This is a genomic window from Alphaproteobacteria bacterium LSUCC0396 (assembly GCA_041228345.1).
GTDB lineage: Bacteria > Pseudomonadota > Alphaproteobacteria > Puniceispirillales > Puniceispirillaceae > UBA3439.
On sequence record CP166131.1, the window covers coordinates 1,093,672 to 1,209,014 of the forward strand.

A 115,343-nucleotide genomic window follows, 5' to 3' on the forward strand; every position below is an offset into this window, starting at 1 on the left:
GACATTGCCAGCTGCACCCGGCGCATAGGGACAGCCGCCAAGCCCGCCAACCGACGCATCAAAACAGCGCAGCCCATAGGGCAGGCTTGCGCTAATATTGGCAACTGCATGACCGCCCGTATCATGGTAATGGCCGGCAAGATTTTGCCCGTCAACCGACCGCACACACACATCAAGAAGTCGCCGGATTGCATCGGGTTCGGCCATGCCAATCGTGTCGCCAAGCGAGATTTGATAACAGCCCATATCCATCATTCTGGCCGCCAGATCAGCGACAATCTGCGGCGCGATCTGCCCCTCATCTGGGCAATGGACAACCATGCTGATATAGCCGCGCACCGCAATTTTATGCGCCCGTGCCGCCGCCATTACCGGTTCGAACCGATCTAGGCTCTGGGCGATGCTGCAATTGATGTTTTTTTGGCTAAAACTCTGCGATGCCGCCGCAAAAATACCGATCTGATCAGCACCGGCAGCCACCGCCCGCTCAAAGCCGGTCATATTTGGCACCAGTGCGGCGTAGGAAATATTGGGCTGGCGCGCGATTCCGGCCATGACCGCATCACCATCGGCCAGTTGTGGCACCCATTTTGGGCTTACAAAGCTAGTTGTCTCAATATGGCTAAAGCCGCATTTTGACAGCAGATTAACCAGCTTGATTTTCGCATCAGTCGGGATTGAAACAGGCTCATTTTGCAACCCGTCACGCGGGCTCATCTCAAAAATTCTGACACCGTCTTGGTTCACTTCGATTTTCCATTTGGCTATGGTGCGCGCTTAGGGCTAACATAACCCATCTTAAGGCCAGCGGTCGGCATTTATTTCCGTCGAACCGGCCAGCCATTACACTTGTTTGACCCACCATCGGAGCATTTTTCCATGAGTAAAATCAATATCCAATTTACCCTTTTTTCGGCCTTCTATTCGCCGTTGATTTCAACAATGACCGGCGGTTTTCTGAAAGATGAGGGGCTGGATTTTGACTATACAATTGCCGCGCCCGGCGTGACCGCAATCACTGCATTGGATGATGGTACCGCCGATGTTGTGCAATCGACCCTTAGTCAGGGGTTTAACACCCTCAATAAGGGCGAGGTTCCGGCTTGTGTACATTTTGCCCAGATCAATGAAATGGACGGGTTCTTCCTGACCGGCCGTGATGCTGATCCGGCTTTTAGCTGGGACAAGCTTGAGGGTGCAGAGGTTCTTGTTCATCATGGCGGCCAGCCGATGACAATGTTTAAATATGCTTGTTACAAGGGCGGCATTGATATCAATAAAATCAAAATCATTGATGCTGGCAATGGCGGCGAAATGGACAAGGCCTACCGGGCTGGCACCGGCCAATATATCCACCAGCAAGGCCCGGCCCCGCAGCAGCTTGAGGCGGATGGCGTTGGTCATGTCGTCACCGCCCTTGGCCCGACAATTGGCCCTTGCGGCTTTTCCAGCCTTGCCGCCAAGCCTGAATGGCTGGAAACCGATGAGGCCAAAGCATTCACCCGCGCCTATATCAAGACCCGCAACTATATGAATGATACACCTGCGGCCGAAATTGCCCGCGCTCAAAAACCTCTATTCCCAAATATTGACGAGGCGGTGCTTGCCGATTGCATTGGCACCTATCAGAATATGGGCGTCTGGACACGCCATATCGACATCACTGACGCGGGCTATGAGGCGATGCTCGATATCTTTGAATATGATGGAATGCTGAAAACGCGCTATGCCTATGATCAGGTCTGCGCGCGGCCGCCTGTCGTTTAACTGGCAGAGATACCAGTCTGGCAGAGATATCCATCTGCAAAGACAATGACACTATTTTCAGGGGCTAAGCGGTTGCCTTTTGGCGTGCGCTTGCCCCTCTTTACCAAGCGCGATAAAGCGTTCCATAAAGGGCTTGGCTTCATCATCGCGGCGCACCGCGGCATAGAGCTGGCGCACAAGACCCTGTTTGGTAACCGGCAAGGTGACCAGCCCATCGCCGACATCCGCCGAGCGAATAACCCAGTCCGGCAATACCGCGACCCCCTTATTCGCCCCGACCAGCATCAGCATCACTGCGGTTAATTCGACTTGCCTGATAAGTTTCGGCTCAATTTTGGCTGGAATTAATAGCTGGCTGAAAATATCGAGGCGCGTCCGTTCAACCGGATAGGTGATCAATGTCTCATCACTGAAATCCTGCGCGTCGACATAGTCCTTTCGCGATAGCGGGTTGGCGGTGGCCGCCAGAAATGTCGGCGCATAGGGAAAAAGCTGATGGAATTCAACACCGGGAATATCCTCCGGGTCAGACGAGATGACGATATCAACTTCCTCATCAACCAATGCTTTTAATGCCCGAAAGGCCAGCCCCGGCCGAATGTCGATATCAACGTCGGGATAATCTTGGCGAAACAGGTTCAAAACCGGAAACAGCCATTCAAAACACGCATGACACTCAATCGCAATATGCAGCCTGCCAGCCTCACCACGCTGAAGATTGTCAAATTCTACCTTTAGCAAATCAATCTCGGGCAAGATGCGCTCAGCCGCCCGCAAAAACCGCAATCCCTCGGCAGATAGCCGCATCGGTTTGGTGTTTTTGACAAAGAGATCAACCCCAAGCTGATCACGGATCGCCTTGATCTGATGCGATAGTGCCGATTGCGTAATATGCAGCTGTTCTGCCGCCTGTGCCACGGATCCGGCAGAATGAATTGCCATGATGGTGCGAAGATGACGAAGCTCAATGTTCATGACTATTTCTCATAAAGTTTATGATTATTATGAAATTGTTTCATTATCACATTTCTGGCACAAATTATTTAAGCAAACAAGCCCAGATCAATGACGAGACGGGCGTACCAGTTGCGCATAAAGGAATTCTGGAGATATAAATGAGACATCAGCCGCCAAAAATTTCATTTGAGTTTTTCCCTCCAAAATCATTGCAGGCGAGTTTTAATCTTTGGGAATCGCTGAATGTTCTGGCGCCATTAAACCCTGAATTCGTCTCGGTAACTTATGGTGCGGGCGGCACAACCCGCCAGCTTACAAGAGAAATGACCGAAACCATTGGCAAGAATTATGGGCTTGATGTTGCGGCGCATCTGACTTGTGTGAATGCCAGCAAGGTCGAAACATTGGCTATTGCCAAAAGCTATGTTGATGCTGGCGTGAAACAGATTGTTGCGTTGCGCGGCGATGCGCCAAAAGGCAGTGGCGGCTTTCGCCCGCATCCAAACGGTTTTATAGATTCGGTGGATCTGGTGGCAGGTCTTGCCGCGGCCAACATTAAGACCATCCATGTTGGCGCCTATCCCGAGCCTCATCCAGAAGCCCGCCATTCCAATGCTGATATTGACTGGCTCAAGCGGAAAATTGACGCCGGTGCCACTTCAGCGATTACACAGTTCTTTTTTGATAGCGAGCTGTTCCTTCGTTTTCGTGACCGCTGTGTCAAGTCTGGCATTAGCGTGCCGATTATTCCGGGCATTTTACCCATCGAGAACTGGGATAATGTCAAACAGTTTTCCCGCCAGTGTGGTGCCAGTATTCCAGCCAGCCTTGACGCCGAGTTTGCCATGGCAAAACGCAATGGCGTCGAGGACATTCTATCCGTTGTTGTGGCGACTGATATCTGCGCCGATTTAATGGATAATGGTATTGATCAGTTTCATTTCTATACTATGAATCGGCCCTATCTGACCCGCGATGTTTGTCTTGCGCTTGGCGTTGTCCCAGATACGAAAATAGCGCTTGTGGCCTGAATAACAATTTTGGCCAGCGCTCGAACCCATTCAGTTCCAATCTGATTTGGTTCACTCATATTCCAAGGTGCAGCTTTGGTTTCCAGAATGGGCGGAACAACTCAATTTTTGGGCATCTGTCCATTACAACTTTTAGGCCCGCATCTTCCGCCAGACGCGCCGCATCATGATCAATGACCCCAATTTGCCCCCATAACACTTTTGCGCCTATTGCAATAGCTTGTTCGGCAATATCATACAAATCTTCTGGCTTGCGAAACACCTCAACCATGTCAACGGCTCGATCGACTGAAGCGAGGCTGGGGTAAACCTTCAGCCCGCGAATAGCCTGAAGGCCAGGTCTAGGGTTGATTGGAATCATGTCATAACCAGTTTCGTGCAGAACACGCAAAACGCCGTAGCTAAATTTTGTCTTATCAGGACTGGCACCAACCATGGCAATTGTTTTAACCGAAGAAAGAATATCTTGAATGTAAGCGTCAGTGTAGGGCTCGTTATGGTCCATCATTTTTTATCCATCAATGTCGCAATATCTGCTTTTAATTCGTGCGGAGCCAATGGGTCAAGAAATGGGTTACGATATAGTTTGTTGTGACTATCCACACCAACCTCAATGACGCAGTCACTTTTGGCTCGGGCTACACACAAAACTATGTAGCCTTCACTCAATTGTCGATTGTTTAACGCTACTTGAGACCGCTGATCAACATCACCCTCTATTAATTTTGCTGCACAGGTTATACACCCTCCATATCTGCATCCGTATGGCAAATCAACGCCCTGATCTATCAGCTCGTCGAGGAGTGGTTTGCGACCGCCAACCTCAAAAACTGCATTATCACGATTGGCAATAGTAATCATTTTCATAACCAAATATCGCTTGTACAATCACCACCTGGATAACGGGCTTCATGGCACCGGCTCGGTCCATTAGGCTCATTGCCAAAATCTACAATGAAATTCGGATTGATGGACATGCCACCATTTTCTGGGTCACAATCAACCATCACCATCACTCCACCTTTCTCCCGAATTTCAGGGTAAAATTGGTTGTCCCATGTGCTAAATAACGACGTCGTAACATATAGCCGGCGCCCATCCAGCGAAAGCTGAAACATCTGTGGACCACCAGCGACGGTTACACCATTTACAACTGGACCTTTTCCAAGCAATCCGCCCATCCAGATCTGACCCGTCATTTTTGGATTATGTGGATCAGAAATATCATACTGCCTCATATCCCCATGCAGCCAGTTATTGAGGTATAAATATTTGTCATCCATCGATATCAAGATCGCTGACATAACTCCTGGGATGGGAATAGGCCAGTCAGGGTGTGGTTCATTTTCAACATCAATAATTTTTTCCCACTGCCATCTTCCGGTATCGTTTTTCCACCAGTGAATGACGTTTGAGCTCAGCGCAGCTCCGCAAAAGCCATGAGAGCTATCAGGATTATGGTGGAACTTTACCTCGAGAGGAATCAGTCCATCCTCACCAAGATAAAAGCTCTCTAACGGTTCGCGTTTTTCAAAATCCCAAAAGTGCAGTTCACGTCCATATTTAAGATACCCGACTTCTTCTAAATCAAACCCAGGCATAAATGTATTTGGCGCAGCCCACTCCGAACTGACCATAACGTTATGACGGGGTTGATACCAAAAATCATAGCCAAATTTTATATCACCCATGGAATTTTCCCATCGGCCAACAATTTCAAAATTCTTGTTTAATTGCAGATAGCCGCCTGGAGCCTCACCCTTAGCATTGCCGAGGAAAGAAATAATAATTTCGCTACCAAGACAATGCACCGTGTGCGGGCCAGACAGATTGACCTTGGATTTGATCTCACCACCGTCAATAATGGTGTGAATGCGCGGCGCAGTTGGATCTGTACCAGTATCTACAACATATATGTTATTTGAACGCACCCCTGGCAAAAGAAGGTATTTACGTGACATCTCCGCATCGTTATGGCAGGACGAACATGCATTCCAGCCCATGTGATGTAGCTCGTCACCAATATTCGGCATTTCAAGCCTATGGATCACCTTGCTGAAAGTTGGGCTGTTAGGATCCACATCCACAGTCGCCAAATAATCTGGTTTCTGAATTCCGGTGCCAGTGTAAATTGCAATTGTATATAGTAATGACTCGCGTGGAGCTCTTATTGCATCTTGTGGGGAAGCATACCCCGGTCCACAGCATTCCATTCAAATCTCCTTTTGACCGTGATGTGCATTTATTTAATTAATCATATTTTTCTATGGAATAATTTCTTACTCAAATGATAGCGCCTTTTAGTAGAGGCATTGAAGCAATTTAAATTAACTTTTGCAAAATCAATTATTGCAGCAAAATGCGGGACACCCGATCGATTTTCAAAATCATTACATGCATGGTTAAATTAAGCTATTTCCAATAGCCCTTGGCATTTGCCATCATTTAGTTTTAGATCTTCTAGGCCATCTAATAGCTAGAGGATTGATTCATGCCACGCCCTAAGAGCCCAAACAACCTTTTGCACTGGTCGGCAAAACTCGATGTTCATGGCATCGCTTGGTTGTTTATCCAACTTCGTGACAAATCAGTGAATGTCTTGACCCATGCAGCTGTAGGCGAGCTCGCATTGCTGGTGGACTGGTTAGAGGAGAATGATAGCATTAATGGCGTCGCCTTGCTTTCGGGAAAACCGGGCGGCTTCGTTTATGGCGCCGATATCAATGAATTTGAAACCTTGAAGACCGCCGAGGATGTTGCCGACCATATGGAGATGGTGCATGGGCTATTTAACCGGATTGCAGGTCTGGATGTGCCTAGCTGTGTTGGCATTGACGGCATTGCATTAGGGGGCGGGCTAGAAATCTCGCTTGCGTTTGATCGTCTATTCGTTACCGCATCGACAAAAACTAAACTTGGATTTCCTGAGATTAATCTCGGGATTATGCCGGGCTATGGTGGTACTGGCCGCGCCTATCGACGGGTTGGCACCAAATCAGTCTTGGATATGATGCTTACCGGCCGGCCCGTTGGCAGTAAGGATGCCCTCAATAGCGGCCTTGCCGATGAAATGGTTGATAGCGCTGATGATCTTGCTGCTGCGATGCGCCGATGGATGCTTGACTGCCGCCGCGTTAAACCCGCGCATATCCAGCGTGATGCCACGGCTGACACCGATGCCATTAAAGCGGCACGCGAAACCTATCTGAGACGCGCTCGCGCTGATCATACGCCGGCGCCCTTTGCTATTATTGACCATGTCGAGACCTATGGCCATAATGCTGCTGCTATGTCAGCCGGCGAGATTGGTATCTTTCCGCAATTAATGGTTGGCACGGCGTCTAAAAATCTGCGCCGCGTTTATTATCTGACCGATGCTGTGCGGAAATCGGCACGCGGTGACAGTGGCATTGAGCGACTTCATGTCGTTGGCGCAGGTGTGATGGGCGGTGATATTGCTGCGGTTGGCGCCATGTCAGGCCTTGAAGTCAGCTTAACCGACATGAATGCAGCGGCAATTGACTCTGCGATTGACCGCGCCACAAAACTATTTGAACGTAGACTTAAATCTCCCGATAAAATCGCGGCTGCACTTGGCCGTTTGCGCGCCGACAAACAAGGTCATGGCGTTGCCGACGCCGATCTGATCATTGAGGCAGTTGCCGAAAAACTGGCAGTAAAGCAGGCAGTATTTCAGGCACTGGAGGCGGGCAGCAAACCGGATGCGATCCTTGCCACCAATACATCGGCTATCCCTCTTGAAGATATTGCCACCAGTTTGAAATCGCCTGAGCGTTTGATCGGATTGCATTTCTTTAATCCAGTTCCGGTGTTGCCACTGGTCGAAGTCATCTGGTCAAAATTTTCCAATCAGGACATGGTCAACCGCGGGATGCAATTTGCTGGCAGGATCGGCAAACTGCCAATCCGCTGTAAGTCGGCACCCGGCTTTCTGGTTAATCGTGCCCTGCTTCCTTATATCTTCAAGGCTATTGAGGCGGTGGCAGCTGGCCAGTCTGCAGATTTGATTGACGAGTCACTGGTTGATTTTGGGATGCCGATGGGACCGGTTGAACTTGCTGACCAGATTGGTCTTGATGTCTGCCTTGATGTTGGCGTTGTGCTGGGCATCGCCCCGGCGGCCAAGGATCTGCTGACCGAAAAATGCGCCGCCGGAACCATTGGGCGCAAATCAGGCAGCGGGTTTTATGATTGGGATGGCAACCGCCCGATCCGGCCGCGTCAGCCGCACGACGCTGCGAGTATGGCCGCAATTGCCAAATCAATGCTGGCACCGATGATTGACGAATGCCAGCAAGCGATTAATGAGGGCGTGGTAGACTCGGCCGAAAGTGCCGATGCAGGCATGATATTTGGCATTGGCTTTCCCGGTTTTCGGGGTGGCCCGCTAAATTGGGACCAATCTCCAAGTGAATGACGTCTTTTGTGTGGGTAGCGTAGATAGAGACCATGCAAGTAACGGTTAGGTGCTTGGCAATTTTGAAGATAAATCATGCTGAATACGCATGATGATTTATGAGATAGATCGAGGATTACGATGACTGACATTTTTATTCTGGCGGCACAGCGATCAGCCATTGGCAGCTATGGCGGCACCTTGAAAGACACCCCGCCTATCGAGCTTGCAGTTCCGGTGGCAAAAGACGCTATTGCCAAATCAGGCGTTCCAGCTGACGCCATTCAGCACGCTGTTTATGGTCATGTTATCCATACCGAACCGCGCGATATGTACTCACCACGTTGTATTTCCATTGGTGCTGGCGTCAGTGAAACCGCGCCCGCATTTCAGGTTAATCGCTTATGCGGTAGCGGCCTTCAGGCGATTGTTAGCGCCGCCCAACTGATCCAGCTTAGCGATTGTGACACGGCGCTTGCTGGCGGGGTTGAGGTTATGAGCCGCGGTGCCTATATCCTGCCCGCCCAGCGCTGGGGTGCACGGATGGGTGATGCGGGCGTCATTGATATGATGACTGGGGCGCTGCAAGACCCGTTCGGGCTGGGCCATATGGGCATTACCGCAGAGAATATCGCCGCCGATTTTAACATTAGCCGCAACGATATGGATGCGTTTGCCGCGCAATCACAAGCCCGGGCCGCCACCGCCGATGCTGCGGGATATTTCACTGGCCAGATCACCCCGCTAGATCTGACCCAACGGCGTAAAACCATTACCTTTGATCGTGATGAATTTATCCGTGGTGACACCACCAATGAGAGCCTTTCCGGATTGCGCCCCGCATTTGCCAAGGACGGTCTGGTAACAGCTGGCAATTCATCAGGGATTAATGACGGCACGGCATCATTGATTCTGGCAAATAAGGACGCGCTAAAAACGCATAAAGCCGTAGCATTGGCGCGGATTGTCGCCTATGGATTTGGCGGCGTACCGCCACGCATCATGGGCATGGGGCCGGTACCGGCAAGCAAAATGGCGCTGCAACGCGCCGGACTGACGATTGATGATCTTGATCTCATCGAAAGCAATGAAGCCTTTGCCGCACAGGCCTGTGCCGTGTCGCGTGAGCTGGGGTTTGATCCGGCGCGCGTCAATCCGAATGGCGGTGCTATTGCACTGGGTCATCCGGTTGGTGCAACCGGCGCAATCATTATGACCAAGCTGGTGCATGAGTTGCACCGGATCAATGGCCGTTACGGTATGGCAACCATGTGTATCGGCGGCGGTCAGGGCATTAGCGTCATCATTGACGCCAAGCCCTAATACCATGGCGGCATCAGTACCAGAAATAGACCAGAGCCGAAAATAACGGAGCCAGTATTATGTATAAAGCGCCCCTCGAAGATTATCAGTTTTTGTTAGAGCGGGTCATTGGATTTGATGCGCTGATGCACGCAATTGGCAATGACGAGGTCAATCAGGAACTGGCCGATGCAGTTCTTGAAGAAGCTGGCAAGCTGGCCGGTGATGTGATTGCCCCCTTGAACCATAGGGGCGATATCATCGGTGCCAAACGACTGGAAGATGGGCAGGTCGTAACGCCTGACGGGTTTCGTGATGCCTATAGGGCGATGGGGCAAGGCGGCTGGACCGCGATGGAGGCCGCGGCTGATTTTGGGGGGCAAAATCTGCCAATGACGCTGACCACTGCGGTGAATGAGCTATGGCAATCAGCAAATATGGCGTTTGCCCTTTGCCATCTTTTAACCCAAGGGCAAATCTATGCTTTGCAGAAATCGGCCAGCCCCCTGTTACAGCAAACCTATATCCCGCCAATGGTCGAAGGGCGCTGGACCGGCACAATGAATTTGACCGAGCCACAAGCCGGCACCGACCTTGCCGGCATCAAGAGCCGCGCCGTACCAAACGGCGATCATTATCTGATCAGCGGCCAGAAAATCTACATTACCTACGGCGAACATGACATGGCCGAAAACATCGTCCATTTGGTATTGGCGCGCACACCGGAAGCGCCCGACGGCATCAAGGGTATTTCGGTCTTTATCGTACCAAAATTCCTGCCCGATGCAGAAGGTAATTTCACCAAGCCGAATGATCTGCGCTGCCTGTCGATTGAAAAAAAGCTGGGTATTAAGGGTTCGCCAACCGCCGTCATGCAATATGGCGAGGCAGGCGGGGCTGTCGGTTATCTTGTTGGCGCGGAAAATCAGGGTATCGATATCATGTTTGGCATGATGAACCATGCGCGAATAGCGGTCGGGTTGCAGGGACTTGCGATTTCCGAGCGCGCCTATCAGCAGGCTAGAACCTATGCGCGTGACCGTGTTCAAGGCGTGCCACTAGATGGTAAAAAAGGCGATGCGATTGTGCATCACCCGGATATTCTGCGCCTGCTTGGCGGCATGAAATCTGAAATTGAAGCCATGCGCGCCCTAATGATGGTTGGCGCCGCCGCGATGGATAAAGCACGCTATGCCGATGCCGCTGAAAAGACCGAACTGGACGCCCGAGTTGGCCTGTTAATCCCGGTGATCAAGGGATGGATGACCGAACGTGCCCAGCAAATCACATCAGATGCACTGCAAATTCACGGCGGCATGGGGTTTATCGAGGAAACCGGCGCAGCACAGCATTATCGTGACGCCCGTATTCTGCCGATCTATGAAGGCACGACTGCAATTCAGGCAAATGATCTGGTGTTCCGCAAAACAATCCGCGATAACGGCGCCGCAGTTACCGCGCTGTTTGATGAAATTAATCGCGATATGAGCGCACTTGAACAACATCCGAATACGGCAATTGTCGCAGCGGCAAAAGCTGTTATCGAGGCAAACGATACCGCGCGCAAAACCGTTGCCCAAATTATCGCCAGGGCCAATAACCCACGCCGGCCGGCCGCTGCGGCCAGCAATTATCTGATGCTGCTTGGCACATTATGTGGTGGCTGGTTGATGGTGCGTGCCGGTGCACGTGCCGCTGATGCGATTGCCGCCGGTGAAACCGGGACGGTTGGCAATGATGATTTTATGGCAATCAAGATCACCACGATGCAAATCTATATCACGCATCACCTGCCAAAACTCTTTGCGCTTGCCCGCACCGTCGGTGATGGTGATGCGCCAGTATTGGCGATGCAGCCGGAATGGCTCTAATCTCTCGCACAGGGTATTGAACCATGGGGTTCTGGGCCAAAGGGATCTAGATTATATCTCGCAGGCTAGGGCTTTTCGGCATCTTTAAAAATGACCTTGGCCCACCCCTCCCACAAACGCGATAGCGCCGCATAATCAGCCTCGCCAAGCCCGTTTGCCTCGGCAATTTCATACGGTGTATGCGATGCCGAAATGGCAAAAAGCGGTACACCAAGCTGTTGCGCGGTTTCCAGTGCAAGGCACGAATCCTTGCGCGCATTCGTCACTGACATACCGCCGTCAAAATCGGCATGTTTCATCCGTTCCTGTACGCGGTGAACAAGCGGGCGCAGCATACCCTCCTCGCGGTTCAGGATCGAAATGAATGTGTCGCTGGAAACCTCCAGCTTCTTTGACATTGAAAAAGCCTCGATTAGCACCACCATAAGCGCGTGCATCACTGCATTATTAACCACCTTGATGCCCATTCCCGCACCAATCTTTCCAAGGTCGTAAATGTCTGCCGCAACGGGTTCGAGGACCTGCTTTGCAATGACTTTGGCGGCATTATCTCCGCCCATAAAAAACGTCATCTGGCCGCTTGCCATGCTGGCAACACCGCCAGCGATGGCAGCATCGACAAACCCGACATCATGCCGCGCGCACAATGCGGCACAATCAATCGCTGTTTGCGGGGTAACCGTGCTGGTCTCGATAATCAATGGCGGTTTGCGCGCCGTGGCAAGAAGCTGGGTCGTTACCGCCAAAGAGATATCAGGGTGCGGCAATGACAGGATGATTACATCCGCCGCCATTGCGACACCGCCAATATCATCATGCGTGATAACGCCATTTGCCGCTGCCCAGTTAAGCCGTTCGACATTCTGATCATGGCCATGAACAGGCGCCAATGCGGCAAAGGCAGTGGCAATGGCACCGCCTGCATTGCCAAGGCCAATAATACCTATAACAGGGGCTGGATTTAACCGGTCTATCATATGTCTATCCTCTTCATTTACGCCCCTTGTCTTTGGCTTTGCCATATCAGGCTTTTGCCCATATCAGTCGTCTATAGAGGGCATCAATCACCGCCAATATCATTGATCAGGCCAGCCGTTTCGACAACAGCGTGAAACAAGACATTGGCGCCTGCTGCCGCCCAGTCCTGGCTAATTTCTTCGGCTTCATTATGCGACAACCCACCAACACAAGGGCACATGATCATCGCGGTTGGCGCAACCTTGCTCATCCAAAAAGCATCATGCCCAGCGCCTGAAACAAGGTCCATATGGCTATAGCCAAGCCGGTCTGCAGCGCCGCGCACCCGGTCAATACAGGCCCGGTCAAACGCCACCGGATCAAACGCACCGGCAAGCTCAATATCAATCCCCAGCCCAAGCGAGGCCGCAATTTCACCTGCACCGGCGCGCAGCTCGGCATTCATTGCCGCAATCACCGCCGGATCAGGGCTACGGAAATCGATGGTAAATATGGCCTTGCCCGCGATGATATTGGTTGAATTTGGGAAAATTTCGCAATGCCCGACCGCACCGACAGCGTGCGGGGCGTTCTTCATCGCAATCTGATGCGCCAACACGGTAATCTGCGCCATGCCAAGGCCGGCATTTACCCGTGATGCCATCGGCGTTGATCCGGTATGCGCCTCTTTTCCGGTCAGGGTAATGCGAATCCAGTTCAGCCCCTGCCCATGGGTAACGACGCCAATATCGATGTTCGAATCCTCTAAAATCGGCCCCTGTTCGATATGAAGCTCAAAAAAAGCAGCAACTGGCCGCTCGCCGACTGGCGCATCACCGACCCAACCAATCCGTTTCAATTCATCACCAAAACTTGCGCCAGCCGCATCGGTACGCTGATAGGCCCACTCCAGACTATGCACACCGGCAAAAACGCCCGATGCCATCATTGGCGGGGCAAAACGGCAGCCTTCTTCATTCGTCCAGTTAACAATCTCAATTGGATGGCGGGTTTTCAGTCCCGCCTCATTCAGGCTGCGAATAATCTCCAGCGCTGCCAGAACGCCAAGCGGCCCATCATATTTCCCGCCCGTTGGCTGGGTATCAAGGTGGCTGCCAACCATGACCGGCGGCAGACTGTTATCCAAACCATCGCGGCGGGCAAACATATTGCCCATCTGATCAGTTTGAAGCGCCAACCCCTCGGCCTCACACCATGTCTGAAACAGCCGCCGCGCCGCCGCGTCATCATCGGTAAGCGCCTGCCGGTTATTACCGCCTGCGATACCCGGGCCAATCTTTGCCATTTCCATCAGGCTGTTCCATAGCCGGCTTGCGTCAATTCGCAGATTACGGCCGATCATATGCGCATCACTATTCATAATAATGGGTTACCTCCTGCCGGTTTTAAGTCTGTTTGGTCGGTCCTTGTCTGGTCTTATTTTGGCGCCTCATTTTTGGCGGCTCATTTTAGGGTGGGCACATGAAAGGTCAATGACGCCCATAGCGATTCCCACATTTCATCGCCCGCATCAGCCCCGCGCAACGGCCGCAAAATCACACTATCAACAAGGTAGTCGCGTCCGGCCAATAGGGCAAAACGCGCGCGGCCTTCCTGATCAGTTTTATATTTTGCTGTCTCCACATGACGCGGATTATGCCGGGTGAAAACGGTAATCTGGGCATTGGCCAGCGGCTTGCCGCCTGCATAGAGCCGGATTGGCATCATTTCTAAGGGCGGCAATTGATAGGGATTCGCCTCGGCAACAAGCTCGATTGCCAGACCAAGATGGCGGTCATTTCCAGCACCGGCCGTGCCAGCCCCACCAACATTGATCAGGCTTTTTGCAAAACGTTGATAGCGCTCGGTGATCTTATCCAGCGAAAAGCCGAGGCTTTGATGCTGTTCAAACGCCTGATCAAAGCCTTTTTCGCGGGCAAAATCATCAAACTTTGTGGGCGATAAATAGACCATACGGATCGGCGCAGTTTGATGCAAAATAATGCCAAGGCCCGCCACACCAGAGTTGATTTTTCCGGCCGGACGATCACCATAGCGGCCAGAAATCTCTTGCCGTTCCAGTCGATCATCCGGCTTGTCATTGATAGTCGGCCGCAAAAGCGCAAATGCCTCGATCTGATCCGGAACATAAATTGCCGATGTCCCCAAAAAATCAGTGCCAATTAGCAAATCTGCCGTTAAGGTTTGATTGGATTTGGGCTGGAACGACGATGGCTCAATCCAGAATTCATGGGCCTGTGATGATGCTGATATAGCGATAAGAAACCCGGCAAATGCCAATCCTATTTTAGCTATATTACAGGTTATTTTGACGATCTTTCGCGCCGCCACACTCACCATCATAACAGCAGAAATAATCATACCATCCTCAAAAGACCATAAAGTTGAACAATTCATGTTTCGCAAAGACTTCAGACCATTGATTGCCAATTGTAAAGCCTTATCATGCCATCTTGGCCTGTGCCTTTTCCTGTTGCTAATCAGCCCGTTCAGCATGGCAGCATTGGCCCATGAAATCCGGCCAGCGGTTGCCGATTTATCACTGTCGAACGCGGCCGGAGGCGACGCCGAAACTGGCACATCCAGCCGCCTTCACATCAGCATTGATTTGAATGCCGAGCTGTTTCTTGCCGGCCTTGATGCCAGCCTAGTGCGCGACACTGACGACGCACCACAAGGCGCCGATTATGACGCGCTTCGGCAATTACCCGCCGCTGAATTGGCCGCTGAATTCACCCGGAAATGGCTCGAATTCAAACAGAGTCTGACCGGTCTTGCCGGCACTGTAGCGGACGGTGATTTTCGGCCACTAGATTTTCAGCTTGAAACAATCACCGTTGAGGATAATCCGGCTATCACCCTGCCTAGAAATAGTAGGCTTGCGATATCAGCCATGCTTGACCCCGCCGATAAAAGCGTCCGCTTTGGCTGGGCTGCTAGCCTCGGGCCATTGGTTGTTCGCCAGCAAGATCCGGCGAAAACGCCTGAAACCCTCTATACCGGCTATCTTGAACCGGGGGCGATAACCCCGCCAATTTTAACCAGTGGCACAACGGCTCAACCGGCCCTAACCGTCGCGCTTGATTATATTAAAATTGGTTTTGTTCATATTGTGCCAAAGGGGCTTGATCACATTCTGTTCGTGCTGGGGCTGTTTTTCTATGCCGCACGATGGCGGCCACTGCTGGGGCAGGTCACGCTGTTTACACTGGCACATACGGCAACATTGATGCTGGCAAGCACCGGCTATATTGAGGTGTCGCCGGAAATTATCGAGCCATTAATCGCGGCGTCCATCATTTATATTGCCTTTGAGAATTTGCGCAGCACCCGTTTAGGCGGTGGACGGCTGGCGGTGATTTTCGGATTTGGGCTTCTTCATGGGCTTGGCTTTGCCAGTGTGCTTGGCGATATCGGCCTCGCCAGCAACCAGTTTATGCTGAGCCTAATCAGCTTTAATATCGGTGTTGAGCTGGGCCAGCTTGCTGTTCTTGTGCCTGCCTTTTTGATATTCGGTGTCGCCGCGGGCAACGCGCTGTGGTACCGGCGCCTGATCGCAGTTCCGGCGTCATATGCAATTGGCGGCATCGGCCTTTGGATGCTGGTGACACGCCTAATCGGCAGCTAGAGCTCACAATGGAGCATCAAGCCATAAAATTTTGCGAATGCTGAAAAGCGCATTGCGTCACGGCGCGGAATTGGCAATGATGGGACAGGGACAAAATGTTTCAAAATGGCACTGATAACGTCAAATCATGCCAGACCATACCACGACAAGAGCGAATAAAATCGGCGACAGGCCAGATTGCATTTCGAGGGAGACAAAGATGAAAAAACTTATGACGATTTGCGCTGTCACGGCGGCGATGGCCGCAATGCCGGCAATGGCCGAAACGGTTAAGATCGGCTATATGACCACATTGTCTGGCGGTGCCGGCATTATTGGCAAACAGATGCAGAACGCAGTCAATCTGGCTATGCAGCACAAGGGCGGCAAGCTTGGCGGTATGGATGCCGAAATCATCTATGCCGATGATCAGCGCAAACCCGATATTGCCAAACAGCTGGCGAACCGTTTGCTGAAAAGCGATCGGGTGGATATTGTCGCCGGCGTTATCTGGTCAAACCTGCTGATGGCGATTCACAAGCCGGTAACCCGTGCAGGCAATTTGCTGATCAGCTCGAACGCTGGCCCGTCGCCGATTGCCGGTGATCAATGCCACGAGAATTTCTTTTCCATGTCATGGCAGAATGACCAAACGCCAGAGGCTATGGGCAAACATATGCAGGATGCCGGCATTAAATCGGTCTATCTGATGGCGCCAAACTATCAGGCCGGCAAGGACATGCTGTCCGGCTTCAAGCGCTATTACAAAGGTAATGTGGTTGGCGAAGTATACACCAAGCTGGGCCAGTCTGATTTTCAGGCCGAGCTGTCGGCATTGCGCGCCGCCAAGCCTGAAACAACGATGATTTTCCAGCCGGGCGGGATGGGGATCAATTTTGTCAAACAGTGGAAGCAGGCGGGTATGGATGGGGTTAGCAAACTCTATCAGGTCTTTAGCGTTGACGGGGTATCATTACCGGCGTTGAAAGATTCGGCGCTCGGCATCCTTGGCACACAAACCTGGTCACCCGATCTTGATAATCCGATCAATAAGAAATTTGTTGCCGATTACAAAGCTCAGTTTGGCGGCTATCCGTCTTTCTATGCGGCACAGGCCTATGACACGATCTTGGCGATCGATTATGCAATTGCAAAATCTGGTAGCAAGGACACCGCCAAAATGCGCGCCGCACTGGCAACAGGCGATATCCCAACCACCCGCGGCAATCTGAAAATGAACACAAATCATTTTCCGATCCAGAATATCTATCTGCGTGAAACAGTGAAGGATGCTGACGGCGTTGTCACAACCAAGGTGATTAGCACTGTCTTTAATAATCACGCCGACTCATATGCGGTAAATTGTAAATTCTAAAAAACCAGCCAGCGGCCGTTTCTGTGCTGCTGGCTGGGAACAAACAGTCTGCACAACGGCGCGGCTAGCGCGACTGGTTACGGCCTATGACCCTTACCCTTATTCTTGAACAGACTTTCAACGGTCTGCAAGCCGGCGTTACCTTGTTTCTGGTCGCTGCCGGTTTGACCCTTATTCTGGGGATTATGGATTTCGTCTTTCTGGCGCATGGTGCGCAGGTGATGATTGGCGCCTACGCAGCGGCGGCGATTACCCAAGCCACGGGCAATTTCTTTGTCGGGCTGGGTCTGGCCATTCCCATTACATTTGCTAGCGGCTATCTTCTCGAATTATTAATCATCCGGCATCTTTATCGGCGCGATCATATGGAACAGGTCTTGGCGACCTTTGGTCTGATCCTGTTTTTTAACGAGGCTATTCGTATTGGCTTTGGCCCGGCCGCGATTTATTCAGATTTGCCGCCATCGCTGTCAGGCTTTGTCGAGATTTTACCTGAAACACCCTATCCGGCTTTCCGGCTTGGGGTGATCGGTGTTGGCCTTATCATTGCGCTGGGGATTCATTTATTCGTGTCTAAAACCCGTATTGGGGCGATGGTGCGCGCCGGGGCAAACAATCCGGAAATGACGGCCGCGTTGGGGGTTAATATCAAAATTCTGTTCCGGCTGATCTTTGCAACCGGTGCGTGCCTTGCCGGTGTGGCTGGCATGATGCTGGGGCCGTTGACTGCGGTGCAATCGGGCATGGGTGAGCCTTTGCTGATTCTATCGCTTGTGGTGATCATCATTGGCGGTATTGGTTCGGTTCGCGGCGCCTTTGTTGCGGCGATTATCGTGGGGCTGGTTGATACCCTCGGGCGGGTTTTTCTGCCATCAATTTTGCGGTTATTTGTCGAGCAGGCAACCGCCGACGGTGCCGGGCCCGCATTGGCGTCAATGCTGGTTTATATTCTGATGGCAGTGGTACTGATTTTCCGGCCAACCGGCCTGTTTCCAGCCAAGGGATAGTGACATGACCGGATTATTACAATTTTTTGGTCTGATTCACGCTGGCATCCGCGACAATAAATTGCTGTGGCTGCTCATTGCCGGATTCGCGCTTTTTCCAATCGTCACGCATCTTGTTGATCTGCCGTTCTGGAACGATGTTGTGATGCGGATCATGCTGCTTGGCATGGCGGCCATGGGGCTTAATCTTGTGCTTGGCTATGGCGGCATGGTTTCGTTCGGTCATGCGGCCTTTATTGGTATTGGCGCTTATTGTGTTGGCATTGGTCAGTTTTACGGCCTGATGAATGGCTGGGCGCATATCCTGCTTAGCATCGCGGTTTGCGCCAGCCTGGGGCTGGTGATCGGCTATTTGGCGCTGCGCACAACTGGCATCTACTTTATTATGATCACGCTTGCCTTTGCGCAGATGCTGTTTTTTCTGTTTGTTTCGCTGGAACAATTTGGCGGCGATGACGGCATGAGCATTGACCGCGCCAAATTTCTGCTGATCGATCTTTATGAGCCATTACGGCTATATTTTCTGATCTGGGCGATGTTGGCACTTGTTGCGCTTTTGTTAATGTTTGTCGTGCGATCACGCTTTGGGGTGACCTTGCGCGCCATTAAAAGCAATGAGTCTCGCGTTGAAGCGATGGGGCTTGTGCCACTTCATTTCAAAATTACCGGCTATGTAATTTCGGCCGTAATTTGCGGGCTGGCGGGAACTTTGTTTGCCAGTTGGCAGGAATATGTATCCCCCGACATCATGCATTGGACTCGGTCGGGTGAGTTGATGATCATCATCATCCTTGGCGGGCTTGGAACGCTGGCAGGACCGCTGCTTGGCGCGATTGTCTTTTTGCTACTTGAAGAATTTTTACCATTAATGCTTGGGGCACTGGCACCAGCCTATGCCGAGAACTGGATGGTGTTATTTGGCCCGCTGTTAATCATGGTGGTGCTATTTGGACGCGGCGGATTGGTCGGGCTGATCGACCGCAAGATTCTGCCCCGCCTTGGTCGGGGTAAAACAGCGGTGAAATGATGACAAATCCGGTTCTAGAACTTCGCAACCTAACAAAATCATTCGGCGCATTGACCGCGACAAATGACCTGTCATTAACCGTAATGCCGGGGGAAATTCATGCGTTAATTGGCCCGAATGGCGCTGGGAAAACAACCTTGATCCAGCAGATTTACGGCGCATTAAAACCTGACAGCGGTCAGGTGCTATTAAATGGGCGCGATCTAACCGGCCTTTCGGTGCCAGCGCGTATCCGCGCCGGAATTGGCCGATCGTTCCAGATCAGTAATGTCTTGATGGATTTTACCGTTTTGCAAAATGGGATCATTGCCGAGCAGGCGCGCCGTAGCCAAAGTTTTCGATTTTTACAACCGGCTTTCGCGGACCGTCAATTGATTGACGGTGCCATCGCTATCCTTGATCGGGTTGGGCTATCCGGCCGCGCTGATGTGATGGTTAGTGATCTGGCGCATGGTGAACGGCGGATGCTAGAACTGGCGCTGGCAATGGCCGCGGCGCCCAGCCTTTTATTGCTGGATGAACCAATGGCCGGTGCCGGGCCTGACGATGGCCAGCGCATGACCGAAATCATTGATGGGCTTCGCGGCGATGTGGCGATTTTACTGATCGAGCATGATATGGATGCGGTGTTCCGCCTTGCCGACCGCCTGACAGTCTTGGTCGAGGGCAGTGTCATTGCCGCTGGAACCGTCGACGAAATTAGTAATAATCAGGCGGTGAAAGCGGCCTATCTTGGCGATGAGGACTAGGCGATGCTGCATCTTCACAATGTTCAGTCAGGCTATGGTGCGGGGCAGGTTCTATTTGGTGTATCGCTGGCGGTTCCGGCTGGCAAGGTTGTCTCACTGATGGGCCGCAACGGCATGGGCAAAACCACCACCATCCGCACGATCATGGGGCAGTTGCCCTTGATCGCGGGGCGTATTGAACGCTTTGGCGATGACCGGCCAGATCAGCTGCCATTTCAGATTGCGCGCGCCGGTATCGGGCTGGTGCCTGAAGGGCGGCAGATTTTTTCCAATCTGAACGTCGCTGAGAATTTACAAACCTTTTATCTGCCACCGCGTGATGATACGGCATCGCACTGGCATTATGACCGTGTGCTGGCATTATTTCCGAGGCTTGCCGAACGACGCGATCATGCGGGCAATCATCTATCAGGTGGTGAACAGCAAATGCTGGCAATTGGACGCGCGCTGATGACCAATCCAAAACTATTGATCCTTGACGAGGCAACCGAGGGGCTAGCCCCGATCATCCGCAATCAGATATGGGATTGTCTTGCCACGCTAAAGGCCGAGGGGCAGTCGATCCTGATTATTGATAAAAATGTCAAAGCCATGGCTAGGCTGGCCGATTACCATTATATTCTGGACAAGGGGCGAGTTGTCTGGCACGGGGATTCAAAAACATTGCTTGGAACCGATGGGCTGACCGCGCGTTATCTTGGAGTTTGAGGAAGAAAACAACCGGTGAGCCGGATAGGATTTAACATGAATGCCTTTATTTGTGATGCTGTTAGAACTCCGATTGGCCGCTTTGGTGGCGCACTCTCATCAATGCGCCCAGATGATATGGCCGCGCATGTGATCGAGGCATTGCTTGCGCGTTACCCAGATTTAAACAAGGGCGCCATTGACGAGGTGGTTTTTGGTGCGGCCAATCAGGCTGGTGAAGATAACCGCAATGTCGCGCGGATGGCGTCGCTGCTGGCAGGGCTGCCGGTTGAGGTGCCTGCAAGCACGATTAACCGCCTTTGTGCATCGGGCATGGATGCTGTTGCCACGGCAGCACGAGGCATTCGGGCAGGTGATTATCATCTGGCCATTGCGGGCGGTGTTGAGAGCATGAGCCGCGCCCCCTTTATCGTGCCAAAATCTGAAACTGCCTTTGCGCGTAAGGCCGAGATTTATGACACAACGATTGGTTGGCGGTTTGTAAATCCGGCAATGAAGGCCGCTTATGGGGTCGATTCAATGCCCGAAACAGCCGATCATGTTGCAGCTGATTATCATATCAGCCGCGCCGATCAGGATGCGTTTGCGCTGCGCTCGCAGCAACGCTGGGCAGCTGCGCACGCCGCCCAGAAATTCGCTGACGAAATCATTCCCGTGCCAGTTCCTCAACGCCGCGGTGATCCGGTTATATTCGATACTGACGAGCATCCCCGCCCCGATACCAAAGCTGAACGGCTTGCTAGCCTTGCCGGGGTAAATGGTGACGGCTCAACGGTAACCGCTGGCAATGCATCGGGCGTCAATGACGGGGCAGCGGCGCTGTTGCTGGCCTCGGCCGAAGGGGCCAAGATGCATGGTTTGCGGCCAATGGCGCGGATCGTGGCAACAGCTGCCGCTGGGGTGGCACCGCGCGTTATGGGAATTGGGCCGGTGCCTGCCACCAGAAAAGCGCTGGAAATGGCCGGTCTTTCGATTGAGGATATGGATGTGATCGAGATCAATGAGGCCTTTGCGGCGCAGGGGCTTGCCTGTCTTCGCCAGCTTGGCATTGCTGATGATGCGCCGCACGTAAACCCGAATGGCGGGGCGATCGCGATTGGCCACCCACTTGGCATGTCTGGTGCACGGCTTGTGCTGACGGCAGCTTATGAGTTAAAGCGGCGCGGCGGACGATATGCGCTTTGTACCATGTGTGTTGGCGTTGGTCAGGGCGTCTCGATGATTATCGAGGCCGTCTAACTGCCCGTCTAACTGCCGGTAAATTCTGCTGGGCGCTTGGCCAGAAACGCGCGCACCCCTTCAGCATAATCATCTGATCTGCCGCACGCCTGCTGCATGACTGCCTCATCATCAAGATGCCCATCAAACGGATTGCTGGCAGCGGCTTGCATCAATTTTTTTGTCCCTGCATAGGCGGCGGTCGGGCCAGATGCAAATTTTGTTACAAGGTCATGCGCTGCCAGCATTAGTTCGGCATCATCATAGCTTTTCCAGATAAGCCCCCATTCAGCCGCTTGCGACCCGGATAGCGCCTCACCGGTTAGCGCCAATCCCATGGCACGCGCCATGCCAAGACGGCGTGGCAAGATCCAGCTACCACCGGCATCAGGCACCAGACCAATTTTCGAAAAGGCCTGAATAAAGCGGGCATTATCTGCCGCCAGAACAACATCACAAGCCAGCGCCAGATTAGCACCTGCCCCTGCCGCAACCCCGTTCACCGCACAGACCACCGGCACCGGCGATCCGGTAATCAGCCGCACCAGCGGATTGAAATAATCATTTAATGTCTGCCCCAGATCAGGCGGCCAATCGCCAGTATCAGGATTGCGATCGCCAAGATCCTGACCCGCACAAAAACCACGCCCCGCACCGGTAATCAATATTGCGCGCGCCGTGCCGACATTTTCCAACGCCGCCCGAAACGCACGATGCATTTCGATATTAAGCGCATTTAACCGGTCGGGTCGGTTTAGGGTAATTTTGACCCAATGATCGCGCTTTTCAACAATGATTGTATCGCTCATATCATCCCTGCCATTTGCTGTTATTTGGTTTCTCTTAAGGGCGCGCGCCATGACCTATTTTTTTTAGATATATTTTGCCAAAATGACGCGAAACAGGTCTTTGTTGCGGCGTGATAATCTTGCATGATCACAAGCGACCTTCGCAAGCATTCTGGCACTAGTTTCGTCAGTTTAGGTGAAGATAATCATTTGCATAGATCGGCATCCACAAACGGCCCTCATGAAAATGCGGCGCCATTGCAAACCCAAAAGGAACAGCCATGACGGTAAAATTCTGGCGCGATGATAATGTGTTTTTTGTCGAGCTTGCCAACCCGCCGGTCAATGCTATCAATCTGGCTGTACGCAGTGGGCTGCATAACGCGCTGATGGCGCAAAAGGCCGAAGCCGGTATTGACCGTGTTGTGCTGATGGGAAGCGATAGAATCTTTGCAGCCGGAGGTGATGCACGCGAATTTGATACCCCGCCGGTGGCACCACATTTGCCCGATATTCTGGCGATGATTGAGGCATCTGAGGTTCCATGGATTGCACTGATAACCGGGGCCGCGCTTGGTGGCGGGTTGGAACTGGCGCTGGCCTGCCGCTATCGGATCGCTGTAACAAAGGCCCAGCTTGGCCTTCCCGAAGTGCTGCTTGGCGTTGTTCCGGGTGCTGGCGGTACCCAGCGCCTGCCACGTCTGATCGGGTTTTCTGCCGCGCTGGAAATGATCACCAGCGGCAAGCCCATGACCGCACAAATCGGGCTTGCGGCGGGGCTTATAGACCTTATTGATGATGCGCCAAAGGCCGCCGCAATCGCGATTACCGCCGATGATCTGCGCGCCATAACGCCGGTTGGCAATTTGCCAAACAGCACAAGGGATGACGCCGTATTGGTAAAAATCCATGCTGCCCTTAGCCGCCGCGCCGCTGGCCAGATTGCACCGGTAAAGGCGGCCGAGCTTGTTACCCTCACCAGCCATACATCCTTTCTTGCCGGCATGGCCGCCGAACGTGATTGCTTTCTTGCACTTCGTCAATCCGCACAGGCACGGGCACTTCGGCATCTGTTTTTTGCCGAGCGCGGCGCAAGGGCACCAGCTGACCTTGCCGCGCATCGTTCCACCATTGGCGAGGCCGTTGTCGTTGGCGGCGGCACGATGGGGGCGGGTATTGCCCATGCCCTGATCAGTGCCGGCATCAAAACGGTAACAATTGAGAATAATGACGTCGCTGCCACTGCGGCCATTGCACGCGCTGAAGGCCTTATCGAAACTGGGATGAAACGGGGCCTAATCACGCCGGCGCGCGCGGCTGAAATGCGTGCCCGCCACAGCGTCTCAACCGATTATGCCAGTGCTGGCAACGCCGATATCGCCATCGAAGCGGTGTTTGAAGATATGGCGGTCAAGCAAGCCGTTTTTCAGCAATTGCAGATGGTCATGCCAGCCACTGCCGTTTTGGCAAGCAATACATCCTATCTTGATATCAATGCGATTGCCGGTGTGCTTGATGATCCATCACGGCTGATCGGACTACATTTTTTCGTCCCCGCCCATATCATGAAACTGCTCGAGATCGTAAAGGGTGAGGCCAGTGCGCCGAGCGCTCTTGCTGCTGGATTCGCGCTGGCCAAACAGCTTGGCAAAATTCCGGTTGTGGCGGGGGTTTGTGATGGCTTTATCGGCAACCGGATATTGGCACGATACCGTGAGGCGTCTGATCTTTTGCTGTTGACCGGCGCAACCCCGGCGCAAATTGACCACGCCATGACTGGCTTTGGCTATGCAATGGGCCCTTATGCGGTACAGGATTTATCCGGACTTGATATCGCCTATGCGAACCGCCGCCGCCAAGATGCCAGCCGTGATCCAAACAGGCTTTATGTCAGGATCGCCGATCTGATGGTTGATGCTGGCCGCCTTGGCCGCAAAGCCGGTCTTGGCTGGTACAGATATGATAATGCAGGGCAGGCAAGCCATGATCCGGCGGTAGATAATCTGATCATCGATGAGGCGGCGACGGCAGGCGTAACCCGGCGCAATTATAGCGATGATGACATCACCCACCGGCTGTTGCTGGCAATGATTAACGAGGCGGCGTCTATCCTTGACGAGGCAATCGCAGAAACCGCCACCGATATTGATCTGGTGAGCGTTCTTGGCTATGGCTTTCCGCGATGGCGCGGCGGGCTGATGCATTATGCTAACCAGATTGGCATGGAAAACATTCTCGCCGGATTAGAGGCGCTATCCGGGGAAAACAGCACGATCTGGCAACCGAATAGATTTATCAAAGACGCCGCGGCGGCGGGACGTGATTTCGCGTGATGGAAATTCGTTTGGCACAGAATATAACTAGCACCACAATCATCGGGATTTGTCTCAGCCAGACAGGTTCGCATTGATCTTCTGGCCGTGATAATCTAGCTGAAATAATCTAGCTGAAATAATCTGGCGAAAACAATTTGGCGGCAATAACCTTGTTACATTAGGGCAGATATGGACGGGCTCGATCATCTGTGCAACACCGAGATTGATCTTTGGCATAGGGCAGCCGCAGGATCAAATGATCACAAAAACAGCCTTTGGCAATTTGCGCCGCCACCAGATGATCTGATCCGCCAGACCGTTCTTCGACATCCGGCCGCCGCCGCGACGCATCTTGCCGCAAGGGATTATGGGCTGGATCCCCGCACTGCCACACTGCACCACGCAATCATCGCCGCACTTGATCTTGTCCAGTGGCAATTTGCCTATCGCGAAGACGAGCTTGACGAGGGGGTTTTTGATCATTACGGCTTTTTCGAACTGACCGGCCCAACTGGGCATTTCACCTCAAAGCAACTGAATGCCTATATCGGTTATTGGGGACCAGAGCTTTTCTATCCGGCGCATTATCACGAGGCAGAAGAGCTGTATTTTGTGATCAGTGGCGAGGCAACATTTACCGCCGATGGGCGGCCGCCAGTTCGGCTCGGCCCAACCCAGCAGACATATCACGCAAGCTGGCAACCACACGCAATGACCACCGGCTCAAGCCCAATTTTAACGCTGATCCTTTGGCGCGGATCCGGCCTTGATGGGGCGCCAATATTATGCCCTTAAAACCGGCCATCACCCCACCGGCCACTAACCATTACGTCGTTAGTTCTTGCGGATGAAAGCTGTCGCCGCTAACCCGGTGCCAATAAGACGACAGGCGCGGATCATCAACCGGCTTGCCGTCAATCAGCGCATTCACCTCGACGCGTGGATAAATCTGGTCGGCAAGCAGAATTTTACTCGCTGACAAGCGGCGCACTATATGCCGCCGGTTAAGCTGGTTGGTGTGGGTAAGCCCTGCCGCCTCGAGCATTTCCACAACCGCATTCATACTGTTTTTATGGAAATTAAACACCCGCCTTGCACGCGTTTCAACATCAAGCACGCGGTATCGTTTCGGGTCCATCGTGGCAACCCCGCTAGGGCATCTGCCAGACGCACAATCACGCGCCTGAATACAGCCAAGTGCGAACATGAAAGGCCGCGCCATATTGCACCAATCCGCGCCAAGGGCACAATGCCGGACAATATCGTAAGCGCTGATAATCTTTGCCGAAGCGGCGATCTTGACGCGGTCACGGATCCCTGCCCCTCGAAGACAATTATCAACAAAGACCAGCGCATCGCGAAGTGGCGATCCAATATGATCGGTAAATTCAACCGGCGCCGCGCCAGTGCCGCCTTCGGCCCCGTCAACCGTGATAAAATCGAGCATGGTACCGCTTTCCACCATCGCTTTGACAATCGCAATGACTTCCCAAGGATGCCCAACGCATAATTTTATGCCAACAGGCTTGCCGCCCGAAAGATCACGCAGCTTTGCGGCAAAAGCCAGCAATTCATTTGGTGTTGAAAAAGCACTATGACGCGCCGGCGACACGACATCCTGATAGGCAGGAATTCCGCGTGTCTCGGCAATTTCAGGTGTGACCTTTGGTGCCATTAACATACCGCCATGCCCCGGCTTGGCACCTTGGCTTAGTTTTATTTCAATCATTTTAACCTGATCCAGCACGGCGCGCTCGCGGAACGCCTCGGGATCAAACTGCCCATCAGCGGTCCGGCAGCCAAAATAGCCAGTGCCAATTTGCCAGATCGTATCACCGCCCCCCGCAAGATGATATTTCGACAAAGACCCCTCGCCGGTATTATGTGCAAAGCCGCCTAGCTTAGCCCCAGCCGATAATGACTGAATTGCTGGCGGCGACAATGCACCAAAGCTGGTTCCCGAAATATTTAGCACCGAAGCATCATAGGCCTTATCGCCTTTACCGACCCGGATACGGAAATCTGACGAGTCAATTTCTGCGGGCTGAAGCGAATGATTAAGCCAGTTGAAATCTTCAGCGTACATATCTTTGTCAGAACCAAAGGGGCGGGCGGCGGTAATGCTTTTTGCGCGCTGATAAGCCATCGCCCGCTGATTGCGCGAATAAGGCAGCTCGTCTGTATCAGATTCCCAGAAATATTGGCGCAATTCTGGCCGGATTGACTCGAACAAAAACCGGAACCGGCCAATCAGCGGATAATTACCAAGAACCGCACGTTTCTTTTGCGTGTAATCATAAAACCCGACCCCCGCCAGCCCGGCCAGCACCGCGGCAAATCCCCAAAAAGCGGGATAGGCGAGGCTTGCCAGCCCAGCCGCCAATGCGCCTAGCAGCGCATAAAACATCAGCGAATAGCGTCCAAACAAAAATTCCATGACCACCCCCCAAACGACACTTGATGCTAAATTACGACCCAATCAGCAACCGGATGCAAGCCTTTTGATCACAGGCGCGTGTCAATTCAATCAGCAGTTTATGGCTATTTCTCCAAGAAGCCCGATCGGCGCAAGAACGCCAGCATATGCGGGCGCGATTCCTTGCTCAGCATCGCCGACATTTGTTCACTCCAGCTTTGGGATTTCTTATTGTCTGTGCGGGTTTGGTAATAATGGCGGATCGCATCATCATAATCGGCCAGCTGGCCAAGATCGCTGTCGGTGCCATAGCTGTTTTCACGAAATACGATATCAAGCGGCAGACGAGGTTTGATTTCCGGATTTTGATCGGGCCAGCCGAGGCATAGCCCAAAAACCGCATAGCTATGTTGCGGCAACCCCAAAACTGCTGATACCGCAGCCGGATCATTGCGCAAGGCGCCAATATAGCAAATGCCAAGACCGGCCGATTCTGCCGCCACTACAATATTTTGCGCCACCAGTGCGACATCTACCGTTGCGATGATGAACTGTTCGGTAAAGCCGGTATTCGCCTCGGCGCCATGCCAATCACAACAGCGCGAAGCTCGACTAATATCGGCGCAGAACACCAAAAATTCAGCCGCCGATTCGATAAAAGCCTGATTGCCAGCCAATTCTGCTAGGCGCGCCCGCTTGACCCGATCGGTAATACGGATGATCGTCGCCGCCTGCAGAAAATTGGATGATGCGGCAGCCTGACCGGCAAGAATAATCTCGTTCAACAAATCAGGTGCAATCTGCCTGTCTTTGAACTGGCGGATCGACCTATGAGATTTTAACAGCTCGATTGTTGGGTTCATAAGGGCTACCTCTCATTAAATCGGTCAGAGTATCAATCTATCAGTCTATCAACAAATATGCACCTCTGCTGGACAGCTATTCGTTGCGGGCCTATTCGTTGCGGGCCCTAATCACATCAATGATTGCATTGGTCACCTGCTCAGATGTTGCCGTGCCGCCAAGATCGGGCGTATGAAAATCAGGATTGGCAGTAATCACCTCGATCGCTTCCATTAACCGTGTAGCGGCATCGCTCTCGCCAATATGCTCAAGCATCATCGACGCGCTCCAGAACGTTCCCACCGGATTGGCGATGCCCTTGCCGGTAATATCAAAGGCCGAACCATGGATCGGCTCGAACATTGAAGGGCTGGTCCGCTCAGGGTTCAGATTGGCCGTTGGCGCAACGCCAATTGATCCAGATAAAGCCGCCGCCAGATCCGACAGCACATCGGCGTGAAGGTTGGTCGCAACAATCGTATCGAGGCTTTCCGGCTTCATCGTCATTCTGACTGTCATCGCATCAACCAGAATTTTATCCCATGTCACGTCAGGGAAATCTGCGGCAACTTCGGCGGCGATTTCATCCCACATAACCATACCGTATCGCTGGGCATTTGATTTCGTCACGACGGTCAATAATTTACGCGGCCGTGACCGCGCCAGCTCGAACGCAAAACGCATGACACGTTCGACACCAACCCGTGTAAAGACGGCCAGATCAGTGGCCATTTCATGCGGCTGGCCACGATGACTACGGCCGCCCTGACCAGCATATTCCCCTTCGGAATTTTCCCGCACGATAACCCAGTCAAGATCCTTTGCCGTTACACCAGCCAGCGGACTTTTGATCCCCGGAAGAATGCGCGTTGGGCGGACATTGGCATATTGATCAAGCGGCTGGCAGATATTCAACCGCAAACCCCAAAGTGTCAGATGATCAGGAATATCTGGCGCCCCAACCGCACCAAAGAAAATCGCATCAAAATCACGCAGCTCATTTGCCCCATCAGCAGGCATCAGCGCGCCTTCACGCTTGTAACGGTCACTGCCCCAATCAAAGCTGGTCACATCCAGTTTGAACCCGCCATCACGCGCGGCAAGAGCATCAAGAACCTTTAACCCAGCATCAATAACCTCAACGCCAATGCCATCGCCCGGAATAGACGCGATTTTATATGTTTTCATTTATGTCCCCGTAAAATCTGCAAATTAAAATTCTGACAAGCTGCCATGGTTAGACCTATATGGCAGAGACTGGTGAACCGCGGCGATCGCTTCCAACGGTAAATATTAGGCGGATATTGTTAGCATGACACCGCACCATGATCAGCAAAAAAGCGATGCGCAATCAACAATCACATGACCGGCACCCTCTGAAAATCACGCGGCCTTGTCGAGGCGTTCACGTTGGCCAGTCACGCGGTCGATAGGATGACGCTATAAATTACTCAATCCGGATCCAAAAATAGAAGGTTTTGCATTATATACCGTAGTTTGGAAATTTTTTTTAACTGCCTTCATTTTTTTCGCTGGCCAAAGCAAATTTTTCTATATCTTTGCAATCTTCAATTCATGCATTCAAGACGAGGCAGAAACTATGTCAGCAACTTTTCAAAATCCCGAAACATTGGTGCTTCACGCCGGTAACTATCGCCGTGACAGCGCGACGAACGCAGTTGCAGTACCGATCTATCAAACTACCAGCTATCAGTTTGACAGCACCGAACATGCTGGCAATTTATTTGGCCTTCGCGAGCTTGGAAATATCTATACGCGGATCATGAACCCGACCAATGCAGTGCTGGAAGAACGGGTTGCCGCGCTTGAGGGGGGTATGGTTGCGCTGGCGGTTGCATCCGGATCATCAGCCGTCGCGCTTAGCATTCAAAACCTATGTAGTGCAGGCGATAACATTGTTTCGTCGCCGCATCTTTATGGCGGCACTTGGAACCTTTTTGCCAACACGTTCAAACAGCTTGGCATTGAGGTACGCTTTGCCGATGCGGATAATCCGGAAAGTTTTCGTGAACTAACCGACGAGAAAACCCGCGCTTATTTCGCCGAGACCCTGCCCAATCCAAAGCTGAATGTTTTTCCGATTGCCGAAGTTGCCGAAATTGGCAAGAGCCTTGATATCCCGCTTATTGTGGATAATACCACCGCGCCAATTACCTGCCGCCCAATCGACCATGGTGCCAGCGTCGTTGTGCACTCGCTGACCAAATATATTGGCGGCCATGGTACCTCAATTGGCGGCATCATTATTGATAGCGGCAATTTCGACTGGACCCGGAATCCGGACCGGCATCCGCTATTCAATACACCAGACCCAAGCTATCACGGCGCGGTTTGGGGCAGCCTTGTTCCCGAAGCATTAGGCGCACCAATCGCCTTTGCTATTCGTGCCCGCGTTGTGATGCTGCGCGACCTTGGAGCAGCGATTTCACCAACCAATTCGTTCCAGTTAATTCAAGGTCTGGAAACACTGCCATTGCGGTTCCGCGTTCATCAGGACAATGCGCAACGCGTTGCCGAACATCTGGTTAAGCATGAGGCGATCCTGTCGGTAATTTACCCAAGCCTGTTTGAAGGCGCACAAAAGGCCAAGGCCGACAAATATCTAAACCGTGGTTACGGGCCGATCGTTGGGATCGAGCTTAAGGGCGGCGAGGCAGCTGGCCGCAAGTTCATTGATAATCTGAAGATGATCTATCATGTTGCCAATATCGGTGATGCGCGCACCCTTGCCATTCATCCGGCATCGACAACGCATTCACAGCTTTCCGCCGACGATCAGTTAAAGACCGGGGTAACACCGGGCTATGTCAGGCTTGCGGTCGGGATTGAGCATTTTGACGACATCATCGCTGATATCGAACAGGCACTTGTCGCCGCTAACAGCTAGCCGGTTTTACCCAGAAAAACAAAATGGGCCGCGGCGATGCTGTGGCCCATTTTTACCGGACAACGCCCCGATTAATTTGTTAAAAACGGCCTGATTTCTTCGGCGATAATCTCGGCGATCACGTCGCAATCATCAATTGTGAAAGTCAGCGGTACACGCATATCAAGGGTTTTTTCCAGCACCCGCAACGTCGTTGGCAAAACCGGGATATCATCAATATAACGCCAGCTATCATAGCGGCTGGTAAAGGCCTTTGGCTCAGCATCACCAAACCATTTCAGCTCAACCCCACGTTTGGCACAGGCCGCAACAAAATCGGGAACCGCGGACGCTGCCACCGCATCAGCACGGAATTGGATTGACGAGCCAACATAAAACTCTTCTTGTTTGCGCGGCGGAATAATCACCCCGTCCATTGCCGATAGATGCCCATGAAGCCGATCATAAAGCTGGTTCCAGCGCGCCAAATTATCTTCAAGCATCGGCAGTTGCGCGCGTAACATCGCCGCACGCAAATGATCCATCCGTCCCGAATAATTAGGAGCATGAAGCCGCACTTTTTGAAATATTTCTTCGGCCGGGATCGCGCCATGACGACCATAGAGCATATAAGAGCCGGACGACACCACCGCAACCGCCGCCAGTTCGGCATCATTAGTGGTCAAAAAACCACCCTCGCCCGAATTCATATGTTTATAGGTCTGGGTTGAAAATGCCGCCACCTTACCGAAATTGCCCGAGCGGATACCGCGCCATTTTGCCCCCATTGTGTGGGCACAATCTTCAATGAGGCTGATATCATGCTTGGCACATACCGCCAGCACCCTGTCCATATCGGGAATATGACCCCGCATGTATGATAAGAGCAGATGTTTGGCACCGCTGGCCGCGGCCTTTGCATCCAGATCATCACAATCAATATGATAATTCTCATCAATATCGACTAGAACTGGCACAGCGCCAACATTATGAATAGCACCTGGAACTGGGGCCAGAGTATAGGCATTCGCCAGCACTTTATCGCCAGGTTTAACCCCGCAAATTCGCAAGCCAAGCTGAATAGCATAGCCCCCCGAAGTGCAGGCAACGCAATACGCCGCCCCCTGCCATTTCGCATATTCCATTTCCAAGGCAGCGACGTCGCCAACTTCATCGGGCAGTAGATTATACCGGTGCAATCGGCCGGTTTGCATAATTTCGACTGCACGTTTGATGCCGGCTTCGGGGATTCCCTCTTGCTGGGTAAATGGTTTGCGAAACACCGTTTGCGTCATTGGCCTTTACCTCTTTTATAAATGGCGGCGGTTGCTTTAACCCACCAGCTTTGGGAAATAATCCTCCAGCACACTTTCACGGTTAACATCTGCGGTACAACAATGCAAACCGCCACCAAAGGCATAGGCATCCCGCAAATCAACCTCGATAACATTCATCCCGAGCTTGTCCATCTGCTCAGCCTGATAGACCTCGGATTTTTCGACACAAACTGTTTTCGGATCAAGCACCAGCACATTCATGCTAAGCCAAACCGACGAATAGCATAGCGCCGGCGGGGCATTATGCGCGGGCTGTGCCGCATCAACAATTTCCCACCCATTATCATGAAACATCCGGCGCTGTTCTTCTGGCAGGCGGCGTTGCGGATTGTTCAAAATCAGGCCGGGACGAAGCGGGGTAAATGTCGCGTCAATATGAATTGGATATGGGTCTCCGGGAAAATTAACCGCATGAACCCGGTGATCAGGAAAATGCCGGCGCAGCCATTCAATGCCTTTTAAGTTTGTCGTAAAGCCATGCTGGACAACAAGGTCCTTGCCAAAACGCAAAACATCAGCAGCATCAAATAACGGCTCTTCTTCCGTCGTTACAAAGAATTTCTCGGCGGCCCATTGCAGCCGTTTTGCAACACCAATTTTCTCTGACAGATAATCTGGATGGTAATCAGCATCAGTCAGGCGCGGCTTTGGTGCGGCCTCATGGCGGAAATTCGGATCTTCATTCCAATATTTCTGCATCAGCGGGCGGTAACAAAGATATTCAAACCAGCGACAGCGGTATGACATCGTCGCTTCGAGAATTTCGTTCCCAACTGTCAGCAGCACATCGCGTGGCGGCATACAGCCGAATTGGCTTTCAGTATGAAAATCAGGAGTGGTCGCTGGCTGGGAAAAATCAATCGGTGTCGGGCGATCAACCTTGATCCCGCGCGCCGCCAGCATTGCCGCAAAATTATCCAGCAACTCATTGGCGCGGTCGATCGTTTCCTGCGGACGCCGACCCCACTGGCCACGCATGTCGCTATCTTCTGGCACCTTGGCATCGAGGGCTGGCTCTTCTGGCGGGATATGACAATCATCAGCACGTCCGACGATGACATGTTTCAACGGGTCCCATTCATTCCAGCTATTCACGATTGTTGACATCATTTTCTCCTCGATGGCGCAACGGCGATCACATAGATTTAAAAAAAAATTACCCGCAAAAAATCACCAGCGTTCATACAACAATTTCCCGCAGTCCAAAACAATATATTACACGGCTTTGGCACTGGCCTATCCGGCAAAAAAGACTTGCCTCTTTTATCGCAACTGTTGATATAGAGCGAAGGCACGAACGATGGCGTCGTTCCAGCTGCATCGAAAAGGGTGCGGTTGCGCCTTGCATATTAAAGTCCTGAACGCCGGGGCCTTCTTTTGAACACGTCAATGGAGGGTCTAAATGACTTTACGACCAGAAACCTACCGTTTTCATAACGGTGAAAAAGCAACAGCGCAATTTTCCAACAGCGAATATGAATTCCGAATAACCGGTTTGCGCCGGATTATGGCCGCCGCCAATGTGGATGCTGCCGTTTTTACCTCAATGCACTCGATCGCCTATTATTCCGGCTTTCTTTATTGCGCCTTTGGCCGGCCTTACGGGCTGGTCGTCACAGCCAATGATCATGCCACAATTTCTGCAGGCATTGATGGCGGCCAGCCATGGCGGCGATGCTTTGGCGATAACATCACCTACACCGACTGGAAACGCGATAATTTTTGGCGTGCAGTTGTATCAATGACCGGCCAGAACTGTGCTATCGGCTATGAGGCAGATCATCTCACCCTTGATCAGCATGACAAGCTAAAGACATTTCTATCGCCTTCCAGCATGATCAATCTGTCACATGACGTGATGCAGCAGCGAATGCATAAATCAGCGGCAGAACTGGCACTGATCAAAGCCGCTGCCAAGATTGCCGATATTGGCGGCTATGCTATCCATGATGCGGTAAAAGAAGGCGCACGTGAAATTGACATTGCTATGGCTGGCCGTGATGCCATGGAAATTGCGATTGCCGCAGCCTTTCCCGATGCCGAATATCGCGATACGTGGGTCTGGTTTCAATCCGGTCTCAATACCGATGGGGCCCATAATCCGGTCACAAGCCGAGCCTTGCAATCCGGCGATATTCTATCGCTCAACAGCTTTCCGATGATTTCCGGCTACTATACCGCACTTGAACGAACGATGTTTTTAAAAGAGGTAGATGCGGCCAGCCTTCAGATCTGGAACGCCAATGTTGCCGCACATGAATATGGCATGAGCCTGCTGCAACCCGGCATGAGCTGCAGCACGGTTACCCAAAAGATCAACGCCTTTCTGCAAGAGCGCGATCTGCTGCAATATCGCAGCTTTGGCTATGGTCATTCATTCGGCATCCTGTCGCATTATTACGGCCGCGAAGCCGGGCTGGAACTGCGCGAAGATGTTGATACTGTGCTGAGACCGGGCATGGTGGTGTCGATGGAACCGATGCTGACCATTCCGCATGGCACGCCGGGTGCTGGCGGATACCGTGAGCATGATATTCTGATCATCACCGATGGTGGCCATGAAAATATCACCCATTACCCCTATGGGCCGGACTTTAACATCGTTGGCTAAGCCAGACGGGCCCCAACAGAATTGACCCCAACAGCATTGGCCCCAATAGAATTGGCCAAATTGACAGATGCCAAGCCTGCATTCCGTGGCTTGGCATAACCTTTGCCGTTGCAAGTCGGCCGCCAGTCGTCCTATAAATTTTTTGAGAGATTACCACCGCAAAAAGATTGCTGCTAGCCGCGAGGAATTTGCCATGATGGAAATTGCCGACGAAATCACGATCCCTGCCACCCGTGCCGCGGTCTATGAAGCGTTGAATGATATTGAGATCCTAAAGGCCTGCATTCCGGGTTGCGAATCGCTTGAACGCGAGTCCGAAACCAAACTGGTTGCCAAAGTTGTGCTGAAAATCGGGCCCGTTAAGGCAAAATTCAATGGCTTTGTTACACTTGACCAATCAAAGGCACCGGACGGGTTTAGCCTGTCTGGCGAAGGCGAAGGCGGTCTTGCCGGATTTGCTAAGGGCGGCGCTGATGTGACATTAACCGAAGATGGTGATACGACAATTCTGCATTATACCGCAACCGCCGAAACCGGCGGCAAGATTGCCCAGCTTGGCAGCCGGCTGATCACCAGCACGGCAAAAAAACTGTCCAAGATGTTTTTCGAGAAATTCGAAAAAGTCATGATTGGTGAGGTGGAAATTGACAGCGCAAGCTAGCACCAGATTATCCCGGCCTGCCGCCTAGCTGCGCATATGGGCGCCAGCAGCTGGCGTGACTTTATTTAATTATAAATCTCGCTCGAATAACGGGTTGCCAGAAATGCGTCGAGCCCCTCACTGCCGCCTTCATGGCCATAGCCGCTGAATTTCAGCCCGCCAAACGGCGTTTCCACCGAATGAACATGAAGCGAGTTTACTGCAAGCATACCAGTTTCAATCTCGGTTTTTAAAATGCCAACGGTTTTGGCGCTATTGGTAAAAGCATAGGCCGCAAGACCGAATGGCAGGCTGTTTGCCCGCGCAATCACCTCGTCGATATTTGCAAAAACTGCGGTCGGCGCAATTGGGCCAAACGGCTCTTCGGTCATGATGCGCGCGGTGTCGGGAACATCGCTTAACAGGGTTGGCTGATAAAATGACCCCGGGCTTTGAATCCGGCCACCCCCAACCAACAGCTCGGCGCCCTTTTGAAGAGCATCCGCAACAAAACCATCCATGATGTCAATCCGGCGTTCGGCAACAAGCGGCCCCATTGTAACACCCGCATCAAGGCCATTGCCGGTAGTGACCGCCTCAACATGTTTTCTAAAAGCTGCCAGAAACTGATTACGAACTGGCTCTTCGATGAAAAAGCGGGTTGGTGAAATACAAACCTGACCCGCATTGCGGAATTTGCCCATCGCGCAAAGCTGCGCCGCGGCATCAATATCAGCGTCTTTGAACACCATCACCGGCGAATGGCCGCCAAGCTCCATCGTGCAGCGGATCATATTTTTGGCAGCAAGCTGTTGCAGATGAATGCCGACAGGCACGCTGCCGGTAAAGCTGAGTTTACGGGGAATCGTCGAGCCAAGCAGATGTTCTGATACTTGTGCTGGCACCCCAAAAACAATATTCAGCACACCCGCAGGCAAGCCCGCATCCACCAGTGCCGCACCAATTGCAATGGCGGTAGCCGGCGTTTCCTCGCTTGGTTTAATCGTTATCGAACATCCGGCAGCCAGCGCACCAGCAACCTTGCGCATCACATTTGTTGCCGGAAAATTCCATGCCACAAAGGCAAGCGCTGGCCCAACTGGCAATTTGCGCGCCTCATGCTGCATGCCCGGAAATCGTGACGGAATGATCCGCCCATAGACACGCTTGGCCTCTTCTGCGTACCAACGAAGCAGATCAATTGCGACCTGCATTTCAATTTTCGCCTCGGCAAGCGGCTTGCCCATTTCGCGCGTTAGATTGGCAGAATTAACCTCAAACCTGTCCTCAAGCAGACGTGCCGCCTTTTCGAGAATGGCCTGCCGACTATGCGGGGTCATCTTGCGCCACAGGTTGAACCCTTCAAGGCTGCTTTCCAGCGCCCGATCAAGGTCTGCCGGACTGGCATGAGGCACCTGGCCGATCTCGGTACCATCAGCCGGGCAAATAACCGGCTCACTTGCGCCGTCACTGCCCAACACCCACTCACCAGCAATTAGCATTTTTAACTCTGGATAGGACATAGGATGATCTCCATTTCTATAGCGCGTGGGCCTGTCGCCGGATTGCAAATTACAGTCATAAGTCTAAACGGTGCTCTTACTCTCATCCAAGCACAATATCGTTTGAACAACCTAACCGACATATTTCGGTTTTCAAATGAATATCATCTGGGCATGGGAGTAACCCGGCTTGGGGATAGGCTGGGGGCTGGCGATAGATCGAGGTTTTGCAGCAAAATCATACTTTTCTTACGTTTTAATTTTACATTTGCGCAGTTTTGCGAAAATCTAAACCTAATCCATAAGAGAACCCTAATGACTCCCCCAGTAGCAGATCATCAAAACAACCCATCGTTTCTATCATCATTGCAATATGGGCTGATTGCGGCTGCCGCCAGTTTGATGACGATATTGTGCATCTTATGGAATCTTGATGCGCCAACCCGGTTGGGCATTGCGTTTCTGACCGAACAATATATGGGCTTTCAGCTTGGACTGGCGCTAACAATCCTATTTTTGACCCCGTCAAACAGCTTGGTTCGCGACCTGATTGGCGTTCTAGCCGCCGTTGTCTGTTTTGCCGGCCTGACCTATATGGCGTACAATTACGACAATTTGCTGGCCGAACAGGCCTATCGCCCGCCGATCCTGACATTGCTGGGCGGCATCGTTGTTTTGGGCGTTGTTGAAGGCGTGCGCCGGCGCGCCGGCATGGCGCTTTTTGCGATCATTCTGGTTTTTCTGATTTACGCTCTTTTGGCAGATCGAGTGCCCGGCACGCTGGTTGGCCAAGAAATGTCGCCGGTCAAGCTGGTGCAATATCTAGGCTTTGATCCCGGTGCCGTCTTTGCCACTCCTTTGGCGGTTGGCACTGTCATTGTCGTGCTGTTTGTATTCTTTGGACAGTTGCTATTCAGTGCCGGTGGCGGCGAATTCTTTACCGACCTTGCAATGGCTGCAACTGGCCGGACACGCGGTGGCAGCGCAAAAATCTCAATCATCGCTTCAGCCCTATTCGGCTCCATCTCCGGCAGTGCAGTCTCGAATGTTGTGACCACCGGCGTTGTCACAATTCCGCTGATGCGGCGTGGCGGCTACTCAAAGAACGATGCTGGCGCAATCGAGGCAATTGCCTCAACCGGTGGCCAGCTGACACCGCCAATCATGGGAGCGGCAGCATTTTTAATGGCCGAATTCCTTGAAATTTCATATCTGACAGTTGCCGCCGGCGCATTGCTGCCCGCGGTCATTTATTATTTCAGTGTCTTTATTCAGGTCGATCTAATCGCCGCGCGTGACAATATCAAACCGGTGGAAGATGACACGCCAAATATTGGCGCGGTTTTACGTGAGGGTTGGCATTTTATCCTGCCTATGCTGGTGCTGGTGCTGGCATTATTCTGGCTGCGATATGATCCGGAAATGGCCGCAATACTGGCCTCGGCTGCGGTCATCGTAACTGGGATGCTGCGCGGTTATAAGGGCAAAAAACTGACCATTTCCCAGATTCGTCAGACACTGATCAGCACTGGCACATCGATGGTTGATCTCATTCTTATCGTTGCCGCCGCAGGCTTTGTTATCGGCGTGTTGAACGCGACAGGCCTCGGCTTTGCTTTGACCTTGTTATTGCTGGAGGTGATTGGGCAGAACCTGTTTGTGATTCTTTTTGCAGCTGCATTTATCTGTATTCTACTTGGCATGGGTATGCCGACTTCGGGCGTTTATGTGCTTTTGGCAGCACTGGTTGCGCCATCGATTGTCGAGGCTGGTGTGAACCCATTAGCTGCCCATCTCTTCATTCTTTATTTTGGCATGATGTCGATGATTACGCCGCCTGTTGCGCTTGCAGCATTCGCCGCTGCTGCCATTACCAATGCCAACCCGTTTTCTACCGGCATTGCGGCCATGCGGATCGGCTGGGCGGCCTATGTCGTGCCATTTGTTTTTGTTGTGACGCCAAGCCTTCTGCTGGATGGTGACAGCCTCGAAATTACCATGGCTTTGGGCTTTTCATTGGCCGGCATTTTCATGGTTTCGGTTGGCATCGTCGGTCATTTTACGCGGCGATTGCCAATTCTTTTACGCTTGCTTGCGATCATTTTGGGGCTGTTATGCCTGCCATTTCCGATTATTGGCATGCTGATGAATATGGTGGCATGTGCCATTGTCGCAGGGCTTGCCTTATTTGCCGCGCTACGGCCAAAAAGTTTCCAGCCTAAAACAGGAATAACGAGCAATTAATGGGAGGATACAATGCTCAAAACTTTTAAAACAATGCTTGGTGCCACATTTGGCCTGGCCCTTTTTACTGCGCCTGCGATGTCGGAGGTGATTACGATCGGATCAGGATCACAAGGGTCACTCGGCTTTAACACCGGCCAATCAATTGCAAAAATTGTGAACCAAGAACTTGGCATCACCGCCCGAACACAGCCACTAACTGGTTATCTGCCGCTGATCAATAATGGCGAGCTTGATTTTGGTTTTGCCAATGCTGTCGAGGTTGGCTTTGCCAGCACCGGCACTGGCACTTATGCTGGCAAACAAAATTCAAAACTTCGCCTTGTTGGCACAATGTTCCCACTGAAGACTGGCCTGATGGTAGTTGCTGATACTGGCATTGAAACCATTGCCGACCTGAAAGCAAAGGCATCCGGGCTACGCATCGCATCTGAATATAAGGGATCGACGATCATTCCCTATTACATTGAAGGCGGGCTGGCAAACGGCGGCATGGTCTATGATGATTTTGTAAAGGTGCCAGTATCCAATTTCGTGAAAGGTATTTTTGCCCTTGGTGATGGTCTGGTGGATGTTTCACTTGTCAGCCTGAATTCAGGTGCGGGCAAAAAATCCAATGCCCAGCTTCGTGATCGTGGCGGCCTTAAATATGTCTCGCTCGATAATTCGCCCGAGGGTCAAGCAAAGTTAAAGCAATTCATGCCAGCGGCAAAAATCATTTCGATGAAAGCCAACCCGAATATTCCGGGCCTGCAAAAAGACGTCAATATCATGGAAATTCCATGGATGATGATGACGAATACAGATGTCTCCGATGAATTGGTCTATAAAATAACCAAAGCCATTGTTGAACATAATGACAAGCTTGGCGCCAGTTTTGGTGCTTTCAAAAATGCCAAATCCGCCACAATGGCACCAGCAAATGCGATGCCATATCATCCAGGCGCCCTACGGTATTACAAGGAAGCAGGGATCAAGGTTGGCGATTAACGCTGGCTAATAAAAGAGGGCTCTGACGGCCTTAACCGATATGGTGAAAGGACCGGCAGTTGCCGGTCTTTTTATTTAGCGCGCAATAGCCGGCAGAAATCTGTTGGTGAGGGAGTAATTCTACTTATTGACGATATGCGTCAGACCCGCAACCCGTCTGCAGTTGCCTCGACAAATAATGACGCTAGCGTCGTCCGGGGGCGGTTAGCCGGAAACAGAAAGGCAAAATCATAATGGATCGTCGGTTTTAGCGGACGGATCACGACATTTTCGCTGCTGTTTGATCTTGCCGTAAACGGGTCGGTAATCGCAATGCCAATGCCATGCTCGACAAATTCATTCACCGCCACCGCAGTTGTTTCAAACTGCGGTTTATACTCGATGCGTGCCTCAGCAAATAATTGGTCGATCCGCATCCTGCCAATCGTTCCCTGCGGCAGCCCAACCATTGTTTCACCAGCAAGATCAGCAATATCTATCCGTTGCATCTTGGCGAGCTTGTGACGTTTATGCAGGACGCAAACACCCGGAAAACTGCCGATATGGACAAGGTGTGCGCTTGGATATGTGAATGGCAAAGCCACCGCACATAGGTCAAACTGCTGGCCCTCAATGCGCCGCTCTAGCTCAACCCTGCTGACCACATCAACATTAACCGAGACACCGCTAGCCGTGGCCTTGAAAATACTTAACGCCTTGGGCATAAGCCCGCGGGCAAGAGTCGCAGAGGTAAGCAATTGCAGATGCCCCTCTGAAACCTGGCGAAGTTCATTAGCCTTGCGGACAAGCCTGTTCAATGCCTCAGCAGCCGAATCCGCCTCGGCCAATAGCAATTTACCCTCGGCCGTAAGCCGTAACCGCCGTTTGCTTCGGTCAAATAAGGTGATGCCGAGCTGGCTCTCCAGCGCGGCGATATGCCGGCTCATCGCCGACTGATCGGCGTTCAATATGCGCGCAGCATCCGTCATACTGCCCGCCCTAGAAACCGCCCGAAATGTCTCGATCCAGCGAAATGGCAGATTTTTCATCACTTACCTATGTAAAAAACGCATAAATAATTTGCTATTTTTCATTTTTTTTCATCATTTGTATAGCCTAAGCTTTGAGCAGGCTTTTGACAGAAACAGGGGGTTGAAATGAGCGCAAATAATCAATTTGAGGTTATACCAACAGGCGCCGCGCTTGGCGCCGACATAGTTGGGTTGGATTTGACGCAAGAAATTGATGGCGACGTTTTTAAAAAAGTGACTGCTGCATGGGATCAGCATCTAGTTCTCCGATTTCGCAATCAAAATTTAACTGAAGACCAATTTGTCCGCTTTTCCCAATATTTTGGCGCTCTTGATAAAGCACCAACGCGTCCAGTTAATGGTGCATACCATCCAACGCGGGAAGAAATTGCCGTAATCTCAAATATAGTCAAGGAGGGTGTTGCAATTGGTGGGCTAGGCAATTCTGAACTGGTTTGGCATCAGGATATGACCTATAAGGACCTGCCGCCAAAAGCGAGTATTCTCTATGGCCTGACCACACCTGCAACCGGCGGTGATACTCATTTTTACAATCTGAACCGCGCCTATGAAACCTTGCCAGACGCGCTGCGAGAACGGATTAAGGGATTGTCATGCAAGCATGATGCAACACGCAATTCAGCCGGCCAGCTACGCGCCGGTTTTGACGAAAACTATAGTAACGAGAACAGGCCCGGTGCGGTGCATCCATTGGTTATCAAGCATCACTCAACGGGGAAAGAGTCGCTCTATGTTGGACGGCGGCCAAATGCCTGGATTGTCGGGTTGAATGACCAGGACAGTGATCAGCTATTGGACGAGATTTGGCACCATATCGAAACCGGCTCACACCTCTGGGCGCAGCAATGGCAACCAAACGATCTTGTCATATGGGATAACCGTTACACGCTGCATATGCGCGGCGACCTCGACCCGAACCAAGACCGGCTTATGCACCGCACGCAAATCCGAGATGAGCGGGCGCCTACTGCTGCGTAACGCCAATCATCTAACCGGCAAATGCCGCCATATGGGACCGCTAAGAGGCGGCATTTGTCTGACCATGATTTACCATCACAAAGCCAGAAGGCGGGTTATCTTCCGGACCCTTTTCTCAGCTAACCGGCTTTTGACACATGGGCGTACCCAAATTTGGAATTAACAGATCTTCTTCTTGTTTGTGCCGTTGCTTTTGTAACAGCCGCGATAACCGGTATAACAGGTGTTGCAGGTGGCTTGCTGCCCGCAGTTTTCCTAACACCAATCATTGGCATCACGTCGGTATTGCCAGTGCTGGCAATCATGCTGCTGTTTGGCAGTATATCGCGCGCATGGATCAACCGCGCTGATTTTCACCGCGAGGCATTTTTGCGTGTTGCCATTCCGGCGATCCCAATGGTCGTGCTAGGGGGCATCTTCTATGCGCAGTTAGAGGCAAAAATGATTGCGCTAATGCTCGGCAGCGTTGTGTTAATTTCAATCCCGATCCGGCGAATTGCGAAATCATACAAAATCAAGACCTCTCCATCTTTACTGAGTTTTGTTGGTGGCATTTTTGGATTCCTGGCCGGCTCATCAACCGGCCCCGGCTTGTTGCTGGTGCCGTTCATGCTGGGTTATGGGCTATCAAAGGCAAGCTTTGTTGCGACCCTAGCGGTGATTTCTGCGATGACGCATATCGCACGTGCCCTGACATTTGGCAGCATAGGTCTAATCGGACATGACATCCTGACCCTTGGCATTATTGCGGGCATTGCCACCATCCCGGGCGCAATGCTTGGCCGGCTAATTCTAGAGCGCATCACAAACCGCAACCACGAGATGCTGGTAGATCTGATGGCGCTTGGTGGCGGCGGTAACTTTCTATGGATTGCTTTTCAATAAGGCCATCTTCGCCAATTTGGCGCCATATAAATCTACTACAAAAATTAAATGGCGAAGCGATAATGCCCAAGCAAGCACTACAATTGCCTAATCATGGGTTGGTTGCAAGTTATTGCGCGCCGAATATAACAACAACAACCCGATTAAAAGCGCCGGCGACGCACATACCAAAAAGCCCAGCTTATAACTTCCCGACAAGCTCAACACCAATGAATAGAGAAGCGGCAAAACCAGCCCGCCACATTGACCAAATGATAACACGCCACCAGTGACAGCGCCCCGCATTGATACAGGGGCCAGCCTTGCAGCCTCAGCAAGCGTCACCCCATGCCATGAAAAAACCGACGCGCTCACTGCAATAGCCACAAGCGTTACATGCCAATGGGTCCAAACCGGACTAAATAAGCTAACCGCTGAAACCGAAAAAAACATCATAACCGCCAAAAGGCCAAGCATAACTCTCGGGGACACATACTGACTGCTCAACCAACCCCAGAAAATACGCCCAGGTATGGCTACCACAGTTGCAATTGAAAAAACAGTTCCTGCTTCAACCAACGTGAAGCCAACTTCGGTCAGGTAAACCACAAAATAAGCAATAAAAGTGGTTTGTAGTCCAACGAAGGCAAAGGCACCGAATGCGAGGCCTCTAAGTTCAGATTTTTTAATGACGAAGCCTATCGTTTCAGGAAAATCGGACAAGTGAAATTTCCGCGTCAGGTCTTTATCACTATCAAACTCACTGCGCGCTAATTCCAGAAATACAGAAAAAAGCAAACAACCGACTCCAATTACGATAAGTGCAAACCGCCAACCATAAGTTTCAGTTAACATTGGACCAAGCAATCCGGCTATTAACAGAGCAAACGGAACTGCTGTTTGTTTTGCAGAGAAAACCAGTGGGGCATATTTACTAGGCGCATATCGGCTTAACAGGTGAGAGCTTGCCGGGGTTGAAGACGCTGATGCACCAATAGCTATTGCCGATACAATCATCAATGCGATGGAACCTGGAGCCGCTAGAATCAATCCAATTCCGGTCAGCAAAAGTGACACCTGACTGACACGGAGCGCTCCAAAGCGCACAATAACACTCCCACAACCTGCCTGTACAAAAAGTGAAACCGCGGCGATCATGCTAACATACACACCAACCCATGACGCCTCTACTTGAAGCTCAAGAATAATCGCGGGCGCAAGCACCGACGGTAAAACCTTGCCAAGCGTAACAAAGGTCTGCTGAACAAACATCGAGCCAAGAGCCAGATATAGCCATGTCATTGTGATTGGACCTTTGTTGTCATTGAAGCAGTGACCATTTATTTCCAGTCACCAGACTATTGCGGATTTCTATAGTGGGTCTGTTGAGTTTCATGCCAGCAGAGCTGCCAAGCTAAATATCTAAATTATTATTAGATCATTCCACTTCAATATGGAATAGCTTACGCACCGCAATGGTTTGTTGACTGTAACTATAGAAAGGAATCAATTGCGGAGGCGTGCATAATAAAGACTGTTTGATTTCCTGCCTTTATCTCAAAAAGCCAGAGCCCATCTGTGGGGCACAACCTGACCGCAAGGTCATAGGCCTTGCCGATACTATCCTGTACCGCCGCACGCAAACTTAGGTTTTGGTACATTTTTGTTTGATTTCCAGTGATCTTCGCACCGAGACTTGGGTGGTTCTCTTTAGATCGCCAGCATTAAGAATAAATTTCCACTCGTGCCTAAGAATTTGTGTCGATTGAATTAATCTCGAAGAAGCCTTTGTCTTTCAAAACGGGTTGCCCTTTTGGTTGTGTAAAATCGACACATTCAATGCCACACGATATTGCAAAACAGGCCAGTGACACCGCCTTTGGAATTTCTATTGGCTTTCCCTTCCGTTCGCCTTTTTCATAATATTGTACGGTGCGTAACTTTAGCCCAAGTTTGCGAGCTGCTTTCGTCTGACTGAAACCATGCGCTTTGCGCCACCTCTTGAACTCTTTAGATTTCATTACAAAACCAACCTAATAGAAATTATGCAATAGTTGCGTATTTAATATGTACATTTTGCATATTTGTGGTAACCTTTCAATATGAAAGTTGGAGCAATTGCCTATATAAATAACGCCAATGGCGTCGAATTGTGCTTTGTGAGTAGCCGTCGACACAAAGGCATAATTACTTTGCCTAAAGGGATAGTAAAACCAAATGAACAGCTGACCAAAGCTGCAACTCGTGAGCTCTTTGAGGAAGCTGGGATAACAGGCAAAGTGAAGAGGAAATCGTACCCGTTGTTGTTCACGTCGAACAAAATAGGGATCGAAGATATTTTGTATTTCTTTGTAAAAATCACCGCTGTTGAGGAAAATTGGCCCGAAGCCAACCATAGAAACCGGGTTTTTCTTACCGTAAATGAGGCATCAAGCAGGGCGACCAGCCAAGGCACAAAAAAAATCATTAATCTTTTGATGAATGATCAAACACTGCTTTCAGAAGCTAAACAAAGCAACGCGCTCACTATCCCGTTATTCAAAAAAATTAATTGTCTCAAAAAAATCTCATTCGTCTGAAAATTAGAAACAATGTCGCCGAGGGCGTCGCGCCAATTGGAGAAACAAAAAATGTCCAAACCCGTTAATAAAAGCCACATACTTTTAACGTTGCTGCTTTCGTTTTTTTTCAGCAGTCTAGCTTACGCAGACCAGCGTATCACAGTGCATGATCTAATAGGCGTATGGACAACATCAGATGAGGGCACAAATCACGCGATGACAGCAGAGCAGGTGAGCAGCAACTGCCAGTCATTCAAAATGATCATTCATGCCGACCTCAGAGTTGAAGCCCTTACCCTTGGCGACGACGGCGGTTATATGTTTTGGGCGGTTGCGGAAACGCCCTGCTTGCTGGCGGACAACGTACTTGCCTGTAGAATGAATGTTTATACCGAAAAGCGCACGCTATCTGAAAACAAACCAGTCGCGTGGTCACTAAAGGCAACTGGCAACGGCTTGTTTGACTCTAAAACACTTATCGGTAGTGATGCAGAAGACACCATGTATCGTTGTGCTGATACCGTTCATGAAACCAGCTTGATCACGTCAAAAAAGCAAATCTGAATTTACATCTGGCGACTAGGCTACCTGCACACCGCCACAGAAAACAGACCCGACTATAGGCATTTGGTCATGCAAGCGGAATCTGACAATGTCTGCTCGTTTGCCTACGCTTAGGCGCCCTCGATCACTTAATCCCGTTGCATCTGCCGGTGCCGATGTCACACTCTGCAAACCCTTGGAAAGGCTGTTAAGGGTCCGACCTAGCTTTACAGCGCCAATCAGCAAAGAGGCGGGAATATAGTCTGAACTCAAAATATCCAGCAAATTTACCTGCGCAAGGTCATGCGCAGCAACGTTTCCAGAATGTGACCGACCGCGCACGATGTTTGGCGCGCCCATAATGATAAATTGTCCATTTTGCCGACACTCTTCTGCTGCCTCAATTGTCGTCGGAAATTCTGCAACTTTAACACCAGATGCGGCTGACGCGATCACATCGTCACGTGTGGTGTCGTCATGGCTTGCTAAAACCGCTTTAACCGACCTTGCAAATTCAATGGCAACATCGCGATGCTTTTCACCAAACTGTGCCTGTAACTCCAAACGTTCTGCAAAATGCTGGTCAATCTTCTCTTCTGAAAATCCATGCTTACCACGAAGATATTCACGGAGTTTTTCTGCATCCCTGAATTGCCTTTGCCCCGGAGTATGGTCCATCAATGAGACAAGCCCAACCCCATCACTAGGTCCGAACTCAGCCATTTCTTCAGGTAGTGTTTCGGTACATAACTCAGCTCGAAGGTGAAGGTAGTGGTTGATCTTCATGTCACCAGATCTTACCAAAGACAGAATATTACCCGCCGTTTCACGCGCATATTTTCTATAGCCAGTCGATTTTTCGTCTGACGGCACTGATCCAACCCGTAACGCATCAAATACAGTTGTGATGCCGGAACCTGCGAGTTCCCGGTCATGTGAAGCAACTGCAGCCTTTGAGTTCCAAAAGACTCCTGGTCTTGGCTGCAAATGCCGCTCAAGATTGTCTGTATGTAATTCAATCAATCCCGCACACACATAATCGCCATTACAATCTATCGCACCAGACGGCACTGATTTCCCTTCACCTATGCGCCGTATACCCGACTGATTAAATTCAATACTTCCAATAAAATCAGAGTTCTCACCGATAATCCGAGCATTTGCTAAAACTGTAGTTGTCATTTGACTGTCACAATCCTGGTGTAAAGCTTTTTAATATCCAAAAAACATTGCAATATTATGACATGTGAGGGAACTACCGTGCGTTTTATTTACCCGACTTTTAGACGATTTGCTGTATATTATATCCCTGAAGCGATCAGTCAGCTTGGTACTTTGGGAAATCACTGGCTGGGATGGAGTGTTTCTGACGGTGAATTTGTTGATCGCCTGACTGGCCCGCTTGTTCCCAAAGATATCGCCAACCTAACAAAACGGGCACAAAAGTACGGATTTCACGGCACCTTAAAGCCACCAATGCGGCTAAAAGCTGAATTTGGCCAGACAGAATTTTTATCTGCCCTTAGACAACTCGCTGCAGACCAAAGGCCATTCAAAATTCCTGAGATGCGCGTAAAATTAATGGGTAATTTTCTGGCAATAACCCCATCAGCACCTTGTCCTTTGTTGGATCAGTTAGCCACAAATCTGGTTGTTGGTTTGGATGGTTTGCGTCAGCCACCTGATGAGCTAGAAATTGCTAAACGAAGCAGTGTGGGTTTGACCAAACAGCAACTTCTGCTTCTCAAAAACTGGGGATACCCTTATGTCCTTGAGGAGTTTCGGTTTCATCTGACCCTGAGTGATGCATTGGATCAAAACAGATCAAAGGCTATGCTGCATGCCGCCAGAACCATTTTTAGTGCGGCGACGCAATCGCCAGTTCGGGTGAGTGATGTTGCTGCCGTCGGAGAGTCAGAGACAGGTATGTTTCACCTTATTGAGAGAGTCCCACTTGGTTGTTGAACCAGATCAATGACTTGTTACGCGAAATACATTTACAAGCTGATCTACGGCGCCTGAGAGCGCACCACTGTTATCGATTATGATAGCATTTTTTGGGGGAGAGGGAGCGTATCTCTCTAGCCTGTTCCTAATCGCCTTATCCGTTTCTCGCCCTCGGTTTGCTAGCCGTGACGCAAGTATGTCAATGGACACAGTCACCCAAATAACCGTTAGATCTGGAAATTCTATCTGCATGTCAGCTAATGCGTGACGAGAACCATTAAACAACACATCGTGACCAGATTTTAAATCATCTAAAATGCTAGTGGGAACACCATAAGATAACCCATGCGCATGCCATTTGAATAAAAAGGAGCCATCCTGTGCCGCACGATCAAACAGGCGTTGACACAAATAAACGTGATCTTCGTCTCCACCATTTTTAGGGCGGGTGATAACGCGTTTCGCAATTTTGAGACTCGGCAGACGTGGTTTCAATGCATTAAGAATACTATCCTTGCCACTACCAGATGGGCCGACAACGGTAAAAAGCCGCCCAGACTTAGTTTTAATGCCATCATGCATGAACATAACCCGTACCAAAATTACTCACATCAACCTCACGGTCACAAACCTGTTTCCTAGCGGCCTTGTCATGGAAGATGCCAATTATTGCCGCACCATCTTGTCGCGCGACATTAATTAATTCCAGAACCGTCTCACGGTTAGCGGCATCGAGACTTGCGGTTGGTTCGTCCAACAAAAGTGCGGGGTAGGTGGGCCCAAGGCCGCGTGCAATATTAACCCGCTGCTGTTCACCACCAGAAAATGTCAGTGGCGATAAATGCCAGAGCCTTTCGGGAATACGCAACTTGTGCAATAAATCTTTTGCGCGTATTTCAGCGGCTACTGCATCCATGCCTGCCTTCAACATCGGCTCACAAACAACTTTCAGCGTTGATACACGCGGCAAGACACGCAAAAACTGGCTCACATAACCAAGATGACTCTGACGCATCGATAAGATGTCTCTTGGTGCGGCTTTAGCAAGGTCAGTATTGCCTATTCGAATAAAACCGTCTTGCAACAGATAATTACCATATAGCAGGCGTAGTATTGTCGATTTTCCAGCACCACTCGGTCCGGTCAAAGCAACGCATTCGCCAGAGGCAACTTGAAATGATGCATCTTTCAATACTGTGATCTCGGTGCCTCCTTGGTGATGTAGGCAAAATGTCTTGGTCACGTTTCTAACATCGAACATTTTGCTACACCTGTAATACTGAGCTTACAAGAAGTTGCGAGTAAGCGTGCTGGGGGTCATCTAAAACCTGATCGGCCAAACCTTCCTCAACCACTCGTCCCTGTTGCATAACCATCATTCGGTCTGCAAGCATGCGCACCACGGCCAAATCATGTGTGACAATAATCACAGCTAGCCCCAGCTCTTGAACAAGACCACGAAGTAAATCAAGCAGCCTTGCTTGAACAGACACATCAAGCCCACCGGTCGGTTCATCCATAAAAATCAGCCTAGGTGCTGTTACCAGATTACGCGCTATTTGAAGCCGCTGTTGCATGCCACCGGAAAACGCAGATGGCCGATCGTCGATACGGTTTGTTGATAACTCGACTCGCGACATCCATTCACTGGCCGTGGCCCGGATATCACCATAATGGCGCGCACCGATATTCATCAGTCGTTCACCGATATTGCCACCGGCACTAACAGCCATGCGCAGGCCATCTCGTGGGTTTTGGTGAACAAATGCCATATCAGTGCGGGCCAGAAGCCGTCTTTCGGGCTCAGACAAGGTGGCTATGTCACAGAATCCACGATCGCGCATATCAAAATGTACCGAGCCGCTATCAAAACCAATTTGACCGGAAATACAATTCAATAAAGTCGATTTTCCAGAACCGGACTCGCCAACGATTCCCAGAACTTCACCAGCATAAACATCAAAACTGACATCCTCACAACCAATTTGGCTACCATATTGCTTGGTGATGGATTTAGCTGAAAATAACGCTGTCATTGACCCACCTCCGGCTCAGCGTCTTGCCCAGCCTGACGCCGACTGCAATAATCCGTATCTGAACACACAAACATTCGGCCACCGGCGTCATCGACAATCATTTCGTCCAGATAACTGCTCTCAGAACCACAAACTTCACAGCTCTGTGGCGCGCGCAGGCGATTAAACGGATAGTCGTCAAAATCAAGGCTCTGGACTTGGCAGTATGGCGGAATCGCATAGATTCGCTGTTCGCGCCCCGCACCAAACAATTGTAGAGCAGGTGAGTTATTCATTTTAGGATTATCAAACTTTGGAATGGGCGACGGATCCATTATATACCGGTTTTCGACTTCAACTGGATAGGCATAAGCGGTTGCAATATGGCCATGTTGCGAAATATCTTCATAAAGTTTGACATGCATTAACCCATATTCAGCCAGCGCATGCATTTTACGGGTCTCGGTTTCGCGCGGCTCAAGAAAGCGCAAGGGTTCCGGAATTGGCACCTGATAAACAAGAATCTGGTTCTCGTTGAGCGGTGTTTCAGGTATCCGGTGCCGCGTTTGAATGATCGATGCTTCGGCGGTATTTTCTGTTGTCTTGACAGCGGCAGTCTTCTCAAAAAAACTTCGAATCGAGACGGCATTTGTCGTGTCGTCGGCACCTTGGTCAATTACTTTTAAACAGTCATCTGGTGTAAGGCATGCAGCGGTAACTTGAACACCACCTGTGCCCCATCCATAAGGCATTGGCATCTCCCGCGCAGCAAATGGCACCTGATAGCCGGGAATTGCAACCGCCTTTAACAACGCGCGGCGGATCATGCGCTTAGTTTGCTCATCAAGATAAGCAAAATTATAACTTGCATCTTTATCAGCGCTGCTGTTCGGATCTGCATTTAGGGTCATTGATTAGCCTCCGCGACAAACGCGTCCCGTCGGATCTGCCGTATCAATTCTAATTCAGACTGAAAGTCTACATAATGTGGCAATTTGATATGCTCAACAAACCCGGTCGCTTGGATATTATCGCAATGGGACATTACAAATTCTTCGTCTTGCGCCGGCGCACCAACATTATCCTCGCCCATTTCCCGCCATCTTAATGCACGATCAACAAGCGCAATTGAAATGGCCTTACGTTCCTGCTGGCCAAAAACCAAACCATAGCCACGGGTGAATTGTGGGGGTTCAGTTTTGGACCCCTGAAACTGGTTTACAGTCTCACATTCGGTAATTTCAATTTCACCAATATCGATCGCAAACCCCAACTCAGGCACAAAGAACTCAATGGCGACGATGCCAACGCGAAGTTCGCCAACAAAGGCATGGTTGCGCGCATAGCCGCGTTGCGTGGAATAACCAAGCCCTAGCAAGAAGCCTTCATCACCGCGTGCTAAAGCTTGCAGTCGTACCGCACGAGTGGCCGGGAATGCCAATGGTTCACGTGTTAAATCAGCAGGCTCAGCGTTATGTCTTGGCTCATCTTGAATGAGGCCGTCTTTGTTTAATAGTTGCAGAATATGTGGCGACTTATTGATATCAGATTGGGTCTTTTGAGCCGGTTCGACATCCCCTTTTGCCATCAAATTAAAGTCTAATAATCGATGGGTGTAATCAAAGGTTGGGCCAAGAATTTGCCCTCCCGGAATGTCTTTGAAAGTTGCCGAAATACGACGTTTACACAGCATCAAGGCGCTATCTATGGGTTCGCTATATCCAAACCGTGGCAGTGTCGTGCGATAAGCACGAATAAGAAAAATAGCTTCAACCATATCGCCGCGTGACTGCTTCATAGCAAGGGCCGCCAAGTCCGGATCATAAAGCGAACCCTCTGCCATTATTCTTGTCACGCCAATAGAGAGCTGCTCGCGAATTTGATCAACCTGCATCTCTGGTAAGCCTGGCTGGCCGCGCCGTTCTTCAGCCAGCCAGCTATGCGCATTACGGATTGCCTTTTCACCACCTTTAACAGCCACATACATCAACGCATCTCCAATTTTGCTGAACGCGGTATTGCCGAAATTTGATCGCCTGCAGTAAGAAACATATCGACGCCGCGCGGAAATAATTCTGGGCGACGCAGTGACGATGCATCATCTTTCAGATTCAACCAGTTTTCAGTCGCAATGCCAGGACCAGTAATGCGTAGATTACCGCTTTCCAGAGCTGGCAACTCACAAATGAGTGTCGTTGAAAGTTCCGGATATTGATCATCGCCATAGGCAAAAACATCAACAGCCGTCAATTCATCCCAAGATCCAATGGCAAAATTGGCACGTTGCGGGTCTGCAAACGAAACGGCCGTGTGAAAAGTTAACCATTGCTCAACCGTTTCATTTTGATAAGTTGGCGCGATGTAAACAGAACTGTCCTGATCGCACAATGTTAGTAAAATTACAGCCATCGCAACCGACATCGGCTGGGGCGGCAAGACTCCGGTGACCCTGTAGATCTTGCCGGGCCGTGCCATTGCCTGCAACATCAGACGAAATGCGGTGGCCGACTGTTTTGAATGATCAGTAAATCCGCCAGAAAGCGACGCAATTTGCATAATCACTCTCCCCGCACAAGTGTAAAAAAATCAACTTTTGTTGCAGCTGCTTTATCCGCAATCTCCTGATCACTAGTCGACTTAGCGTCGATGAGCGGCTGCAATATTTTTGCATCAACCTTGTTGGCATCAGCCGTTTGCAGAAGAGCATCACAAAGCGCAATCCTGAGCGCCATAGTCTTCGCGCGACCCTTGGCATAGCCATGACCAACGGTGCCGCAAGATAACTTGACCGATGCACGGCTCACGGTCATCTCGCCCAAATTAAATGGGTCACCAGTGCCACCCATACGCCCACGCACCATAATGCCGCCGATCTCGGCTGGGCGGATAATGTCATAGGGTGGGTCGAGATCTGAGGAACGCCACAGATCTTCAAGTAACTGTTGAGGTGCTTTCGCAAGTACGCTTAGCCATTCCGACCTTTCCAGCATGCTGCATCCCCCCATCCTATTATAAACAACTAGACAACTAGACAACTAGACAACTAGACAACCACTAAAGCCCGTGATAGGTCTTTTCAAGAAAAATTTTGTTAAATATTTGTGACGATATCAATTTGGCACTCTGGCATTCTATATATGAGCAGCTATCCGCTGAAATCGGGCGAGGTCATTATCGTCCGGGCGAGAAATTGCCGACCGAAAAAGAACTTGCAAAAAGATTTAACGTCAACCGCAACACGCTTCGCCATGCGTTAAAGGCATTACAAGATGCCGGATTTGTCATATCAAAGCGCGGACTGGGAAGTTTTGTTAGTACTAAACCAGTAAAATATCGAATTAACAAAAATACACGTTTTTCACGCAATCTTGCTGATGCTCATCAGCAATCATCAATCAAAACTATGCGACTGGAAACACGCCATGCTGATTTGCACGAAAAAGCGACACTGCAATTGCCACGCAATGCGCAAGTTCATGTGGTGGAAGGAATTGGTTATTCGAACAATGTCCCTATTCTACATTTCACCAGCATTTTTCCGACTGAACGGCTACCTGATTTTTTGACCCATTTGCAGCGCACCAATTCTATTACAACCGCGCTAGGAGCGTGCGGTGTTACAGAATATGAACGCGCTCAGACAGAAATAACCGCAATCTTGGCAAGTGCAAATTTATCAAAATATTTAAATTGTCAAATAGGCGCACCATTGATTCGGACCAAAAGCCTCAATACATCGAATGGGAGTCCCATCGAGTATGGCACAAGCCTTTTTGTTGCCTCTTTGATTACGCTAACAGTCGGCGAAGTTAACGCGCTTTAGGCGTATTTTTCCAAAAAAGCTTCAATTGGCAAATTCCGAAAATCAGGTACCGCCTGCCCCAGTTTTTCATGTGACCAATCCCACCAAGCCAAATCTATGAGGCGCTCTGCAATTGTGTCATCAAATCGTTGTCTAAGCGGCTTTGCTGGCACGCCTGCAACGATCATATAGTCCGGTACATCATGTGTCACAACCGCCCCAGAAGCAACAACTGCTCCGTGCCCAATTTTTATCTCCGGGCGAATTACCGATGCATGTCCAAGCCAAACATCGTGACCTATATCAACAATGCGTGACGCACGGTGCGCGAAAAATGTGGCGTCGTTTTCTGCATCAGGCCAGTAGTCTTTGGTGCGGTAAAGAAAATGATGGAGGCTGGCACAATGCATTGGGTGATCTGTTGGGCCAATGCGTGTATATGATGCAATGTTGGCAAATTTACCAATCTGTGCATTGGCGATATCGGCAAAGCGGTCACAATAAGAATAATCACCAAACGTCGTATTGAGCACTCGAGACCCTTTACCAACTTCGGTGTAAACACCAAAATGACTATTAGTAATCTCACAAGCCTCATGGAGCAAAGGCTCTAAACCCAAATTTTTTGCCACCAAACGAGTCTCCCTTTTGAAATTTGTCACGCCATTGTAACAACAGTTTGCGATCAATAATGTATGTTTAACCGAAATTCCACCACACCGATAAAAAACCATTTACCGACGATAATCCGACTGCGTCAATTTTCGGCGGATTGGCGTGGCACAATGATCTTATCGCCTTGCCCCACCTTAAACCCTTTGGCACATGACAATATGGACATTTTCGACCAATGGTCCGGCGCAGATGTTCGCGTAGTTGTAACACTTCTTGAAAAAGCCGAAATCAAAGCGCTCGGTTTTGAATTACTGGCGGCGCATCTGTCTCAATCAGACATACTGTGGCATCATCTACCAATCCGTAATATGGAGGCACCGCTAACCTCTCAGGAGCCATACCTCACGGAAGTTATTGCCACCATGGCCCATTGTTTGGAAGCCAGTACGGCCGTGTTTATCCATTGTCATGCTGGCCTAGGGCGCACCGGTTTGATCGCTGCAACTGCACTGAAATCATTTGGCATGACCACAGATGAGGCTATTCAAACCATTCGCACAAAACGCCCAGGCAGCATTGAGAGCGCCATCCAAGAGAATTTTGTTGAGGCCTGGCGTTTTAAACTACCATACTTTCCACCAAGGCTTTGACGCATTGTCACCATTTGTCTTTACTTCGTCAGAGGCTTTAGGCGTAACAACTACTTTAGTAGTTGCATCTTGGCCATAGGCCTCAGTAACCCCCATACGAGCAATTTCATATGCTTCCTGCAGGGCTGTTTTTCCTGCCTCGACCTGACCTGCTGCGCATTTTTCAAATCCATCAGTGAGCATTGCACTCGCGCGCGTCGCAGCATCTTCAGTCGCACGACTGATCTCCAGACGTAAGCGTGCGCGGAGCATCAACATCTCCATATTATCGCATTTATCGATAAGCTTTTGAAATGTTGCATCAGCATTTGCACTCGCTTCATTGCCAGCTTGCTGCACTTGCGCAGAGGCGGGCAATATCAGAAATATAGCTGTCGCTGAGATGATAAGTGTACGTAGAAACATGGGGCCTCCTTATTTTGATTTTTCTGAAATTCCAATTAAAGATCGACGCAAACGTGCTGACATGTTGTCCATAATTATCACAGTCAAAAGAACCAGAATTGCCATGTATGCAACATTCTCAAAGTCATTGCCGGTTTGAAGTGCACCCAAGAATTGTAGCCCAATGCCACCCGCACCCATTGCCCCGATAATCACAGCGCTACGGGTGTTTGACTCAAGGTAGTAAAGCGACTGTGAGATAAACACGGGCAAGATTTGTGGGATAATACCAAATCTATGCTGCTGCAACCTGGACGCTCCAGTCGATGCCACTCCCTCTTTTTGCTTGGATTCGCTGTTTTCAATTGCCTCGGACATTAGTTTGCCAAGTGTGCCGATATCAGTTAACGCAATGGCAAAAATGCCCGTGAAAAGCCCAGGGCCAAATGCGCGCAGCAGAACCAGGCTCCAAATCAAAGTATCAATGCCGCGTAAGCAGTCGAACAATCGACGTAGGCCAAACCGCACCATTGCAAATGGTGTAATGTTGGCGGCTGCAAAAAACGCCAGTGGTAGACCGATCATTGATGCAATCATTGTTCCCAACAGAGCCATCAACACGGTTTCGACAAGCGAGAAAAGAACAACGCCATGGAACCAGATTTCGTTATTAAGAAACTCATCGAGAACAAAGTTTAAATTACTTTGTTCAGGATCAACGCGATCTTTCACAAAGATAAGATTTAAGGTTTCACCAAAGCTGTAGTCTCTTAACAGGCTATCAAAATCAAACCAAAAATATTTCCACCCCACTGCATAACGATGGACTTCGACCTTGCTTTTGTAAACTTGGATACGCTCAAACAACGATGGACGCACCTCAATTTTGTTCTCAGAGACCCGCATCCACGGAGGCAAATTGAAAGATGCTTCGCCAAGTCCTTCCACATATGGCCGCCCATTGATGTCGATTTTGAAAATATATGGTCGCTCTTCACCCGGCCAATCCTGCATCTCTACCCGGTCTTTGAAAAAAACAACCTTACCACCATTTTCAAAAGTTACCGCGGTACCGCCTTTGCCATAATTCCGATTTAGCCACGGCGCCGTATCATAAATATAACGGTAACCACCTTCGAAGGATGCAACTACTTTTTCTGGCTCCTGCCATTTCATTGTTACATGATCTTTGTGCGCATACGTATCAAGGAGAAACATGCCTCCACGATCCGCATTCCATTTACGGGTGACATTTGCGATGTCAAATTGGATCACCGAAAACACTAGATACAATAAAATACCGCCAGCTAAGCATATCGTTGAGATAACGTGTCGCTTTGCAGCCCGATTTACATTTTCGACCTGCAAAGCGGGGACTTGTGGATTTATCGCCATTATAGCCATCACACACCTCCCTTTATGAGCTTTGTGCGGAAAAAGCTCGAGAGGTAATCAAGGGCAACAATCGTCGACACAAGTAGCGCCATTATTGCCAATATCTCGTCGCCATAGCGCCACTGTATTACTGTAGATAATGCCTCACCGATGCCACCAGCACCAACAAACCCCAGAATAGTCGACGCTCGGACATTGATTTCCAAGCGCAAGAGTGCATAGGAAAAAAACAAGGGCAGTACTTGAGGCAAAACGCCAAACCTAACTCGAACCCACCAGGAAGCCCCGAGCGATTCCAACCCTTCAAGCGGCTTGCGGTCTATGTTTTCAATGGCTTCAGAAAATAGTTTTCCCAGGGCACCAGCGGTATGAATTGCAATCGCAATAACAGCCGGCAGGAGAGACTTTCCCATAAGGTATAATAAAATCATTGCAATGACTAATTCAGGGAAGGAGCGGCAAAGATCCATGAAACGTCTAGTGCTATTCACAATAAGCTGATTTTTGATAAGGTTCTTGCTACTGAACAGGCTTAACAAGACAGCCAACAATGTGCCAACACCGGTTGAGAAGAGCGCCATATTAACCGTTGAAACAAGATCAGGAAAATGCACGAAGAGTAAGCCAAACCAGGACCAACCGGCAGCGTAGGCTTCGCGAAATAAGTCAAATGGATAGTCAAAGAAATTTGAAATCCCGCGGCTAAAGCTCCCCGCGTTGTAATTATTCGCAACTGTTACCCCGGAAAACACAACTAGGACGGTCGCAGCAATTCCAATTAATGAATAAACAGCTCTGGTCCTATTCAACTGCTGTAAATTTTTTTCTATGAGCTGGATATGTTCGGGTAGCGCTGTGGACATTTTAAGTACCCTTAAAAAGGTCTATTCACATCTTTGAAAGAGCGAAGGGCCAGCATCAGATGCACGATATGCTGGCCCCGTTAAAGTTGTTTTTTAGGAGTTTTTCTTGGCTTCGATTTTAGCTTTACGCGCTTTCACGATGCTCTCATAGAATGAGTGATCCACCGGCACCCATGCCTTCACGATGCCATTGGCAATGTTCTCATTGCACTTAGCGTCATTTTTGAGGATCCACTGCTTCATACCTACCATCACATCCCGGGCCTCTTGCGGCATCGCCTTTGGCATTACAATTGGACCATTTGGGATAAGCTTTGATGACCAGATCTGCGTAATGTCATCCATGTTCAGAATGCCTTTATCAACCATCTTTCTCAGGTTGCCAGATGAGTAACCTTCATTCCATTCCCCGACACCAGAAACCCAAGTCACTGCTGCGTCAACATCACCATTCAGAACTGCCAAAACACCATTTTCGTGGCCGCCCTGAAAACCAGTCTTTGAGAAATAATTGTCAAGGTTGCCAATTTTTTCAACCAACTCGATTGATGGAATCAAATACCCAGATGTGGAGTTTGGGTCAGCAAAACCTAGGCTTTTACCCTTCATACCTTCGAGATTTTTGATGCCCGAATTTTTCAAGGTCACCATGACCGAATAATAGCCGGTATCACCTGATGGCTGCATTCTGGTCAACACTGGGACAACTGCGTCTGGATTTTCAAGATACATGCCAGCATAACCCGACGAACCAAACCACGCGTAATCAAGGTTACCACCAAGCATTGACTCCATGGTGCCCGCATAATCCTTGAAAGTGAACATTTTGGCCGGCACGTTGTATGCCGCTTCGATGTAATCTTTCAAACATGTGTTACGTGTCAGGATGTCTTGAGCAGCTTCATCCCCAAGAAATCCAACGCGGAATTCTGGTTGGTATTTACTCAAATCCATTTTTGGACCGTTGTACTTTACATCTGCTGCCACCGTACCAGCAGCGCCAAATAAAACAGCGGCCATTGCACCTAACGTTATCAATCTTTTAATCATTTAAGTCTCCTGTGGGTGATTATTTTTTCAGAGATTTTGGCCTTAAACAGCCTGCCGAATTGGGTTTTCACCCAATGAGGTAGAGGTAACAGATGCCTCAAAGGCTTCATCAGCCTCTGCGCCATAGATCTCACGAGCGACCGCATCAGTTAATCTTTCGGGTATATCGTCAAAAACAATTTGGCCATCACGCATACCAATCACTCGGTCACAATAGTGGCGCGCGGTGTCCAGTGTATGAAGATTACAAACAACACTGATTGACTCTCTCTTGCTAATATTTGCAAGAGCTTCCATAACAAGCCGTGCGTTCAACGGATCCAGAGAAGCAATCGGCTCGTCAGCGAGGAGCATCTGCGGGCGCTGCATCATGGCGCGGCAAATTGCTACTCTTTGCTGCTGCCCCCCAGATAGCGTTTCGGCTCGCTGTAGCGCGATTTCTGCAAGTCCAAAGCGATTCAAATAATCGAGCGCTTCGTATCGCTCTTCAGGAGTAAATAATTTCAAAAGAGACCGCATAAGCGGAAGCTGATTCGACCGACCCAGAATGACATTGGTAAGAACATCAAGGCGTGGCACAAGGTTGAATTGTTGAAAAATCATCGCACAATTGCGCTGCCAGTCGCGCTTTTGACGCCCCTTAAGCGTTAATACATTTTTTTCGTCGACCACAATACTGCCAGAGCTTGCTGTCTCAAGACGGTTAATGATCCGCAGCAACGTTGATTTGCCAGCACCCGAACGACCAATAATGCCTATCATTTGGGGCTGATTTATTTGAAATGATACGTTGTCGACGGCAGTAACATCTCCAAAAGTTTTGATAAGGTTTTGGATATGCATCGAGTGAGCCTCTCAAAAAAAAATTGAGGCTTACCGCTACATCGCTAACGTTAAGAAAATATTTCAGTATCTATACAAATTTCTTACAGCTCTTTAGCTCTAATCTTAATTACTCTTCGCAAACTACTAATATGAAGAAAAATACAAATAACCATTTAAAAATTTTGTAACATAAAGGTCTCCAAAAATATTACACCTTTGGTTTGCCTTAATTGAACTAGCCACAAACTCTCATGGAGAGAACGCATGTCTCGTTTTTTCAAGTTGCATCTCACAGTTGCGTAAAGAAGGAACTCCTAAGCTTGTTCTTCTAATCGATCTGTTGCTGGTGCAGGCTTGGCTGAAACTGCATTAATTTCAGCCAGCAGGTCCTCTGACATATCAAAATCAAGTGCGTCTATCACTGGGGATAGTTGTTCACTTGTTCTACCCGAGACAATTGGAGTAGTGCGATATGGTGACTGTAAGACCCAAGCGACAGCAAGAGTGGCGGATGAAACATTATATCGTTTGCTAATTTCATGTAACGCTTTTGCGCTGGCATGCATCTCAGAAGCGCCATATCTTTTGGCATAACGGGCATCGTCGGCAAGTCGCCCTTTGATGCCTTTTGATGCATATTTACCAGTCAAGAGGCCGGCACCGAGTGGTGAATAGGAGAAACATTCGATATCAAAATCATCACAGGCAGGGAATATCTCTACCTCGGCTTGCCGTTTGACAAGACTATACATTGGTTGCACGGCTGATATGTGAGCACCGAGTTGTTGACCGATGAATTGCGCTTTGGTGATTTGCCACGCGGCAAAATTAGAGACGCCAACGTGACGAATACGCTGTTGTTTGATTTGCTCCGCAAACCAGTTTAGTGTTTTTTCAAGCGGTGTGTCTGGGTCAAACCTGTGAAGATACAACATATCGACCATATCTTGGCCTAAACGACTGAGACTTTCTTCAAGTTGTTTTGACAAATTTTCTGGTTCGCTACCGCCTGTGTATCCAACTTTACTGGATATAAACACATTATCCCTCTCATTTTTTAAAAATTCTCCAAGCCATGTCTCAGACAGCCCCTTGGTATAGGCATGCGCCGTGTCAAAATGGTTTATCCCAACATGCCTGCATTGTGCATAGAGCTCTTGTGATTGTTTACGATCACTTCCCTGTCCAAATTGCATGGTACCAAAGCAAAATTTGCTGAGCCTTTGACCCGATATTGTTGTCAACATAGAAGATCATCCTTTAATCCAGCGTTCGCCCGGGCACCCCAGCGATGCTTGACCCGACAAATGCTAATCCACAATAAACCACAAAAACCCGCCATTTGACCGTTCTAATATCGTACAGGCCAACATCTAAAACGCTGGGGCGGGGTAATACACCACAGAGCTTTGGTAGTATTCTCGGCGCACCATATCCCTAATCAATTGTTTTAAAACGGCTATTCTGAACAACAATAACCATGCCAATAGGCACCACAAGGGTGATAAGCAAAACCGTGATGAGCAGCATGCCTAATTCGGAATAGTCGGCCGTGGTGACAATCGCATCACTTAGTTTGTCTTTAACCTCTCGTGTGATAACAAAGGCCTCGTTCAGATATTTGGTGGCAAGCGCACTCGCCGAAAGCGCCAGATTGGTAAATGACGCAAAAACAGCAAAAAATGTTGCCTTCATATGGACCGGAGCATTCCGCGCAATCCAGGCTAGAAGGGGTATCATCGAGACCTGCCCGAGCGGGGATTCAACAGCGGTATTGATAATCGCAATAAATTTCGCATCAACAATGCCGCCGCTAAAAGTGGCGGTCCATTCATGCAGGCCATAATACATACCAATACTGGGCAGAAAAAGCGCGGCACCGGCAATGGATAGGATAACAACAATGCGGGCAATCGAATTATTCGCCATAAACGGGCGCAACAGGATAATGCCAGCAAGGGTCAGAATTGATGCAATAAGAGAAAGAATGGACAGGAATTGTTCATTGAAAAAAAGCTGGTCAATTTCAAACCATGTCAGTCCCGGCCCCGGGCTTGGCATTGCCCGGAAGGTAAAAATAATGATCGCTGTTCCAACAATCATTAGCCGTTTTTCAGGCGTTAGAAAGCGCACCAGCCGGTTCATTAAAAACAAGATAATACCCACTGATCCGGCAAAGACAATTTCCTGTGCATGCCTGATACCCGATGTACCAACACTTACTGAAAACACCACAAAGACCAGACTGCCAAGCAGAATTGACCAGTTGATCTCGGGCCGTTGATGCGGGCTTGCTGTGGTGTAATATGGTTGTCGTGCTCGGGCATTTCGATAGGCATGTTGCAAGCGTGCTAAACCGACCCCGGCAATCGAAATCACCGGAATGATCAACGCATAAAGATAGATATTAGCATAAAGATCAATCCGGGCAGCGGCATCAAGGCTATCGACATCAGCAAACATAATTACATTGGCAAGTGAAACCAAAACTGTGCCACCAATAATAGCAAACCGACCAAGTGTCTGCATCGTGGTATGCATGATTTTTAACTGGTCCGGGGCGATACCATTACCATTTTTGTCCTGTTCAGGAACCGCCTCAACCGTCATCGCATCGGCCACAACATCCTGAATAACATAGCCAACCGGCCCCAAAATAACACTGGTTATAAACCATGTTTCAACCGGCATGATGCTGTCCATAAAGCCGGTATGGCCAATCAGCCCGTACATGATCAAAAGGCTAGCCGCAATTACCGCCGCGCCAAGCCCGACCAAATAGGCTTTATAGTTCCAAATCAAATCGACCAGATGTCCAAGCGGCATTTTTAACGCCCACGGCAAGCCCGCCCAAAAGCCAAGGCTGGCCAGAAATGCAGCAGACAGATTCAAATAATCCTTGATAAAAAAAGTGCCCACAATCGCAGTCAGGCCAGAAACCCCAGCGGCGAGATAAACCATAAGAGGTGGAAGATAGCTCCAGCGCAGCTGCTGTGGAAGTTCGCAAAGACCCTGAATAGCCGAATGAAGAGCATTGTTCATAAAACTAGTATTCTGCATTCCGAAAATTTTTCAAGTTGCAATGGTGCGATTAACCTGCGTCCATCACACAGGCCGGGAACAACTCTTCAGGCGCAACAAGGCGGGCAGCCAAATATTGTTCCATTGAGTATCTGCAGGCAGTCTCGAGTTCTTTTTGGTTTTGCGCATAGCCATAGGGCCAATAATCTGGGCCCATTGCAGACATAGTTTTCTCCATCGCTTCGTTCAGCCAAGGCAGGGATAGCCTATTGGCAGATCCCAGCCAGACCTCACGCAGGTCTTGCATCGCAATGTTGCGCGCCTCGGTGAATGCGCCCAATAACGCAACCGGAAGATCAGGGTTCTTATCAACCAGTGACTTGCGTACAGCAATGAGGTGCATGATTGGGAAAAAACCTGTTTTTTTATGATATGCCCGTTCAGCTGAACCAAAATCTTTGACGATACGCACAATTTCAGGATTGCCATCGAGGAACGCGCTCGGAGGGTTGGGGGCAAACAACGCATCTATATCGCCACGCAGCAAGAGGTCCTGCAGGGTTTCACCATCCCTAATCGCCTCGACGACCATACCTTCGGGCAGATCAAGTGATAATCGCTCATGTCGCACACCGGTATCTAGCGCACCTGTGCGCCATTGGATGCCAGCCGGACTAACCCCATATTCATCAGACAGCAGACCACGCATCCATAACGCAGCAGTCATTTGATACTCTGGCACACCGATGCGTTTCCCGGCCAAATCTGCAAGTGTTTCAACACTACTTCCAGCACGCGCATAAAATCCGTTATGACGGAACGATCGGCTAACAAAGGCCGGTATTGCGGTGTAAGCACTCTCGCCGCGTGATACTTGCAAAATATAGCTTGAGATAGAAAGCTCCGTAATGTCGAAACGCGCCTCTTGGACAGCGATCGGAAAGAGCTTGCCGGTCGGCAGAATGTGACTTTCAAATTCGACGCCGGGAATAGAAACCCGCCCCTTGTGCAGCGGCATACATCTGTCATGATCCCAGGTTGCAAGTGTCAGCCGCATATGTTTATTCCCCATCTTGTTACAGCAGATTTAATGATCTTGTGTTCGTTAGCAATACCTAATGGTACGCTAACCGGATTCGTGCGACTGCACAGTTCCCAAAATTGGACTTATACCAATTCTTTTAGCATTATTGGCAGACCTTTTAAGTAAATTGTAAATATAGACACCAGCCAAATGAAGGATAGTAGAGGTGGCAGAAAAGGAACCGAGAAAAATATCCGATCTCATTCGTGAACGATTTGCGGAGCCGAGTGACATCGGCAAAGACCGTTTGTCAAGTGGAACCCATGCAACGCAGCTTGCGCATCGTTCTCACCGTCGTTTCAAAAATACCCCGGTTGCCGAGGAAACTTTACAGCTTTTATATGCTTGTGCCCTATCAGCGCCTAGCAAATCTGACCTGCAGCAAACGGCGATCATCCACCTAGATGAACCCGTCGCAAGGGACTTTATCCAACGTAGCATTCCAGCAATGCCGTGGATTTCCTCAGCGCCAGTATTTCTCTTGTTTTGTGGGGACAGTCGGCGCATTCGGGATGTTTGTGAATTTCACAATACCGACTTTGCACATGATCCACTGGATGCGCTTGTTAATGCGGTAGCGGATAGTGCGATTGTCTTGCAGAACTTTATCATTGCGGCTGAAGCGGAAGGGCTGGGCTGCTGTCCGATAAGTGCAGTTCGCGAGATCACTGAAAGCCTTGCAGACTTCTGCGCCCTTCCCGATGGCGTCTTTCCTCTTGCCGGACTATGCCTCGGCTACGCTGAAGATGATCCCGCCATCAGCGTCCGCTTGCCGGCGAGGGTCATTGTGCATAAAAATAGATATGACGCATCGTCTTTGGCTGATGAGATCGCTAAATATGACTGGCGACGCCAGCAAAAAAACCCATATAGAAATCAGCGACAGGCAGACAAATACGGGCTTTCAGAAGACTATGGCTGGTCACGCGACAAGGCGCGCCAAACTTCGACTACGGACCGCATATCCTTTAGCAATCATGTGCGAAAACATGGCTTCAAACTCTAGCTGTTACGAATCTGAAAAACACCGCTTTCAGTCGTTCCAGGCATATTGGCGACGCACGCTAACAAATGTTTTCAAGCCCAGAACGAACGGACAAATAAGACGGCGACCTTGGCGCAATTGCCGTTCATCAGAAACAGGTTGCATAGTCCGGATCAAACGCTTTTATTAATTAGGATCGAATAATCAGATAATCGGAAATTCGCCAACGATTATTCATCAAACAACAGGAATATTAAAAAAAACCTTGCACCACTATCTTAGAACAAACCGCCCCCTAATAATGGGACAAAACGGCGCTGTTGCGACCAACCATCCACAAGCAACAGCCATCGGCATTGACATATTGCGTTCAGGTGGCAACGCATTTGATGCTGCAGTTGCAGTTGCATTGGCACTCGGGGTTGTTGAGCCAGCAATGTCTGGCCTCGGTGGCGATGGCTTTTATCATGTCTGGCTGGCCAATACCGGACAAACCATAGTTTACAACGGTACTGGCCCCGCTCCAGAAGCCGCCAACAAAGACTGTTTTGCCAAAACTGGCATTCCAATATCGGGCCCACTCAGCACCTCAACTCCCGGTCTTGTCGGCGGGTTATCGGCGCTTCATCAGAACCATGGAACACAAAGCTGGTCACTGTTATGTAACGCTGCGGCTGAGCTTGCAGATAACGGATTTTTCGTCACCCGCGCCTACCAGACATTTGCCGAAGGCAACCTCGGAAAGCTTAATGCCAACCCAGTCAGCAGAAAAATATTTACCGATGATGGCAGTGTCCCGGCCGTTGGTGCAAAAATTATTCAGCCGCAACTCGCAAGCAGTTTGCGGCAATTAGGTGATGACGGTGGAGATGGATTTTACCGAGGCGCATTTGCAAGAGTATTAAGTGAGGATGCTCAATCTAGCGGACTGATGCTCACTGACTCAGATTTTGCAAATTTCCAGCCCGAAACCCAGCGCTCAATCAGCACAACATATCGGGGGTTTGAGATTTTCCAAACGCCGCCGAATTCCACAGGCTTTGTATTTCTGCAAGAATTAAAAATCCTCGAACAATTCGACATCACAAAATTTGATTATGGCTCAGCAGACCTCATTCATCTGATGGTAGAGATAAAAAAGCGCGCCTTTCTTGATCGTGAGCACTATGGAACCGATCCAAGGTTTACAGATACAAACGTTGGAGAACTTCTTTGCAAAGACCATGCGTCAAGCAAGGCAGCAACGATCGACATGTCAATATCATCAAAAATTCCATTGGTGCACGGCCAACAAAAATCCGCGAATACCACGTATTTCTGCATCATTGACAAAGACGGGAATGCTGTTTCTGCAATACAAAGCATAAACAGTGCGTTTGGTTCAGGTGTCACCGGTTCAAAAACCGGTATATTGTTCAATAATAGGATGGCATATTGGCACCTTGACGATGAACACCCCAATTTGCTGCGTCCCGGCAAGCGTGTCAGGCACACGATGAACGCCCCTATCATCACTCAAAACGGCAAGTTGTGGGGGGTGTTTGGCACACCAGGCGCAGATAATCAGGTTCAGATCAATTTTCAGGTTGCGGTCGCCTTGATGGATTATGGCTTTGATCCACAACAGGCCGTGGAAGTTGCTCGATGGACGAGTTCCCAGCCAAATCAAGCAGCCAATTGGCCGCATGACGGAAACTCATGCCTGACTCTAGAGCGCGGTATTGACAGCGACGTGTTGAGAGATCTTAAGCAGCGCGGCCATGACATAAAAATCGTGGCTCCGCTTGCTGGCCCCTGTAGCGTGGCCTGCATTCGACTATTAGAAAATGGCACAATGATGGCTGGCAGCGACCCGCGCCGTGATGGGTGGGCGGCGGCATATTGAATGGTTCAGCTTTATTAACATGATTGGCTCCGCTCTTGTACTCCTGGCGCGACAAGTTGCTATATTTTAGTATCGTGGCGTTAAATGCTTGGCAAAGATCAGAGAAGCTGGCGGTGGGATAATCGGGTTTGTGCTGCAAAAACTGCATGCCAATCATGCAAAAACAACCCTTCTTTGCAAAATCTATTGTCGCTAAGCCCTACAAATAGGGAGAGGGTTCGGTATGCGATAATTAAAACCCGAGGTGAATTTTTCTAGTCCAGTCGCAAATCATTGACTCTTAGCCCTTTCTAACTCACCTTGGAAAGGTATAGGACCGAAGGGTGCTCTACCCTAAACAAGAAGCGTCCAGACAGGGAGACATTAAAATGAAAAAGATACTAACATCTATATTTATGGCAGGATCCCTCCTGCTTGGGAGTGGTGCAGTCTATGCTGACAAATCGGGTGGCACCCTATCATTCCTCGTTCAGCCCGAACCGCCAACTTTAGCATCTTATGTATCAACCTCGGGGCCGATTGGCCTAGTAATGCCGAAAGTCTATGAAGGGCTTTTTGACTATAATAACGACGGCTCAATGGTGCCGATTCTCGCTGAAAGCTACAAGGCCAGCGCTGACGGTAAAACCGTCACTTTTAACCTTCGCAAAGGCGTAAAATGGCATGATGGCAAGCCTTTTACCTCGGCTGATGTGCAATTCTCGGTCATGGAAGTGCTGAAAAAAGTGCATCCTCGAGGACCAAACTCATTCCGCGAAGTAACCAGTATTGATACGCCTGATGAGCATACAGCTATTTTTAACCTAAAAAAGCCTGCCCCATACATGATGCGCTCATTCTCTGCTTATGAGTCTCCAATGGTACCCAAGCATCTTCTAGAGGGCCAGGACATCAAAGCTGCGCCATTAGCAAACAAACCTGTCGGCACCGGTCCGTTTAAATTTGTCGAATGGAAAAAAGGTCAGTATATCCGCCTAGACAAGAACAAGGACTATTGGCAAAAGGGGTTACCGCATCTTGACCGGATTGTTGGTCGCTTCATTCCTGATGCATCAACCCGCACAGCTGCAATGGAAAATGGCGAGGTTCTCTATGCTGCCTATAACGCCATCCCAAATATTGATGCCGTCCGCCTGAAGGAACGTGATGACATTGACGTAACCACTGAGGGTTATTCAATGATCAATCCGATGGCGTTGATTGAATTCAACACCAAGGAAGGCCCGTTTGTGGACCCGGCAATTCGCCGCGCAATTTCAGTTGCAATTGACCGCCGGTTTATGATTGACACAATTTTCTTTGGGTATGGAAAGCCAGCCACAAGTGCATTGAGTAGTAACTTCAAGGCAACAAACCTACATGCTGAAATGCCAAATTACCCTGAAAAGGGCGATAAGGCTGCAGCAAATGCAATTCTTGATAAAGCCGGGTACAAGCGTGACGGCAACGGCGTTCGCTTGAAAGCTGTTCTGGACATTATTCCATACGGTGAGGACTGGCGCCGTGCTGGCGAGTATCTGAAGCAGGCACTCGGCGATATCGGTATCCAGTTGGATCTGCGGTATGAGGATGTTCCAACATGGCTGAAGCGTGTCTACCACCGCTATGACTTCCAGATGAATGTGAACTATTTCTACCAGCTGCCAGATCCGGTTCTGGGTGTTCACCGCCATTATGGCACGGATCAGATTCGCAAAGGCACACATTTTGTTAACTCATCACGCTACAGCAACCCAAAGCTGGATGCTTTGCTTGATGCCGGTGCCGGTGAGCCAGATGCTGCGAAGCGGACAGCCACATATAAAGAAATCCAGCAGATTTTAGCGGATGACATGCCTGTCGTGAATTTGTTCGAGCTTGAATTCTTGGTTGTTTACAACACCAAGCTGAAAGGTGCTTACGACTCTGCAATGGGTGCCTATGGCTCATTCAGAGAAGCCTATATTGACGACTAAGACATAATTTTTGCTGGGCCAGAATTTAATGTCTGGCCCAGTATTATTTATTTATTCGTCTACCTTTTTATCCAGAGTTGCCGGATAGGTATGCCAAATGACAAAATCGACCAAAATTTTTAAATATGTTGGCAAACGATTATTGCAAGGAATACCAATCATCCTTGCCATCGTTGTCATCAACTTCTTTCTTCTGAATTTGGCTGAAGGCGATGCGGTTGACGTATTGGCTGGCGAGGCTGGCTCGGCAACCCCCGAATATATGGCGCAGTTGCGTAAGAAATTTGGTTTGGATCAGCCGTTACCTGTGCAGCTGATGGTATATCTGAAAAATGTTCTAAGCCTTGATCTTGGGTATTCTTTTAGACATGACATGCCCGTCAATGAATTGATCTTTGACCGCTTTGCTGCCACCGGTTTACTTATGACCAGCACGATTATTCTGGCCGTAGGCTTTGGCATTCTGCTGGGTCTTCTGGCTGCAATGCGCCTGAACACATGGAAAGATGCCGTTATTACCGTGTTTGCTCTGATCACCTACGCGACGCCACTATTCTGGGTGGGGTTAATGATGATCGTTGTCTTTTCGCTAAATCTTGGATGGTTCCCCACAAGTGGTATGACCAATATTGCAGCCTTCTATGAGGGCTGGGACTATGTTGTGGATGTGGCTCGCCATCTTGTTCTACCGACGATTACTTTGTCACTTTTCTATCTGGCGTTATACACGCGAATGATGCGGGCCTCGATGCTAGAGCAATATGGACAAGATTACGTCGTGACTGCGCGGGCAAAGGGCCTGACCGAACGACGCATCACCTATGTCCATGTTTTGCGTAATGCGCTTTTACCTGTTGTGACCATGGCTGGCGTTCAGGTTGGTGCATTAATTGGCGGTTCAGTCATTGTTGAGTCTGTGTTTGCCTGGCCCGGATTAGGAATGCTCGCGTTTGAGTCGCTATTTGCGCGAGATCTAAACCTGCTGCTTGGCATCTTCCTGCTATCCTCAATGCTTGTCGTGGTGGTGAATCTAATTGTCGACATCATTTACTGCTTCCTCGATCCCAGAATTGAGGTGAATTAAGATGGGAAATTTCTGGACGCGATATAAGCGAAACCATGCTGCTGTTTTTGGGTTATTTGTTATCGTTCTGATTATCGTGATGGCAATAACAGCAAGCTTTCTGTACCCAGAAGACCCGTTCCGTTTGGTTGGCAAGCCACTGTCCGAACCACTAACCAACGGTTTTCTTCTTGGCAGTGATTCGCTTGGACGTGACGTCGCATCAGGTATTGTCCATGGTGCCAAGACATCATTGCTGATCGGATTTGTTGCCACGCTTGTCTCGGTGTTTATTGGAATTTTCTTTGGTGCCTTTGCCGGTTATTTCGGCGGCCTTATTGACGATATTCTGATGCGTGTAACCGAAATTTTTCAGACAATCCCATCCTTTATTTTTGCCATTTTGCTGGTGGCGATTCTGAAACCGTCAATGAGCAGTATTGTTATTGCGATTGCAGTTGTTTCATGGCCGGGGGTTGCAAGGCTCGTTCGAGGCGAATTCTTGGCCGTCAAGAATCGTGAATTTGTACAAGCATGCCACACGTTGGGAATGAGTGACCTTCGTATTATGCTATGGGAAATCCTGCCAAATTGCCTTAGCCCAATTATTGTTGTTGGGTCTTTGATGGTGGCAACCGCCATTCTGATCGAGAGCGGGCTGGCCTTTCTTGGCCTTGGTGATCCAAATGTCATGAGCTGGGGCTTTCTGATTGGTGCAGGTCGTACCATGTTGCGGTCTGCCTGGTGGGTTTGCACCTTTCCTGGTGTTGCTATTTTGATAACAGTGCTGGCGATTAACCTGATTGGTGAGGGGTTGAATGACGCACTCAACCCCCGTCTGAAAGAACGGCAATGACAAAAAGACTTCTCTCGATAAATGATCTTTCAATTCTGCTGCCAACTGGTGCTGACCGGGAGTATGCGGTTCAGGATATTAACCTTGAACTGAACGCGGGTGAGACCGTTTGTGTTGTTGGTGAAAGTGGGTCGGGAAAATCACTAACAGCGCGTGCCGTTATGGGTCTGCTGCCGGCACCGCATGTGCGTGTTGGCAAGGGTGAGATTATCTTTGGTGACGAAGATTTAACCAAAGTCACTTATGAGCGCCTTCGTGAATTGCGTGGCAGTGAAATCTCAATGATTTTCCAAGAACCCATGACAGCGTTGAATCCAGTTATGACGATTGGCGCTCAAATTGATGAAGTTTTTCGGTATCATGTATCAATGTCGGCCAAGGACCGCGTCGAAAAGGCTTTAAGCCTACTGGTTGATGTTAATTTGCCCGACCCTGCGAAGATCATTGACGCCTACCCGCACGAGCTTTCGGGCGGTCAAAGGCAGCGCTCAATGATCGCTATGGCACTGGCACTTGGCCCCAAAATTTTGATTGCTGATGAGCCAACAACGGCCCTTGATGTTACAACACAAGCGCAGATACTCGAGTTGATTAGCGATATGCAGAAACGGCTTGATACCGGCGTTTTATTCATTACTCATGATTTCGGTGTTGTTGCTGATATAGCTGATCGGGTTATTGTCATGCAACATGGCAAGATTGTTGAAACCGGAACCACCAAGCAAGTTCTGCAAAAACCAAAACACCCCTATACCAAATCGTTAATTGCTGCCATCCCACGGTTAAAGCCACGCAAAGCAAGATCAAGAGCAGCCGAAGTCGTCCTGAAAACCGAAGACATTTGCAAATCATTCGGTGGTGGTAGAAGTTTTTTTGGCTTTGGCAAACCGAGCCGCGATGTTAAGGCCGTTCAAAATGTGCAAATCGAATTGCGCCGCGGCGAAACCCTTGGCGTGGTCGGCGAGAGTGGCTCAGGGAAATCCACTCTGGCACGTTGTGTAATCCGGCTCATTGATAGCGATGCAGGCCAGATCAAACTTGGCGATGTTGACATCACCAAATTAAGTCGCAACGAACTACGCCCATTCAGAAAGCGCATACAGATGGTGTTTCAGGACCCGTTTGCGTCATTGAACCCACGTATCAGGGTTGGTGATATCATTTCCCAAGGCCCTATTCTGCAGGGCGAAGATAAGGATGAAGCTTCCAAACGCGCCTATGAACTTCTGGACATTGTTGGCCTTGATCGCAGATCATTTGATCGCTTTCCACATGAGTTTTCTGGTGGACAGCGCCAGCGTATCGGTATTGCAAGAGCATTATCCCTAAGGCCAGATATTCTGGTTGCCGATGAGCCAGTTTCAGCGTTGGATGTTTCAATTCAGGCGCAAATTCTTGAACTTCTGGATGAGATTCGGGAACAGATGGATTTATCCATGCTGTTCATCACGCATGATTTGCGTGTCGCGGCACAGGTTTGTGATTACGTTGCCGTCATGCAATATGGCAAGATTGTTGAGACAGGGCCAACGGCTGAATTATTCGAAAATCCAAAAGACGCTTATACAAAATCATTGCTTGCTGCGGTTCCGGGAAAAGACTGGCATTTTTGAATATTGAAACTACGGAAACTGCGAAAGCTACGAAAACAATGCGCCAATAACCTATTTCCCGTGGTCTGATCCTTATTATTGTGAATATGAGATATTTGTGATGTCGAACCCCAAAACCCTTAATCCGGTGAACACGATTCACGGGCTTTATCGAAGCTATCAGAACAAAAGCACCAAGCCCAGCATAGTAGTCCAGGCCTATCTGGCTGAAATAGAACGACTAAATCCCCGTCTTGGGGCTTATCAAAACATATGGGCTGATACGGCACTAGAAATGGCGGCGGCGGCGGACAAATCATTGGCTGCGGGCTTTACTGCAGGACCATTCTACGGGGTGCCTTATGCCTTGAAAGACATTTTTAATGTAAAAGACAGGGTGACAACCTGCGGGTCGGCGGCGATGCTTGGTAATATCGCCGTCACTACCGCAACAATGGTTCAACGGCTGGCAGCCGCTGGCGGGATTATTCTTGGCAAAACCAAAACGGTTGAATGTGCCTTTGGCGGCTGGGGGACCAATCAGAAAATGGGAACCCCGATGAACCCATGGGATAGGGAAACACACCGTATTCCGGGAGGGTCATCATCGGGAACGGCGGTAGCGGTTGCCTCGGGTATGGCGCCTTGCGGCATGGGCAGTGACACAGGCGGATCAATTCGTTTGCCGGCTGCCTATTGTGGGCTTGTTGGCCTGAAGGTAACGGCGGGGCGTTTGCCGTTGGATGGTATCATGCCGCTATCGCAAACGCTTGACACGCCCGGGCCAATCGCCCAGACGGTGCTTGACTGCCTAATCATGTTTGATGTGTTAGACGGCCGCGAAGGTTGGAAAATCATCCAAGACATGGACAATAATGATGGCTTATATGCAGTTATGAATAGGGGCGTCGCTGGATTGCGCCTTGGCAGCCTTATCGATAGCGAGCGTCAGCAATGTTCGGACGAGATGCTTGCATCCTATGATATGGCTTTGGATCGTTTACGCGCAATGGGGGCTGAAATTATACCGTTTCAAAACCCGGTATCCTACGGCGACCTGGCCGATGATAACGGGATGATTACAGCGGTTGAGGCCTTTTATAATCATGGCCATTTCTACAAAAACCCGGATTTGCCAATGGATGAAGATGTGCGCACACGAATGCTATCAGGAGAGCAATATCACGCCCATGACTATTTCCGTGTTTTACAACGACGCAAAGAAACCATGGCCGCCTTTAATGGTGCAATGCGCGGTTTTGATGCGCTGGTGATGCCAAGCAGTACAAGCACTGCCCCAGCGTTGGCCGATGTCGATCAGGCGGTATCACCGGGCTATTTCACTCGGCCTTTTAATTTTCTGGAAATGTGCGGCCTATCGCTGCCAATTAACCTCTCGAGTGACGGCATGCCAACCAGCATACAAATTGTCGGTAAAGCGCATGATGAAGCGATGTGCCTTCGTGTTGGCGCCGCCCTTGAGCAGGATTTACCACCAATTGGCCGGCCTGATTTATCCTAGGGCTCAACAAATTTACGCACAACATTTCCAAGCAATGTTGAAATATTGTTATCGTAATTGTTCCACGGCAATGACCCGCAAAAGGTGATTGAACCAACTGCGAACACTTGTCCGCCTTTCGATGTTTTAAAATAGACCATATCAGCCCGTTTTGCATCAGCTTCGGGGCCACCTGATAGATTTGTTAGATGCGTTAACATTTCTTCTGGAACAAGAATAAACCGGTTATGCTCGTCATAAGATTGCGCAAGAATGATGATATCCTCGCCCTCATCAAGCTTTTCATCGCGCCGATCAAGTTCAAACCCGGCCGCGCCATGTCCGCTAAAGCCAAAATCTCCAAGCAACTCGTCATTTATGCCGTCAAAAACCCAGTCCATATTTTTGTCGTAGTTAACACGCTTATAAGGCATGCCAACAAAATTTCCCTGCGCGGTAAAGCCGATGCCAACTAGCTTTTGCGGCGGGCGGCCATTGCGCCGCCAAAGGCCACCGTAACTGCCGTCAAAGGCATTATAATATTCCCCTGGTTCAGACGCCCATGCGCGCAACCCGTCTTCAGACCGCCTGATTTCAAGCAAGGCCGGATCTTCAGAATGGCGCACAATCCGCCAGTAAAATCCATTGCCGCCAAGATAAATAAGCCCCCCACCGTCATCCCGGTAATCTTTCAACGCATCAAGTGTTGCGCTGGTGTGATATTCAGGATGGCTTCCGGTTAAGACCGCTTTATAGCCTGAGATGGCGGCCACACCGTCACGATCAAGCTCATCATCGGTAATAATGTCATATGCAATGTCCTGATTATGCAACCATGCGATCAAATGGCTATCTGCCTGAAAATGGCGAAGGCCAGAACAGGTTGCTTCGCCAAAGGTTAGATAGCCGGGCCTAAGATTGAAAAGAACACGTTTATGTGAGGCATGGCAAATGCCCGAGCCGTCGGTATGGTTATTGTAGGTCGACAGCCCATAATGCCGGTATTCGGAGGGGTTATTCGGGTAGGCATTCCATGCGCTGATCTTTTCAAGCCATGATGGCGCAAAGTCAGGGCGGGCATGATTGCCATAGATCGTGTAGGTAAACGTCGAGACCAGAACACATAAATCTGCACGGCGCTCGCCAATTGGTGGACACACAAAAAACGGCATAGCATCATAATGCCCTTCGGCCTCGATGCGCATAATATATATGCCGGAGGGCATATCATCGGGAACCACAAAGTCAAAATCTCTGTCCCATCCAAAATCATAAATATCGTCATCGTGGAACAAGATTGCAGCATAATGGTCTGGATTGTGTCGCCAGCAAAATTCAGTTGCGTCCCACTTATGACCCGTGACCCCCCTCGTAGGGGCGTTCTTCAATAAAAGATCAGGCCCGGTATGGGCCTTAACCGACATCGATGATATGGATTGGGCAAAATCCCATTTCGCAATTAACGTGCCGTCAACCAGAATTTCTGGCGCCTCAATTTTCCCATTAAAGCAACAAGGGGCGTCACCAAATCCTGCCGCGATGCGAACCGATGCCGTCACTGAAAGTGGCAGCATCTGGGCACTGCCCAATTCTGTGTGGGCACTTTTTGCACCATCAATATTTGCGTTTGCAGTCATCATAGATTTTACATCAAGCGCCATCATACCCGATGCTAAAACCTTGAGCTCCAGGCTGTGCCATTGGTTGCACTTTACCAAGACGGATGAAGAAACCGACATGCCACCTGGTAATTTGGCAGTGATCATACCCTTTGAATCAAGGATAATCGAAACATGACCCCAAGCGAATAACGTTTGGTCTGCAGCCACGAGAATTGTCGGCATAAACCATAATTTTATCGAAAGTTCAGTGTTGATTTGCGCCCCTAGATCGGTCGCACTTTGGGCAAATGAGCCTGGGGTAAACCCCTGATAGCGCGATGTGAAAGACGATGATTTGAAATGAATGCTGGCATCTTCTTCGACAATGCCGGGCCCATCCGGGTTCGGATCTGCCGAAATCGAGCGATGCAATGTTGCCTTAAAATCTGAAACCGCACGGCTGGAAACAAAAAATGTGATAGTCTCGCCAGGCCTTGCCGACAATTTATCTGAATATCCGGCAATAAATACATCTTGCATGATTGCTCAATCCTGTTCGATGGAAAAGAGGTTATTAAGGCTTCATGGCGATAGCCCTCGCTCATACTGAAACACGCGCTGTTAAAATGATCAAGGCCGACTGATATAAGATCACTGCGCTAGAAGCCCACTGCTGGGCAGGGTTAGTTGAAACTGTGATACCGGATTATTTCGCTAGCATTTACCCTGCAACAAAAGCAGCGACAAACACAAAAAAAACCGCCTCAAATGCGAGACGGCTAGGTATCTAATATTAAATAAAATTATTTGGTTGCGGGGGCAGGATTTGTTCAAGACCCTACCATTAAAAAATGGGTTTGAGGTAATAAATGGGCGTGAAACCGCCGTTACTTGCACCTTAATTATGCAGTGATTTAATTAGCTATTTAACAGCCACCCAACCAATCATTTAGTCAATGAAGGTAGCAAATTCATCAATCGACACCCGCGCCGAATGCACTCGATTGATTGGAGCCTCAGTATCTTCAAAGCCGATAGCAACGCCACATGCAAGCATCAAGTCGTCTGGCGCGCCGGTTGCTGCGCGTACATTTTTATGAAAAAACGTCCAGTAGCCCTGGGCACAGCTGGCAAGACCATGGTCTTCACATAACAGCATCAGGCTTTGTAAAAACATGCCCAGATCCATCCACTGGCCATAGCTTAGGGAGCGGTCAATATATGCAAACACGCCAACCGGCGCATTAAACATCAGCGCATTTTTGGCAAATTGCGCTCGCCGGCCGGCCTTGTCTTCCCGTTCGATCCCAAGAACGCGGTAAATATCCTCGCCAATTGCAAAGCGCCGCGCATCAAATTCGGTTTTAAGTGGTTTTGGATAGACCGCATATTCAGGCGTCGACAGTGGCTTATTTTGAGCAATAGCCTCACGGGTATTGGCCTTCAGGCTAGCCAGCGCGTCCCCCGTCAATACAAATAGCTGCCAAGGCTGCAAATTGCCATTCGACGGAGCGCGAGACGCCTGTTGAATAATTCTCCGCAACAATTGACTATCAACTGGTCGGTCCAGGAAAGAGCGGCAGGATTTGCGGTGCTGTAAGGCGTGTTCGACCGTCATTGTTAACCCCACTCTTCCTTTCTGTTTAGCCTTGTCATCAAACAACCGTGCTGCTTGTCAACATGCGATACCCTCTATCCAAACTGCTTCAATGCGGTTCCTGGTTTGGCGGCTTTTCCAAAATCAGGAAGCATCATCACGGATGCTCAATTGCTTGCAACAAGGCTGCAATTTCAAAGGAGTGAACCCGTGTCAGTAGCGCCTGTGCAAACAATGACCGAAAAACAGATAGCCGGCTAGAGGATAGAATTGAGATTTGAGCAGATGGTAAAGTTTTATGCTTGCCTTGTTTGATAGCTGACCCACCAAGAGCATCCTGACATTCTTAAAACCTATGAAAAATCAATGAAATACGCCTGAATTCACAAATAGTGCAATTTTTGCATCACATAAGAAATAATTTAGCTCTATATTGCACCAACTTTTTTAGATACCACTCTAGCGTATCCGATTTAACCCGCAAAACTCTTGTCTTATGGAAAGGTGAGGCCATGTTGGAAACAAGCCAAGGAATTATCGCTGAGCTCGACAAGCATATGTTTCGCAAAAACCCGTCCGACTTCCTGCGAGCGAAAGATGAAAAAGGTGAAATTGTCATGCGTAAACCTCAACCAGACTGCGGTTCCTTGAGACCGGGACTAATTGCAGTAAGAAAATATATTTCACACTGACTCACTGGAATTCCTGCTTTTAGCAGACAGTGCGGTTTAGTTGGTTTACGCATTAACCTAAATCAACCCGAACTCATACTAAAGGCTGGCCCAGGTTGGTAAAAACCAGTCCTAAACTTTTCGAAATAGGAGAAAACAATGAGCGTTGCTTCATTTTATAGAGAGACTTGCGTCCTTTGCGAGCAGGTTTCTATTGGATTGGGAAAATTCACTTGTAGAGCCGGAACATTCTTGGAAATCGTCAACACTTCCATCGAAGCCGCTCAACTAGCACGTGCGGAAAAACACATCGAAGCTTTTGAATTGATGAAACGCGTCAATTAGACGGTTTGAGACACCAGCTTATAAAAAATGCCGAGTGTCTTTTTTGAACCAGAGCAAAGACTAAAAACAATCAGATTTGAAAGGCTCAACAGTCGCTATTCTGGGGTATTTAGGTGATCTCTCTAAGGCTTCTCTGGCCAACCAGTGAAGCCTTACCTTTTTGTTCCACCTTAACTGCGATCATACGGAATGCCAGTTTTTCAAATCAGATTAATCGACGCATCGAGAAGCAACTAAATTAACCACAGTTAGAGATTTGCAAGCGTATCAGGTATTATTGGCGTAGGTGACACGATCAAGCTGTTTACGGTGAATACATTAGTAGTTACCAAATAACCAAATAAAGACAAATCTCAAATATTTAGAGGCCCTCGCCTCAAAGACTCCGATAATGATCGCGGCTTTAACTGTAAAACGAAATTCAAGCTCTAAAGATTAGTATTTAAGGACAGCACAAAGGACCCAGCACTATTGGAGAGTGAGCGTGGCACCCAAACTGTAACGCCATCACTGGAAAAGTGTGCAGTCAGCCTTGCCTAATAAAATCAAGGAATTTTGGCCGGATATTGTTGCGCCACGCTTTACCACTAAAGATACCATAATGGCCGGCTCCTTCCTCGAGGATGTGGTGTTTTTGTGTATCAGGCAAACCGGTGAATAGCCCCAAAGCAGCTTTGCATTGACCAGGCGCTGAGATATCGTCACGTCCCCCCTCGATCACCAAAAGGCGAGTGGTGCGCACTGCCCCGATATCAAGTTTTTGCCCATGATGCACAAAATTATTGGTTGCAATGTCACGGTCCTTGAAAATGCGTTGGACTGTATCAAGGAAAAATTCGGCAGGCATATCCATTACCGCCAAATATTCATTGTAAAAACTGTTATGCCGGTCGCCATCATGCGCAGTGCCATCTGATTCAGCACAAACCTGCCTCACAAAAGATTCGATATGCGTGGCGGCGTTCATGCTCATAAAAGCAGTTAACTGTAAAATGCCTGGGTAAACCAGGCGGCCGGCGCCAGCATACTGGCTGTCAATCGGCATGATTACCGTTGACTGTAATTGCGGAATGTCAGTCTTGCCTGCATAATTAGACACCGCCGATGGGTTGGCGGCAGGGTCTACCGGCCCCCCCATCAAAGTCACTGATTTGGGCATCGCAGCCGGGTTGTCAAGTGCCAGACGTGCAGTAGCCGCGACGGTAAGTGGCGCTGGCTGGCAAATGGCGAGCACATTTGTTATTGGCCCCAGGTAAGTGATGAAGTCGACAATGTAATCCACGAAATCATCGAGGTTAAATGAACCAGCATTATTTGGCACATCGCGTGCATTTTTCCAGTCAGTAACATATACGTCGCAGTCAGGAACAAGGCTGGCCACCGTATTACGTGTCAGCGTGGCATAATGGCCTGACATAGGCGCTATGATCATAACAGTTTCAGCTGATTGTTTTTGCGAAGTAGTGGCAAATTTCGTCAGGGCGCAAAAAGCTCTATCGAGAATGATTTCTGGTTTGATGGGCCGGGATTCGCCTGATGTGGTCAATGCCTCGACCGACCATTCTGGTTTTGCATCCATTCGCTCCAGAGATTTTTCGGCGACTTTGGACCAGCCATTCATCAATGATCCAAATGGATGTAGGCGCGTGAGCCCAGGAGCTTGGTCAAACAAATGACTGAACTGGCTCGCAAACGCCTTCTGCAATTTGATAGAACTGTCCAAAAGCTGGTAGGATGGTATAGTATACATAAATAATAGGTTCCAAAATTACATTAGGGACAGGCTCCCACATATTTGACCGAAAGAAAAGCGATGTCTGATTACGATATGGCCGAATCGTCCCAGCTTGACGAGCTCAAAGACAATTTTGAGAAAATTGATGCATTAACAAAGCGGCTGATTGTGATCATGGCGCGGCAAAAAGCCGAACAGCCAGAACAGTCAAATGCAAGCACCGAACTGTTTTTCAAGGCAGCATCAAGCTATTTTGCGCAGATGATGAACAACCCTGCCAAATTGATCGAAAGTCAGGTCCGATATTATAAAGCCTCAATTGAGGCCTGGTCTGATTTTCAAGCCTCGATGATGGGGGCCTCACAGGACGCAAAACCCAAGGACCGGCGTTTCCGCGACGGAGCGTGGCAAACCAACCCCTATTTTAGCATGATCAAACAGCAATATCTGCTGTCCAGCGAAGTGATTAAGGACTCGGTCGCTGAGATCGAGGGGTTGTCAGAGGGTGAAGCCCGACAAATTCAGTTTTTCTCACAACAACTGATCAATTTTCTGTCACCACAAAATTTCTTGGGAACAAATCCCGAAGCATTGAAACACGCGATTGAAACCCAGGGCAAATCGCTGGTTGAAGGGCTAGAAAATCTGGTGAGTGATCTGGAAAAAGGTGACGGTCAGCTGTCTGTATCATTGACCGATACCAATGCTTTCAAGGTTGGAGAAAATCTGGCTACATCTTCTGGTAGGGTGGTATTCCGCAATCGGCTGTTTGAGTTGATCCACTATCAGCCTAAAACCGAAACCGTGTTTGAACGGCCGTTGTTGATTGTGCCGCCATGTATCAACAAATTCTACATTCTAGATCTGACACCACAAAACAGCTTCATACAGTTTGCGCTGGCTGCTGGCCAAACGGTGTTTTTGATGTCATGGGTCAACCCGGATGGGACAATGGCCGATGTTGGTTTTGACGACTACATAACCGAAGGTGTGCAAACCGCACTGGAACAGGTGACCAGCATGACCGGTCAACCGCAGGCGAATGTGATTGGCTATTGTATCGGTGGGACATTGGTAGCGGTGGCGGCAGATTATTTGCAAAAAACCGGTCATTATCTTATCAATTCTGCAACCTTTTTTACCACTTTGACCGATTTTCATGATCCTGGCGAATTGGCAGTTTATACCGGTCCCGACTATTCCAAGAAAATTCATGATCGCATTGCCGAAAGTGGCGTTTTGGATGGCGCATTTTTGGCTCAGACTTTCAGTTTTTTGCGCTCAGGAGATTTGGTGTACGGCCCGGCGGTTCGGTCCTATCTGATGGGACAAAAACCGCCGGTTATGGACTTGCTATATTGGAACAGCGACTCAACCAACTTGCCAGGGCGCATGGCGCGCGAATATCTTGACAATTTCTATCAGAACAACCGTTTCGCGAGTGGAGCGCTGCGGCTCCTTGATACCGATCTGGCACTGGCAGATGTTGATATACCAATCTGTGCGGTCGCCACTGAAACGGATCATATTGCACCCTGGCGTTCGTCTTTTGCCGGGATCAGCCAGACCAAGGGGTCAAAAACCTATATTTTGGGCGGAAGCGGGCATGTGGCCGGGATTATAAATCCACCCAAATCTGGGAAATATTATTTCCGCATAGCAGATAATTTAACCAAATATGCAGCTGACACTTTCCTTGACCTACCAGTTACAGCCGGATCTTGGTGGCCAGCATGGGAGGCATGGGCGGCTGGCATGTCAGGAAATAAAATTATTTCAAACAATGTTTTAAACAATTTTGAATGGCCAGACTTAGGTCCTGCGCCAGGAGAATATGTGCAGCGCCACAGTTAAATTTCCGCATTGCGTAATTTTCTCTTGATTTTCTGCATTGCGGTAACTATATTCCGCTTAGCAGAAAATTTTATCAGGAGACGAACACATGTTTACTTTTACTGACTATACCAAAGCGATGGAAAAATTCGTATCAGCCTCACCATTCGAGATGGCTGATAATCTAAAGCCATTCATTGATTATCAGACCAAGCTGTCACATGTTGCCTTTGACGCGGCTAAAAAGAATATCGAGATTGGTCAGACCTGGATGAACGAAACCATCGTAGCCCTTGAAGCTTTTGCCAAGCCTGTCGAAAAACCTGCAGATTTAGCAGCTGCCTCGACCGAATTTGCCAAAGCACAGGTTGAAGCGGCACCAAAGCATCTTGCGAGCATCGCTGAAGTTGCCAAAAAGGCGCAGGTTGATACAGCAGAGATCATGCTGAAAGCCGGCAAGGATGTCCAAAACAAGATCGTCAACGCTTAACAGCACGCGCGAGTAAAAAGGGGGCGCTCTGGCGCTCCTTTTTGTATTTATCCAGCACTAAATCGCACATGGCCACGGGCCAACGGAGGGTATGATGACAAATGTGGTTATTGCATCAGCAGCACGGACGCCAGTTGGCAGCTTTGGGGGCACCTTGTCGGGATTGCCGGCGCATGAACTTGGCAAAGCGGCAATCGAAGCGGTTGTTTCGCGTGCCGGAATCGAAAAGGCAGAAGTTTCAGAAACTATCATGGGCCAGATTTTGACTGCTGGCCAGGGGCAAAACCCAGCTCGTCAGGCGCACATCAACGCTGGTTTGCCGCAAGAAAGCGCCGCATGGGGGATCAACCAGCTCTGTGGTTCGGGTTTGCGTGCGGTGGCGATTGGGGCCCAGCATGTGCAACTTGGGGATGCCGATGTTGTCATCGCCGGTGGCCAGGAAAGCATGTCATTAGCGCCACATGTTTCCATGTTGCGGACCGGGGCGCGCATGGGCAATTTGGCCTTTATCGACTCTATGATCATGGATGGGCTGACCGATGCTTTTCATGACTATCATATGGGCACAACCGCAGAAAACATTGCCACCAAGTGGCAGATCAGCCGCGACGAACAAGATGAATTCGCAGTTGCCTCGCAAAACAAGGCCGAGGCGGCCCAAAAGGCCAGTAAATTTGCTGATGAAATTACTCCAGTTCTGGTCAAAACGCGGCGAGACGAGGTCACTATCGACTGTGATGAATATATCAAACATGGCGTCGACATAGCAGCCCTGCAAAAATTGCGTCCAGCCTTTTCGAAGGATGGCACTGTGACAGCTGGTAATGCATCGGGCATCAATGATGGTGCGGCCGCGGTATTGTTAATGAGCGAAGCTACCGCCACTGCTAAAAATATTCAGCCAATGGCCCGGATCGTGTCTTATGCCACCGCTGGTGTTGACCCGGCGATTATGGGGATCGGACCAGTTACCGCGTCGCGCAAAGCCTTAGCCAAAGCTGGCTGGACGGTTGATGACCTTGACCTTATCGAGGCGAATGAAGCTTTTGCCGCACAGGCGATTGCTGTCAATCGCGATATGGGATGGGACCCTGCTAGGGTGAATGTGAATGGCGGTGCGATTGCGATTGGCCACCCAATTGGGGCGTCTGGGGCCCGTGTTTTGAATACGTTGTTATTTGAAATGCAGCGGCAGAAAGCCCAGAAAGGCCTTGCTACTCTTTGTATCGGTGGTGGTATGGGTGTCGCCATGTGCATTGAACAGCTATAGCTGTCAGCGCCAGAACTAACCCTAGCTGAGATCTTGTTAAGAAAGGAACGAACGTTATGTCAAAGACCGCGATTGTGACAGGTGGAACCCGCGGCATCGGTGCCGCCATTTCAAGAATGTTGAAATCTGCCGGCTACCAGGTAGCCGCCAACTATGCTGGCAACGACGACGCTGCCGCAGCTTTTGCCAAAGAGACCGGTATTGACGTGTTCAAATGGTCGGTCGCGTCTTATGAGGATTGTGACGCCGGTGTTGCAGCGGTTGAAGCCAAATTGGGCCCAGTTGATGTGCTGGTAAACAATGCCGGCATCACCCGAGACAGCGCCTTCCATAAAATGACTCCCCAGCAATGGCATGATGTTATCGACACCAATCTTAATGGCCTGTTTAACATGACACACCAGGTTTGGGGTGGTATGCGCGATCGTAATTTTGGCCGCATAGTGAATATTTCATCGATCAATGGGCAAAAGGGCCAGTTTGGTCAGGCCAATTATTCATCGGCCAAAGCGGGCGATCTTGGCTTTACCAAAGCCTTGGCCCAAGAAGGTGCGGCTAAGGGAATAACAGTCAATGCGGTTTGCCCCGGCTATATTGGTACCGAAATGGTTAATGCGATGGCGGATGAGGTCATTGCCAAAATCACCGCACAGATCCCGGTTGGCCGGCTAGGTTCACCAGATGAAATTGCCCGCTGTGTATTGTTTCTTGTGAGTGATGATGCGGCCTTTATCACCGGGTCAACCTTGTCGGCGAATGGCGGACAGTTTTTTGTCTGATCAACGTCGTGGTTATCGCTAGTGATTGAATTACATAAAGGAGACTGAGCTATGTTCCATCCTGATGATTACAAAAAAGCCCTTGATAAAATGGGTGCTACCACACCCGCAGATATAGCTGAAGCTATGAAGCCAGTTCTCGACTATCAGGCTAAATTGTCCAAAATCACCCTTGATGCGACAAAAAAGCATTTAGCCGTCGGACAAGCGATGGTTAACGAAACGATGGAGGCACTTGACCGTCTTGCTAAAACGGCCCCCGCAGCAACCGACATGGCAGCTGCGTCAAGCGAATTTGCCGCTGAACAGACTAAAGCGATGCCGAAGCATATGTCAGCTTTTGTCGATATCGCCAAGTCTGCGCAGGCTGAGACCATAGATGCGATGGTATCTCTGGGGCAAGAAGCCGTGGCTACAGGTAACGTTTCGGACAGCTCCAAAAAAGAGACTAAGTCTAAAAGTATTATTACACCTGTTTCTACCCGAACCGATAATGATACTGCGGCGATGGCTAGTATCAAAAAGGATGTAATGGCCAAGGCTGCCAAGAAGTAGTCTGGTCATTGCATGTAATTGTGTAAAAAAGAGGTGGGATTTACACTTCTTTTTTGCTTGAATACCTACCTGCAGGATTTAGGAGATTTTGATGAACGAAACTGACAAGCCAAGTCTGACGATTCATCGTTATTCGAGCCGTAAATTCTATACCAAAGATACCAAAGAATTTGTCACACTAGATGATATCAGTAGATTAATAAGGGCTGGACATTCGGTCACTATACTAGACAAGAAAACTGGAGAAGACATCACCAATCAATATTTGCTGACGATTATTTCTGAATTTGAAGGGCAAGGTGAACAAGTCATTCCTAAGGATTTTCTGACTGAAATTATTAAATGCTATAGTGATACGGCGACTCAAGTATGGCCAAGAGCCATCGAGCAGATGATGCAGGCCTACCAGAAAAACCAGCAAGATATGACTAGAGCATTTGCAGCGGTATCGCTTGACCCAACAAATCCCGATAAAAATCTTGATGCGCTGAAAAACCTGCAATTGATGCAATCAAAAATGGTGGCAGGAATGCTACAATCATGGCAGGACTTTGGCTCAGCGCCATCCAGTTCGCCGCCAGCCAACAAAAATTCAACACCGCATGATTCGAGTCCGAACGCACAAAGTGCCAGTCCAAGCACATCATCTTCAGCACCAGCAGACATTGATCTTGAGTCCATGAAGGAGCAGGTCACAGCACTGCAAAAACAGTTGGCTGCGCTATCAAAGAAAATATGATTTTCAGCTAACACATCAAAATGTGCGCACCTGTGCTGATACTTTTACGTCACAAAAACGAACTTTCCCAAGCTGAACGCGAGGGATGCATACAGAGATTGTTGCGGGGCACGCCGCCACAGTTATTTACATTTTGATTTTACGGCATTTTAGGAATGAATTACGTTTAACAACAATGTTTTCTGAAGGCTCCAAAATTCTAACTTAAGTACTCGCAACCTTTAAATATGTTATCCGAATAATCAATCTAACACAGTCTGTCTCTGAGAATAACTCACAACAACTGTCATCGGGCGGTAGTTATCAGGGATGTCTTAAAAGAGGCCCGTAACAACTTTAAAGCTTGAGCGTCAGTTTATTAGTTTGAGCATTCACAGTTTCAAATAACCAAGCTATTTCGCAGTGCTACGATCTCATTCCATGTGTTTTCAGGCAAATCAATTATACCGCCAGCCTCGTGCCTTAAACGTCGCTCTCGATGCCCAGGGATTTCGACTTTCTCAAATCCTGGTGCCGGTTTACAGCTGATGATGTCATCAAAAATTACACTCGCTCGTTTGCGAAGACCATCAAGTGGTGTCATTGCACTTGTATTGATCATCAACAAAAGCCAGTTACCTTCTGTCTGAACTGGGCCAATTAGAGCCTCGGAGATCAATTCTGCAGCTAAGGCTAGTCCATAGCCTTTTTGTCCTGCCGCAGGCAAAATTGATCCACCATCAAAATAATCTGCAGGTGTCACTGAAGCCATACCATTTCGATCAATAATACAATTTTCAGGGAGATAACCACCAGCATTTTGCGCAGCATAAATCCAGCCACCAGCAATCATTGACGTTGCAAAATCCAACACAAGTGGCCCGCGTTCATCGCCAGGAAAACCAATGCAATAGGGGTTAGTTGGTAACTTTGGTTCGCACCCGCCATATGGAGCCACCTGCCGCCAAACCTCTCTGTTGCCACCACCGATTAGGATCGATAAAAAACCATCTTCGGCACAATGATCAGCAAAAGAACCATGCCTTCCAGTATGACCAACATTTATGATTGACGTAACACAGATGTGTTTAGTGCGCGCAACCTTGGCGGCTGACTTGTAAGCAAGATCCATAGCGGGTATGCCATGCCCAGCCTGCCCATCAATGATAAGGAAAATTTCATCCTCACGGCTTACACATGGTCCAGACTCTGGCTTCATGTAGCCCGACCGAAATTGGTCAACATATTGCAAGATACGCATAGCGCCATGCGATTCAACACCGCAAAGATTGCTGTCGACAAGATGATCGGCGATAAGCTCTGCATGCTCGAGCTCGCAACCACAGTTGTTTAGAATTTCCGTTATTATTCCTCGGGCTTCGTCTACTTCAATCTTTACTCTGACTCCATCATAGATGATTTTTGAAATGCTCATATTCTATCGCTTTCGGCCATGGGCTTTCTATCATCTAAGGAACAAGGTTGAATGCAGAGAAGATTAAAAAGGTAATTTGGATACTATTGCATCGCGAACAATTCCATCGGGCGTGTGAACCAGAAGCGCAGTGCCGTAATCCCAGTGTGTTTTAAGGATCATCGACATACCAATATTGCAGCTCAAACGCGGCGAATATATTCCAGATGTGATCTGCCCAACCGGCACACCATCCAGATCGGTTACTGGAAATGGTTTGCCACATGGCGGTGCCTTGTCGCCACTAAAGCGAATTCCACGAATGGCTTGAACCGGCCCGACAGCGGCAATCTGGCGAAGCGCGGCACTGCCAATATAATTTATTTCGTCACCAAGGTAGCACAGGCGGTCAAAGCCACATTCCAGCGGATTATTGGCAAGGGTGAACTCATTCCCATAAGACATTAGCCCGCCTTCAATGCGCTCTATCAAATTTGGACAGCCGGGCTTAATATTATAGGGCTGGCCAGAGTTCCAGATCAGATCCCAAAGGTCAGGGCCCATATTGGCGCCAGCGAGGTAAATCTCAAAACCACCCTGTTTGCTGTAACCGGATCGCGCAATTAACTGGCTCGAACCAAGAATGTCAAAGAAAGCAAAACCAAAATACGGTAATTCAAGTATTTTTTCACCCACTAAACTAGCCATTAAGGGGCGAGCCTTTGGCCCTTGAACAGCTAGCGGCGCAACATCAGCTTCGAAAATAAGCACATCAAGGCCCGCGCCCACCGCCAAACCCTTTGCCCAAAGCAAAACATCCGAGTCGGCAATCGACAGCCAATAACGGTCTTCAGCCAGTTTTAGCAAAACTGGATCATTAACCATCCCGGCATGCTCATCAATCAGTGGGACATAGAGCCCTTGCCCAACACGCGCTTGGCGAAGGTCGCGCGGCGTCATTAACTGGACAAGGCGTGTCGCATCGGACCCTGAAATTTCAACCTGCCTTTGGCAGGCAACATCCCAGATTTGAACATCTTGGCAAAGATGCCAATAATCCTCTTCAACCGAAGCTTCATAAGCCTTTGGCAACAACATATGATTAACTACACTGAACCCGCGAACGCCGTGCTGTTCAACCTTATCAGTATAGGGAGTACGCCGTATACGACGCGACATGTTTAGCCCTGATTCGCTCATCAATCACGCCTCTAGAAATTTTATAACAATCAAGCCGACCACCAGCATGAATAGCTGTTAGGCGCCATAATGACAGGGATATGATAACTGCTGTCTGGATCAGGAGTGTTAAAGCGCACCACAATTTCTTCAAGAATTTGCGCGCCTGACCTGGGTAAATGGGTCTGCCTAAAATAGGGGCCACTGGCAATCACCATTTCATACGCCTGCCCGCTGACAGCGTCAAATTTTTGCGAAAATCGTCCATGCGCATCACTTTCGGCCGTGAATAGTGTTTTGCGCTCGCCATCATCACCAATAGATACCAGGCTGACCGGCACCGCGCCAGCATGGGTTCCATCCACTGCGTTCAAAAAGTGAGAAGACAAAACCGCCATAATTTGCCCCTTTGGTCACAGTTATTCGATCGACGCCTTGTCGCGTTTTGATGTTGTTGCCAAAACAATTGGGCTGATAACGCCCTTCACTTTGACATTCACACACGCCGTCTTGCCGCTTGCAATGGCACGTTGCACCGCCGGAATAATGTCCTCGCGCCTTGTGACCAATTCACCATGCCCGCCAAGCCCCTCGAACATCGCGTGAAACGGAATATCACGAAAATCGGTTGCATAATGCGTGCCGCTGGCAAATAGCCTTTCCTGTTGCTGCGAAATACAGTCGAGCCCGCCATTATTATCAATCACGACAACAATGGGTCGATTTTCTTGAAAGGCTGCCTCAATCGACAACCCCCCCGACAGAAAGGCGCCATCTCCACTGATCAGCACAACATTGCGGCTGGGATCAACATTTTTTGCCGATACTGCAAATGATACGCCAACCCCCAAAAGGCTAAAGGTGCCCGGGTGCAAAATTCCGCCAAGTTTTTTACCCTGAAATCCGGCAATATTCACCGCAATTTCGGACCAGAAATGGGTGTTGCCACCATCGATCACCAGCCAGTCGCCGTCACTCATCGCGCCCTGCACATCAAGTGCTAATTGCAAGGGATGAATCTGACCCTCAAATCCTGGCTGCGCAGTTTCACAATCAAGATCGGCAAGCATCTTATCGACCCATGCGGCACGCCATTTACGGTTTAAATCATACCAATCTCGGGGAAGGCAGAAATCGGGACTCTTCTGATGCGCAGCTAGGGTTTCGAGAAACGCTGCTGGATCACATAACAATGCAAAATCAGCTGCGCGGTTAAATTCTATTTCTTCATGCGATCCATTGACACATATCAGTTCAGCACTTGATGGAAATAATGGCGGATTGCCAAAATTCATCTGATTATCAAGCCGGCCACCAACCATCAGCACCAGATCAGCGTCACGAAACGCATCTGCGGAAGGATGATATTGATGGATATCGGCAAGCCCCATATAGGCTTCGCATTCTTCGCCAAGCAGTTTTTGATGATAGGGGATGTTAAACACTGGGATGCCAAGCAGACGGCCAGCTTCCTCAAGTTTTGCCTCGGCCTTGCTCCACCAAACACCATGTCCGCCAATCAGAACTGGCCTTTTGGCGGCATTGAGCTTTTGCAGCAGTTTCTGAAGGCGTGCTGGCTCTGGCCATGCGCGCACTGGCTGTTGCATGCTCAGATCAAATGGCCGCTCATCACGGCCAGCATCTTCGGCAAAATGGGAAAACATAATATCAACAGGAAGACTTAGGTGAACCGCCCCAGGATAGCCGTTTGTGGCAATCTTGACGGCTCTGTCAACAAATTCATTAATGCGCTCGCCATCCGTTATGGTAGCGCTATATTTTGTCAGCGGAGCGGCGATGGCAACATCGTCAATTTCTTTGAATCCCCCCGCACCTTGACGTTTCAGGGTGCTGGATCCAGTGACAAAAATCACCGGCGAGCGTTCGCCCCAAGCCTCCATCATTGCTGGTACAGCATTCGCAAAACCCTCTGGCCCAACAAGACAAACTGCGGGTTTGCGCGTGATGCGCGTATGACCATCAGCAAAATGTCCGGCCACCTGTTCATGCGGGCAGTTGATCACCTTCATCTGGCATTCCATAAAACCTTCAAGCGCAGGATTGCAAAAACCACCTGACAGGGTGAACACATGTTCAACGCCCTTTTCCTGCAAGGCGCGCGCGAGCAATGCTCCGCCTCGTATCTTTTTGGGTGACGTCATTCGGCAGCCCTTTCCAGCATCGTTCGCAACATTAATGTTTCATAATTTCCAGCTAAATTCGCAGCGCCCAGTTCGGCAATATTTCGGCAGCCAAGCAACCCCATTACCGCGCTTGCTTCGGCCTCAATCAAATCCAGAATTTGCTCAAGGCCAGCCGCACCGCCTGCTCCAAGGCCATACATAACACTGCGACCAAGCATAACAAAATCTGACCCAGCAGCTAGCGCCTTAATTACATGTTCACCATTGCGGATACCACCATCAAAAATCAATGGAAAACCGCCACCAACCGCATTACGGATTTCGACAAGCGAGTCAATTGCCACTGGCGCGGCATTAAGCTGGCGGCCGCCATGATTTGACACATAAATAGCATCAGCCCCGATTGTCTTTATGCGTAACGCATCCTCAACCGACTGCACTCCTTTGACCACTAGCTTGCCCGGCCAGCGGTCGCGCAAAGCGGCAAGAAATTTCCAGTCGGCACCGGCGCGGCTGGCATTCCGCACAAAGGCTGTCTTCTGGCTTGATGTGGCATAGTTCATCGGCTGCGGCATTTGATGCCGGATCGCGTGAAGCGCGGTTTCAAGCGACCATCGGGGATGGCTGACAAAATCCCATATCTGTGATGCACCCCAGCCCATTGGAAAAGAAAACCCGTTACGTTTGTCGCGTGTCCGCACTGATGGAATTGGCACATCAACAGTCAGGATCAGCACTTTATAATTGGCAGCAATGGCGCGGTCGATCAATTCATCGACAAACTCGTTTGATTGATCGGCATAAAGCTGAAACCACGCGTGACCCTCAGCCAGCTCGATTACCTGTTCAAGCGCCATCGACGATGCTGTCGATACACATAAAGGAATGTGCCGCTTTGCCGCTTCGCGAGCTAGGTTAAAATCAGCTCTTGGCCATGACAGCGCGCACATACCCATTGGCGCAATCCCGAACGGAAGCCCTGTTTCCTGTCCAAGAATAGAAGTCGACATTGCACGTTCAGAAACATCAATCAGAACACGAGGCATCAATCTGATATGATCAATCATCGCCGAATTGAGATCACGCAATGATTCATTCCCCGATGCGCCATCGATAAAATCAAACATCATGCGTGGCAGACGCCGTTTTGCGACTTGCCGTGCCTCAGCCACAGAAAATAGTTTTTTGCCCAATGTCTACCCCAGTCGACGCTATTCCCAAACGCTATCAGTTGGCTTAATTATTAGGCAAATATAATTATTGGATGAATTGATAGAAAAAAGGTATGATTAAACAGAGGGGGATAACATGAATTTTCGTCAACTCAAGGCCTTTAACGCTGTAATGCAAACTGGTTCGATTACTGGTGCAGCAAAGCAAATGCTGGTATCGCAACCAAGTGTAACGCGGCTCATTCGTGACCTTGAGTTAAATCTTGGTTTTACCCTCTTTGTTCGGCAGGGGCGCGGCATTATCGCGACTGTCGAAGCGCGGCGCTTTCATTTGGCGGTTGAGAGCACTTTCCTCAATATTGAGCGGCTTGATGATCTGGCAGCCTCAATTCGTAAAAAGGCGGTTGGCAGGATTTCAATCGGTGTCATTCCAACATTTTCCACATCGCTTTTACCAAAGGTCCTTGGACAGATGCGCCGGCAGGATGATGCAACCCACTCGATCATATACACGCATAATACACCAGCCATTGTCGACGCTATCAGGTTGCAACAATTTGACCTTGGCATAGTCTCTCGCTCGCCGCCTTACGTCGGTGTGGATATCCTTTACCAGACTATGGTGAATTATGTCACCCTAATCCCTGAGGATCATGTTCTGGCAAATTCAGACGGCCCAATTGACTTAAGGGACGTTGCCGGACATGTAGAATTCGTAACATTTGGCAGTGTCTACCCACTTGAAATGCAAGGCATGGACGCCAGCCTTGCCGAAAAATTCCAAAGTAATGCCCGCTATAGTGTCGCCAATGTTCTGGCTGGTGCTGCGCTGGTTCGAGAGGCTGGTGTTCCCGCTATTGTTGATCCGTTTTCGGCGCGCATGTCCGTTGCGTCAGGCGGTGTTGTGATCCGGCCAATTGTACAGAACATGAAATACCACATTGCCATCATAACCCGCGGTATAGATATGATGACGCAAGAAACCAGACAATTAGCTGACACTATCATCACGGCTTTTAAAACAGATCCGATTATCGCATCTGTGCCTTAACCCTGATAATTTTGCGGCATCAAAATTGGAAGTGACTCGCGCAACAACATCTCACTTTCTGCGTCAATATAATTTGGGTGATGACAGCTAAGAATAGCGGTAACGCGCTGCTCTGCACGATCGCGAATATCAGAACTGCCAGCCCTCTCCCATCCCTCTATGGCGAGGCGGTCAGCAGTTTTAGGATAAAGAAAATCCGAGTGCATCCGTGCATAGGTGTCCGGTTCACCAAGAAAATGACCAACGCCAAGCGCTACCCGATCAATTGACTCCAAACCAATCGTTTCGGACGATACGGTAACAGTGCCGCTAGCACGTAGAATGCTTCCCAGCATATCATCGTCGATAACCAGTGCAGCAAGCGATAAACCCATCAGACCAGCCTGCGCACCACAAGCTTGCGTGATTATGTTGGCCCCTGCTTGAACAGTCTGCAAGACATTCAAACATTTTTCATAGCTGCTTTGCGCATCAGGAATTTTACTGTCAGTAGCACCTGCGATCGTTGATGATGGAAGCCGGTAATAGCGCGCCATCTGAATTACGGCAGCGGTCAACAATGCCTGCTCACCGCTGCCCCCCGCCATACCGCCAGTCCGTAGGTCAGTAATCATCGGGCGCGGGCCAAAAACCGCAAGCGCATCCGGATCAATTAACCAGGCAATCACCATACCCGCAAGAGTTTCAGCAACCGTTTGTGTTACACAACCAGCAATTGTAACCGGACTAGAAGCGCCAAGCTGGCCAAAGCAATTGACCATCACCGGAATGCCGGAGCGCACTGCTTCAACCATCACGTCAAGCGCCATCGAATCAAACCTCAACGGGGGTACAACATGGTTAACATTCAGCGACAGAAAGGGCTTAGTGCGAAATGCTGCCTCGGATCCGGCAATCTGATAACAAATGTTTGCGATATCCTTGACTGTCGCGGGTGATGATGCGCTGGTAAAAACATGCTTTGCCGTGCCAGCAAGACAGGCAAACGCAGTATTTACATCAAGATGACGCGCATCCGGCATATCGCGCGCAACAACCGGCCGGCTTAAGAAATGGACATGATCAAGCTTGTCGACAAGCCGTGCTGCGTTATAAAGGTCCACAAGATTAGATTCACGATATCTGTTCAGCGCCGCATCAAAGATCATGGGGGAGGCGCCGCCAGTGCCAACATGAACCACCCCTGGGGATAAAGCCATGTCATTATCACCAGCGCGACCATACAGCGTGATATCTCGCCGCAAACCGGCAAGCGCAGACATCACCAACTCTTCTGGAAATAATAACCGGCCACGCGAGTCAAGTGAACCGCCAGCGGCCAATACAAGGTCGACAGCAGTTGACGACGGGTCACAAAGACCGGTATTTGCGAGCACTGTCAGGGCAGCGTCATGGATCGCAGTCAAATCAATTTCTTGTAACGGACCATAGCCCCGCCCAAAGCCAACAATGCGCTTTCCGTCAAGACCTTCAGCAGAGATATTCCGAGTGTTTTGTTCACGCCTACCGCGCCCCATTCTTGATCGATCCGACCCTTCACCCCGCCTCATAAGCTTGTGTCTCCTTTTGATCCCACTCCAAGCCGTTGACCGCGCTTGAGCGGCTGATGGGCATTCATGTCACCATCTGGTGCTATTAGATAAGCTGACCCGCTGCTACGGGCGCGGACAATCTCGGCAACCACACCATTGATAATATGCACGCCAACACCATCATCAATGGCGATCCCTGATTGTAATTGGCGACTGGCAATAGCCGCTTCAAAGGCCTGTTTTCGGGCTGGCTCACTGCTGAAATGCGGGCAGGCGCTTCCTGCAATAAGCCCAAGCCCCTCACGCTGTTCAAACTGGGGCTCAAAACAATCATCCTCGGTTTTCAATAGTAAATCGGAAAACCAGCAAATCGCCCCGGCGCTAACCCCGGATGCTACAAGCCCCCGGCTTATCGCTGCCACCAATAAATCAGCAATGCCTGATTTGTGCCAATGTGACAGCATTGCTGTTGTTGTTCCCCCACCAACATAAAGAATATCCAAATCTTGTAAAAAATCCTGCGCCATCGTCGCATCTGCCGTTACCGGCAAATGCGTTGTTCGCGCACAGCTTGCAAATCGCGCATAAAAAGCGGTTAGGCGATCCGCCTGATCATTATTGGCGTGCCCGATATAACCAATTTTCAATTTGGTAGCAGGCCCAACCAATGCTAGCAGACGATCCTCAAGCAGCGAATCACGGCCACCCCCTTCTTGCGAATGGGTAAAGCCTCCACCGCCAACAGCAAATATCTGAACTAGCTCACGCATATTATTCCCTATAATCTGGTTGTGATCCTTGTCATCCAGTAGCTTTAGTGTCGTGTCGCGCCTTTCGTTTTAGTTACGGTCTCACCTTGCAAGCACAATTAGTCTGAGCAGTTTTGTCTCAATAGGCAATTCGAATTAAAAAATAAAACCTATACGATATGCACATGTGTTCATTTGCAAATTATATTTGTTATCAATTTTCGATAATCCCATAGTTAAATTGTAACAATTGGGTAAAACAAGAGTCTGTCGGTTCACTGATTTACTACATAGTAAAATGTAAACCACTGATTCATATCGATTATAAAGGCACTGCATCAAGAGGGGGAACAAATGAGAAGACTTCTTTCGGCGACCTTGCGTAGCGTCACCAAACCGGTAGTATTGGGCGTTGCACTGACAATATCGCTCACTTCATTTCAGGTCTTTGCTGACCAGATTGTCGCGCGCATGTCTGGACATTGGAGCCCAACCCATCAAAGCTCGATCCATTCACAGATGTTTGCCGATGAGGTGACAAAAAGGTCCGGTGGGCGGCTAAAGATCGAATATTACCCGTCCAAACAGCTTTTCGGCATCAGAGAGGTTCTTGGCGCCATCACCTCTGGCGCTGTTGAACTTGGCGGCGTTGTCGGCGTTGTCAGCTTTCCTCCGATTAACAAGAATTTCAATGTTGCCTCCTACCCCGGTCTGTTTGCCTCCTATGAACAGCAGCGTGGATTTTTCCTGAATTCAGACAAGGGCCAGGAAATCTGGGGGGATATCACCAAAAAAAGCAATTCGCAGCTAGTCATGTATAACCCTGTTGGTCCGGTGATGACTTTCAGCAGTGCCCGTGAATTGACCAGCATTGACGTGATGAATGGGCTGAAAGCGCGCCGCCTTTTGAAAAGTGAGCTTCCGATGTGGAAGGCGCTTGGTGCCAACGCTGTTTCACTGCCAACTGGTGAGGTCTACACTGCGCTTCAGACCGGTATGATCGACACTATCAATAGCCCTCCAGGATCAATTGAAGCCTATAGCTGGTGGGAATTTCTGGCCTATGGGCAAAAGCCCTATCAGTATTTTGCCGATGCTTACATTATGGCCAACCGCGATTGGATGAGCAGCCTGCCTGATGATTTGCGGGAGTTGGTTTTGACTGTTGGCGCTGAAGTTGGCCAGATTGCAACTGATAGTATTCTGGGCGCGGGTGAAGATACCTTGAAGAAATTTATCGAACGTGGCGGCGTTGTTACCGAACTCAGCGGCGCCGAGAAAGCAAAATTCAATAAATTGATGCAGGATGAAGTGATGCCGGCAATGGCAGACATGTTCGATGAGGATACGCTGGTCAAGGCCCAGCAATATGTTGCTAACTAGCTTTCATCCCGCACTCAAAGCAACGAGGCAGGCGCTGTGTTGAGCGCTGCGCTTGCATCTTTGTCCAAGTTGAATGAATGGCTTGAGAAAGCGATTTATCTGCTGGCGATTTTTATTGTCGCCAACATGGTGCTTGCGCTGTTCTTGAGCGCGCTCATAAGATACGTCTCCGGCACTGGCTATGATTGGTTCATCGAACTGCCACCAATTCTCACTAGCTGGCTTGTCTTCCCGCTTCTGGGGCCGTTGTTGAAATCCGGAGCCCATATAAAGGTGGATATCCTGAATAATCTTCTAGCCCCAAGGCAGTTATCGGTCCTCAGACTGATTATCGCGGTGATTGCCCTGCTGTCATCCATCGTCTTTTTTGTCGCTGGGATTGAGGCCACAAGCCTATATTTCAGGCTGGGACAGGTCATGGAGCTGGAAATCGAAATCCCGGTCTGGTGGGTGTATCTGGCCTTTCCTTGCGGCTTTGGGTTAATGATCTTATTCGCACTAGAGCTAGTTCTGGCTGAACTCGTTGCGCTGGGTGCTTCAACACCCAATGATCCGGCCCAGACTAACCCGACGAACAGCCCTGAGAAGATTTAACCCATGTACGCGCTTGCAATCTTCTCTTCAATCCTACTGTTGCTTATGTCGGTACCGATCTTTTTGGTATTCGGTATCGGCAGCTCGGCCGCCGCCATTCTCGGTCTTGGTCTGCCCTGGTCAACCTTGATTCAGGTCTCCTTTGGCGCGATGACAAAGCACATTCTAGTTGCCGTACCTTTGTTTATTTTCGCCGGAATGGTGATGCTCCGCGGCGGCGCTGCTAAACGCCTAGTTGATTTTGCGACAGCACTTGTCGGTCATTGGCCGGGCGGTCTTGGTATTGCCATGGTTATCGCTATGGGGTTTTTTGCCGCTTTCTGTGGCTCCATTCTGGCCGCCATCACAGCTGTCGGCACGATCATGATGCCAAAGATGCTCGAACAGGGGTATCCCAGACCCTTTGTCATTGTTCTGGCAGCCTCAGCCGCGCTCCTCGAAGCTTTGATTCCACCCTCAAATGCCGCGATATTGTTCAGCGCCCTCACCAATGTTCCGGTCTCACAAACCTTTGCTGCTGGAGTAATCCCAGGGCTGATCCTTCTCGCCTTCATGGTCATTGTTGTCCTAATCAAATGCCGCAACATCCGCAACCCAGAGCCAGCTTCAGCGGCAGAACGCTGGCGTAGCTTTCTTGGCGCGCTGCCCGGATTATTTACCCCGATCATCATTCTTGGCGGCATTTATGCTGGCCTACTCACCCCGTCTGAGTCAGCAGCAGTTGCTGGCGTTTGGGCGATCGTAATGGGGTTTGTGATATACCGAGAGCTAACCGTCGCATCGCTGTGCCTAGCGCTCAAAGAAACGGCGACAATCACAGCGATCATTTTTGCTATCATAGCGACCGCTACCTTCCTTAGCGTAATCCTGACCTATAGCCAGATCCCACAACAGATCGTCAGTTATTTTACTGATATAGGCGTGACGTTTGCCCTGTTCTGGGTGGCACTGGCGATCATTTGCCTTTTGCTCGGAACCTTTGTCGAAATTGTTCCGGTTTTCTATCTCACTGTGCCGATCTTTGCTGCAATCACCCTGTCCTTTAACCAGAGCCTACTGCATCTATATGTGGTGTTCGTTGCCTTTGCCGGGATCGGGATGATCACCCCACCAGTCTGTGTCGGCATTTACACAAGCGCCAGTGTCATTCAAGAAAACCCGGCGAAGGCCTTCCGCGAGGTACCACTTTTTGTTGGCGTTGGCATTCTTTATGGTATTTTGATGATTATGGTTCCCGAAGCCTCCACTTGGCTCCCGTCTTTAGTAACCAGATAAAGAACTGATCAGTCTCCCTAAACAGTTGGTTCGCCAGATAGAGTATAACCATGAAGCGTTAGCCGTTCATAAAATCTATGGACGGCTTCATCATCATCACAACAGCGAACAACAGCCATCCCGTGGGCCACTCTTTTGAGTACCGCTATTTAACAAAGGTATGGCGTGCGGGGGGCAAGATGTTGCAGCCATTGAATTTTCCCAGATGAAGAGGGTGTGGCCTATGTCTATCATATCAATATCAACACGAACTATAATAGCGACGCGGAGCAGCGCGTATGCAAATCAGCAATGGCGGCCTCGTCAAATATTTAAGTGGAGGCCTGCAACGGCTGGGTTGCCACCTACTGGCTTACAAAACGTGCCTGTTGACTTGCAAATAGTGTCACTTAAACTTTTGGACATGCTTGGATAACGTTGTTGTTTGGCGCCTAAAGGGGAAAACATAACGCTGTCCAGTGCAACATTAGTCTGAGCAGTGTTGCCTCAATAGGCAATCCAAATAAAAAAATAAAACCTATACGCTTTACAAATGTATTTATTCCCAAATTATATTTGTTATCAATTCTTGGTAATCCCATAGTTGGGGGTCATTAATTGAGTAAAGTGAGAGTCTGTCGGTCGACCGATTTTCTGCATAGTCAAATGCAAGTCACCGATTCATGTGGGTTATGAGGGGACTGCATAACGAGGAGGAATTAACAGTGAAAAAATACCTTATTGCAGCAACACTGATCGTTTTCGCTAGCGCCGGAGCGACTGCCGCGCCAAGTGGCACTTTCAAACAGGCCCATGAATACGGATTTGGTGACAAATCCAGCCTCGATCCGGCTTCACGCGGCCGTGTCATGCAGATTACAGAAAAGCTAATGAGTCGCCTCATTCGGCCAGACATGAAGGGATCACCAAGCCCAGACCTTGCGGTTTCATGGTCAGCAAATTCTCAAGCCACCGAATGGACATTAAAATTGCGTGACGGCGTTAAATTCCACGATGGCAGCGCGTTCGACTCTGGCGACGTAATCTACACATTTAACCGTGTACTGAACCCAGAAAATAAATCGCCAGCACGATCCGCCATCAAGATGATCGAAAAAATGGAAGCGCCGGACAAATCAACCGTTACCTTTAAGCTGTCAACACCATTTGCCGACCTACCACTTCAGCTGATGGATTATCGCCTGCGAATCATCCCCGAGGGATCGGGCAACAGCATCGCATCATCAGGCATTGGCACTGGTCCATTCAAGCTGGTGAAATTTGATGCTGCTGGCACTACAAAACTCGAAGCCAATATGGATTATTGGGAAGGTGCCCCAGGCGTTTCGAAAATGGAAATCATCGGGATTGGTGACGGTCAAGCGCGCTTGCAAGCTTTGCTTGGCGGTCAGATCCACTTTGAGGACAAGGTGACCAACCAGCAAAAGCCCATGTTCGCCAACAACAGCAAATTCAAAATGATGGAAGTGCCAACTGGCAACTGGCGCGGTCTGGTTTTCCGCACTGATGTTGCGCCTTTTACCGATGTGCGGGTTCGCCAAGCAGTCCGCATGGCAGCTGACCGTGGTGAACTGGTCAAACTTATCATGGGCGGAGCGGCCACCGTTGCGTGCGATACGCCTGTGAAACCTGATGATCAATATCGCGCTGATATTAAATGTCCGCAGGACATTGCCGGTGCCAAAAAACTTCTCAGCGAAGCAGGCTTTGAAAATGGTATTGACGTGGATGTCTATGTGGCAACATTGGAACCAACATGGCCAATCCTAGCCGAAGCCTACCAACAACAAGCTGCAAAAGCGGGCATACGGGTAAACATTAAACAGGTGCCATCAGATGGGTATTGGAAAGACACATGGATGCAAAAGACGGTTTCTGCAACGCGTTGGAATGAGCGCCCCGCTGACTCGGCATTACATGAAATCTACCTTTCAACAGCGAAATGGAACGAGTCCTATTATAGGGATGCTGATTTTGATGCCCTTTTGGCTGAAGCGCGGCGCGAGTTAAACTTTGACAAACGCAAGGCGCTTTATGTACAGGCACAAAAGCACCTTTACTCAACTGCTGGTACATTAATCCCCTATCACGTTTCAAAACTCTATGTGATGGCTGCCAATGTTAACGGTATTGACGCAGTGGAAAATCATTCAATCCGCTGGCATAAGGTAACGGTCAAATAAGTAGGCCTATTCATCTAACCTAGATACAAGCCAGCCAAATCATAAAGCATAAGCTGCGAGGCTGGCTTTTATCTATGCCGACCACATAACTGAATGAGCAAGGAGTAGATTGTGCTTTTCATGCTGATAAGAAGAGTATTACTTGGCGGCGTGACAGTGTGCATTGTGTCCTTAATCATTTTTTCTGGCGTAGAGATGCTGCCAGGAGACGCCTGTACGCAATTTCTAGGTGAATATCAGGCTGACGACGAGCTTCTAGCCCAATGCCGCAAGGATCTTGATCTAAACCGGCCAGCCATTGACCGCTTTGCTGAATGGACGCAAGGCGCTGTTAGCGGCGATCTTGGCCTAGCTGCCGATGGCAAAACTAAAATAAGCACAATTGTTGGGGACCGGCTGAAAAACTCTTTACTTCTGGCGTTCTGCGCCATGAGTTTAGGTATTCCGCTCGCTCTGCTGCTGGGTGTTATCAGTGGGCTGTGGCGTGACCGTCTGCCAGATATCATCGCGTCAACGCTGGCTATTTTTGCCATGACAATCCCTGAATTTGTTTCGGCAACCCTGCTCATTCTTGTGCTTAGCATCTGGCTTGGCTGGCTACCTGGCATTGTCCTGACCTCAGCCGCAGCACCAGCAAGCGAATTCTTTCCTGAGATATTGCTTCCTGTGATCGTTTTATCCTTTGTGATGTGCGCTCATATAATGCGCATGGTTCGCTCATCGGTTATCGATGTAATGGCCAGCGACTATATTCAAATGGCAACTTTGAAAGGCGTCCCATATTGGCAAATGGTATTTCGGCACGCCCTTCCAAACGCATTATTGCCGGCGATTAATGTAGTGGCATTGACCATCGCTTGGCTGCTAGGTGGTGTCGTCGTGATTGAAGTTGTGTTCAACTACCCAGGCCTTGGACGGCTGATGATTGACTCAATTTCTGACCGGAACCTTCCGGTGGTGCAATCCATCGCGCTGATTGTTGCTAGTATCTATGTATGCGTCAATCTTGCAGCAGACCTGTTGACAATGATTGCCAATCCAAAACTCCGCACGATGTATATGAGGAAACAATGACCCTATCCTCTGCCAGCTACCAGCAAGAAAAAGGTCGATTCGTTCCGGTCATGAAGGATATTTTGGCAAGGCCTTCAGGGCGCATTGGCCTGACATTAGTATTTCTTCATATCCTGTTGGCACTGCTAAGCCCCTCAATAGCACCATATGACTACAAATTGCAGAACTCTGCACTCATGCTGAGCCCTCCATCTACTGAACATTGGCTTGGAGCTGATCATTTGGGGCGTGATATCCTTTCACGCACTCTAATGGGTGGCCGCGAGGCCTTGCTTGTTACGGGGATTGCAACACCGCTTGCTGTGATGTGGGGAGGATTTATCGGCATATTATTCGGTTTGGTTGGCGGCCGTGTCGACGAAGTACTAATGCGTGTTGTCGATGCATTCTTATCGTTGCCATGGATTCTCAAAATGCTGGTCTTGATTGTAACCTTTGGCACCGGCATTGGCGTGCTAATCCCAACCTTGACGTTTTTTTACGGTATACCAGTGATACGCGTTGCCCGCGCCGCGACTCATGACATCATTGCCCGTGATTTTGTTTGGGCAGCCAAGGCCCGTGGCCACAGCAGGATTAGCATAATCTGGCGTGAACTTTTGCCCAATGTCCTTGACACATTGATGGTTGAAGGCGCCATGCGCTGGTCATGGATGTTATTGGCTTTTTCATCGCTTTCCTTTCTTGGATTCGGCGTTTCACCGCCAACGCCTGACTGGGGGTTGATGATATCAGATGCGCGCGGCTTTATGTCTTTCGCCCCATGGGGCGTCATTGCGCCAGTCATTGGCCTGTCAACCCTAATCATTGGTATTAATTTGTCTGCAGATGCGCTGGCTAAAGCGCTTGGAATTGACCGCGCACAAAAGGCACCAATGTAAAATGCCACAGCCAGCCTTCATTGAAATAAAGAATCTCTCAGTTGGGTATTCGAGCCGAAGTGGCAAATCTATTCTGGTGCTGCGTGATGTCAATCTTAGCATTACCAGAGGTGATAGCATTGGGCTTGTTGGGGAAAGCGGTTCTGGGAAAAGCACCTTGGCGCTCGCCGCAATGGGGTATTTCAAACGCGGGCTTCACGTGATTTCCGGACAAATTCATTTTGACGGGATCGACATGCTGAATATCAAGCGCAATGCTCTGCAACGCCTTCGTGGCGGGCGACTTGCACTAATTCCGCAAAACTCAGGCCAGTCCTTAACACCGAATTTGCGCATTGGTCAGCAAATCACTGAGGCCTTGCGCCTGCATAGTAATATTCCCGCAACCGACTTTCACGCTGGCGTGATTGATCTTTTGAGTCAGGTTCGCCTTCCGGATCCAGTTGGGCTTACCGATCGCTATCCGCATGAATTATCCGGGGGCCAACAACAACGGGTGGCTATTGCAATGGCACTTGCCAGCAACCCCGAAGCGTTGCTTCTTGACGAGCCGACCACTGGCCTTGATGTCACCACGCAAGCCCATATCATGGAGTTGCTTCGTGATTTGGCAAAGGACAGAAATCTGGCGATGCTGTATGTCAGCCATGATCTTGGCGCAATTGCACGCGTATGTAACAAAGTCATGGTGTTGTATGCTGGTGAAACCGTTTTGACAGGTAGTGCAAATCAGGTACTTTTGTCACCACGTCACCCTTATGCACATGGTCTGCTGGCATCTATACCACGGCTAAATGAAGCCAGCCTGCCGCAGGCACTGGACGGACGGCCACCAATGCCAAGCGAAACCATTACGGGTTGCGCTTTTGCCGATCGTTGCAAGTTGGCTGATCAAACCTGCCGGTCGTCACCGCCACCACTGGATCATCTTGAAAGTGGTGAAACCGTTCGCTGTTTTCATCATTATCAGATCGGCCAGCTCAATCGAAAGCCTCAAAAATCGGCAAAGTCAAATCCCATTGCCGCGTGCAAGAATAGCGCTCTTTCACTTTCCAATCTGTCGGTAAGTTACAGCCAGCCCGGACTTTTGTCAAAGCTGTTCCGATCGCAAGATATCCCGCCAAGCACCGTTGAAAGGATCACGATTGACATAAAAAAGGGAGAAACATTGGGGCTGGTTGGAGAGAGCGGTAGTGGCAAATCAACCATCTTAAAAACCATTGCCGGAATGGTGCCAGCTCAATCAGGGAACATCATTTTGAATCAGACCGAACCATTGGACACGATGGTCGAAAAACGGCCTGCAGCCTATCTCCGTCAAGTGCAAATCATCTTCCAAAATCCTGATGATAGCCTTAATCCACGTCATACAGTTGCCCAGATTCTGGCGCAGCCACTTCGTCTTTATTATGGGCTTTCCGGCACGCCTCTTCGCGATCGTAGCATCGCCATCCTCGAACAGGTTCGACTAGGGGAACATTACCTTGAACGCCTTCCAAGTCAGCTTTCGGGCGGAGAAAAGCAACGTGTTGCAATCGCCCGCGCTTTTGCTGCAGAACCAGAAATCATTCTTTGTGATGAAGTGACATCAGCACTTGATGTTTCAGTTCAGGCAGCAGTGCTTGATCTTCTTGATGCGTTAAAACGGCAAGATGGAACAACCTATATTTTCGTGTCACATGATCTTGCCGTGGTGAAAGCTATTTCAGATCGGGTGGTCGTTTTATATCAAGGTCGCATTTGTGAAATTGGCCCAGTCGCCGCGGTTTATTCGGCGCCTTTCCACCCCTATACCGATGCCCTTATTGGTGCTGTATTGGAACCTGATCCCGACGTTGCGCCACGCCTGACTGCTGATGATGTGGTTGAATTATCACCACCGAAAACGGGTTGCCCATTCCAGCGGCGATGCCCACGAAAGCTTGGTAGCATCTGCGAGACCAACATACCCCCTGCACAGAAAGTTGCGCCAGGGCATATCATCCATTGCCATATTCCGCAGGGTGATCTTTAGGGTAGTTATTAATTCTAACCTTTAAGATCGCCGCATGATACGTGCTTTTAATTAATAGCAGAAGTTAGCGCGGCAATAATCTAGAATGCAAAAAAGCCGCCTCAACTGCGAGAAGGCTAGATATATGATATAAAAAAATAATAATTTTTGGTTGCGGAAGCGCGCAACCACCGTTACTTGCACCTCGATTTTATAAGTCTGTAGGGTCTTGTTGATTGCAGGGGCGGGATTTACTCAAGGCCCTACAATTAGTTCATGGATCTGAAAGGATGCGGGGCCAGGGTGTGTTCAAAATCATACCATTAAAGTATGCCTATGAAATCAAGCTTTAACCAAATTCACTTCCCAAAAAAGGTCGCAACATTTCAGCCGCGCTTATCACTCTGCCTTAACAAACCACCCAACACGAGCATTGCCATTGCTTACTGCACTGGTTATCCCAAAACACTATGGCGTATCGCCCTAATTATAGATTTCGCTTGAATATTTGGTTGCCAGAAATGCGTCTAGACCTTCAATGCCGCCTTCATAGCCATAGCCACTAAATTTCAATCCGCCAAAGGGCGTTTCAACCGAATGAACATGAAGCGAATTGACCGCCAGCATGCCAGTTTCAATTTCTAATTTTAAAATCCGTACTGTCTTTGGGTTGTTGGTAAAGGCATAAGCGGCAAGGCCGAACGGCAGGCTGTTGGCACGCTCGATCACCTCATCAAGACTATGGAAACTTGTCATTGGCGCAATCGGACCAAACGGCTCTTCGGTCATAATGCGTGCAGTTTTGGGAACATTGCCAAGAAGCGTTGGCTGATAGAATGACCCCTGCCTTTGGATGCGGCCACCACCAACCAATAGCTCGGCACCCTTTTCCACAGCATCGCTCACAAACCCGTCCATAATGTCGATCCGGCGTTCAGAAACAAGCGGGCCCATGCTGGTGCCAGCATCAAGCCCATTGCCCGGATTGACCGCTTCAACATGTTTTTTGAACGCCGCCAGAAATTCATCATGCACCGCCGCATCAACAAAAAAGCGGGTTGGTGAAATACAGACCTGACCGGCATTGCGGAATTTCCCCATTGCGCATAGCTGCGCCGCGGCCTCAATATCGGCATCTTTAAACACCATCACCGGCGAGTGGCCGCCAAGCTCCATTGTACAGCGAATCATATTCTTGGCAGCAAGCTGCTGAAGATGAATGCCAACAGGCACACTGCCGGTAAAGCTAAGTTTGCGCGGGATTGTCGATTCAAGAAGATACTTGGAGACATCTGACGGCACACCAAAGACAATATTCAACACACCCGCCGGCAAGCCGGCATCGACCAAAGCCGCCCCAATCGCAATCGCGGTGGCTGGCGTTTCTTCGCTTGGTTTGATCGTGATCGAACAGCCCGCGGCCAAGGCACCGGCAACTTTGCGCATCACATTTGTTGCCGGAAAATTCCAGGCAACAAATGCCAAGGCTGGCCCAACCGGCACTTTGCGCGCCTCATGCTGCATGCCCGGAAAGCGTGATGGAATAATCCGCCCATAGATGCGTTTACCTTCTTCGCCATACCAGCGCAAAAGATCAATCGCGACTTGCATTTCAATTTTTGCCTCGGCAAGCGGCTTGCCCATTTCGCGGGTTAGATTGGCGCTATTGGCCTCAAACCGGTCTTCGAGAAGACGCGCTGCCTTTTCCAGAATGGCCTGCCGGCTAAGCGGTGTCATTGCCCGCCAATGGTTGAAACCATCGCGGCTGCTCTCGAGGGCACGATCAAGATCGGCTGGGCTGGCATGCGGTACCTGACCAATTTCGGTGCCGTCAGCCGGACAAATTACCGGCTCGCTTTTGCCCGTACTGCCAAAAACCCAGTCACCAGCAATGAGCATTTTCAATTCTGGGTATGACATCGGTTCGTCTCCATTTCGCCCATAATTATAAATAGTAACGTTAATTTGAGATTTTTTTCACGATCCTTGCAGAATCATATCAGCAGCCTTTTCGGCAATCATGTAAGTGGGCGCATTGGTATTTGCTGAGGTAATTAATGGCATTATTGACGCATCAACTACGCGCAATCTTTCAACACCACGAACTTTTAACTGTGGTGTTACCACCGCATCCTTATCGACGCCCATGCGGCAAGTGCCAACACAATGATAGACTGTGCCACCACCAGCTCTGATCGAAGCAAGTATTTCTTCATCTGTCTGAACATGACTCCCTGGCACCATTTCCTGGTGCCACAAGGATCGAAACTGGGGTTGTTTGTATATCTTACGCAGCATTTTAATACCGGCAACCATTGTTTTTTGATCAAGCTCTGCAGATAGATAATTTGGCTGTATTATTGGGTCTGCCGCCGGATTTGGCGAGGCAATATCAATGCGCCCCCGCGATTCTGGATGGCATTGCCACACCGCCGCGGTAAAGCCAGAATAGCGATGCAAAGGCTCGCCAGGCTTATCGACCGACAGTGGCATCACATTGAACTGAATATCAGGGGCGGCAGTTGGCGCATGTTCGGTTCGCGCTGCACCGCCAACCTGACCGGCACCAACCGTTAATGGCCCGCTGCCTTTGACCAGCCAGTCAAATCCCATTTTCAAAAGTGACAAAGGATTACGCACCTGATTATTCAGCGAGATCGGATCGTTCATCCGCACAATTGTTCGCATCTGATAATGATCCTGCAAATTTCCACCAACTTCAGCGCGATCGACCAGAACGGGTATATCTAATTTTGATAACAGCTTGGCCGGGCCAATGCCGGATAATTGCAAAATCTGCGGCGATTGAATGGCACCAGCACAAAGAATAACTTCGGCAGCGGCATTTATATCGGCGCTTCCCAGAGCATTTTTTACCCGCACCGCCGTTGCCACGCCATCGGTGATGATAATCTTTTCAACCATCGTTTCGGTTAGCACCGTTAGATTTGGCCGTGATAAAGCTGGTTTGAGAAACGCCGTCGCCGCGCTGGAACGCCAGCGCTTGCCAATCGAAAGATGATATGCGCCAACACCATAGGTCGACGCCCCGTTGAAATCGTCATTTTCAGGCAGACCAAGATGCCGAGCCGAGGCGATCCACGCGGCACAATGAGGATGATAGTTGCGTAATTGTGAGACCTGCACATCACCGTATTGGCCATGATATTGTGACGGCACTCCGGAAAATGTTTCTAACTTGCGAAAATAAGGAAGCACATCATCATAAGACCAACCTTGATTACCCAAAGCGCGCCAGCTATCAAAATTTTCTTTTTGCCCACGAATGAAAATCAATCCGTTGATACTGCTCGAACCACCGATCACCCGACCCCGCGGCCAGATAATCGACCGTCCCGCCGTACCGCCGCTGGGGTCGGTCGCAAAATGTCGGGCAACCAATGGGTTATTGATTGACCTAAAATAGCCGACGGGCAGTTTAATCCAAAAATCCCGATCCCAGCTACCCGCCTCGATGAGCAAAACCTGATGGTCAGGCCTGGATGATAACCGGTTCGCCAAAAGACACCCCGCAGACCCTGCGCCAATAATGACATGGGTAAATGTGTGACCAGCAAGATTTATCATAATTGTCTAAACATTCTATTTTTAGTATGTTAGTATGTTTAACAAAGCCACTGTGATTTGGCAAGCGCTTTTACCCAATGGACAAATGGCATGACAAAACTGCACAAACAGATATCGGGTCAGTCAGCAACACGGATCAGCCCGGCCCGACCACTGCCTCTATATTATCAGCTCTATGAAACCTTGCGTTCGCAAATTCAGGACGGCGTTTGGAACAATGGAGATTTCTTTCCGCCGATTCCCGTTTTAGCAGATCAATTCGATGTGGCTACTGTGACCGTTCGTCAAGCTCTTGGTTTGTTGCAAAAAGATGGGCTAGTGCAGTCCCGACAGGGACGCGGCACCGTTATCACATCATCGGCATTGCGGTTACAACCATTGCAGCTTGAATCAACCGTTACGGAAATTCTTGATCTTTATGCCGAAGATAGTCCAGACGTTGAATCGATTGATGAGGGGCTGGCCATGCCCCCGTTAAAGGCCAGTGATTTTCACCTCCTGCCGTCTTATTTCTTTATCAAGCGGGTACATATTCGTCATGGTGGGCGTTATTGCCTGATCACTTTTTTTCTGGCCGAACCACTATTTCGCGATCATGAAGACCGGTTTCGCAATCATCTGGTTCTACCGGTTCTGTTCTCGCTTGGTGATCTTGGCATTGCCCGCACTTGGCAGTCATTGCGTCTGGAAAAGGCGGATCACTCAACTGCAACAATTCTCAAAGTGTCCGCCGGTGATCCGATTGCGCGGGTCAAAAGATATATCACCAACCAGCGGGATGAATTGATCTATTTCGCCGATGTCCGGTATCGGGGAGATGCCATTCAATATAATATTGAGCTTAAGATATGATTAAAATTACCAAGCTAGAGGTGATGGTCTATCGCTTTCCGCTGGCCACACCGGTACAAACCTCCTTTGGCCTGATGCAGGATCGGCCGATGGTTTTGGTGAAATTGACCAGTGATGAAGGCATCACAGGTTGGGGCGAAATCTGGTGTAATTTTCCGAATGTCGGGGCCGAGCACCGTGCCCATTTAGTCACAAGTGTCTTTGCCCCACTTGTTCTATCAAAAGACCATGCGACAGCCGAAGCCGCCTTTGACTTTCTAACCGAATCCACCTGGGTTCTTGGCCTGCAAACCGGTGAATTTGGCCCTTTGGCGCAATGTATTGCCGGCATCGAAATTGCCCTATCCGATATTTACGCCAAGCAAAAAGATATGCCCTTATGGAAATTATATGGCGGTGAGACCAGCAAAGTTCCGGTTTATGCCAGCGGCATTAACCCGACAAACCCAGCCGATATCGCCAGCAAAGCGATTGATCTTGGCTATCGTGGGCTGAAGCTCAAGATCGGTTTTGGCGAACGCACGGATTGCGAAAACCTTGCAACGCTTAGCCATCTCGCTGGTGACAAAGTCGATCTGATGGTCGATGCCAATCAGGCATGGAACCTGAACCAAGCCCTTACCATGCTGGACGCCTTAGCCAAATTTGACCTGAAATGGCTGGAAGAACCAATTGCCGCCGATCGCCCCCAAGATGAGTGGCGCCATTTACAGAAGGCCGCGTCAATGCCATTGGCCGCTGGTGAAAATATTCAAGGTGATAAAGAATTCAACATCGTCATTAACCAAGACGTTTTGGCGGTGATCCAGCCAGACCTTGCAAAATGGGGCGGCCTTAGCAAAACCGTTCCGATTGCTCGAAACATCATCAGCGCTGGCAAACGTTACTGCCCGCATTATCTGGGCGGCGGCATCGGACTTGTTGCCTCAGCCCATGCGCTGGCCGCGGTTGGCGGGGACGGCATATTGGAAGTCGACATCAATCCAAATCCATTACGCACTGAGTTGGTTGGCGACATGCTGAGCATAACGCCGGGTATCGCAAGCCTTGGCTCTTTGCCAGGTTTGGGCTTTGAACCAGATCTTGCGCCGTTGAAAAAATATCAGGTGTGATAAAAAGGCTTCATCGATAGGAAATTCAAAGCGCAATCGTTAATCTACCCAACGGGACTGGCACACGATCCAAGCCAGATAATAGACATGACGAAGTATTACTTCTGAAAGTCAATTTCGCCACGCATCATGCGGTCGATCATTGTCGATGAAACTTCAGGCAAGTCTGGTGGTATCGTCGAGGCGCGCGGCAACCTAAGCCGTGACTTTGTCGCATCGACGCCATCACGGCGAACATAGCGCTCGGCATCCCCTTGAAAGGCCACATAATCCCAATCCGGCTTCTTACCCGGCACCTTGGCGATAAAGCTCCGGCGACGCTGGCTTGCGACAATTTCGTTTATCAGCATGTCCGGGTCATAGCCGTCCATGCCAATCTTTTTAAGCGCGGCAACTATTGGCGCATTGGACGCATCTTCGGCAAGATTAACGCGCTCATCGGGGTCGGCCTCCAGATCAAACAAAAGGTCGGGCTGCCCATGGGTAAAAATATATTTATACGCGCCTTTTTTGACCATACGGCACGGCACGCACGGCCCAATCGCAAGATAATCAGCGATCACGCAATCTGCCGCTGCGCTGGCATCACCCAACAGAAGCGGCATAAGACTATGCCCAGCCAGATCGGATATAGCCGGGCGAAGCGACGCCATATCCTGTCCGCCAAAATCGATAAATGTCGGCAGTAAATCAATAAGCGAGCTGTTCGCATCAATTCGGATATTCTTTGCGGCGCGCCGATCCAATATGACTAGCGGTACACGCGCTGACCATTCCCAGAAACATTGCTTGAACCACATTCCGCGCTCGCCCATCATCTCGCCGTGATCCGATGTGAAAATGACAATTGTGTTGTCACCCAAGCCGGTTTCGTCCAATTGATCCAAAATCTGCCCAAGCTTTTCATCAAGGTAGGAAATCATCGCATAATATGCATGGCGTGCATTCAGCAGATGATCCTCGGTTATGCTATGGCGGTGCCGACCATGTGCGAAGAACAAAGCCTTGGAAAAATAATCAAGCGCGGCAAAAGGAATTTCGGGCACGGCTGGCAAATCAATATCCTTGTGATCATAGAGGTCCCAGTAACGCTGCGCCACGTTAAAAGGCGTATGCGGACTGGTGAACGAAACCACCCCAAAAAAAGGCTTCTTTTCGTCTGACCTGGCAAGGTCATAGATTTTGCGAGACGCCTGAAACGCCACATCATCATCATAATCTTCCTGCATGGTTCGGATACAGGGACCAGCCTCAACAACCCCATTAAGCGCCGTGCCTGATGGCACAAAGGCCGGGCCAGCTGACCAATCTGCGATCCATTGAAAGTCGGCCGGATAAACATCAGTCGTCAAGCGTTCTTCAAATCCATGAAGCTGATCCGGCCCGATAAAATGCATCTTCCCGCACAAAAACGTCTGATAGCCTTGCGCACGCATGAAATGCGCCATTGTTGGCAATGATGATGCGATTTCATTGGCATTATCATAAACTCGGATATCCGGGCTCAATCGTCCAGTCAGCATTGATGCGCGGCTGGGAACACATAAGGGATTGTTCGAATAATTATTGGTAAACACGGCGCCTTGCGCGGCAAGCCGTTCAAGATTAGGTGTCTTGCAGACCTTATTGCCATAGATTGACAGGGCTTGCGCTGCCAGTTGATCGGCCATCACTAGCAGGATATTTGGCTGGTGACTCATTTGACCCCCTCGTCTGGACGCGCAAAACCAAAGCGGCTATAGGCTTCGGCAGGCGCGTCAAGTTTCACCATATGATCGATAATTAGCTGGCACATTTGCGCCACCTTTTCTGGATCATCAAGCGGCGTTGTTTGTCCAGGATCGGTTTGCAAATCAAAGAGCTGCGACTGCTGATCGGCAAATGGCATGCCTTGCACCTCGACCGGCACGCCGCCGTCATCAGTTTTGGGTGGCAGCTTTAGAAGCGGCACACCTTTGGTAAAGGAAAATGACGAATGCAATGTTGCATCAAGCAATTCTCGGATCGAAAAGCGCGTTGTCATTCTGGTTGGCATCAATGTGTATTCAAACAGATGTTCAGCCGCATCCACCACAGGATAGTGAAAATAGCTATAACGCCCGTCACAAACATTCACCGCAGCACCAAAATAACCAAAGACCAAACTGTCACGGCACTCATCATCTTTGGCCAAAAGTGGCAGCAAAGATTTTCCGGTAACATCATCAGGGATCGCCAGCCCTGCCATATCGAGGATGGTTGGCATGATATCCGCAGTTTGAGTTAATGATTTGCGCCGTGTACCGCCAGCATCGGCAAAATCAGGATGATAGATAAGCAACGGGATATGCGCAATTTCGTCATATACCGGCATCCGGTTTTTTGCCCACCAGTCATGCTCGCCAAGCAAAAACCCGTGATCAGTAGTCAGAATCAACGCCGTATCAGACCAAAGATCATGCGCGTCAAACACATCTAATAAGCGCCCAAAATATTCATCCGTCATGGTAACAAGCGCCGAATAATTGGCGCGAAGTTCGGCAATTTCTTCTGGCGTTTCAGTGACCCTATCATAGATCGGCCAATCCAGAATTGGCCCCTCATAGCTTGTTGGATAAAGCTCGCGAAATCTTGGTGGCGCGTGAAAAGGCTCGTGTGGGTCGAAACATTCGAGCTGCAATAACCAATTATTAGCCTGATGATTCTTTCGTAGAAATTCATCCGCCATTTTAAATAATTGTGGCGCGCAGTAATCTTCTTCATTTGTCATTGACTGCCGGTTGATCATATAGTTTGTACGGTGATGTTGAACCGGATGATACGCCGATTTGAGAGTGGTTAAATCAGGCTCTACCTCGGCTTTCCAACGGTCAATTGCCTGCCCCCTCACCAGCTCCCAAGATGAAAAACGCTGATGATATGTCGCGCCGCCATCGGCAAAATAATGATGATGATCAGTGATCAAATGACTATAGACACCGTTTACTTTCAGCAATTCGGGAAAGGAGTCATCAAACGGTTCCAGCGGCCCCCAACTGCGATGCAAAAAATGATTGCGTCCGGTATGAAGATCACGGCGAGCAGGCATACAAGGAAGGCTGCCGACATAATGATTGTCAAAGGTAATCGCGCGCTGTTGAAAGCGGCTGAAATTTGGCGTTTGAACAGTCCGTGAGCCATATGGCTGCATGGCATTTCGATTAAGTGAGTCTAAAAGCACAAAAACAGTTTTCATAAGGCTACACGCTTTCTGAACGGGCAAAAAATCTGACTGGCCTTATAACTGGCCAGCCAGATTTCATGTTGGTCTATTGACTTGTCCGCTTCACAAACTCTTCGATACCCGGCAAATTAATTTCACGGTAATACCGAAGCGCACCCGGATGCAGCGGCGCACCGAAGCCGTTCAACACCGTATTCTTATTAACCCGTCCAAAGGCCGGATGAACGGTTTTCAGATGGGCAAGGTTTTCCATAATCGCCTTAGTCATCTTATAAACGATATCTTCTGATACTTTGGCATGGATCACCAATGCATTGCCCAAACCATAGCTTGGTGTTGCCGCGTCAATCCCCTTATAGGTACCGGCTGGAATTGAAATGCGGAAATAGGGTGGATATTTTTTCTGAATATCGGCAAAGAACGCATCTGAAATAGGCAGTAACTTTACTTTTTTATTGGCACCCAGCTTGATCACCGGAGGCAGTGGAAAGCTTCCGTTCCACAGTGCTGCGTCAAGGTTTCCATCCGCAAGCATATTCACCATATTGCCAAGCTTTACCCGAAAATCCTTAAAATCTGTGCCAGGCGTCAGTCCAAGCTGTTCCATCATAGCATCAGCGTCAAGCATCGATACACCGCCTGGCTGACCCATGCCAACACGTTTGCCTTTCAGATCAGCAAGCGAATTCACCGGCCCACCTTCAAGCGTAATGACATGCATGGCGACTGGCGCGATTGATAGCCAGCTCAAAATCTGCCCTGGCTTACCACCGGCATAATCGCCTTTTGCGACATAGGCACCATATGATGACAAGGTCGTTGCCATCGCCACTTCCAGATCACCGCTATTCAGCAATTTAACGTTCGCCACATAACCCTTGGTTTCCTCAGCGGTCACATTGACCTCGGGAACGTTGCGATTAATAACATCCGCAATACCGGCTGACCATGTATAGGCGGTACATCCAACCGGACATGAGCCAATGGATATTTGTGTTTTCGCATTCGCAAAAGACGCTGTCCCCAAACTGCCAAGGACTATAGAAAAGGCTGTTAGCCCGATAGATTTTAGATATTTATTCATGTTTTGCTCCCTAAGTTAAATAAGGCAAATTAATTGAATATTGTAATCTCAAGCGGTGCTGGCCCCCCCCCACGCACCAATTCCCACCTTAAAAATCACAACTCCAGTTAGACTTGGACTGCCCCATTAATCCAGACCTTGCTAACTCACTCCTCTATCTTGGGGCGCGATAAAAATACAAACAGGCATAACGCCGCCAGTAAGGCAGCGCCAATCATCGAAATTTTCAGATGTGGCATCATCATCAAAAGACCGCCGATAAAGAATCCCGCTCGGCTTAGCGCGTTCAGGCGTGAAAAGGCCCAGCCTTGAATTGCAAAGGCCAAACAGACACATGCAATCACTGCTTTTACAACGAAAATACCAATCGTTACTGCACTGCCAATGCCAATCAGCGCTGGGTTCAGTACAAAGAAGAATGGCATGATGAAAGCGCAAATCCCGAATTGGGCCGAACGTAACGCAATTTTGAATGGATTTGCCCCGGCAAGCCCTGCTGCCGCATAGGCGGCCATCGCAACCGGCGGGGTGATTGACGACAACATGGCACCATAAAACACAAATAAATGTGCCGCCAGCAAGTCAACACCAAGGCTGACGAGCGCAGGTGCAACCAGCGTCGCCACCAAGATATAGGCGGCGGCGGTCGGCAAACCCATGCCAAGGATCAGCGATGCGACCATGGTCAAAAACAGCGCCAGAAACAAATTATCCCCCGACACTGCGATAATGAGTGAACTGAATTTCAGGCCAAGACCGGTCAGCGTTATAACGCCAATTATAATGCCCGCGGTTGCACAGGCCACCGCGACAGGCAAGGCAGAGCTGATGCCAGCGACAAAACTATCAAAAATTTTGGCAAGCGTTAAACGCGTCGCTTTGCGGGCAAAGCTGGCAAGGATGGTGACAATGATTGCCCAGAACGAAGCATACATAACCGAATAACCGTCAATCAGCATGTAAGCAAAGACCGGCAATGACAGCAGCATATGCCCGCCATAAAGAATCGTTGGTATGAATTTGGGCAATTCCTCCGCCTTCAATACACTGATGCCCGATTTCACCGCCTCAAGATGCACGACCGCGAACAGCACGACATAAAACAGCACGGCTGGCAAAATAGCCGCACTGGCAATGTCCAGATAGGGGCGTTCAATAATATCCGCCATGATAAAGGCAGCCGCGCCCATAACCGGCGGCATTAACTGCCCACCGGTCGACGCCACAGCTTCGAT

At 49.6% G+C, this 115,343-nt stretch carries 102 protein-coding genes (2 of these 102 only partly in view); 51 read left to right on the forward strand and 51 right to left on the reverse strand.

What is annotated here, in order from left to right; translation table 11 throughout:
• Positions 1-747, reverse strand: partial view of a hydroxymethylglutaryl-CoA lyase gene (locus AB8881_05360; protein XDZ64311.1) — the 5' portion only. The gene continues 144 nt to the left of window position 1, outside the view; only the first 747 of its 891 coding nucleotides appear in the window; its start codon is at positions 745-747; its stop codon lies off the left edge, out of view.
• A 132-nt stretch (positions 748-879) separates the two neighbouring features.
• Here AB8881_05360 and AB8881_05365 point away from each other — a divergent pair, with 132 nt between their 5' ends.
• Positions 880-1,767 (forward strand): ABC transporter substrate-binding protein, encoded by an 888-nt coding sequence (locus AB8881_05365; protein ID XDZ64312.1) that lies wholly within the window; start codon positions 880-882, stop codon positions 1,765-1,767.
• A 57-nt stretch (positions 1,768-1,824) separates the two neighbouring features.
• On the opposite strand, the gene AB8881_05370 is transcribed toward AB8881_05365, so the two are convergent.
• Positions 1,825-2,742: a LysR family transcriptional regulator gene (locus AB8881_05370; protein XDZ64313.1), complete on the reverse strand. Its 918-nt coding sequence runs from the start codon at positions 2,740-2,742 to the stop codon at positions 1,825-1,827.
• 140 nt (positions 2,743-2,882) lie between these two features.
• Here AB8881_05370 and metF point away from each other — a divergent pair, with 140 nt between their 5' ends.
• Positions 2,883-3,755 (forward strand): methylenetetrahydrofolate reductase [NAD(P)H], encoded by an 873-nt coding sequence (gene metF / locus AB8881_05375; GenBank protein XDZ64314.1) that lies wholly within the window; start codon positions 2,883-2,885, stop codon positions 3,753-3,755.
• Between the two features lie 55 nt (positions 3,756-3,810).
• Here metF and AB8881_05380 read toward each other — a convergent pair whose 3' ends face one another.
• From AB8881_05380 to AB8881_05390, 3 genes are read right to left on the reverse strand one after another with little or no spacing between them, the layout of a single operon-like run.
• The gene (locus AB8881_05380) at positions 3,811-4,260 is read right to left on the reverse strand and encodes a CoA-binding protein (GenBank protein XDZ64516.1); all 450 of its coding nucleotides are present in this window, start codon (positions 4,258-4,260) and stop codon (positions 3,811-3,813) included.
• A complete protein-coding gene (locus AB8881_05385; protein XDZ64315.1) occupies positions 4,260-4,622 on the reverse strand; it encodes a 2Fe-2S iron-sulfur cluster-binding protein in 363 nt (120 codons plus the stop codon). Before AB8881_05385 ends, AB8881_05380 begins: the two co-directional genes overlap by 1 nt.
• A complete protein-coding gene (locus AB8881_05390) occupies positions 4,619-5,968 on the reverse strand; it encodes a selenium-binding family protein (GenBank protein ID XDZ64316.1) in 1,350 nt (449 codons plus the stop codon). The genes AB8881_05385 and AB8881_05390 overlap by 4 nt, the downstream gene beginning before the upstream one ends.
• Before the next feature lie 278 nt (positions 5,969-6,246).
• Here AB8881_05390 and AB8881_05395 point away from each other — a divergent pair, with 278 nt between their 5' ends.
• The 3 genes from AB8881_05395 (at position 6,247) to AB8881_05405 (ending at position 11,345) form a co-directional block, all read left to right on the forward strand.
• Positions 6,247-8,193, forward strand: a complete 1,947-nt coding sequence (locus tag AB8881_05395) for a 3-hydroxyacyl-CoA dehydrogenase NAD-binding domain-containing protein (protein XDZ64317.1) — start codon at positions 6,247-6,249, stop codon at positions 8,191-8,193.
• 114 nt (positions 8,194-8,307) lie between these two features.
• Positions 8,308-9,495, forward strand: a complete 1,188-nt coding sequence (gene bktB, locus AB8881_05400) for a beta-ketothiolase BktB (protein XDZ64517.1) — start codon at positions 8,308-8,310, stop codon at positions 9,493-9,495.
• Between the two features lie 59 nt (positions 9,496-9,554).
• The gene (locus tag AB8881_05405; GenBank protein ID XDZ64318.1) at positions 9,555-11,345 is read left to right on the forward strand and encodes an acyl-CoA dehydrogenase; all 1,791 of its coding nucleotides are present in this window, start codon (positions 9,555-9,557) and stop codon (positions 11,343-11,345) included.
• Positions 11,346-11,410: 65 nt separating this feature from the next.
• Here AB8881_05405 and AB8881_05410 read toward each other — a convergent pair whose 3' ends face one another.
• The 3 genes from AB8881_05410 to AB8881_05420 form a co-directional block, all read right to left on the reverse strand.
• Positions 11,411-12,322 (reverse strand): NAD(P)-dependent oxidoreductase, encoded by a 912-nt coding sequence (locus AB8881_05410; protein ID XDZ64319.1) that lies wholly within the window; start codon positions 12,320-12,322, stop codon positions 11,411-11,413.
• An 83-nt stretch (positions 12,323-12,405) separates the two neighbouring features.
• Positions 12,406-13,683 carry a Zn-dependent hydrolase gene (locus AB8881_05415; GenBank protein ID XDZ64320.1) on the reverse strand — a complete coding sequence of 426 codons (1,278 nt, stop codon included), beginning with the start codon at positions 13,681-13,683 and terminating at the stop codon, positions 12,406-12,408.
• Between the two features lie 83 nt (positions 13,684-13,766).
• Entirely contained in the window at positions 13,767-14,684 is a 918-nt protein-coding gene (locus AB8881_05420; protein XDZ64321.1) for a DUF4198 domain-containing protein, read from the reverse strand.
• Between the two features lie 34 nt (positions 14,685-14,718).
• On the opposite strand from AB8881_05420, the gene AB8881_05425 reads away from it, so the two are divergent.
• From AB8881_05425 to pcaF, 7 genes are all read left to right on the forward strand, one after another.
• A complete protein-coding gene (locus tag AB8881_05425; protein ID XDZ64322.1) occupies positions 14,719-15,951 on the forward strand; it encodes a HupE/UreJ family protein in 1,233 nt (410 codons plus the stop codon).
• Positions 15,952-16,150: 199 nt separating this feature from the next.
• Positions 16,151-17,305 (forward strand): ABC transporter substrate-binding protein, encoded by a 1,155-nt coding sequence (locus AB8881_05430; GenBank protein ID XDZ64323.1) that lies wholly within the window; start codon positions 16,151-16,153, stop codon positions 17,303-17,305.
• Between the two features lie 86 nt (positions 17,306-17,391).
• Entirely contained in the window at positions 17,392-18,312 is a 921-nt protein-coding gene (locus tag AB8881_05435) for a branched-chain amino acid ABC transporter permease (GenBank protein XDZ64324.1), read from the forward strand.
• A gap of 4 nt (positions 18,313-18,316) precedes the next feature.
• The gene (locus tag AB8881_05440; GenBank protein XDZ64325.1) at positions 18,317-19,339 is read left to right on the forward strand and encodes a branched-chain amino acid ABC transporter permease; all 1,023 of its coding nucleotides are present in this window, start codon (positions 18,317-18,319) and stop codon (positions 19,337-19,339) included.
• A complete protein-coding gene (locus tag AB8881_05445) occupies positions 19,336-20,088 on the forward strand; it encodes an ABC transporter ATP-binding protein (protein ID XDZ64326.1) in 753 nt (250 codons plus the stop codon). Before AB8881_05440 ends, AB8881_05445 begins: the two co-directional genes overlap by 4 nt.
• Before the next feature lie 3 nt (positions 20,089-20,091).
• Positions 20,092-20,796 carry an ABC transporter ATP-binding protein gene (locus AB8881_05450; protein ID XDZ64327.1) on the forward strand — a complete coding sequence of 235 codons (705 nt, stop codon included), beginning with the start codon at positions 20,092-20,094 and terminating at the stop codon, positions 20,794-20,796.
• 36 nt (positions 20,797-20,832) lie between these two features.
• Positions 20,833-22,035: a 3-oxoadipyl-CoA thiolase gene (pcaF, locus tag AB8881_05455; GenBank protein XDZ64328.1), complete on the forward strand. Its 1,203-nt coding sequence runs from the start codon at positions 20,833-20,835 to the stop codon at positions 22,033-22,035.
• Between the two features lie 8 nt (positions 22,036-22,043).
• On the opposite strand, the gene paaG is transcribed toward pcaF, so the two are convergent.
• Positions 22,044-22,823, reverse strand: coding sequence for a 2-(1,2-epoxy-1,2-dihydrophenyl)acetyl-CoA isomerase PaaG (gene paaG, locus AB8881_05460; protein ID XDZ64329.1), 780 nt, complete (start codon positions 22,821-22,823; stop codon positions 22,044-22,046).
• Between the two features lie 260 nt (positions 22,824-23,083).
• Between paaG and AB8881_05465 the strand changes: the two genes are divergently transcribed.
• Entirely contained in the window at positions 23,084-25,135 is a 2,052-nt protein-coding gene (locus AB8881_05465; GenBank protein ID XDZ64330.1) for a 3-hydroxyacyl-CoA dehydrogenase NAD-binding domain-containing protein, read from the forward strand.
• A 171-nt stretch (positions 25,136-25,306) separates the two neighbouring features.
• Positions 25,307-25,912: a dimethylsulfonioproprionate lyase family protein gene (locus AB8881_05470; GenBank protein XDZ64331.1), complete on the forward strand. Its 606-nt coding sequence runs from the start codon at positions 25,307-25,309 to the stop codon at positions 25,910-25,912.
• Positions 25,913-25,943: 31 nt separating this feature from the next.
• Here the strand turns inward: AB8881_05470 and AB8881_05475 are convergent, their stop codons facing one another.
• The 3 genes from AB8881_05475 to AB8881_05485 form a co-directional block, all read right to left on the reverse strand.
• Entirely contained in the window at positions 25,944-27,554 is a 1,611-nt protein-coding gene (locus tag AB8881_05475; protein ID XDZ64332.1) for an FMN-binding glutamate synthase family protein, read from the reverse strand.
• Positions 27,555-27,658: 104 nt separating this feature from the next.
• A complete protein-coding gene (nfsA, locus tag AB8881_05480; protein XDZ64333.1) occupies positions 27,659-28,396 on the reverse strand; it encodes an oxygen-insensitive NADPH nitroreductase in 738 nt (245 codons plus the stop codon).
• A gap of 91 nt (positions 28,397-28,487) precedes the next feature.
• Positions 28,488-29,564, reverse strand: coding sequence for a tartrate dehydrogenase (locus AB8881_05485; GenBank protein XDZ64334.1), 1,077 nt, complete (start codon positions 29,562-29,564; stop codon positions 28,488-28,490).
• Between the two features lie 412 nt (positions 29,565-29,976).
• On the opposite strand from AB8881_05485, the gene AB8881_05490 reads away from it, so the two are divergent.
• A complete protein-coding gene (locus tag AB8881_05490; protein ID XDZ64335.1) occupies positions 29,977-31,284 on the forward strand; it encodes an O-acetylhomoserine aminocarboxypropyltransferase/cysteine synthase family protein in 1,308 nt (435 codons plus the stop codon).
• A gap of 71 nt (positions 31,285-31,355) precedes the next feature.
• Here AB8881_05490 and AB8881_05495 read toward each other — a convergent pair whose 3' ends face one another.
• The gene (locus AB8881_05495; GenBank protein ID XDZ64336.1) at positions 31,356-32,558 is read right to left on the reverse strand and encodes a DegT/DnrJ/EryC1/StrS family aminotransferase; all 1,203 of its coding nucleotides are present in this window, start codon (positions 32,556-32,558) and stop codon (positions 31,356-31,358) included.
• A 36-nt stretch (positions 32,559-32,594) separates the two neighbouring features.
• Positions 32,595-33,707 (reverse strand): serine/threonine protein kinase, encoded by a 1,113-nt coding sequence (locus AB8881_05500; GenBank protein XDZ64518.1) that lies wholly within the window; start codon positions 33,705-33,707, stop codon positions 32,595-32,597.
• A gap of 295 nt (positions 33,708-34,002) precedes the next feature.
• Between AB8881_05500 and AB8881_05505 the strand changes: the two genes are divergently transcribed.
• Together AB8881_05505 and AB8881_05510 are read left to right on the forward strand one after the other, a co-directional pair.
• Positions 34,003-35,211, forward strand: a complete 1,209-nt coding sequence (locus tag AB8881_05505) for an aminopeptidase P family protein (GenBank protein XDZ64337.1) — start codon at positions 34,003-34,005, stop codon at positions 35,209-35,211.
• Between the two features lie 196 nt (positions 35,212-35,407).
• Complete coding sequence (locus tag AB8881_05510; protein XDZ64519.1) at positions 35,408-35,872, forward strand: CoxG family protein; 465 nt, start codon at positions 35,408-35,410, stop codon at positions 35,870-35,872.
• Positions 35,873-35,937: 65 nt separating this feature from the next.
• Here AB8881_05510 and AB8881_05515 read toward each other — a convergent pair whose 3' ends face one another.
• On the reverse strand, positions 35,938-37,374 hold the full coding sequence (locus tag AB8881_05515; protein XDZ64338.1) for an NAD-dependent succinate-semialdehyde dehydrogenase: 1,437 nt from the start codon (positions 37,372-37,374) through the stop codon (positions 35,938-35,940).
• Between the two features lie 294 nt (positions 37,375-37,668).
• On the opposite strand from AB8881_05515, the gene AB8881_05520 reads away from it, so the two are divergent.
• Positions 37,669-39,597 (forward strand): TRAP transporter permease, encoded by a 1,929-nt coding sequence (locus AB8881_05520; protein ID XDZ64339.1) that lies wholly within the window; start codon positions 37,669-37,671, stop codon positions 39,595-39,597.
• Between the two features lie 12 nt (positions 39,598-39,609).
• Entirely contained in the window at positions 39,610-40,587 is a 978-nt protein-coding gene (locus AB8881_05525; protein XDZ64340.1) for a TAXI family TRAP transporter solute-binding subunit, read from the forward strand.
• A 140-nt stretch (positions 40,588-40,727) separates the two neighbouring features.
• On the opposite strand, the gene AB8881_05530 is transcribed toward AB8881_05525, so the two are convergent.
• Positions 40,728-41,615 carry a LysR substrate-binding domain-containing protein gene (locus AB8881_05530; protein ID XDZ64341.1) on the reverse strand — a complete coding sequence of 296 codons (888 nt, stop codon included), beginning with the start codon at positions 41,613-41,615 and terminating at the stop codon, positions 40,728-40,730.
• A gap of 108 nt (positions 41,616-41,723) precedes the next feature.
• Here AB8881_05530 and AB8881_05535 point away from each other — a divergent pair, with 108 nt between their 5' ends.
• Together AB8881_05535 and AB8881_05540 are read left to right on the forward strand one after the other, a co-directional pair.
• Positions 41,724-42,596: a TauD/TfdA dioxygenase family protein gene (locus AB8881_05535; GenBank protein XDZ64342.1), complete on the forward strand. Its 873-nt coding sequence runs from the start codon at positions 41,724-41,726 to the stop codon at positions 42,594-42,596.
• Between the two features lie 153 nt (positions 42,597-42,749).
• Positions 42,750-43,481 carry a TSUP family transporter gene (locus tag AB8881_05540; protein XDZ64343.1) on the forward strand — a complete coding sequence of 244 codons (732 nt, stop codon included), beginning with the start codon at positions 42,750-42,752 and terminating at the stop codon, positions 43,479-43,481.
• Between the two features lie 87 nt (positions 43,482-43,568).
• On the opposite strand, the gene AB8881_05545 is transcribed toward AB8881_05540, so the two are convergent.
• Complete coding sequence (locus tag AB8881_05545) at positions 43,569-44,762, reverse strand: MFS transporter (GenBank protein ID XDZ64344.1); 1,194 nt, start codon at positions 44,760-44,762, stop codon at positions 43,569-43,571.
• Between the two features lie 446 nt (positions 44,763-45,208).
• A complete protein-coding gene (locus tag AB8881_05550) occupies positions 45,209-45,481 on the reverse strand; it encodes a helix-turn-helix domain-containing protein (GenBank protein ID XDZ64345.1) in 273 nt (90 codons plus the stop codon).
• Positions 45,482-45,562: 81 nt separating this feature from the next.
• On the opposite strand from AB8881_05550, the gene AB8881_05555 reads away from it, so the two are divergent.
• Both AB8881_05555 and AB8881_05560 read left to right on the forward strand, forming a co-directional pair.
• Positions 45,563-46,039, forward strand: a complete 477-nt coding sequence (locus AB8881_05555) for an NUDIX hydrolase (GenBank protein XDZ64346.1) — start codon at positions 45,563-45,565, stop codon at positions 46,037-46,039.
• Positions 46,040-46,090: 51 nt separating this feature from the next.
• A complete protein-coding gene (locus AB8881_05560; protein XDZ64347.1) occupies positions 46,091-46,585 on the forward strand; it encodes a hypothetical protein in 495 nt (164 codons plus the stop codon).
• 15 nt (positions 46,586-46,600) lie between these two features.
• On the opposite strand, the gene AB8881_05565 is transcribed toward AB8881_05560, so the two are convergent.
• Entirely contained in the window at positions 46,601-47,746 is a 1,146-nt protein-coding gene (locus tag AB8881_05565) for an alpha-D-ribose 1-methylphosphonate 5-triphosphate diphosphatase (protein XDZ64348.1), read from the reverse strand.
• 78 nt (positions 47,747-47,824) lie between these two features.
• Between AB8881_05565 and AB8881_05570 the strand changes: the two genes are divergently transcribed.
• Entirely contained in the window at positions 47,825-48,529 is a 705-nt protein-coding gene (locus tag AB8881_05570) for a DUF1045 domain-containing protein (GenBank protein ID XDZ64349.1), read from the forward strand.
• 6 nt (positions 48,530-48,535) lie between these two features.
• On the opposite strand, the gene phnN is transcribed toward AB8881_05570, so the two are convergent.
• Genes phnN through phnG form a run of 7 tightly spaced genes read right to left on the reverse strand, consistent with a single transcriptional unit; the run spans position 48,536 to position 53,516 of the window.
• Positions 48,536-49,093, reverse strand: a complete 558-nt coding sequence (gene phnN / locus AB8881_05575; protein ID XDZ64350.1) for a phosphonate metabolism protein/1,5-bisphosphokinase (PRPP-forming) PhnN — start codon at positions 49,091-49,093, stop codon at positions 48,536-48,538.
• Positions 49,086-49,772: a phosphonate C-P lyase system protein PhnL gene (gene phnL / locus AB8881_05580; GenBank protein XDZ64351.1), complete on the reverse strand. Its 687-nt coding sequence runs from the start codon at positions 49,770-49,772 to the stop codon at positions 49,086-49,088. The genes phnN and phnL overlap by 8 nt, the downstream gene beginning before the upstream one ends.
• A 4-nt stretch (positions 49,773-49,776) precedes the next feature.
• Positions 49,777-50,547, reverse strand: coding sequence for a phosphonate C-P lyase system protein PhnK (phnK, locus tag AB8881_05585; protein XDZ64352.1), 771 nt, complete (start codon positions 50,545-50,547; stop codon positions 49,777-49,779).
• On the reverse strand, positions 50,544-51,437 hold the full coding sequence (locus AB8881_05590) for an alpha-D-ribose 1-methylphosphonate 5-phosphate C-P-lyase PhnJ (GenBank protein ID XDZ64353.1): 894 nt from the start codon (positions 51,435-51,437) through the stop codon (positions 50,544-50,546). Before AB8881_05590 ends, phnK begins: the two co-directional genes overlap by 4 nt.
• Positions 51,434-52,513, reverse strand: a complete 1,080-nt coding sequence (locus tag AB8881_05595) for a carbon-phosphorus lyase complex subunit PhnI (protein XDZ64354.1) — start codon at positions 52,511-52,513, stop codon at positions 51,434-51,436. The genes AB8881_05590 and AB8881_05595 overlap by 4 nt, the downstream gene beginning before the upstream one ends.
• Positions 52,513-53,082: a phosphonate C-P lyase system protein PhnH gene (phnH, locus tag AB8881_05600; GenBank protein XDZ64355.1), complete on the reverse strand. Its 570-nt coding sequence runs from the start codon at positions 53,080-53,082 to the stop codon at positions 52,513-52,515. The genes AB8881_05595 and phnH overlap by 1 nt, the downstream gene beginning before the upstream one ends.
• 2 nt (positions 53,083-53,084) lie before the next feature.
• Entirely contained in the window at positions 53,085-53,516 is a 432-nt protein-coding gene (phnG, locus tag AB8881_05605) for a phosphonate C-P lyase system protein PhnG (GenBank protein XDZ64356.1), read from the reverse strand.
• Between the two features lie 125 nt (positions 53,517-53,641).
• Here phnG and phnF point away from each other — a divergent pair, with 125 nt between their 5' ends.
• Entirely contained in the window at positions 53,642-54,349 is a 708-nt protein-coding gene (phnF, locus tag AB8881_05610) for a phosphonate metabolism transcriptional regulator PhnF (GenBank protein ID XDZ64357.1), read from the forward strand.
• On the opposite strand, the gene AB8881_05615 is transcribed toward phnF, so the two are convergent.
• Positions 54,346-55,062, reverse strand: coding sequence for a chloramphenicol acetyltransferase (locus tag AB8881_05615; protein XDZ64358.1), 717 nt, complete (start codon positions 55,060-55,062; stop codon positions 54,346-54,348). The genes phnF and AB8881_05615 overlap by 4 nt on opposite strands.
• A 99-nt stretch (positions 55,063-55,161) precedes the next feature.
• Between AB8881_05615 and AB8881_05620 the strand changes: the two genes are divergently transcribed.
• On the forward strand, positions 55,162-55,593 hold the full coding sequence (locus tag AB8881_05620) for a dual specificity protein phosphatase family protein (GenBank protein ID XDZ64359.1): 432 nt from the start codon (positions 55,162-55,164) through the stop codon (positions 55,591-55,593).
• Here the strand turns inward: AB8881_05620 and AB8881_05625 are convergent.
• The 8 genes from AB8881_05625 to AB8881_05660 all read right to left on the reverse strand — a co-directional run bounded on the left by AB8881_05625 (position 55,567) and on the right by AB8881_05660 (position 64,188).
• Positions 55,567-55,998 carry a hypothetical protein gene (locus tag AB8881_05625; GenBank protein ID XDZ64360.1) on the reverse strand — a complete coding sequence of 144 codons (432 nt, stop codon included), beginning with the start codon at positions 55,996-55,998 and terminating at the stop codon, positions 55,567-55,569. The two genes, AB8881_05620 and AB8881_05625, sit on opposite strands and share 27 nt — an antisense overlap.
• Positions 55,999-56,007: 9 nt before the next feature.
• Complete coding sequence (phnE, locus tag AB8881_05630; GenBank protein XDZ64361.1) at positions 56,008-57,381, reverse strand: phosphonate ABC transporter, permease protein PhnE; 1,374 nt, start codon at positions 57,379-57,381, stop codon at positions 56,008-56,010.
• Positions 57,381-58,235, reverse strand: coding sequence for a phosphonate ABC transporter, permease protein PhnE (gene phnE, locus AB8881_05635; protein ID XDZ64362.1), 855 nt, complete (start codon positions 58,233-58,235; stop codon positions 57,381-57,383). Before phnE (AB8881_05635) ends, phnE (AB8881_05630) begins: the two co-directional genes overlap by 1 nt.
• Positions 58,236-58,328: 93 nt before the next feature.
• Entirely contained in the window at positions 58,329-59,285 is a 957-nt protein-coding gene (gene phnD / locus AB8881_05640) for a phosphate/phosphite/phosphonate ABC transporter substrate-binding protein (protein ID XDZ64363.1), read from the reverse strand.
• A 42-nt stretch (positions 59,286-59,327) separates the two neighbouring features.
• Complete coding sequence (phnC, locus tag AB8881_05645) at positions 59,328-60,128, reverse strand: phosphonate ABC transporter ATP-binding protein (protein XDZ64364.1); 801 nt, start codon at positions 60,126-60,128, stop codon at positions 59,328-59,330.
• Positions 60,129-60,424: 296 nt separating this feature from the next.
• Complete coding sequence (locus tag AB8881_05650) at positions 60,425-61,357, reverse strand: aldo/keto reductase (GenBank protein XDZ64365.1); 933 nt, start codon at positions 61,355-61,357, stop codon at positions 60,425-60,427.
• A 190-nt stretch (positions 61,358-61,547) separates the two neighbouring features.
• The gene (locus tag AB8881_05655) at positions 61,548-63,152 is read right to left on the reverse strand and encodes a hypothetical protein (GenBank protein XDZ64366.1); all 1,605 of its coding nucleotides are present in this window, start codon (positions 63,150-63,152) and stop codon (positions 61,548-61,550) included.
• Between the two features lie 49 nt (positions 63,153-63,201).
• Positions 63,202-64,188 (reverse strand): ABC transporter substrate-binding protein, encoded by a 987-nt coding sequence (locus tag AB8881_05660; GenBank protein XDZ64367.1) that lies wholly within the window; start codon positions 64,186-64,188, stop codon positions 63,202-63,204.
• Positions 64,189-64,381: 193 nt separating this feature from the next.
• Between AB8881_05660 and AB8881_05665 the strand changes: the two genes are divergently transcribed.
• The 7 genes from AB8881_05665 (at position 64,382) to AB8881_05695 (ending at position 74,073) form a co-directional block, all read left to right on the forward strand.
• Positions 64,382-65,221 (forward strand): nitroreductase family protein, encoded by an 840-nt coding sequence (locus tag AB8881_05665; protein ID XDZ64368.1) that lies wholly within the window; start codon positions 64,382-64,384, stop codon positions 65,219-65,221.
• Between the two features lie 280 nt (positions 65,222-65,501).
• Positions 65,502-67,085: a gamma-glutamyltransferase gene (ggt, locus tag AB8881_05670; protein ID XDZ64369.1), complete on the forward strand. Its 1,584-nt coding sequence runs from the start codon at positions 65,502-65,504 to the stop codon at positions 67,083-67,085.
• Positions 67,086-67,453: 368 nt separating this feature from the next.
• Positions 67,454-69,040: an ABC transporter substrate-binding protein gene (locus AB8881_05675; protein XDZ64370.1), complete on the forward strand. Its 1,587-nt coding sequence runs from the start codon at positions 67,454-67,456 to the stop codon at positions 69,038-69,040.
• A 97-nt stretch (positions 69,041-69,137) separates the two neighbouring features.
• Positions 69,138-70,124 (forward strand): ABC transporter permease, encoded by a 987-nt coding sequence (locus AB8881_05680; GenBank protein XDZ64371.1) that lies wholly within the window; start codon positions 69,138-69,140, stop codon positions 70,122-70,124.
• 1 nt (position 70,125) lies between these two features.
• Positions 70,126-70,959 (forward strand): ABC transporter permease, encoded by an 834-nt coding sequence (locus AB8881_05685; protein ID XDZ64372.1) that lies wholly within the window; start codon positions 70,126-70,128, stop codon positions 70,957-70,959.
• Entirely contained in the window at positions 70,956-72,572 is a 1,617-nt protein-coding gene (locus tag AB8881_05690; protein ID XDZ64373.1) for an ABC transporter ATP-binding protein, read from the forward strand. Before AB8881_05685 ends, AB8881_05690 begins: the two co-directional genes overlap by 4 nt.
• A gap of 100 nt (positions 72,573-72,672) precedes the next feature.
• A complete protein-coding gene (locus AB8881_05695) occupies positions 72,673-74,073 on the forward strand; it encodes an amidase (protein ID XDZ64374.1) in 1,401 nt (466 codons plus the stop codon).
• Here the strand turns inward: AB8881_05695 and AB8881_05700 are convergent.
• Both AB8881_05700 and AB8881_05705 read right to left on the reverse strand, forming a co-directional pair.
• Complete coding sequence (locus AB8881_05700) at positions 74,070-76,193, reverse strand: N,N-dimethylformamidase beta subunit family domain-containing protein (protein XDZ64375.1); 2,124 nt, start codon at positions 76,191-76,193, stop codon at positions 74,070-74,072. The genes AB8881_05695 and AB8881_05700 overlap by 4 nt on opposite strands.
• A gap of 409 nt (positions 76,194-76,602) precedes the next feature.
• Positions 76,603-77,316: a nitroreductase gene (locus AB8881_05705; GenBank protein ID XDZ64376.1), complete on the reverse strand. Its 714-nt coding sequence runs from the start codon at positions 77,314-77,316 to the stop codon at positions 76,603-76,605.
• Between the two features lie 446 nt (positions 77,317-77,762).
• Here AB8881_05705 and AB8881_05710 point away from each other — a divergent pair, with 446 nt between their 5' ends.
• Positions 77,763-77,942: a hypothetical protein gene (locus AB8881_05710; protein XDZ64377.1), complete on the forward strand. Its 180-nt coding sequence runs from the start codon at positions 77,763-77,765 to the stop codon at positions 77,940-77,942.
• A gap of 138 nt (positions 77,943-78,080) precedes the next feature.
• On the forward strand, positions 78,081-78,266 hold the full coding sequence (locus AB8881_05715) for a hypothetical protein (GenBank protein XDZ64378.1): 186 nt from the start codon (positions 78,081-78,083) through the stop codon (positions 78,264-78,266).
• 526 nt (positions 78,267-78,792) lie between these two features.
• Here the strand turns inward: AB8881_05715 and phaZ are convergent.
• Complete coding sequence (gene phaZ, locus AB8881_05720; protein ID XDZ64379.1) at positions 78,793-80,016, reverse strand: polyhydroxyalkanoate depolymerase; 1,224 nt, start codon at positions 80,014-80,016, stop codon at positions 78,793-78,795.
• A gap of 63 nt (positions 80,017-80,079) precedes the next feature.
• Between phaZ and AB8881_05725 the strand changes: the two genes are divergently transcribed.
• The 6 genes from AB8881_05725 (at position 80,080) to AB8881_05750 (ending at position 85,667) form a co-directional block, all read left to right on the forward strand.
• Entirely contained in the window at positions 80,080-81,855 is a 1,776-nt protein-coding gene (locus tag AB8881_05725; GenBank protein ID XDZ64380.1) for a PHA/PHB synthase family protein, read from the forward strand.
• Positions 81,856-81,943: 88 nt separating this feature from the next.
• Positions 81,944-82,324 (forward strand): phasin family protein, encoded by a 381-nt coding sequence (locus AB8881_05730; GenBank protein ID XDZ64381.1) that lies wholly within the window; start codon positions 81,944-81,946, stop codon positions 82,322-82,324.
• A gap of 94 nt (positions 82,325-82,418) precedes the next feature.
• Positions 82,419-83,594: an acetyl-CoA C-acetyltransferase gene (locus AB8881_05735; GenBank protein ID XDZ64520.1), complete on the forward strand. Its 1,176-nt coding sequence runs from the start codon at positions 82,419-82,421 to the stop codon at positions 83,592-83,594.
• A gap of 56 nt (positions 83,595-83,650) precedes the next feature.
• Positions 83,651-84,373 carry an acetoacetyl-CoA reductase gene (phbB, locus tag AB8881_05740; protein XDZ64382.1) on the forward strand — a complete coding sequence of 241 codons (723 nt, stop codon included), beginning with the start codon at positions 83,651-83,653 and terminating at the stop codon, positions 84,371-84,373.
• 51 nt (positions 84,374-84,424) lie between these two features.
• Positions 84,425-84,928: a hypothetical protein gene (locus AB8881_05745; protein XDZ64383.1), complete on the forward strand. Its 504-nt coding sequence runs from the start codon at positions 84,425-84,427 to the stop codon at positions 84,926-84,928.
• 91 nt (positions 84,929-85,019) lie between these two features.
• Complete coding sequence (locus AB8881_05750) at positions 85,020-85,667, forward strand: polyhydroxyalkanoate synthesis regulator DNA-binding domain-containing protein (GenBank protein XDZ64384.1); 648 nt, start codon at positions 85,020-85,022, stop codon at positions 85,665-85,667.
• A 379-nt stretch (positions 85,668-86,046) separates the two neighbouring features.
• On the opposite strand, the gene AB8881_05755 is transcribed toward AB8881_05750, so the two are convergent.
• The 5 genes from AB8881_05755 to AB8881_05775 all read right to left on the reverse strand — a co-directional run bounded on the left by AB8881_05755 (position 86,047) and on the right by AB8881_05775 (position 91,555).
• Complete coding sequence (locus AB8881_05755; protein XDZ64385.1) at positions 86,047-87,081, reverse strand: Ldh family oxidoreductase; 1,035 nt, start codon at positions 87,079-87,081, stop codon at positions 86,047-86,049.
• Positions 87,082-87,144: 63 nt separating this feature from the next.
• Entirely contained in the window at positions 87,145-88,260 is a 1,116-nt protein-coding gene (locus tag AB8881_05760; GenBank protein ID XDZ64386.1) for a dimethylsulfoniopropionate demethylase, read from the reverse strand.
• 29 nt (positions 88,261-88,289) lie between these two features.
• Positions 88,290-88,637 (reverse strand): hydroxyisourate hydrolase, encoded by a 348-nt coding sequence (locus AB8881_05765; protein XDZ64387.1) that lies wholly within the window; start codon positions 88,635-88,637, stop codon positions 88,290-88,292.
• Between the two features lie 21 nt (positions 88,638-88,658).
• Positions 88,659-90,401, reverse strand: a complete 1,743-nt coding sequence (locus AB8881_05770; GenBank protein ID XDZ64388.1) for a thiamine pyrophosphate-binding protein — start codon at positions 90,399-90,401, stop codon at positions 88,659-88,661.
• Positions 90,398-91,555, reverse strand: a complete 1,158-nt coding sequence (locus AB8881_05775) for an alpha-hydroxy acid oxidase (protein XDZ64521.1) — start codon at positions 91,553-91,555, stop codon at positions 90,398-90,400. Before AB8881_05775 ends, AB8881_05770 begins: the two co-directional genes overlap by 4 nt.
• 136 nt (positions 91,556-91,691) lie before the next feature.
• Here AB8881_05775 and AB8881_05780 point away from each other — a divergent pair, with 136 nt between their 5' ends.
• Positions 91,692-92,606 (forward strand): LysR family transcriptional regulator, encoded by a 915-nt coding sequence (locus tag AB8881_05780; protein ID XDZ64389.1) that lies wholly within the window; start codon positions 91,692-91,694, stop codon positions 92,604-92,606.
• Here the strand turns inward: AB8881_05780 and AB8881_05785 are convergent.
• Both AB8881_05785 and AB8881_05790 read right to left on the reverse strand, forming a co-directional pair.
• Positions 92,603-94,123 carry a trimethylamine methyltransferase family protein gene (locus AB8881_05785; GenBank protein XDZ64390.1) on the reverse strand — a complete coding sequence of 507 codons (1,521 nt, stop codon included), beginning with the start codon at positions 94,121-94,123 and terminating at the stop codon, positions 92,603-92,605. The genes AB8881_05780 and AB8881_05785 overlap by 4 nt on opposite strands.
• A gap of 29 nt (positions 94,124-94,152) precedes the next feature.
• A complete protein-coding gene (locus tag AB8881_05790; GenBank protein ID XDZ64391.1) occupies positions 94,153-94,908 on the reverse strand; it encodes a Type 1 glutamine amidotransferase-like domain-containing protein in 756 nt (251 codons plus the stop codon).
• 333 nt (positions 94,909-95,241) lie between these two features.
• On the opposite strand from AB8881_05790, the gene AB8881_05795 reads away from it, so the two are divergent.
• From AB8881_05795 to AB8881_05825, 7 genes are all read left to right on the forward strand, one after another.
• Complete coding sequence (locus tag AB8881_05795; GenBank protein XDZ64392.1) at positions 95,242-96,270, forward strand: TRAP transporter substrate-binding protein; 1,029 nt, start codon at positions 95,242-95,244, stop codon at positions 96,268-96,270.
• 69 nt (positions 96,271-96,339) lie between these two features.
• On the forward strand, positions 96,340-96,864 hold the full coding sequence (locus AB8881_05800) for a TRAP transporter small permease (GenBank protein ID XDZ64393.1): 525 nt from the start codon (positions 96,340-96,342) through the stop codon (positions 96,862-96,864).
• 3 nt (positions 96,865-96,867) lie between these two features.
• Positions 96,868-98,139 (forward strand): TRAP transporter large permease, encoded by a 1,272-nt coding sequence (locus AB8881_05805; protein XDZ64394.1) that lies wholly within the window; start codon positions 96,868-96,870, stop codon positions 98,137-98,139.
• 704 nt (positions 98,140-98,843) lie between these two features.
• Complete coding sequence (locus AB8881_05810) at positions 98,844-100,322, forward strand: ABC transporter substrate-binding protein (protein XDZ64395.1); 1,479 nt, start codon at positions 98,844-98,846, stop codon at positions 100,320-100,322.
• 195 nt (positions 100,323-100,517) lie between these two features.
• On the forward strand, positions 100,518-101,396 hold the full coding sequence (locus AB8881_05815) for an ABC transporter permease (GenBank protein ID XDZ64396.1): 879 nt from the start codon (positions 100,518-100,520) through the stop codon (positions 101,394-101,396).
• Entirely contained in the window at positions 101,393-102,277 is an 885-nt protein-coding gene (locus AB8881_05820; GenBank protein ID XDZ64397.1) for an ABC transporter permease, read from the forward strand. The genes AB8881_05815 and AB8881_05820 overlap by 4 nt, the downstream gene beginning before the upstream one ends.
• A gap of 1 nt (position 102,278) precedes the next feature.
• Positions 102,279-104,291 carry an ABC transporter ATP-binding protein gene (locus tag AB8881_05825; GenBank protein XDZ64398.1) on the forward strand — a complete coding sequence of 671 codons (2,013 nt, stop codon included), beginning with the start codon at positions 102,279-102,281 and terminating at the stop codon, positions 104,289-104,291.
• 462 nt (positions 104,292-104,753) lie between these two features.
• Here AB8881_05825 and AB8881_05830 read toward each other — a convergent pair whose 3' ends face one another.
• Both AB8881_05830 and AB8881_05835 read right to left on the reverse strand, forming a co-directional pair.
• Positions 104,754-106,190 carry an NAD-dependent succinate-semialdehyde dehydrogenase gene (locus tag AB8881_05830; GenBank protein ID XDZ64399.1) on the reverse strand — a complete coding sequence of 479 codons (1,437 nt, stop codon included), beginning with the start codon at positions 106,188-106,190 and terminating at the stop codon, positions 104,754-104,756.
• 57 nt (positions 106,191-106,247) lie between these two features.
• On the reverse strand, positions 106,248-107,858 hold the full coding sequence (locus AB8881_05835) for a GMC family oxidoreductase (protein ID XDZ64400.1): 1,611 nt from the start codon (positions 107,856-107,858) through the stop codon (positions 106,248-106,250).
• A 90-nt stretch (positions 107,859-107,948) separates the two neighbouring features.
• Here AB8881_05835 and AB8881_05840 point away from each other — a divergent pair, with 90 nt between their 5' ends.
• Together AB8881_05840 and AB8881_05845 are read left to right on the forward strand one after the other, a co-directional pair.
• Positions 107,949-108,710: a GntR family transcriptional regulator gene (locus tag AB8881_05840; protein XDZ64401.1), complete on the forward strand. Its 762-nt coding sequence runs from the start codon at positions 107,949-107,951 to the stop codon at positions 108,708-108,710.
• Positions 108,707-109,822, forward strand: coding sequence for a mandelate racemase/muconate lactonizing enzyme family protein (locus AB8881_05845; protein ID XDZ64402.1), 1,116 nt, complete (start codon positions 108,707-108,709; stop codon positions 109,820-109,822). The genes AB8881_05840 and AB8881_05845 overlap by 4 nt, the downstream gene beginning before the upstream one ends.
• Positions 109,823-109,920: 98 nt before the next feature.
• Here the strand turns inward: AB8881_05845 and betC are convergent, their stop codons facing one another.
• The 4 genes from betC to AB8881_05865 all read right to left on the reverse strand — a co-directional run.
• Entirely contained in the window at positions 109,921-111,522 is a 1,602-nt protein-coding gene (gene betC, locus AB8881_05850; protein ID XDZ64403.1) for a choline-sulfatase, read from the reverse strand.
• A complete protein-coding gene (locus tag AB8881_05855) occupies positions 111,519-113,036 on the reverse strand; it encodes a sulfatase (GenBank protein ID XDZ64404.1) in 1,518 nt (505 codons plus the stop codon). The genes betC and AB8881_05855 overlap by 4 nt, the downstream gene beginning before the upstream one ends.
• Before the next feature lie 73 nt (positions 113,037-113,109).
• Positions 113,110-114,108, reverse strand: coding sequence for a TAXI family TRAP transporter solute-binding subunit (locus tag AB8881_05860; protein XDZ64405.1), 999 nt, complete (start codon positions 114,106-114,108; stop codon positions 113,110-113,112).
• Between the two features lie 146 nt (positions 114,109-114,254).
• On the reverse strand, positions 114,255-115,343 hold the 3' portion of the coding sequence (locus AB8881_05865; protein XDZ64406.1) for a TRAP transporter permease. The gene runs 798 nt beyond the window's last position; the window shows 1,089 of its 1,887 coding nt (coding positions 799-1,887); its start codon lies beyond the right edge, outside the window — the gene reads right to left on this strand; it ends in the stop codon at positions 114,255-114,257.

Excerpts from the sequence above, each read along its gene's own strand:
- AB8881_05840 (XDZ64401.1), top strand. The coding sequence starts at position 107,949 with ATGACAAAACTGCACAAACAGATATCGGGTCAGTCAGCAACACGGATC.
- AB8881_05615 (XDZ64358.1), bottom strand. The coding sequence starts at position 55,062 with ATGGTTTTTTATCGGTGTGGTGGAATTTCGGTTAAACATACATTATTG.
- AB8881_05475 (XDZ64332.1), bottom strand. The coding sequence starts at position 27,554 with ATGGAATTTTTGTTTGGACGCTATTCGCTGATGTTTTATGCGCTGCTA.
- AB8881_05405 (XDZ64318.1), top strand. The coding sequence starts at position 9,555 with ATGTATAAAGCGCCCCTCGAAGATTATCAGTTTTTGTTAGAGCGGGTC.
- AB8881_05685 (XDZ64372.1), top strand. The coding sequence starts at position 70,126 with ATGGGAAATTTCTGGACGCGATATAAGCGAAACCATGCTGCTGTTTTT.
- AB8881_05430 (XDZ64323.1), top strand. The coding sequence starts at position 16,151 with ATGAAAAAACTTATGACGATTTGCGCTGTCACGGCGGCGATGGCCGCA.
- AB8881_05440 (XDZ64325.1), top strand. The coding sequence starts at position 18,317 with ATGACCGGATTATTACAATTTTTTGGTCTGATTCACGCTGGCATCCGC.
- AB8881_05365 (XDZ64312.1), top strand. The coding sequence starts at position 880 with ATGAGTAAAATCAATATCCAATTTACCCTTTTTTCGGCCTTCTATTCG.
- AB8881_05820 (XDZ64397.1), top strand. The coding sequence starts at position 101,393 with ATGACCCTATCCTCTGCCAGCTACCAGCAAGAAAAAGGTCGATTCGTT.
- AB8881_05845 (XDZ64402.1), top strand. The coding sequence starts at position 108,707 with ATGATTAAAATTACCAAGCTAGAGGTGATGGTCTATCGCTTTCCGCTG.
- AB8881_05785 (XDZ64390.1), bottom strand. The coding sequence starts at position 94,123 with ATGGGGCGCGGTAGGCGTGAACAAAACACTCGGAATATCTCTGCTGAA.
- AB8881_05780 (XDZ64389.1), top strand. The coding sequence starts at position 91,692 with ATGAATTTTCGTCAACTCAAGGCCTTTAACGCTGTAATGCAAACTGGT.
- AB8881_05795 (XDZ64392.1), top strand. The coding sequence starts at position 95,242 with ATGAGAAGACTTCTTTCGGCGACCTTGCGTAGCGTCACCAAACCGGTA.
- AB8881_05390 (XDZ64316.1), bottom strand. The coding sequence starts at position 5,968 with ATGGAATGCTGTGGACCGGGGTATGCTTCCCCACAAGATGCAATAAGA.
- AB8881_05830 (XDZ64399.1), bottom strand. The coding sequence starts at position 106,190 with ATGTCATACCCAGAATTGAAAATGCTCATTGCTGGTGACTGGGTTTTT.
- AB8881_05395 (XDZ64317.1), top strand. The coding sequence starts at position 6,247 with ATGCCACGCCCTAAGAGCCCAAACAACCTTTTGCACTGGTCGGCAAAA.
- AB8881_05535 (XDZ64342.1), top strand. The coding sequence starts at position 41,724 with ATGAGCGCAAATAATCAATTTGAGGTTATACCAACAGGCGCCGCGCTT.
- AB8881_05445 (XDZ64326.1), top strand. The coding sequence starts at position 19,336 with ATGATGACAAATCCGGTTCTAGAACTTCGCAACCTAACAAAATCATTC.
- AB8881_05590 (XDZ64353.1), bottom strand. The coding sequence starts at position 51,437 with ATGACCCTAAATGCAGATCCGAACAGCAGCGCTGATAAAGATGCAAGT.
- phnC (XDZ64364.1), bottom strand. The coding sequence starts at position 60,128 with ATGCATATCCAAAACCTTATCAAAACTTTTGGAGATGTTACTGCCGTC.
- AB8881_05790 (XDZ64391.1), bottom strand. The coding sequence starts at position 94,908 with ATGCGTGAGCTAGTTCAGATATTTGCTGTTGGCGGTGGAGGCTTTACC.
- AB8881_05700 (XDZ64375.1), bottom strand. The coding sequence starts at position 76,193 with ATGCAAGATGTATTTATTGCCGGATATTCAGATAAATTGTCGGCAAGG.
- betC (XDZ64403.1), bottom strand. The coding sequence starts at position 111,522 with ATGAGTCACCAGCCAAATATCCTGCTAGTGATGGCCGATCAACTGGCA.
- ggt (XDZ64369.1), top strand. The coding sequence starts at position 65,502 with ATGGGACAAAACGGCGCTGTTGCGACCAACCATCCACAAGCAACAGCC.
- AB8881_05555 (XDZ64346.1), top strand. The coding sequence starts at position 45,563 with ATGAAAGTTGGAGCAATTGCCTATATAAATAACGCCAATGGCGTCGAA.
- AB8881_05815 (XDZ64396.1), top strand. The coding sequence starts at position 100,518 with ATGCTGCCAGGAGACGCCTGTACGCAATTTCTAGGTGAATATCAGGCT.
- AB8881_05660 (XDZ64367.1), bottom strand. The coding sequence starts at position 64,188 with ATGCGGCTGACACTTGCAACCTGGGATCATGACAGATGTATGCCGCTG.
- AB8881_05855 (XDZ64404.1), bottom strand. The coding sequence starts at position 113,036 with ATGAAAACTGTTTTTGTGCTTTTAGACTCACTTAATCGAAATGCCATG.
- phnE (XDZ64361.1), bottom strand. The coding sequence starts at position 57,381 with ATGGCTATAATGGCGATAAATCCACAAGTCCCCGCTTTGCAGGTCGAA.
- AB8881_05545 (XDZ64344.1), bottom strand. The coding sequence starts at position 44,762 with ATGACATGGCTATATCTGGCTCTTGGCTCGATGTTTGTTCAGCAGACC.
- AB8881_05745 (XDZ64383.1), top strand. The coding sequence starts at position 84,425 with ATGTTCCATCCTGATGATTACAAAAAAGCCCTTGATAAAATGGGTGCT.
- AB8881_05650 (XDZ64365.1), bottom strand. The coding sequence starts at position 61,357 with ATGTTGACAACAATATCGGGTCAAAGGCTCAGCAAATTTTGCTTTGGT.
- phaZ (XDZ64379.1), bottom strand. The coding sequence starts at position 80,016 with ATGTATACTATACCATCCTACCAGCTTTTGGACAGTTCTATCAAATTG.
- AB8881_05620 (XDZ64359.1), top strand. The coding sequence starts at position 55,162 with ATGGACATTTTCGACCAATGGTCCGGCGCAGATGTTCGCGTAGTTGTA.
- AB8881_05515 (XDZ64338.1), bottom strand. The coding sequence starts at position 37,374 with ATGTCCTATCCAGAGTTAAAAATGCTAATTGCTGGTGAGTGGGTGTTG.
- AB8881_05760 (XDZ64386.1), bottom strand. The coding sequence starts at position 88,260 with ATGAGCGAATCAGGGCTAAACATGTCGCGTCGTATACGGCGTACTCCC.
- AB8881_05695 (XDZ64374.1), top strand. The coding sequence starts at position 72,673 with ATGTCGAACCCCAAAACCCTTAATCCGGTGAACACGATTCACGGGCTT.
- AB8881_05485 (XDZ64334.1), bottom strand. The coding sequence starts at position 29,564 with ATGAAAACATATAAAATCGCGTCTATTCCGGGCGATGGCATTGGCGTT.
- AB8881_05420 (XDZ64321.1), bottom strand. The coding sequence starts at position 14,684 with ATGATTATTTCTGCTGTTATGATGGTGAGTGTGGCGGCGCGAAAGATC.
- AB8881_05825 (XDZ64398.1), top strand. The coding sequence starts at position 102,279 with ATGCCACAGCCAGCCTTCATTGAAATAAAGAATCTCTCAGTTGGGTAT.
- AB8881_05560 (XDZ64347.1), top strand. The coding sequence starts at position 46,091 with ATGTCCAAACCCGTTAATAAAAGCCACATACTTTTAACGTTGCTGCTT.
- AB8881_05805 (XDZ64394.1), top strand. The coding sequence starts at position 96,868 with ATGTACGCGCTTGCAATCTTCTCTTCAATCCTACTGTTGCTTATGTCG.
- AB8881_05730 (XDZ64381.1), top strand. The coding sequence starts at position 81,944 with ATGTTTACTTTTACTGACTATACCAAAGCGATGGAAAAATTCGTATCA.
- AB8881_05675 (XDZ64370.1), top strand. The coding sequence starts at position 67,454 with ATGAAAAAGATACTAACATCTATATTTATGGCAGGATCCCTCCTGCTT.
- phnH (XDZ64355.1), bottom strand. The coding sequence starts at position 53,082 with ATGCAAATTGCGTCGCTTTCTGGCGGATTTACTGATCATTCAAAACAG.
- AB8881_05510 (XDZ64519.1), top strand. The coding sequence starts at position 35,408 with ATGGAAATTGCCGACGAAATCACGATCCCTGCCACCCGTGCCGCGGTC.
- phnG (XDZ64356.1), bottom strand. The coding sequence starts at position 53,516 with ATGCTGGAAAGGTCGGAATGGCTAAGCGTACTTGCGAAAGCACCTCAA.
- AB8881_05755 (XDZ64385.1), bottom strand. The coding sequence starts at position 87,081 with ATGAGCATTTCAAAAATCATCTATGATGGAGTCAGAGTAAAGATTGAA.
- AB8881_05655 (XDZ64366.1), bottom strand. The coding sequence starts at position 63,152 with ATGAACAATGCTCTTCATTCGGCTATTCAGGGTCTTTGCGAACTTCCA.
- AB8881_05495 (XDZ64336.1), bottom strand. The coding sequence starts at position 32,558 with ATGACGCAAACGGTGTTTCGCAAACCATTTACCCAGCAAGAGGGAATC.
- phnN (XDZ64350.1), bottom strand. The coding sequence starts at position 49,093 with ATGCATGATGGCATTAAAACTAAGTCTGGGCGGCTTTTTACCGTTGTC.
- AB8881_05690 (XDZ64373.1), top strand. The coding sequence starts at position 70,956 with ATGACAAAAAGACTTCTCTCGATAAATGATCTTTCAATTCTGCTGCCA.
- paaG (XDZ64329.1), bottom strand. The coding sequence starts at position 22,823 with ATGAGCGATACAATCATTGTTGAAAAGCGCGATCATTGGGTCAAAATT.
- AB8881_05680 (XDZ64371.1), top strand. The coding sequence starts at position 69,138 with ATGACAAAATCGACCAAAATTTTTAAATATGTTGGCAAACGATTATTG.
- AB8881_05750 (XDZ64384.1), top strand. The coding sequence starts at position 85,020 with ATGAACGAAACTGACAAGCCAAGTCTGACGATTCATCGTTATTCGAGC.
- phnL (XDZ64351.1), bottom strand. The coding sequence starts at position 49,772 with ATGTTCGATGTTAGAAACGTGACCAAGACATTTTGCCTACATCACCAA.
- AB8881_05385 (XDZ64315.1), bottom strand. The coding sequence starts at position 4,622 with ATGAAAATGATTACTATTGCCAATCGTGATAATGCAGTTTTTGAGGTT.
- AB8881_05415 (XDZ64320.1), bottom strand. The coding sequence starts at position 13,683 with ATGAATAGTGATGCGCATATGATCGGCCGTAATCTGCGAATTGACGCA.
- AB8881_05860 (XDZ64405.1), bottom strand. The coding sequence starts at position 114,108 with ATGAATAAATATCTAAAATCTATCGGGCTAACAGCCTTTTCTATAGTC.
- AB8881_05735 (XDZ64520.1), top strand. The coding sequence starts at position 82,419 with ATGACAAATGTGGTTATTGCATCAGCAGCACGGACGCCAGTTGGCAGC.
- AB8881_05530 (XDZ64341.1), bottom strand. The coding sequence starts at position 41,615 with ATGAAAAATCTGCCATTTCGCTGGATCGAGACATTTCGGGCGGTTTCT.
- AB8881_05765 (XDZ64387.1), bottom strand. The coding sequence starts at position 88,637 with ATGGCGGTTTTGTCTTCTCACTTTTTGAACGCAGTGGATGGAACCCAT.
- AB8881_05550 (XDZ64345.1), bottom strand. The coding sequence starts at position 45,481 with ATGAAATCTAAAGAGTTCAAGAGGTGGCGCAAAGCGCATGGTTTCAGT.
- phnD (XDZ64363.1), bottom strand. The coding sequence starts at position 59,285 with ATGATTAAAAGATTGATAACGTTAGGTGCAATGGCCGCTGTTTTATTT.
- AB8881_05525 (XDZ64340.1), top strand. The coding sequence starts at position 39,610 with ATGCTCAAAACTTTTAAAACAATGCTTGGTGCCACATTTGGCCTGGCC.
- AB8881_05500 (XDZ64518.1), bottom strand. The coding sequence starts at position 33,707 with ATGTCAACAATCGTGAATAGCTGGAATGAATGGGACCCGTTGAAACAT.
- AB8881_05725 (XDZ64380.1), top strand. The coding sequence starts at position 80,080 with ATGTCTGATTACGATATGGCCGAATCGTCCCAGCTTGACGAGCTCAAA.
- AB8881_05715 (XDZ64378.1), top strand. The coding sequence starts at position 78,081 with ATGAGCGTTGCTTCATTTTATAGAGAGACTTGCGTCCTTTGCGAGCAG.
- AB8881_05490 (XDZ64335.1), top strand. The coding sequence starts at position 29,977 with ATGTCAGCAACTTTTCAAAATCCCGAAACATTGGTGCTTCACGCCGGT.
- AB8881_05595 (XDZ64354.1), bottom strand. The coding sequence starts at position 52,513 with ATGTATGTGGCTGTTAAAGGTGGTGAAAAGGCAATCCGTAATGCGCAT.
- AB8881_05520 (XDZ64339.1), top strand. The coding sequence starts at position 37,669 with ATGACTCCCCCAGTAGCAGATCATCAAAACAACCCATCGTTTCTATCA.
- AB8881_05835 (XDZ64400.1), bottom strand. The coding sequence starts at position 107,858 with ATGATAAATCTTGCTGGTCACACATTTACCCATGTCATTATTGGCGCA.
- metF (XDZ64314.1), top strand. The coding sequence starts at position 2,883 with ATGAGACATCAGCCGCCAAAAATTTCATTTGAGTTTTTCCCTCCAAAA.
- AB8881_05470 (XDZ64331.1), top strand. The coding sequence starts at position 25,307 with ATGGACGGGCTCGATCATCTGTGCAACACCGAGATTGATCTTTGGCAT.
- AB8881_05435 (XDZ64324.1), top strand. The coding sequence starts at position 17,392 with ATGACCCTTACCCTTATTCTTGAACAGACTTTCAACGGTCTGCAAGCC.
- phbB (XDZ64382.1), top strand. The coding sequence starts at position 83,651 with ATGTCAAAGACCGCGATTGTGACAGGTGGAACCCGCGGCATCGGTGCC.
- AB8881_05425 (XDZ64322.1), top strand. The coding sequence starts at position 14,719 with ATGTTTCGCAAAGACTTCAGACCATTGATTGCCAATTGTAAAGCCTTA.
- nfsA (XDZ64333.1), bottom strand. The coding sequence starts at position 28,396 with ATGAACCCAACAATCGAGCTGTTAAAATCTCATAGGTCGATCCGCCAG.
- pcaF (XDZ64328.1), top strand. The coding sequence starts at position 20,833 with ATGAATGCCTTTATTTGTGATGCTGTTAGAACTCCGATTGGCCGCTTT.
- AB8881_05450 (XDZ64327.1), top strand. The coding sequence starts at position 20,092 with ATGCTGCATCTTCACAATGTTCAGTCAGGCTATGGTGCGGGGCAGGTT.
- AB8881_05410 (XDZ64319.1), bottom strand. The coding sequence starts at position 12,322 with ATGATAGACCGGTTAAATCCAGCCCCTGTTATAGGTATTATTGGCCTT.
- AB8881_05770 (XDZ64388.1), bottom strand. The coding sequence starts at position 90,401 with ATGACGTCACCCAAAAAGATACGAGGCGGAGCATTGCTCGCGCGCGCC.
- AB8881_05465 (XDZ64330.1), top strand. The coding sequence starts at position 23,084 with ATGACGGTAAAATTCTGGCGCGATGATAATGTGTTTTTTGTCGAGCTT.
- phnE (XDZ64362.1), bottom strand. The coding sequence starts at position 58,235 with ATGTCCACAGCGCTACCCGAACATATCCAGCTCATAGAAAAAAATTTA.
- AB8881_05370 (XDZ64313.1), bottom strand. The coding sequence starts at position 2,742 with ATGAACATTGAGCTTCGTCATCTTCGCACCATCATGGCAATTCATTCT.
- phnK (XDZ64352.1), bottom strand. The coding sequence starts at position 50,547 with ATGACAGCGTTATTTTCAGCTAAATCCATCACCAAGCAATATGGTAGC.
- AB8881_05625 (XDZ64360.1), bottom strand. The coding sequence starts at position 55,998 with ATGTTTCTACGTACACTTATCATCTCAGCGACAGCTATATTTCTGATA.
- AB8881_05505 (XDZ64337.1), top strand. The coding sequence starts at position 34,003 with ATGACTTTACGACCAGAAACCTACCGTTTTCATAACGGTGAAAAAGCA.
- AB8881_05565 (XDZ64348.1), bottom strand. The coding sequence starts at position 47,746 with ATGACAACTACAGTTTTAGCAAATGCTCGGATTATCGGTGAGAACTCT.
- AB8881_05710 (XDZ64377.1), top strand. The coding sequence starts at position 77,763 with ATGTTGGAAACAAGCCAAGGAATTATCGCTGAGCTCGACAAGCATATG.
- AB8881_05380 (XDZ64516.1), bottom strand. The coding sequence starts at position 4,260 with ATGGACCATAACGAGCCCTACACTGACGCTTACATTCAAGATATTCTT.